We start from the raw sequence: 115343 nt of genomic DNA on the forward strand, positions 1-115343 counted from the left end.
GCGGCGTTTCTGCCTCTAGACACGCCCGCCACGTTGGCAGGGCGCCTCGTGATGCTCTGCGGCGGGATCGTGGTCCAGGGTCTCGGAGAGGGGCTGTATCTCGGGACTCGCGTGGGCGCGGGGCCGCGTGATGGCTTCATGCTGGGCATCGTGAAGTTGACGGGGAAGAGGATATGGGTCGTGCAAACCGCAATCGAGGTCACGTTGGTCATGCTGGGCTACGCGCTTGGGAGCCCGCCGGGAGCAGGCACGCTCATATTCGCCGTGAGCGTGGGATACTTCATCGAGTTCTTCCTGAATCTGTTGACTCCGGTCATCTCACGCCTGACGGCTCATCTCGTCGACCAGCAGAGGGCCCCTGCTGGTGCCGATTCTTGAGGCCCCCGCCTCGATCATGGCCTTTGCCTCGGCTAACGTCTGTATCCCGCCGGCGGCCTTGACGAGTGCTCGCCCACCCACCGCGCGGCTCATCAACCGTACGTCCTCGACCGTGGCCCCCGACGGACCGAAACCGGTGGATGTCTTGACGAATTCCGCCCCACCTTCCACTGCCAGCCGGCACGCCTCGACTTTCTCCTCATCGGTGAGATAACACGCTTCGATGATGACCTTCAGGATGACGTCCCGCCCCAGCCCTCTCGCCCTGGCCCGCGCGGCGTCATTCACAGCCGCAATGTCGCGCACGACACCGGCGCAATCGCCGCCCTTGAGAAGGCCGATGTTCATGACCATGTCGAGCTCCGCGGCACCCGAACCGACGGCTTCGGCGGCTTCGGCGGCCTTGGCGGCGGTTGAGCACGCCCCGAGCGGGAAGCCGATCGTCGCGCAAATGCTCACGCCGCTCCCCTCCAGCTCCCTTGCGGCTACGTGGACCCAGGAGCTGTTGACGCAGGCGGCGGCAAAACGGAAGGCGCGCGCCTCACCACAGATCTTCACGATCTCGGATTCCACGACCCACGGCTTGAGAAGCGTGTGGTCTATCATCTTACATAGCTCGTCACGTGTAAACAAACGAACCCCTCCGTTCGCACTGCGGCTCAGCCCATTGCCCCGGCCGGCCCGCCTAGTGTGCTGGACTGTATGAAGGCAACTCTATGGAGCAGAGCACCCCCGCCGCCTCGTTGACTATGGAGATCCTTCCGCTGTGGTCCTCCACTATCCTCTTGCAGACGGCCAGGCCGAGGCCCGTCCCCGACGGTTTCGTGGAGAAGAATGGTTCGAACACCCTCTCGATGTCCTCCCCGAGTATCCTGCTGCCCGAGTTCCGGACGCTCAGGCCCACCCTGCCGCGTTGGGGGTCAACCCATGTCTCAACATCTATGGAGCCCCCCGTCTTCACCGCTTCGAGGGCGTTCTTGACGACGTTGGTCACGACCTGCTGCAGGCGGCGCCGGTCCGCGAAGGCCTCGTCGCCGGGCGCAAGCCGGATGTTCACGACCACCCCTTTACGCGCGATCGCCGCCCTGTGGATCTCGACCACCTGCTGCGCTATCTCCCCGAGGCTCACCCGCTGCAACTCCAGGTTCGCGGGGGCCTGGAGGAACTTGAGGTCGCGCATGAGCGATTCAAGTCTCTCGAGTTCACGCACCGACAGCCGCAGGTACTCCAGCGCCTCACCATCTGCCGCGGCGAGACAAGAGAATAGACCCTGCTTTATCCTGTCGAGCGGCCCTGCAAGACGCGTCGACACGGCCTGGGCGACACTCCCCGCGATGGCCAGCCGGCCGCTGCGCTTGAGTTCTTCCTCGAGGCGCTTCTGTTCGGTCACGTCCCTCACGATGATCGCCACGCCGCTTGCGACGCCATCGCCCGACACCAGCGGGTATGCCGCTCCGGACATCATGCGCTTCCCCTCCGCAATCTCGATTGGGGTCCCGGTCAGGGCCCTGTCCGGCGCGGCCCCACCGGGCGGGGATCCGACGTGGTCCAGCGACAGACCATTTACGACTTGGTGTATTCGCCTGCCCACGACATCGGACTCCGTAACCGAAAACACGCGCTGAAGCATCCGGTTGAACGTCTCTATCCGGCCGTTCTTGCCCACGGAACAGACTCCGATCGGGACGCTGTCAAACGCCGCTCTGTAGGCCTGGGACTCCCTGGCCAGCCTTTTCTGTTCGTCCAGCACGTCGCCGCTTTCGAGGAAGATCGCGTACAGGAGGCTTATGGCGGCCATCAACCTGGAAACCCGCGACCACATGAGCGCCTGGGCGAACTTGCCGCTCCATACGACCGCGAGTTCTCCGACCGCGGCTATAGCCTGCGACATCGAAATCCTGCGATTGAGGCGCCCGCCCGCCCTCCAGCACAGCACCGAGACAGCCGCCGAACCGGTCCCCGCAACGAGGCTCGACATGACCGGGCCGGTCAGCCGGTATTCCGCAACCATGCCGGCGCCCGGCGCCACGAGGTCCATTATGCCCGCGGAGCCCGCCGCCGAGAGCAGCGCCACGCCGACCGTCAACCCGACAAGCGATCCCTGACCAGCGCGCGGCGGCCGCCTCGCAAACGCGCTTCCGACAGTCATGAGCATGGAGAACGCAAGGGCGCCGGTCATCCCCGAGAATATGCGGACGTCCCCGAGGTCCCCGACGAGCAACAGGAGGGGGGCTATGACCATCAGGAACGTCGCGGCTATGGTCGGTGACAGGTAGGCCATGCCCATCAGCAGCGCGGGTCCCTCTCCCCCCGCACGGTAGTACAGGTAGCCGAACACCATTATCAGCACGGCCAGCACACCCGAGGCAAATTCCATGAGCAGGGACCAGTTCGCCTCGTGCACTTCCGGCGCCCGCCCACCGAGGGCGGCTACCATCGCCAGCGCCGCAGGCAGAAGCACTGCCCAGTCGGGACTACCGCCCGCCTGCCGCCTCTCTTTTCCCGGCGACTCAATCAACTGGTGGGACTCTCCGGGTCTGATCGTCGCCCACGTCGTCAGCCACCCCTCCCGGCGCCGGCGGCATCTTTATGAGTAGCGTAAAGCCCTTGTCGGCAGCCAGCGCTTCTACGCGCGCGCCGCATTCCTCGAGGAGCTTCTTACCCACCGAGAGGCCGAACCCCAGGTGCGCGCCTCTAATGGTGAACGCCGGATCGAAGACCGTTTCGACGCCACCACCAGGGATTACAATCCCCGGGAACTCGAGCCTCAGCACCACCCACTCCTGCTCAGGCAGCGTGTCCGCCGTGACCGTGACCGACGCGCCCGCGGGCAGGGCCTCAGCCACGCCCCCGACGATGTTCACGAGGGCCTGCCGGAGCGCTTCCTCGTCGACCATCACGGGCCGGCTACGAGCGTCGCAGGTCCACTTCACACCCCTCGAGGCGTATCGCCCCAGAAAGTCGGAGAGTACGGCCTCGATGAGTCCGCCGGCCTTGACCGGGCCGAGCACGGGCACCCTCGGCCGGACCAGCGACAGGACCTGCGACACAACCATTTCAACCTCGTCTATGAGGCCCGCGCATGCCTGGATCGAACCGGCCATCCGGCGGGGGACCGTGGGAACCGCAAGGTGAAGAAGGCCCTTGATCGCGGCCAGGGGGTTCCTTATCTCGTGCGCCACCGAGGCTGCCAGGTGGCCTATCGACGCGAGTCGCTCGCCGGCCGCTACCCTCGCGGAGAGCTGCTTCCGATCGGTGAAGTCCTCGAGAACCACGACGGCGCCCTCGACCGCGCCGGCGCCCTTTCCGATCGGTCTTGCTGTAAGAGACCAGTACCGCGGACCGGACGCGCACCGGACCTCGATCTCGGCGTCATGGTACTCCGTCCCCTGAGAGAGCACCTGTCCGATGAGGTCGAACTCTGCGGGTAGACGGCCGGCAAGATCACCGAGGCGCTGACCGAGGATTTCCGGCGCCGGAATACCTAGCAGGCGTTCCGCGGCCGGATTGTAGATCGTGACGGCACCGGACCCATCCAGCAGCATGAAACCGCACGGAATCCGGTCAATGACCAGTCTCGACCTCCTGTTGTAATCGGCCACTTCGCGCTCGACCTGCATGAGGTTCATCACGTCCCATCCGGCGGACAGCAGGAGGAACACCGCGCCGAACGTGTTGACCAGGAAAGCCCCGCCGGGCGCGACGACTTTGAACGGGTTCACCTCGACCAGAACGGACGTCCACCCGTACAAAGAGAATGTGACCGCCAGTCCGGTATCAAGTATGCTGTCCCGGGATACGTGCTCGTGAGAGGTCAGGAAGAACAGGATCGTGGCAATCGCTGGAGTAAACGGGAGCGGCGCGCCCAGCGACGACTCCACCGCCCCGAAGTCGACCGCTGCCCACGCGCGGCCGAGCATTATCGAAAAGGTGACGACCATACCCGCTACCCACGGCGGGATTACTCGTTCACCGACCGATCTGCGGCTGCTCACGAAAACAAACGCCGCCAACCATAGCGACCTACCGTACCCACCCTGGATCGGGTCAGTCAACTGATCCGATACCTGAATCATCGTCACGACCAGGAGTGAGGCGTATGCGGCCCCGAGCAACAACCTGCGGGCAGTCCTCTCAACGGAGTACCGGGTGAGGGCGAAGAGGGCGAACAGGCCTATGGAAACCAGTCCTGTAAAGCTGATGGGTGTGCGCCACGCCCGCGTAGACGGGATCCACACGAATCCAACCAGGAGGGTCAGGCCGGCGCCAAGGCCCGTTGCGGCCCAGATCCAGAGGAATCGCTTAAGGTGTCTGGTTGCCTGCCTGGTCTGCGGTGACATCCGCTCCCCCCGGCGCGGACCCCCTGACCGCGTTCAGAACGACCGTAATGAGGTCCACAAGGTCGAAAGGCTTGTGAAGCACACCCACGACGGGCGCGGCGCCGATTGCGTCGAAGTCCGCCGTGTCATCAGTGCCGCTGATTACTATCACCGGAATGCGTCCCGACGGGTCCCACGTACTGCGCCTCTTGAGCACCTCGATACCGTCGATGACCGGCATGCGCAGGTCCAGGAGGATCGCGTCTGGAGCCCCGGACGCCGCCACCGCCATGCATTCGGCTCCATCCTGCGCCGTGATGACCTCGAGCCCCTCCCTCTTGAGGGCGACCTCGATTACGAACCTTACTGCAGAGTCATCGTCGGCGACAAGGACCACTGACCTCAAACCAGCACCCCCGGGATAGAAGTGACAGTCCACAGGCGGGCCTCATTACAGGCCGGGGCGATGAATATGATAGTGACTACTACACACCGCTAGAAATATCCTCCATTTGTCGAAGCGTGAAGCCCGTGCTCCATGAGCCACATACGCGGCGGGCGGGGCGGAGGAACGTGCGATGGAGTTCGGATCCCTGTCGGACGCCGCCCGGGAGTCGGCCGCGACGGTTATCCGCGCGTGCCTCAAGGTGAAGGGCGGGGAACGGCTCACGATCGTGGCCGACCAGGGCGGCGAGGAGGTCGCGAAGGACATTTGGACCTTCTGCGCCGGCGAAGGCCTCGAACCGGCGCTCGTGTTGCCGGGTGGTTGGGCCCCCGGGGCGGACGAGCCACCCGCAGTCCTCGCGGGGTTCATGGCTGTCTCCGACGTGGTGATATGCGTTACTCCGCGGCCGGTGGCGCACACGCGCGCCCGTCGCGAGGCTTGTGAGAGAGGCGCGAGGGTCGCAATCCTCCCGGGTGTGACGAGGGACGGGTTCGAGAGCGAGGCGATGCGGACCGACTACGGCTACGTGTCCCGGCTGGCGGCTCACCTCGCGGGCCTCCTTACCCGCGCTCAACGGGTTTCTGTCGTGACCGGCGACTCCCACCTCGAGATGACGGTGGTGGGGCGCAAGGGATACGCAGATACGGGGGTAATCGACCTCCGCGGACGAGCGGGGGTGCTCCCCGGCGGCGAGGCATTCGTTGCGCCGCTCGAGGGCACGGCCGAGGGCGAAATCGTCGTGGATGGCTCTATTCCTGGGCGGGTACTCGAAACGCCCCTCTTGCTGAAGTTCCGCTCCGGGAGGCTGGTGTCAGCCGAAGGCGAGGCTGCCGGCGAATTCACCGGCATCCTGGAGGGCATCCCCGAGGCCAGGACCCTCGCGGAACTGGGGATTGGCTGCAACCCCGGGGCCGCTATCCGCGGAGCGCCTCCCGAAGACGAGAAGGTACTCGGCAGCGTGCATGTCGCGCTGGGCACCAATTCGACATTCGGGGGACTCGTATGGGCAGGTGCGCATGTCGACGCGGTGATACGCTCCCCCGACCTGTACCTCGACGATCTCCTCGTGGTTTCCGGAGGCCGGTTCGTGAACGACCCCGGGGAATCTGAAGTAGGAGAGGAATACGCATGAGCCGGAGAAGGATTTCCCCACGCGGTGTCGTACTTATAATGTGGACTGAATTACTCCACAATATGGGGATGGGGGCATCTGAATGCAGCTTACGCGACAGGCAGAGTACGCGGTATGGATCATGCTCGAGCTGTCGCTCCAACCCACGAAAGGCTATCTGGCCGTGCACGAAATCGCAAACAGGTATGCGATCCCCATAGCATTCCTTCAGAAGACCGCGCGCCTCTTACTGAAGGCGGGTCTGCTCGAGGCGCAACGGGGGCCTCATGGGGGACTGCGCCTGAAGAAGGAGCCGTCGAGGGTCTCGCTTCTCGACATCATCACGGCGGTTGAGGGTGACATAGCGCTGAATCCCTGTCTGCGAGCGGGCGCGCGCTGCCCGCGCATGAAAGCGTGCAAGGTGAGAGAAGCGCTCTCGAGGATCCAGGAAATGCTTGCGCGGGAACTCGCCTCCCACCGTCTGGACGACCTTGCGGGGGCTGAGCCATAATACCAGTTCACAGGGAGGGGCCAGTATGCTGGACAAAGTGAGTGTTCACGAATCCATTAACGCGATGCACGACCACGTGAGGTCGGACGGCCTGAAGCCGATCGCGGACAGGTTTGACGAGCAGGAGAAGGTCAGGTGCAGGACATTCTGCGAGAGAGGGCTGAGCTGCCAGCTGTGCAGCAACGGGCCGTGCCGCATAATCCCGGGGAAGGTCGAGCGCGGGGTATGCGGGATCGACGGTAATGGTCTCGTGATGCGAAACCTGGTGCACAAGCTCAACATGGGCATTTCGGCGTACACCTATCACTGCAAGGAGGCCGCCAAGACCCTGCGCGCAACGGCGCTTGGTCGCACGCCTTTCACCATCAATGACCCGGGCAAGCTCGACTCGCTGGCGGCCTCGCTCGGAGTAGGCGGCGCGGACAGGGCCGCCAAAGCGGTGGCTGTGGCGGACACGGTCCTCGCGTCGATCAACCAGGACTCAGACGAGGCGTCGCTGATGGTCGAGAAGTTCGCCCCCGAGGGACGGAAGAACGTATGGCGGGAATTGGGGATCCTGCCGGGCGGGCCGGCGCACGAGGTGATTGAATCTACCACGAGGTCTATGACCAACATCGACGGCGACTGGATTTCGCTAGCGAAGACCGGTCTCCGCCTCGGGATCGCCAGCACGTACGGCGCGCTCGTGCCGCTCGAGTGGATCCAGGACATACTGTTCGGCACCCCAACGCCTCACGAGGCGTTCGTCGACCTGGGGGTGCTCGACCCCGAGTTCGTGAACATACTGCCAAACGGCCACGAGCCGTTCATCGGGGCGGCGCTGATAGAGGTGGCGAAGAGGCCCGAAAACCGGGAAAAGGCGCGGATGGCCGGGGCGAAGGGCATCCACGTGGTGGGCTCGATCGAGACCGGCCAGGAGCTCATGCAGCGGTTCCAGTGCGACGACGTGTTCGTGGGTCTCACGGGTAACTGGATGAACCAGGAGTACGTCCTGGCCACTGGCGCGGTCGACCTGTTCGCCATGGACATGAACTGCTCGGTGCAGACGCTCAAGGAGTTCGCGGACAGGTACGGCGCCACGCTCGTCTCGGTATCGAGGCTCGTGAACATCACCGGCGTCCCGAAACACATCGACTATCAGCCGGAGAAGGTCGACGCTCAGGCACAGAAGCTCATCGACCTCGCTATCGAGAACTTCGGCAGGCGGCGCGGCAGGCCGGCGAGGACAGGGTTCCCGCGCAGGAAGATCGTCACCGGGTTTTCGACCGAGGCGGTCCTGCAGGCGCTCGGAGGGACGCTCGACCCGCTCCTCGGCGCTATCAAGGACGGTTCGGTCAAGGGCGTTGTCGCGCTGGTCAGCTGCACCACCTTCAAGAACGGCGCCCACGACGAGATAACCGTCGCGGTGGCGAAAGAACTCATCAAGCGGAACATGCTCGTCATATCGGGCGGCTGCGGGAACGCCGCCTGCCAGGTGGCGGGCCTGAACTCCATGGAGGCCCAGGAACTGGCGGGCGAACGGCTGCGCGGCCTGTGCAAGGCGCTTGGAGTACCGCCCGTGCTGTCGTTCGGCACCTGCACAGACGTCGGGCGCATGGCGATGCTCGTCGGCGCTGTGGCGGGCGCGCTGGGTGTCGACACGCCCGCGCTTCCCGTCGCCGTGACTGCGCCCCAGTACATGGAACAGAAGGCGACGATCGATGCGTTCGGAGCCGTGGCGCTCGGACTGTACACCCATGTCTCCCCGGTCCCTCCGGTCACCGGGTCCGAGGACGTGGTGAGGCTACTTACCAGGGACGTCGAGGCGCTCACGGGTGGGAAACTCGCCGTCGAATCCGATCCGGTCGCGGCCGTCGACGGGATCGAGGCGCACGTAAACTCGAAGAGGAAGTCACTCGGGCTGGACTGAGCCTCCGGGCGAGTAGCGGGAGGAGGGCCTGCTGATGAAATTCAACGTGCTCGTAATCAAGGCGCTCAATCCGAAGCGCCAGTAACGCGGGGGTTGACCTATCCATAGGTTCTGAGAAGGGGTCCGCTCGCGCGGACCCCTTCTGTACACCTCAGGATCGGAGGAGGAAACGCGCCAGGCCGGCCATCAGGAGCAGGCCGGCGATCCCGACGGACGGGTACAGGAACCGTACCACGTTGGTGAACCCCACGGATGCCAGGGCCACGGCGGCAGTGGAGGTCAGCACCGCGGCGCGGCGGCCGCGAGGGGACTCGGGGGTCGTTAGGCGTGACACGAACCCGTACAGTGCGGATATCGCTGTGGTGTAGATCGCGGCCAGTACCACGACGGCGTACAGCGCTCTCGCGAGGGGGTGAATAGCCCCGGCCACAAACAGCATCGGGACGCCGTATGCGGCCGCCGCGGGCAGGTGCGAACTCACCGAAACGAACGTCGCCACAGCCGCGGCGCCGAGCCCCGCTCCGCCGACCGTGGCCCCGCGAATCGCGTCCTCGCGCGAGGCCAGCGCGGCCCCGAGCGGTGAGAGCACAGCCACCGTAAGCACGATGTTGTACGAGGCATACACTACGGCCGATAACGGCCAGGACGGGATAACGGCCGAGGACGGGCTTCGCCAGACCTCCGGCCGCAGGAAGTAGCCGGTCCGCAGCCCGGATACGACACCGAAAACGACCATCGCCGCGAACATCAGCGGCACGAGGAACGCCATCGAATCGACGATCCCCCGCAACCCCAGGAGGACCGTGACCGCAGACGCAACCGTCATCAGGATGGCGCCTGCGAACGGCTGCCAGCCGAGCTGCTCGCTCATGAGCGCGCCCGATCCCGCGACCATAGACACCAGGCCGCCGAACATGAAGAACGTGATGAGGTAGTCGACGGCGCGACCGGCGAGCCCTCCCATCGAACGATTGAGGACGTCCCGGTAGGAAAGCGCGCCGGAGCGCCTGCCCAGTTCCATCACGGCATACCCGAAAACCCCGAGGAGCAGCGTGGCGAGGGCCACTCCCCACGTCCCCACCGGGCCGAAGTAGCAGAAGAACTGGAGGATCTCCTGGCCGGTCGCGAATCCCGCCCCCATTGCAGTGCCGATGTACGTCGCGCCCACCTGGTACGGAGTAACCGAGAGAACCCTGTTCTTCACGCCGGATGCCCCTCTTCCCCGCGCTGCCTGGTATTAGCCTACGCGGCTCGCCGTCAGGTCATCCAGCGCGCTGGGGCGCGCCTTATGTCGATAACCGTGTGGGGAGCGCCCTCCCCCAACGACACGTTTCTCCGGACAGGCCCGGATACAATCCTGTATAGGGCCTCCCCGGAGGCCCCACACATCAGGACCAAGGAGGAGAGGCGTGTGCGAAGGTGGTTATCCCTGTTGCTCGTGCTCTTCTTGGTGCTCGGCCAGGCTGCGGGCGTATCCGCAAAGGTCATTGACAGCGAGCACGAAGAGGGCGCGTACTGGAAGGAGGTCCCGGACTACACGGAGCGGCCGACGAGGCCGTACCCCAGTTACACCTACTACTCGGAACTGCCCGCCATTCTGCGCGACATCGACACGAGGAGCAACCGCGTCAAAGTGGAGGTGATGGGTCATTCGGCGCTGGGTCGCGATATGTTCCTGGTCACCGTAAGTGACCCGACCGCATTGGGACGCCTCGGCCACTACCAGGCGTTCCGCCACACGATGCTGAAGGACCCCGATAAGGCGCAGGCAATGCTCGAAAAGGGCGACGATTTCAAGGTCCCCATATTCATCAACGCGAGCATACACGGGGGAGAAACGCCCGGAGTCGACGCGGCCCTGCGGATGCTGCGGCGCCTCGCGTTCGACGATGACGAAGAGGTCCGCAAGATCCTGGACAACACGATCGTCCTCATCAACATCGTGCAGAACCCCGATGGACGGATAATCGACACGCGCCCGAACGGGAACGGTTTCGACTGCAACCGCGATTTCATCACGCTGTCGCAGCCGGAGTCGAGGGCGACCGCCGCGGCGATCGTCAAGTGGAAGCCGATGATATTCCTCGACCTCCACGGGTTCGTCAATCCAATGCTGATCGAGCCGTGCACGGTCCCCCACAACCCCAACTACGAATACGACCTGTACATCAAGTGGGCGCTCGAGCAGGCCGAGGCCATGAGGACCTCGGTGGAGGCCAACACCCCGTTCCAGGCCGAAATACCATACCTCGACTACGGCGAGGGTTGGGACGACTACCCCCCGATATTCACGCCCATGTACGCGATGTACCACGGCTCCATCGGCCACACGCTTGAAACCCCCAAGAAAACCGAGGATGGCGTGAACGCCCACTACTACGCCATCATGGCCGCCGCACGCTTCGCCGCCGAAAACAAGGTCGCCATGTTCAACGACCAGATAGAGGTGTTCCGCCGCGGGATTGAACGCGTTGTGCAACCCGACATGCAATTCCCATACGCCTACGTCATCCCCGCCGATCCCGCCAACCAGAAGGACCCGGTTCAAGCGGCCCGCGCCGTCGAGCACCTTCTCTTCAACGGTATCGAGGTGCAGCAGGCAAAGAAGTCGTTCGTCGCCGGCGGCAGGCAGTATCCGGCGGGCACGTTCGTGGTGCCCATGAATCAGCCGTTGAGGGCCCTCGCCAACACAATGCTCTGGGACGGCGAAGACATCTCCTACGAGGTCAGCGACATGTACGACATATCCGCGTGGAACCTGCCCGAACTTTGGGGGTTCGACGCGGCCGCCGTGGCCGCCCCGTTCGACGCCTCGCTGGTCGGTCTGTCTAAACCGGACTACCCCGCGGGCGCCGTGGACGGTGACGGCCCCGTTTACGTGCTCGAGAACCGTACCAACAACGCCGTCAAGGCCGTTAATGAATTGTTGAAGCGCGGCTTTCTCGTGCAAATAACCACCGCGCCCGTCCCCGCCGGTGGCGAAGCGACGCTGCCCGCAGGCACGTTCGTGATTCCGGCGGACCAGAGCGGCCTGCGCAAGGAGCTCGTTTCCCTTGCGAATCGCTACTCCATTGCGTTCAAGGGCTCGCCCGGCCCGGCGCCGGGTCTGAAGACCCTCACCACGCCTAAGGTCGCGGTACTGGGCGACGCCGCGGTCACGTTCGTCCTGAGAAACCTCGGATTCAACGTGACGACCATCGCGCCGTCCGACCCGCTCGGCGCTTACGACGTGCTGGTGGCGTCGTCCGCGGCGCCGGCCGCTGCCGTGCGGTCGTTCGTCCAGTCGGGAAAGGGATACGTGGGGATCGGGCGCTACGGCCTGACCGGGGACCTCGGCACGATGCTGCCGGTTACGTACGCCTACGGTAACGCCTACGACAACGGTGTAGTCCGCGCCCGCTACGGGCCGGAAGGGGTCGTGGCCGCATACTACGGCCTCGATGACTATGCGTTCGTTTACCGGCCCCTGTGGTTCACCGGGGTGGGGCCGGGTGTGGCCGTGGACTCGTGGTACGGCAACGGCCAGTTCTTCGTCGCGGGCTTCTGGCCGAACCGCGAGCCGGCGGCGGGCAAACCCGCGGTCGTCAGCGGCTCATTCGGTCAGGGCAAGGTGGTCTACGTAGGGTTCCAGCCGGCGTTCCGCGCGCACACCGAGTACACGTTCAGGCTGCTGTCGAACTCGATCTTCCACTGTTTGAAATAAACACAGCCTGTAAATATTTCTTAGATAGGTAGACAAACGGCCATATCTGGGTTGGGATGTGGGCGACCAGGAGGTCGCTCACTCTTTTTATGCGTTCCCTTAAAAGGGGTGTTGTTATCGGAATCGTTAATTCCGCACTTGAGTCAAGGAGGAGAACTTCGCAGACTGCAGAACATATCACTCGACGCAAATGATAATTGCACTAAGTGAAACATTTCCGTGGGCACTCGTAAGGGGTAGGGCGGCGTGGAGTGGTCGTCTACGCCGGCGTCGACTACGAGGCAATCCTCCGCCAGGCCGAACGGGAGGCCGACGTGATTGTCTGGGACGGTGGAAATAACGACTTCCCCTTCTACAAGCCGGATATCCATATCACCCTGGTTGACCCGCACCGGCCCGGGCACGAGCTGCGTTATCACCCTGGATAAACTAACCTCCGAATGGCCCACGTCATTATCATCAACAAAGTCGACACCGCCACCCCTGAGGGAGTCGCCACCGTCCGCGACACCATCGCCAACTATTAACACTGCCGGCTACGATTTGGTGGTTTCGGCGACACCGATCGACTTGAGACGAGTAGCCAACTTCGATAAGCCGGTGCTGAGGGTGCGATACGAGCTCCAGGAAATAGGTAAGCCGACACTGGATGACGTGCTCGCGCAGCTGAACCCCATCCGGTAGCGGATGAAGAGGAGGGGTATCATGACAAGACGTGGCGCTGATTGGTATCACCGGGCAGAAATGGGCATATCGGGTAGTCTTGTGCATGACTGGCCCAACGTCCCAATTGAAAGGGCTCAGGGTTGCTACGCTTACGGGCCCAACGGGGAAACGTACATGGATTTTTGCGGAGGGATGGCCACTAACAATACCGGTCACTGCCATCCAAAGGTCGTAGCGGCGATAAAGGAGCAGGCAGAAAGGCTTATTCACGGGCCTATGGGTGTACTGCTCTACGAGCCGATCGTGCGGCTGGCGGAGGAATTGGCGAAGGTCACTCCGGACGGCCTGAACTCGTTCTTCTTCTTGAACAGCGGTTCAGAAGCAGTCGAAGGCGCAATCAAGATGGCAAGATATGTCACTTCCCGGCCGGGTATCGTTTCCTTTGTAGGCGGTTTTCACGGAAGAACGATGGGTGCGGCCTCGTTGACCACTTCAAAGTCCAAATACAGAAAGCACTATGAACCTCTGATGGGTGGGGTATACCAGATCCCCTACCCGTACTGTTTTCGTTGTCCATGCGGGTTGACCGAGGGTAGCTGCAATCTGAAGTGCTTTCATTTTGTTCAGGATTTGTTTGACCACTGCATTCAACCGTCGGAGGTTTCATGCTTCATCATCGAGCCGATCCTCGGGGAGGGCGGTTACGTCGTGGCCCCTCCCGAGTACCTTGCGAAACTAAGGGAGGTATGCACCGAAAACGGCATACTCCTGGTCTTTGACGAAGTCCAGAGCGGCTTTGGCCGGACAGGGACGATGTTTGCAGCCCAGGGAGTAGGGGTTACTCCGGACATCATGGCTATTGCCAAGGGGATCGCTTCAGGAATGCCGTTGAGTGCTACCGTTTCATCCAGGGAACTGATGTCTCAGTGGACAGCAGGGGCTCACGGCACCACCTTTGGCGGCAACCCGGTATCCTGCGCCGCCGCTCTGGCCACGCTCGAAGTGTTCAGAGAAGAGAATCTCCTTGAGAACACCCGGCGCCAGGGAAGCCGCGCCATGGAGTTTCTTAAGAAGTTGAAGGCTAAATACACTGTTATTGGCGACGTTCGGGGCAGAGGGCTTATGATCGGGATTGAACTGGTCGAACCTGTCGACGGACATACCCCGAATCCCGGAGCGGTTGAGTCCGTGCTGCAACGTTGCCTGGACAGAGGGCTCGTCCTTTACCCGGCAGGCACGTACAGCCAGGTTATTCGCTTCATCCCGCCGCTGATCGTGGCGGACGACGAGTTGGATAAGGCCCTGGACATCTTCGAGCAGGCTGTCGCATCCCTCTGAAAAAGGGAGGTTGATAAATGGAGTACGCTTTATACCGTATGGTGACCGATGAAGTGCTCCGGTAGGAGATTCGCCGTCAGTGAAACGTTTCGGCGAGAGTCATCGACCTGCAGTAAGTAATTCGGCCCGAGACAGTTGAGAGAAAAAGGAGGCACAGTGAAGTGGCCGAGCCGGTCGTCAAGGAAGCTCAAAAGCGGGTAGGGGGAGCATCGGTGGCCTGGATCACTCTGTTCGGCGCCCTCACTGGCGTGACTGCGCTTGTACCGATCTTCCCCTATGTAGGAGGTGGGGGCTATGTCCCCCTGTTGGTGCCGTTTGCTGCCCTGGCTCCGCTGCTCCTGGGACCTGTCGGTGGGATCACGTCCTCCATCGTTGGGGGAGGTATCGGAATGTTCCTGGCTCCGGCTGCCTTCCCTCTTGGAGTGGTAGATGTTTTCGTAACCGCAGTCGTGCCTGCCATCTATACTGCCCTTACAGTGAATAACGATCGTTACTGGAAACTCAACTTGTTGGCAATGGCCATAGGCGGCGGCATTGGCCTGTTGGTTCCGTACTACATTCCTGGCCCGGCAGCGGGTTTCGAAAGGCCTGCCACGATTGTATATCCCGCCCTGAGTGCCATCTACTGGCTCCCGTCCCTGCTTATTATTGCCAGCCCTCTAGGTCGGCGCTTTATCCCGGAGTGGTCGCGTTCAGATAACGCCAGGATGCGGTACCTGGGTATCCTGATCGCGTATCTGGCGTCGCTGTGGGTGTGGTGGAATCCTTGGACTCGACCATATTGGTACCTCCAGAAGTTCCCCCTGGCCCTGGGCATTGCGACCTGCATCGGGTACTCCTGGTGGATACCCACCCTTGCGGTAGTCATCACGGCGATAACTATCCCAATTCTCGAGGCACTGAAACGAAGCGGGTTGCCCAAGATAGACATGGCTCTCTGGTAAATGTTGTATCCGGGCGAAGTTCCGCACCTTGCGGAGCTTCGCCCGATCGAGCTCTTCACGGGTGGGGAGGGATCAGGTATCTATGAATCCCAGCGCCGGCAGTCAATGTGGTAGGGCTTTGGAGCACGAGCCTGTTGTGATGCTTAGAGGCCTGAGCTTTGCGTATGATAGGGATGTTCCAGCCCTGCGCAACATCGATTTGGAAGTCCACCTGGGGGATTTCGTCGCTGTACTTGGTGCCAACGGCGCTGGCAAGTCCACCCTTTGCTACATACTGACGGGCACCATCCCACACATCTACGGAGGCCGGCGAACTGGGGAAGTACTGGTGGACGGCGCCGATCCCTGGGAGCAGCCGATGTACGAGACTGCGAGGGGGTGTTCCATGGTCTTGCAGGATCCGGAAGCGCAGCTGTTCATGCCGGATCTCTTCATGGAAATGGCTTTCGGGCCGGCCAATCTCGGCCTGGAGAAAGAGGAGATAAAGCGACGGGTTCAGGACGTAATGGAAATCGTGGGACTTCGCGGAATGGAGAGGCGCAAGCCCCGTGCCCTCTCAGGTGGTCAAAAACAGCGGGCTGCCCTGGGGAGCGTACTCACCATGTTTCCGCGGCTGCTGGTGTTGGACGAACCCACATCACAGCTCGATCCTTTGGGCTCGGCTGAGGTTGTGCGAGCCCTCGAGAGCATCCGACGGACTGTCCAGCTCACCATCGTTATGACTACACATAAGACAGAAGAAATTGTGGGCCTGGCCAACCGCGCCGTGGTACTCAATCAAGGTACTGTAGAGGCCTGCGGCTCTCTCGACGAGGTGCTGGGGAATGTAAGCATGCTTGAGCGAGTAGGCGTACAGCCTCCGCCCTTGCGCAAGTTCTACTACTTCCTGCGCGATAAACCTGGTAGCGGTGTTGACGAGTACTTACCAGACCAACCTTGTAGCCAGTTAACGATTCCGGGAGTGGCTCGTTCCGTGAATAACCTCCTGGATAAAGGAGTACTGCGAGCCAATCCGGTACTCGCTCCCCCTCATATCCTGACCAGCAATGGTGGGCTTTTGCTAGAAGTTGAGAACGTAACCTACTATTATCCTGGTGAACCCCCCGTAAAGGCTCTCGACAGGGTAAATCTTGAAGTGCGGAAGGGCGAGTTCGTAGGTATTGTAGGGCAGAATGGCTCCGGCAAGAGCACTCTGGTAAAAGCTATTGTGGGTCTCCTGCGGCCCTCAGAGGGCACGATCAGGTTTCACGGCGAAGACATTTCCGCGCTTTCCGTGGGCGAGATTGCCACTCGAATTGGTTTAGTGCTTCAAAACCCTGATTACCAGCTATTTACGATTTCGGCGGAGGAAGAGGTGAGATTTGGTCTTAGAAACATCAACCTTTCGGAAGAGGAGACTCGGAGGCGTACGCAGGATGTCCTGCGCCTCACTGGTCTGGAGGCAGCTAGCGATACCTTTCCGTTCAAGCTGAGTTTCGGAGACCGGCGTAAACTGGCAGTGGCAGCAGTTCTTGCGATAGGACCCGAGGTCCTGATCATGGACGAACCCACCACTGCCCAGGATCATCGCGGCAGATACCTGTTGGCGGATATTGCTCGCGAGCTGCGGGAACGCGGAGGGCAGACGATCCTCATGATCTCTCACGACATGGAGTTGCTGGCTCAGTATGCAGATCGCCTGGTGGTAATGTATAACGGTGGAGTGCTACTCGACGGTCCCGCCCGCGAGGTGTTTTTTCGCACAAAGGAGCTGCAAAAAACCTATCTGGTGCCCCCCGTAGGTTGCGCCCTGGCCTCGCAATTGACAGGACTCGGCGACTCGTCTGGCATCCTTACAGTGGACGAACTTCTGCAGGCCCTGGAACTAACAACGGGTATCGTCGAAGGGGACAGAATTGATGCAGACCGCCTTTGATTACGTGCCACGAGACACATTCGTCCATCGATTGAATCCAGCCACGAAGATGGTCTTTGTGATTCTAACCCTGGGTGTCGTGATGATTCCATACGCCCCGCGCTGGCAGGACATGAAAGCTCTCTTGCTTTGGCTTAGCCTGACCGGCATCCTTTGGGCTGTGGCCCACATCAGTCCAAAACAGTTCTACGGCGTGCTCAAGATCCTTACGGGCACCTTCGTTTTTGTGATCCTTATCCAGGCTTTCATGTACCGTGGGACTCATATCCTGATTCGTTTTGGTAAGCTGCAGATACCGGGAGGAGCAGACCTGGGCGTAATTACGCAGGAAGGGTTGTTCTTCGGCATCCTCCTGTGTGTACGCATTCTTGTAGCGGTTGGGGCCCTGCCGCTATTCGTCGTTACCACTTCTTCATCCAAGATAATGGCCGTACTGCAATCTTTGAAGATACCACCGAAGCTCACCTTCATGTTTGTGAGCTCACTGACTTTTACCTCCCTCATCTTCGAAATCTGGGAAAGCATTATTGAGGCTCAAAAACTGCGAGCCTTTGACATTGACTCCATGACAATATGGCAAAAAGCGAAGCGCGCTTATGTGCCGGTGCTCGTTCCCATGATCCTTTTGCTCTTCCGCAAGGGCAACGATCTGCAAATTGCTTTGGAATCCAGGGCGTTCGGATCACCGGCGCAGCCGACACAAATGGAAGAGGTGCCCATGAAAGTGAATGATTATCTTGCGTTCATGGTGATGACAGTTGTGTTTGCCGGTGTTCTATACCTGAAGTTTCATTGAATAGTGGCTTGACATCCAACGGGGACTTCACGGAAGGGACGTTACTCCGGAGGGAGATTGAGAAGACGGTGTCTATACAACTGCCGTATGGTAGTAGTCGACTGGACTTTCAGCTGGAGTCAGAGGGGGGCCTCGGTGTGCTGGAACTGGGTAGACAGCCAACGGTAGACCCGGTATCGGCGACTCTGTCTGCGCTGCGGCACCCGCTTGACAGCCCTCCCCTTACGCAACTGGTGCAAGCGGGGGATAAGGTGACTATTTTGACCTCCGACTCGACGAGGGTGGTACAAGCGAACCTTTTCATGCCGGTCATACTCGATGAGTTGAACTCTTCCGGAGTCCCGGATCGCAACATTACCATACTTTTTGCTAGAGGCAACCACCGTGCCCTTTCTGAGGACGAAGTGGTGACTCTACTGGGTAAGGCTGTAACAGATCGGGTCCGGACGACTCAGCACGATTCCCACAACGAGGCCGATCTTGTGTTGCTCGGCCGAACCATTAGGGGCACTGAGGTATGGGTTAACCGTTTAGCCATCGACTGTAACCTGCTGATCATCACCGGTGCAGTGCAGTTTCACGATTTTGCCGGATTCAGCGGAGGGTGCAAGTCCATCCTCCCCGGTATCAGCGGTCACCAGACCATCCAGCAGAACCACCGCCTGCTTCTCTACCCCGTTCCTGGTTGCGGACGGAATCCTCACGCGGTCAGCGGCAAGCTGGATGGCAATCCTGTACACGAGGACATGTTGGAGGCAGCCCTCATGGTTCCCCGTGCCTTCATGGTCAATTCTGTAGTAACCCCAGAAGGCGGAATAGCCCATATGTTTGCGGGATCGCTTCGCAATGCCCACCATGAGGCTTGCCGGCTAGTCTCCAGGACCTTCGGGGTATCCATCGGTCAGCAGGCAGAGTTGGTCCTTGTCAGTTGCGGGGGGTGGCCGCGAGATATCAACTACTATCAAGCGACTAAGGCTATCTGCAACGCTGGCCAGGCGGTCATGGATGGCGGGGTAATTGTGCTGGTTGCCGAGTGCAGGGAGGGCCTGGGAGCAGAAGGATTCCCCTACTGGTTCGGGGAGCTAAGGGACGTGGCTGCAGTAGACGCTGTTTTGCGGAGGAGTTTCGATGTCGTGGGCTATTTTGCGTTGATGATCAAAGAATTGCTACAGAGCCGCAGCGTTACCATCATTGGCGTTACTGGGCTTGGAAGTGAGGAGGCTCGCATGGTGGGGCTGGAACCGGCGACCTCGCCTTTGGATGCACTTGCTAAGGCTCGGGCAAGGCTGAGGCATGGTTTTAGCTGGTGCGCAATTCCCAACGGATGCGTGACTTTACCGATAGTAGATCAACATTAGTACGTTATGTTCTGCTCGGCTCCTATCTGTTAAAATCCAACTCAGGTATTGATCTCATCAGAATATAGAATTGTGAATCGGTGGTGCATGATGCGGTCGGTAGAGCGTACCATCAAAATCCTCGAGATATTGGCCGGTGCGGACAACGGAGTCAGGCTGACGGACATTTGCTGCCATACTGGCTTGGACGGTAGCACCGCCTTGCGTTTTCTAAATGCAATGGAGAAGCTCGGTTATGCTGCACGAGAGGTTGGGGGCAATCGTTACTACTTAGGGCTGCGGGCCTGCTATCTGGCTGGCGGGCCGGCGTTCACCGTATTGCAGAGGGTAGCCAGGGTCCACATGGAGGCGCTGCAACGAGCCTGTGGAGAAGACGTCAACCTTGCAACGATGGATGCCGGCGCCGCCATTTGCCTGGAAACGCAGAAATCGTCGCATATACTTGGAGTCAACTTCTCGAGCGGCCTGCGTGTGCCCGTCCATGCCTCTTCTATAGGAAAGGCCATGCTGGCCTTCCTACCCTTGCAGAAGCGTGAGGCACTGCTGTCAGGAGGCGATCTCGAAAGGTATACGCCCAATACGATCACCTGTCGGGCAGATCTGGAGCATGAGCTGGAGATGGTCAGGCGTTGCGGGTACGCTACGGATCGGGAGGAGTTCACCTCCGGGGTGGTTTGCATAGGCACCCCCCTTTTTGATGTAAACGGTCACGTGGTGGCTGCCTTGAGCATCACCGCGCCTGTTCAGCGCATTTCCTTGCCCGATCTCGAGGCACGGTATGCTGACCTTCTCCTGTGCACGGGCCGGGCCATCTCGCGGGATCTGGGATGTAAGGAACTGCCGTTCGCATTGAGGCCCAACGCCGTGGGGCCAGGATGACGGATACTCGCGTTCTACAAGCCTGTAGTGTGCCTGCTTGGAAAGGACATTTACCGGGCGTACGCCGGCCTGAGTCGCTCAACCCCCGTAGACTATGGACGGCAGACCGTCCAGGTGCTGCCGCCCGCTATCGACTTCGTCGCCCCGAACCCCAGCGGCCGCAGCACCGTTCGCTACGCCGAGAAGCTGCTGTGGTTCAGGAACCTGCGGGACCTCACGGTCACTCTGTCGCCTGATCGATGATGCGAACGCCCTCCGCGACATCCCCGCGCGGATCGGTGATGACCTTATCCCCTTCTTTCAAGCCGGAGACGATCTCGACTGCCTCACCGGTTTCCGTGCCGGTCTGCACCTGGCGCAGCCGCGCCACGCCGCTCTCCACGACGTATACGCACTTGGCCTGGCTCTTCTGGAACACGGAGGCCTTGGGCAATACCACCACGTTATCCTTGACGCCGGTCGTTATCCGGACGTCCACGTCATAGCCGGGTCTCAGCGGCCCCGGATCCCCCTCCAGGGAAATGATGACCGGGACTCTTTGTTGTTCGAGGCCCAGGCTGGACACACGCGTGATCGCCTTCGGGTAGACCTGCTTGACAACCCCTTCGATCACCCTATCGCCGAGGACGGCCCCGGAAATGGCCACCTTCTGTCCAGGCGACACGCCCACGGCGTCGTACGTCAGGAGCTCCGCCCTCACCTCGAGGCGCGACAGGTCACCCATGCTCAGGACCGGCGCGCCGGGGGAAAGCACCTGCTGGTCCTTGGCGAATACCTCCAGCGCGATCCCGTCATCGGGGGCGACGAGGGTCGTCTGCCCCAGCTTCGATGCGGTGCCGTACTGGGTCGTGGCAATCCTCAGGTCGTCCTCGGCCATCCTGAGTTCCGCCCTGGCCTGGTTGTACTCGTTCTCAGATATGGCGCCCTTCTCAAAGAGGCTCCGCGAGGATTCTTCAAGCCTGCGCGCCTCGCTTACCCTGAGCTGGGCCTTGGCGAGGCCCGCCTTTGCTATGGCCTCCTGGTCCTGGGTGATGTAGGCCACCGGCTGCCCCTTCTTGAGGGAATCACCGACCCTGGCGGGCAGTCTCTCGACGCGGCCTCCGAGCGGGGCGTACACGACGAGCTCGTCCACAGTCTGGACCTTTGCCGTGTCCTCGACGTAAACCTGAAGGGAGCCCCTGGCGACAACCATGGAAGGGGCGGCGACCCGTTTCCCAAGACCCCTGGCAGCGTACAGCGCGCCGCCGATGAGTCCCGCGACGATCACTATCACCAGTATCCTCTTGCCACGAGACAGCCTCACGATTATCCCTCCACCCGGAGTAACGTGTGCCTATTCCTGAGTCTTCAGTTCAGCGGTCGGTTCGAGCCTGGCGATCCTCCTCGACCCCGCCCAGCGCGCCAGCGTGAGGAACAGCCAACCCCCCGCGGCGGCAAACAGGTACGTACGCGGGTATATCACGACAGGGAACGTCCACAGGTCACCCGCGGTGGCCGCCATGAACGCCCTGGCCGCCGCGTTGCCCAGGGGGAGTCCGAGGACTATCCCCAACACCGAAAGGGCGGTGTTCTCGTTGAACACGATCGACGCGGCCTCCGCTGACGTGAGGCCGAGGGCTTTCAAGAAGGCGATCTCCCTCTTGCGCTCCTCAATACTTATGGATGACACCGTGTACATGATCGAAAAGCCCATTCCGACGCCAAGCGCGGTCATGATGCCAACCGAGAAGATCAGCGCACCCGTCATCTTGTCGAAGTCCCGCGCCTGGTCGGCCGGGCTCGTCATGCCTATGACCACCGGCGACTGGGAAAGCAGCGCGCGGACCCGGGAGGCTTGGGTGGACGTTATCCAGGCCGCATTCGCGGTCCCCGACTCTCCCACAAGCGCGTTCACCTGCTCGATCGGCGCGAAGGCGCTGCCCCCCATCAGCTCCTGGACGATCCCCCTGACCACCATCGGACGCTTGTTCTGGAGACCATCGAGCGCCTCGACCATGACGGAATCGCCGACGGTAACCCCGAGCTTATCCGCCGTCCGCTCGGTCAGCAGGATCCCGTCATCCGGCACACCGAGCCTGAGGCCGTCCGGGTCGACGATCACCTGCATCCTCGAACCGGCGGGGAGGCCTTTCAGCGATACGTCCTCTTCGACCAACCCCGACCTGAGCCTCGCCGCATACTGGCTGTACATCTCCACACCGGTCACACCGGGCAAACCGCGGAGGAAATGATACGTCTCGCGCCCCACAGGCTTCCCAAGGGTGACGGCGAGGTCGTACTTCTGCCTCCCAAGAATCCCTTCCACAAACAGGTAGTCCACGGCGTCCACGTTGAACATGGCCATTACCAGCAAGACCACCGCGAGCGTCGCGCCCATAACGGTCAGCGCCGCCCTGCCCTTGTGCCGGCTGAGGTTTCGCATCGCCATCTTCCAGGAAAACGACAGTCTCCGCCAGAGCGCGGGGATGACCTCCAGCAACGCCTTCACGGCCCCCGGCGGGGCCGGCGGCCGCATTGCTTCAGCCGGTATCAGCCGGAGCACACTTCCGGCCCCGAAATACCCCGCAACCACCGAGACCGCCACAGTCATAGCGATGGCGCCGGCGATCTCCCCCCAGGCCAGCCGCCCGGTACCGAGGGGGAGGCTGTAGTACACGCGATATGCCGTCATCATCCCCCTGATCCCCCACGAGGCGCCGAGCACGCCCAGGATAGACCCAGCAAGGCCGCCGAGGACGGCAAAGCCTGTGTAGTGAGCCAGCACCTGGAGGCTCGAGTATCCAAGCGCCTTCATCACGCCTATCTGGGTGCGCTGATCCCTAACCATCCTGGATATGCTGATGTACATGATCGCCGCCCCAACCGCCAGGAATATGGCGGGAAGGGTGGTCGACATCGTCTTGACCTGCTCGAACTCGGATGTTATCACCTGGTGGCTGAACTGGTCCTTTCGCTCCAGTGACGATACGCGCCCGTACGGGTCCAGCGCCTTGTCCACGGCGGCCTTGACACTCGAGGTGTCGGCCCCGGGAGAATACCTCACCAGCACCTGGTTCACTTCGCCCTCGTACCCGAACAGCGAGGCCATGTCCTTTTGAGACATGAACAGAATCCCGAAGGTAAACGGGTCAGGCAGCAGCGTCGAGGCGTCCTTGGTCGCGTATATGAACTCGGGGCTGGTCGCGGTGCCGCACACCCTCACCCTCGCGACCTTGCCGTGAACGTACATGACGAGCTCGTCACCCGGTTTAAGGTCGTGTGCCGCCGCGAACTTGGGATCGACGGCGACCTCGCCCGTCGCCACGCGCGGCCTCCGGCCCGAAACGAGTTCTATCTCGTTCACCGTAACCTGGTGAACATCGGGAACACCGACGACCCGGCCCGTGATCGAGCTTTCCTTACCCTGTGCGGCCGCGCCCCCCGTAGACTTCGGGACGTCGAGCCGCGCGTCCAGCATCAGGCGCCCCTCGGCCGCGGCCACCCCGTCGATCCGGCGGACGCGGTCCACCGCTGCAGCGGGGGCGCGCCTCACCTGCACCATCAGGTCGTTGAACCTGCACCGGTCGTAATAGCGGTACAACGATTCGTGGAGCTCGCGGTACGTCGCGTTCATGGTCGCGAACGCCATGATCCCGATGGCTACGACCGCCACCATCGAGAGGAACTGCCCGCGCGTCTTCCCGATCTGGCGGAACAGCTTCCTGTAGAGGGTCCCTTTCGCCGTCCTCGCCGGTGCCACTACCATTCAATCCTTTCGGGATCAACCGGATTCTCGTTCCGCTTCAACGAGACGACCTCGCCGCTTCGAAGCCTAAGCACCCTGTCGCCCATCGCCGCAACCGGCTGATTGTGCGTGATCAAGAGCACAGTCCTGCCGTATTCCCTGTTCACTTCCCTGAGGAGCTTCAGCACCTGCCTGCCGGTCTCGTGGTCGAGCGCGCCGGTTGGCTCATCGCACAGCAGGAGGTCGGGATTCTTGGCAACAGCCCTGGCTATCGCCACCCTCTGTTGCTCGCCGCCGCTGATCTGCGAAGGGAAGTGGTCGCCCCTCTCACCCAGCCCGACCTTCCTGAGGACCTCGTCGGTAGGAAGCGGGTTCTCAGCCAGTTCTCGGGCGAGGTCGACGTTCTCCCTGGCCGTCAGGTCGGGCAACAGGTTATAGGATTGAAATATGAACCCGACAGCGTGCCTCCTGTATCTCGTGATCTCCGCCTCATTGAACCGCGTCATGTCGGCCCCGTTGTACACGATGCTCCCCGACGTCGGGCGGTCGAGGCCGCCCAGCAGGTTGAGGAGCGTGCTCTTGCCCGACCCGCTGGGGCCGAGGATGACGAGCAACTCCCCGCGCTGCACGTCGAACGTCACGCCGCGGAGCGCGTTGACCGTGACCTCGCCGGTCCTGTATTGCTTGCACACGTTCTTGAACGAGACCACGACCCCGTTCGAGCCGTGGGCCTGGAGGCCGTTAGCGCTACGCATCTACTTCAACTGGCCACCTTCCGTGATGAAGTCGAACCTCGCTCCCGCGAACCCCAAATCGAATCTCGACTGTATCACCGACGCCTCGACGCCCTTAAGCAAGGCCTCCGCGGTCGTTATCTCGAGAAACGTGCCGAAGCCCGATTCGTATCGTAGACTGGCAAGGCGCAGGTTCTCCTTCGCCTGGTCAAGCGCTTTCGAGTTCATCTCGTAACGCTGCGCCGCTTCCACCAGCGCCTGGTATGACGTCCGAACATCGAGGACCGCCGCATCCTCAGCCTGCTGTAGGCCGATCCCGGCCGACTCGACGTCCAGGGCCGCCTGCCTGACAGTCCAGACGTTGGGGCTGAAGAACTCCGATGCGAGGCGTTGTCTCAGTTCAGCCTCGGAAAGACGGTCCCTTGCGGCGCGCACATCAGGCCTCGCCGCCAGGACAGGGTCCATGACCTTCGAGATGTCAAGCGGTTCCACCGCGCCCCCGTCCGGGCTGAGCCCCTCCTCGGTCACCCGGAACGCCGTCGAATCCTCAATGCCGGCAACCTGCTTCAGGGTGACCAGCGCCAGTTCACGCAGGTTCCGGGCGGAAGTGAGATCCACCTTCGCCGACGCGAGGGCGACCTCCGCCGAAAGTACCTCCGTCCTCGGCACAGTGCCCGCGTCGTACCTCGCCCGCGCGACCGCGAGGTGACCCTGCGATCGCTCCACTGCCGCCGAGGCTGCCGCAACCGTGCCTTCCGCCTTCAACACATCGTAATACGATTTTGAAACCAGAAGGTAGAGGGATTTTTCGGAATTCTTCAAACCGGCCCGGGCCTGTTCAACGGCGTTCAACGCCACCACCGGGCTGTAGTACTTGACGAGGCGCAGATCCCAGGTTGTGGCGTTCTTGTCCTCGACGGCGTCTGCCGTGCGCGAGGCCTGGTCGTACGCGAGCTCGGCCTGCTTCACCGCGAGCCTCGCCTGGGCCATCGACAGGCTCGACGCCTGGGCGCGGTTGTAGACCTCCTCCAGCGTGATCAGCTGGGAAGTCTTAGGGGCCTCCCCCTGCCCGGCCCCGCCCGTTTCCCCGAAGGCCGGCGGGGACCAAGCGATGAGCGCCGTTGCCACGATAACCACGACGGTTCCACGAGACAGTCCACTCCGGATTCTCCTCAACAACCGCCACGCCCCCCGACTCTACCCGTGTTGGGCGCCGCCATTACCCTGCCCGGCGGGCGGCTCGCCGATGATACCATATAGGATGAAGTCCGTGAGATCGTCCAGAAGGTTCGAGGTTGAGCACTCGACCCCCAGGTGTTCCTTCATGCCCTGACAGAACTTGTCGCCGAGATTCAAGATCGCCCACATCGCCGCGTTGATCCCGAGGCTGAAGATCAGAAAGTTGAGTGGGCGCACCAGTCTTCCTGATTCAACCACGCTGTTGAACAGCGGCAGGTTCCTCTTTGCCCGCTCCAGCATGTGCTCGCCGAGCAAGATGTCGGCCACTTCGGGATGGCGCAGGGACTCCGTGAACAGGATATTGAACAAGTCCCGCTCCCTGTCATACATCTTGAGCCGGATCTCCAGCACCTTCCTCATGAAACCCCGCAGGTCCCGCTCTCCCCGGAGCTTCGCATGACTCGCCTCATAAGCCTCCTCAACGGCCGGCTCCACGCACGCCATCAGCAGGTCCTTCTTGTCCTTGAAATGCCGGTAGATGGTCCCCTCCGCGATACCGGCCCGCCGCGCTATCTCACCGATCGTGGCCCCGTCGAAACCCCTCTCGGCAAACAGGCCCCGCGCCTCGGCGACGATCCGGTCTCGGGTACTAGGTCCATCAGCCACAGGAACCACCCCTTGCTCGGACGAGTGTGTGAGCGTTCACTCACATGCTAGACTCTACCATGCTCTATGCAAACCTGCAAGATATTCCGTGAGATGTTTCGTCGGGCAGCGGTATGTCACCCTGTGAGCAGATTGAGGATGTGTTGCGCGATTCTGTGGTCACACGCCAGGTGTTACGTGTGGTCAAATCCCACGGGACAGTCGAAAACCTGTAGGCGTTGCCCACAGATCTCCATCGAAAGCGTTGTTCTTGCCGACGAACCAACCGCAAGCGAGGCTCTTACCTACAGGTGAGCGCGGCTCCTGTAGGTCTTACCTACAGACGGGCGCCGCCGGTGCGGGTTTCGCCTACAGATGGGCGCCACGAGTGTGGCTCACACCGACAGGTTGAACGCGAACATACCTCACTTCGGGCGGTTGTCGATCACCCGTTTCGCCTTACCCATACTGCGTTCGAGTGACCTGTATTCGACCAGCTTTACTTTTGGCTGTATTGACAGCGCGTTCTGGAGCTTCGAGGCTATCCTCCGTTCGAACGCTTCGAGGTCACGGAAACTTCCGGTGAACTTCTCGCTCGTGAGTTCGACGTGCACCTCGAGTTCGTCGAGATAGCCGCGACGGTTTACCACCACCATATAGTGCGGGGCGAGGCCATTGATGTTCATGAGCACGTTTTCTATCTGCGAGGGGAAAACGTTGACGCCCCTGATTACCAGCATGTCGTCGCTGCGCCCCAGCACCTTCTGCATGCGGGCGGTCGTGCGCCCGCACTTGCAGGGTTCGGGGTTGAGCGCCGTCACGTCCTTCGTGCGGTACCTGATGAGTGGCAACGCCTCCTTGGTAAGGGTCGTGATGACCAGCTCACCCTTCTCACCGTACGGGAGCGGTTCGCCCGTCCCGGGGTTGATGATCTCCGCGAGAAAATGGTCCTCGGAGATGTGCATCCCCCCGCCCACCTCGCACTCGCCGGCGACGCCCGGGCCGATTATCTCGCTGAGGCCGTAGTTGTCGGTGGCCCTCAAGCCCCACGTCTTCTCGATCTCCTTGCGCATGCTCTCGGTCCAGGGTTCGGCGCCAAACAGCCCTACCCGCACCTTCAGGTCGTGGGGGTCTATTCCCTCGTCCCGCGCGACCTCGGCCATGTGTAACGAGTACGACGGTGTCGAGACGAGCGCTGTAACCCCAAAATCCTTCATGAGCATTATCTGGCGCGCCGTGTTTCCGCTCGAGGCGGGGACGACCGCGGCGCCGACCCTCTCGAGGCCGTAGTGGAGTCCGAAACCGCCGGTGAACAGGCCGTAGCCGAAGCACACCTGCGCCACGTCTCTGGACGTCACGCCCGCCTGGGTGACAACCCTGGCCACCAGGTTTGACCACGTTTCCAGGTCGTTCCGCGTATACCCGACAACGGTCGGCTTCCCCGTTGTGCCCGACGACGCGTGCAGTCTCACGACCTGGTCCATGGATACAGCGAACATCCCGTAGGGGTAACTGTCGCGCAGGTCGCTCTTCGTGGTAAACGGAAGGAGCCTGACGTCCTCGAGGCTGTTAATGTGCTCGGGTCTTACCCCGCGCTCCTCCATGAGACGACGGTACGCGGGCCTGCGCTCCCAGACCCGCGCTACCGTATCCTTCAGGCGCCTCAGCTGGAGGTCCCGCCTCTCCTTCCCGTCCATGCACTCGAATTGCGGTTCCCAGATCACTAGCATCAGCTCCCGTCCTGACCGTACTACCCGTCTTCGTCCGTTGTCTCAGCCGGAGGTGAAAGGCTATGTCCACAACATTACCACCTGTTACGCCGACGGTAAATAGGGAAGGCGCTACAGCCGGTACATCTCCTCGGCCCTGAGCACCCTCACCCCGTTGTCCTGAAGCACCTTCACGGCGCGGTCCATGTCGTCCACTCTGAACAGCACCAGCGCGTCGATGGACGCCTTGCCCAGGAACGCGTACAGGTACTCGATGTTGATTTTGGCGTCCGCCATGTGCTTGAGCACGCCGGCCAGCCCGCCAGGCTTATCGGGAATTTCCACCCCGATCACGTCGGTCTCGCTCACCGTGAAGCCGCGATGCTGCAACGCTGCGGCGGCGTCCGTGGGGCGATCGACGATCAGGCGGAGGATCCCGAACTCTGTCGTGTCGGCGATGGAAAGCGCCCTGATATTGATGTTCTGTTCAGCCAGTGCGGACGTGACCTCATGGAGGCGCCCCGGCCTGTTCTCGAGGAACACCGAAATCTGCTTGACGCGCATTTCACTCACCCCTGCTCCTTGTAGACTTCGCGCCTGTCGACTACCCGCTTCGCCTTGCCCTCGCTTCTGGGGATGGTCTTCGGTTCCACCAGCTTGACCCTGACCGATATGCCCAGGGTGCTTTCGATCAGTTCCTCGATCCTGCGACGCAGTCCTTCCAGCCCCTTTACCTGATCCGAGAAGAACCGCGCCGAGACTTCAACCCAGATTTCCATCTGGTCGAGGTTGGCCTGCCGGTCGACAACCAGCTGGTAGTGCGGCTCGGCCTCGCTGAATTGGAGGAGTACCTCCTCGATCTGCGACGGGAACACGTTGACTCCGCGGATGATGATCATGTCGTCGGTCCGGCCACTGATCCTCGACATCCTGACGTGCGTGCGCCCGCACGTGCAGGTCCCGGGTACGATCGACGATATGTCGCGGGTCAGGTACCTGATTATGGGCAAAGCCTCCTTGGTAAGCGAGGTGAACACGAGCTCGCCCTTTTCCCCGGGCGGGAGGTTCTCGCCGGTCACGGGATCGATTATTTCCGGGATGAAATGGTCCTCCCAGATGTGCAGGCCCGACTTATCCTGGCATTCGCTCGCCACGCCGGGCCCGATCACCTCGCTCAGGCCGTATATGTCGACCGCGCTGACGCCCAGCTTCCGCTCGATGTCCTCGCGCATGCTGTTCGTCCACGGCTCGGCTCCCAGGATCGCGTTCCTCAGCCGCAGGTCTTCCTTCTTGATTCCCAGTTCACCCATGACCTCCGCGATGTGTAACGCGTAGCTCGGGGTGCAGGCAAGCATGGTCGGGCCGAAGTCCTTCAGCAGCATGACCTGGCGCCGGGTGTTTCCCCCGGACACGGGCACGACCGTCACGCCCATCAGTTCGGCGCCGTAGTGGATGCCGAGACCGCCGGTGAATAGACCGTAGCCGTACGCGTTGTGGAGGACGGTGTCGGGGGTGCCTCCACCGCATCCGATCGTCCTCGCCATCAGCTCCGCCCACGTGCCGACGTCGTTGCGCGTGTAGCCGACGACCGTGGGCTTGCCGGTCGTCCCCGACGAAGCGTGCACTCGTACCACTTCGCGAAGGGGCACGGCAAACATGCCATACGGGTAGTTGTCCCTCAGGTCCTGTTTGGTGGTGAACGGGAGCAACCTGAGGTCATCGATGCCCCTGATGTGCTCGGGGCGCACGCCACGCTCGTCGAGCGCCTTCCGGTAATGCGGTACACTATCATACGCCCTCCGGACGGTCGCCCGCAGGCGCTCAACCTGGAGCGCCCGCAGTTCGTCTCGCGACATGCATTCGGCCTTCCTGTTCCAGTACAAATCCATCACTCCTTGCGAGGTCATATGCCCTCGAAGCACCTGTCGACATGGCCGGGTTCCGGCGGCGCTGTCAGCATCGACACGATCACGAAAACCAGCGCAGGCAGGGGCAGCGAATACACCAGTGGGTCGATGTGGGTCCAGGGATACGGCAGTAACGCGTCCTTCCCGAAGACCAACCTGGCGATCCCAAACGGCTTCGACTCGGACAGGTGCAGGAAAACGTAACCCAGTATGCTGATCGACACGTAAACGACCATCATGACGATGAGCACACCGAGGTACATAGTTTTTCCTGCTTGTTCCACATCGCGGCACCGTACGCTACGCAAAGCCCTGCGGAAGCGATCGTCAGAATCCATGCCAGCGATATCCAGGGGTCCGCCATACCCAGCATTGCAGTCCCTCCCGTTTGTAGCCAGGCGAATACCGTGTGAGCAGGGTCCCCGGACACCTTTGAAAACACGAATGCCTTTCGTCCCTAGGGACGAAAGGCATTGCTTCCGTGGTACCACCCTGGTTGGCGAGCCCCCCGAACCTGTCGCGGGGCCGCCCTCTCGGACGGGTACGGGCCGAATGCGTCGTTCCTGTGGCCTTATACCCGCTCCCTTGTAACGGCAGGAGATCCGCCGGGGCCTACGCCGGAGCGCGATGTAGCGCGCAACCCTTTCAGCCTCGAAGCTCCGGGGAGAACTTCAACCGGTGGTCCCGGGCGGTGCTTTCAGTCCGCGGCTCCGCCTCCCTGAACGGTCCCAGCCCAGCCTACTTTTCCCCTTCATCACGGTAAACGCGGCAATGTATTTGCCGCCGATTGTATCACGCCTTAACACCACACGCAACAACGATTTGAAAAGGTCGCCGCGATCCTCGCCGCAGAAGGTGTGCTGAGTTCCCCTGAGAATGGATCTACCGGTAGACCCCGGCGGTCAGGACGATCACATCCGGCAGGGGCAATCAGGGGAGGGAGCTGTGATGCTCGGTGAGACTGCCCTAAAAGGTTGGACGAGAATGCGGCGCATATGACAGGGATGGCCGATGAGATCTGGCGCCTGGCCGAAGTAGGTCTGAGGGAGTTCAAGTCCGCTGGAATCATCACCTCGAGTCTCGAACAGGAAGGGTTTTCGGTTCAGCGAGGTGTGAGCGGCATACCCACCGCGTTTGTAGCCGCCTGGGGTTCGGGAAGGCCGGTGATCGATTCTCGGCGAATACGACGCGCTGCCGGGAATGTCCCAGAAGGTGCAACCTGCCAATGCAGCCGGTAGGATAGTCTATGCCCCAGGTGAATGAACGAGCGTGGCGCACACTGCGCCACGCTCCACGCCCACTGATCAGTTCGAGCAGACCTGTAAGCCGGGTTCTGTCGTGGATGGCCATCTATCTAGGACAGCCGGTTGCCCGGCGCCTCCAGCGACCTTACCCGAGGGGTTCAGCGGGCCGCGTCATCCCCCTCCTATTTGGTCTTTCTCCAGGCGGGGTTTACCTGGCCGGCCGGTCGCCCGGCCGCCGGTGGTCTCTTACACCACCTTTTCACCCTTACCGGAAAAAACGGGAAACCGGGGTTGTAAGCGTTTGTTCCCCCACCTCGTAGAGGCGTCCCACTACGATACCCCTGGCTTCCCGCCGGCGGACTGTTTCTGTGGCACTCTCCCTGGGGTTGCCCCCGCTGGGCGTTACCCAGCGCCTTGCCCTGTGGAGCCCGGACTTTCCTCGGACGCCACCTTTCGGCGATCGCGCCCGCAGCCATCCGGCCTGCTCGAACACATACTCAACCAGACAGTAGCACAACTAATCTTACAATGACCCGAAGGTATTGTCAAACAATTCGGCCGGACTGTACCAGGCGCGCGAATCCGGCCATTTTGCTGCGACGATGCGCTCCAGCCGTGCTAGAAACTCACCTTCGGCGCGGTCTTTGCGCCCTGCTCGATCTGGAAATACGGCTTCTCCTTGAAACCCATCATGCCGGCTATGAACGCCATCGGGAACTTCTTTACCGTCTGGTTGAACTCCTTGACTGCGTCGTTGTAGCGCATCCTCTCGACGGTCAGGCGGTTCTCCGTGCCGGCCAGCTCGTCCATGAGCCTCGTGAACTGTACGTCGGCCTTCAGGTTGGGGTACTGTTCAACTACCACCAGAAGCCTCGACAGGGCGCCCTCGAGCTGTCCTGCCGCCTGGATGCGCTGCTCCGGCGTCAACCCACCGCCGGCGAGTTTCGCGCGCGCCTGGACAACATCGTTGATAACCTTCTCCTCATGCGCAGCGTACCCCTTTACGGTCGCGACGAGGTTCGGGATCAAGTCGTACCGGCGCTGCATCTGGTTCTCGACCTGCGCCCACTTGCCGTTGATGTCCTCGTTGAGCAGGACGAGCCGGTTGTATGTCGACGTCAGTGATCCGGCGAACACCGCCAGTATCAGCACCAAGATCCCGACGCCTACAAGCACGTTCCTCATAGTCTCCTCCCCCTTTCTATAGCAGGCGGTCTACCAGCTGCGACCCGAGCCTCCTCCGCCGCTCGAACCCCCGCCGAAACCGCCGAATCCTCCACCAGATCCCCCAGAACCCCCGAACCCTCCGGAGCCAAAGCCGCCGCGCCCACCCCTCGGCCAACCGATGAACGGGCCTCCAATGTAAGGCCCCGTGCGATACTCGCATTCTTCAGTGAACCCGCAGCTTGAGCACCTGTATACCTTGACGGCGAGTCCGGGTGCGAACGCCGTGCCGTGGCGGACGATCCTGTCCGTCACGTACAGGGGGTTACTGCATCTCGGGCAACGTCGCCGCGTGTGCAGGCCCGACATCGCACGACTCAGCGCTTTCCCGAACACACCCGTAATGAAGACCAAGCCAACAGCTATCAGGACGAACCCAAGCAGAGCGTTAAACCCAAACCCCGTGGACGAGGGCGCGGGGGCCTTCTCGCCTTCCTTGCCCCGGGGGAGTCCTTGCCCCTGGTCAGCAGCTATCAGCCGGTACATCGACTGAATACCCGCGTACAGGCCATCGCCGAACCTGCCGCCCTTGAACTGTGGCACCACGTCGCGGTCGAGGATCTCGCCGATCCTGCCGTCGGTCAGCACCTTCTCGAGGCCGTAACCGACCTCCACTTCGACGCGGCGCTGCTCCATGTCGAGAAGTACGAGGACGCCGTTGTCCTTCCCCTTCTGGCCCACGCCCCATTTCTTGAAGAGGTTGACGGCGTATATCTTCGGCGTCTCGGGCTGCGTTGTGGGCATGATCGCCACAACAACCGCCGCGCCCGTGCGCTTCTCTATCTCAATGCTGAGAGCCTCAATCTTCGATTTGTCCTGCGGTGATAGAACCTTCGCAAAGTCGTTGACCGGACCGGTCGCATCGGGGTAGGCCGGCGCGGCACTCGCCAAGGATGCTGCAAGGCATATGACCGCGAGCGCGACGACCAGTACCGTAACGCTCCCCGAGCGGCGTTCTCCCGGCTGACGAAACCTGACTGCGCACGCCCCTGACACCGGGTCCATAACCCCCCTTCGTGTGTGTCGCCACACTGAGACCATTGTATTATAACACCTCGAGGAAACGGTGTGCGCCGGGTTTTGTTCCACTGAGGAATACGCCTATTCCTGAGGTTATGTCTGAAGCAGGTCAGACGTCAACCACACGCCGTAGGCGAGGGCTATTTGCCGCTCGAGCAGCTTGACGTCCGTGGCATAGCCCTGTTCCTCGAGGCTCGTCATGAACTCGCCGTGCGCGCGCCCCGCCCTGTAGGCTGGCTCGCGCGAGGGGTGAGCGAGGTAGCGGCGGACTACTCCGGCGCAATCCATGACCAGGAGGCTCGCCTGGAACAACCCGACCTCGCGCCTGAGGTAAAGACTCGACCCGAGGATCTTCCTGTCACCAACGCATACGTCCCCGAATCCCCGCACGCCGAGCGGCGCCGCCGCAGCGCTGCACGTACCGGGGGCGAGTGGTTCGAGAGCCCGGACGACGACCCCGGACAGCTCTCTCATGAGGACTTCGACATCGGGGAGACTGCCGATCGGGAAACACACCGTGATCACGATCATCCCGGGGGCCAGCACCACGGCCCCCCCGCCGCCCTTGCGGCGGAATACGGTGACGCCGTCCTCGGCGCACGCCTCCAGGAGCACGTCCGCAAGGGGCGTCGTCCTGCCCAGCACCACCGAAACCACGTCGGGGCCGCTCAGCTCAACGAACCCCCGCCGCTCGCGCTCGAATCTTGCCAGCGCGAGCGCGTCGCCGGGGTACGGCTGCACGCCAGGCGGGTCGGGCGGGCGAAGACTCAAGCCGATCCCTCCGCGGAATCGAGCGCCTTGTTCACCAGCCGGTCGGCGCGCCTGTTCTCCTCCCTGGGGATGTGACGGACCTCCCACGACTCGAACTCCCGAAGCGCGGCCAGCGCCTGTTCGTAGAGCCCGGAAAGCCCCGCGTTCTTCACCCTGTATTCGCCGCTTATCTGCCGGGCGACGAGTTCGCTGTCGGTGTTTATGATCAGGCGGGAGGCGCCGGCGACGCGCGCCCGCTTCGCAGCCTCTATGACGGCACGGTATTCCGCAACGTTGTTCGTCGCCTGAGAGAGCGCAATGCCCTCTTCAACAAGCGTATTGCCCGACCCGTCCAGCAACACGACAGCGTAAGCAGCCGGCCCGGGATTGCCTCTCGATCCCCCGTCCACGTATGCGACAACAGTACCGGTTGACCGGACCGTGGGCTTGCTGCCGCGGCCGTCCTCAGCCGGCTCCTCACGGGCCGGCGCCCCGCTGCTCGCGGCGCTGACAACGACGAACGGCTCCGCCTCGGCTCCGGAGGCGCGCGCGCAGAAGCGCGGTTGGACCGGCTTGAATCGCTGGTTCAGGCGCCGTACGATCTCCACAACCACAGGTCTCTCGCTGGAGAAATGCCCGACGTCGATGAGCGCCAGGTTGAGGGCCGCCGCGGCCACCGCGTGGGTATACTTAATGTCCCCGGTGACCAGCACGTCCGCGCCCGCGCCCGCCGCAGCGTACAGGTGGTCGCCGCCGCTCCCGACAGACGTCGCCACCTTCGCGATCCTCCTCGAAGGGTCACCGAACACGCGGACGCACGGGGCATTAAGGATGCCGGCCAGCCTGGATGCGAGGTCTCCGAGAGAGACGGGCTCGTGCAAATCCCCGACCCGGCCGCTCCCCCTGGCCCTCCCGGGGTTGCGCAGAGGGTAGAGGTCGAACGCGACCTCTTCGTATGGATGCGACTCGAACATCGCCTTCAACACGCGCGCTTTCGCGGACTCGGGCAGTATCGTTTCGAGCCTGAGCTCCTCCGCCTTCTCGATCTGGCCCACAGTGCCCAGGAACGGGTTCGCGCCCTCGAGCGGTTTGAACGTGCCCGTGCCCGGGGCCTGGAACGTGCAGTGGCTGTAGTTGCCTATCCACCCCGCGCCGGCCGCCGCGATTGCGTCGCGCACCTTGTCCTCGTGTCCCTTCGGGACGAACACGACGAGTTTGATTAGCGAATCCTCCCCGGTGGGCTCGAGAACCCGCGGTCCGTCGCCCGGGCCGGAGCCGTCCCGCCCTTCGATCCCAACGGCCGCAGCCAGGGTGTCGTCGACACCACCCATGGCCACGTCCAGGTTCGTGTGCGCTGAGAACACCGAAATGCCGGAGGAAATGAGTCTCGCGAGCAATCCGCCGGGCCCGGCCGCAGTGTTTATAGAGTTCACAGGCTTGAATATGAGAGGATGGTGGGTGATTATGAGCTGCGCGCCAAGCCCCACGGCCTCATCCACAACCGCGGGCGTTGCGTCGACAGCCACGAGGACTGTTTCGACGGCGGACGCCGGATCGCCAACCTGCAACCCGGGGTTGTCCCACGAACCCGCGTACGACGGCGGGGCCCATTCGTCCATGAACTCGATGATGTCGGCTATCCTTACAGGCATCTCAGGACCTCCTCGAGGCGGCGTTTCCGTTCTATCCACCGGTTGAGTCTCGGGTCACCGCGATCGGCGACGCCCTCCTCCATCTTGCGAATGACGCCCTCGCACTCGGATATCTTCAACTCGACGTACGCCGCGAGCAACGGATGCCGTTTTCGAAGCAGCGCAGCGCCGATCTCGTATTCCAGGCCATCGCCTGTTCCGCCTGCGGACCCGTCCCTTTCCCCGGGAGGGTCGAGGCAGATCACCTCGTAAAACCTGCCGCCCTCCGCGACGAGGTCCTCGTCGGCGACCGGCAGTCCTGCGCCTGCAGCCCAGCGCCTGACCTCCTCCGGTTCGCTCATGGGCTGCAGCACGAGCCTCCGCTGCAAAACGACAGTGCCCATCGCCGCGGACAGTATCGAGCAGATCGTGAGGCCACCCATGCCCGCAACGACGATCGCGCCGGTTTCGCCCGGTGAAATCACCTCGAGCCCGTCGCCAAGCCGGAGGTCGACGCAGCCGGCTAGTCCGTATGTCTCCACCGTGCGCTTCGCCGCCGCCAGGGCCCCCCGGCTCGAATCGGTGGCGATGACCCGCGGGCATTTTCCCGTGGCCACGAGCCACACTGGAAGGTACGCGTGGTCGGTGCCCACGTCGGCCGCCACCACGCCGGAAGGCACCAGCGACGCGACCGCCGCAAGGCGAGGGCCCAGTTCGGGCAGGCCCGCCTTTCGAAGGACCGGCGTTTCAGGGGATCGTCCTGTCGAACGCTCTATATTACGGCCAACTCCTTGCCGACCTTCTCGAACTTCTCGAGGCCATAGTCCAGGTCCTGTCGCGAGTGCGCGGCGCTGATCATAACCCTGATCCTCGCCTTGCCTTTGGCAACAGTGGGATACCCGATCGACTGTGCGAACACGCCCTCTGCGAAAAGCTCCTTCGAAAACTCGGACGCCTTCACCGCGTCGCCTATCATCACCGGCGTGATCGGCGTCTGGCTCACACCCGTGTCGAAGCCCAGCCGTTTCATGCCCGCCTTGAAGTACGCGGCGTTGTCCCACAGCCTGCGCACGAGCTCGTCGCTGTCCTGCAGTACCCTCACCGCGGCGATGGACGCCACAACATCAGCGGGGCTGAGCCCCGTGCTGAACAGGAACGGCCTCGCGCGCTGCTTGAACCATTGCACGAGCTTCGCCGCGCCCGCGGCGTACCCGCCCACCACGCCGAACGCCTTGGACAGCGTGCCGATCTCGACATCGAATCTCCCCCCGAGGCCGAAGTGATTGACGATGCCGCGCCCACCGCGCCCCAGCACGCCCTCGCCGTGGGCGTCGTCCACCACCGTTATCAGGTCATACCTCTCCGCGACCTCGACTATATCCGCGAGCGGCGCGATGTCGCCATCCATACTGAACACACCATCGGATACGACCAGCCGCCTGCGGCCGGTGTTGGATTTGACCGCGTCTTCCAGGGCGTTGGCGTCGTTGTGAGCGTACCTGACTGTGAGCGCCCCGCTAAGGCGGCAGCCGTCGATGATGCTCGCGTGGTTCAGCTCGTCGCTGAAGATGACGTCGCCCTGCCCAACCAGGGCGGGTATCACAGCCTGGTTGGCCACGAAGCCGGACTGGAGGAATATCGTGTCCTCGGTCTCCTTGAACTCGGAAAGGGCGCGTTCCACCTCCACGTGGGGGGTCATGGTGCCTGCGATGGTCCTGACCGCGCCGGGCCCGACGCCGAACTCATCGAGCGCCTTCCGCGCGGCGTCCTTGAGCCGCGGGTCGTTGGCGAATCCGAGGTAATTGTTGGAGCAGAGGTTCAGCACCCGCCTGCCGTCGGCCACGAACCACGGCCCCTGGGCACTGGAAATCGTGCGGATGTTGATGAGCAGCCCCTGCTCCTCAAGGGATCCGAGCTCCTGGTCTATGAAATCAAGCCTGGACAAGAGAGTCTCCTCCTCGAAGAGGTTTCCTTGAGATTTCCTTCCTGAAGGAGCTCATATTCTCCGGCTGCGGGTATGTTCCTCCAGTATCTTCCTGACGATGAGGTCCGCGATTCCCGCGTGATCATCGCGGCGGTACACCGGGCGGGGTAGGGCCCCGGCATGGCCGGAATCGCCGGCCGCCCCGGGGGCGACGACCGCGAGCAGTCCGGGGTCGTCGCCGCAAACCAGATCAGCGGCGTCGGGACTGCCGGTTACTTCTATCTTCGATGCACGCGCCCCCTTGAATCCCTCGACGAGCACGAGGTCGGCGCCCTCGAAATGGCGGAGGACGTCCCCGAGCGACGCCTCGCCGGCTTTCGGCCTGTAGATCGCGTATCCTTCCGGAGTCACCAGGCAGGTCGAGGACGCTCCCGCCTCGCTGAACCTCCACGTGTCCTTGCCGGGGTGGTCGAATTCGACATGGTGACCGGTGTGCTTCACCACGCCCACACAGAGGCCGCGGGCGCAGAGCTCGCGGAGTAGACCCTCGATGAGCGTGGTCTTTCCCGTACCCGACCGCCCGCAGATCACGACGTAAGGAACCGGCACCGGCATCACCTCCGTTGCAGCACGACCGGGTCAGCCTTCGCCGTCCCGGCCTCCGGCCCCTCCCTGCCTCCTCCCTACCCTTTCCTTATAACATATAGTGCCTCCTCGGCGAGGACGTTATCGGTCGGGGTCAGAGTCCTGACGCCCCCGCCGGCGTACGCGAGGCGCTCCTCGACTACCACGCCGTTATTGGCGCACCACGTTTCGAAGTCGCGGATGGTAAGCAGGTGGATGTTGGGGGTTTCGGCCCAGGAATATGGGAGGTGCGGCGTTACCGGCATCCGCCCGAGCGCAAGCAGCTGGGCCCGCACGGGGAGGTAGCCGAAGTTGGGGAAACTGACGATGCCGAGGCGCCCCACGCGGATCATCTCGTCGAGCACCTTGAGCGGCCTGCGAACCGTCTGTAGCGTCGTCTCCAGCACCACGTAGTCGAAGCTTCCATCGGGGTATGTTGCGAGGCCCTGGTCGATGTCGGCCTGGATGACGGGGACGCCCCTTCCGATGCACCTTGACACGCTCTCCTGGTGCACGTCTATACCCTGGCCTGTGACAGCCTTCGTATCCATGAGGTGGGCCAGCAGGTCCCCGGACCCGCAACCGAGGTCCAGTACAGACGCCCCGTGCGGTATGAGCCCCGAGATAACGCGGTGGTCCCAGCGCTCGGCGCCGGGCAAGCCGGCCTGCTGCGGAGCCGGTCCTGTGCGCCCGCTGGCGGAATCCCTGGCCATCCTGGTCAGGGTCTCGACGGGATCTCCTGAGCCGTAAGCCTTGAGGGCCTGCATGATCGTGGCGAGTTCGAGTTCCTCATCCCAGGCGAATTCCGGCACGGCGGGCGACACCTCCCACGAAGCTCCTCACCATGTGACCCACGGCGTCGACCTCCAGCAGAAACGCGTCGTGTCCGTATGACGACTGGATGTTGGCGTAGGTCACCTCCAGCCTGTTGGCGGACAGCGCGTCAACCCATTCCTTGCACTGGGCGGGGGTGTACAGCCAGTCGCTCGAGAACGAGACGACGAGCCAGGCGCATTCGGAACGCGCTGCGGACTCGACCAGATCGCCCCCTCCCCACACCGACGCGTCGAAGTAGTCCATGGCCTTGCTGATGTATATATAGCTATTGGCGTCGAAGCGCTCGCTGAACGCCTTGCCCTGATGCCTGAGGTAGCTTTCGACCTCGAATTCGGGGTCGAGGTTGAACGACGGGACGTCGCCGTTCTTCAATCGACGTCCGAACTTCCGGCCCATGCTGACTTCGGATAAATAGGTGATGTGCCCGATCATGCGCGCCACGCCCAGCCCCCTGGCGGGTGGGTCATCATCGTAGTAATCACCGCTGCGGAAGTTGGGATCCGTCGTTATCGCCCGGCGCCCGACGGCGTTGAACGCGACCCCCTGCGCGCTCAGCCGCGGCGATGCGGCCAGCACCACTGCGGACCGGACGCGGTCGGGATACGCCAGCGCCCACTCGATGGCCTGCTGCCCGCCCAGCGACCCGCCTGCAACGGCCAGCAGCCTCCGGATCCCCAGGTACGTCACGAGCCTCTCCTGCAGTCGTACCCAGTCCCCGACCGTAGTGACGGGGAAGCGGAGCCCGTACGGCTTTCCCGTTTCGGGGTCCGTGGAGGACGGTCCCGTCGTCCCGTAGCAGCTCCCGAGGACATTCGAGCAGATTACGAAGTAAAGGTTCGTGTCAAACGCCTTGCCGGGGCCGACCATGGTGTCCCACCAGCCGGGCCGGCCCACCCTCCAGTGCCTGCCGTCCTGCTCGGCCTGCGCGTCCCAGCCCGCCACGTGAGCGTCGCCGCTGAGGGCGTGCAGGATGAGTATCGCGTTGTCTCGCTTCTCATTGAGCCGGCCATACGTCTCGAACTCGACCGTCACCGGCCAGAGGCTCCTGCCGCAATCGAGCGGCAGGGGGTTGGATTCGTCCGCAATCTGCAGGCGCTGCGGTCGCGTCCATCCCACGGAACCGGGTGAGTCGGGCGCGTCATACTCTTTCTGCGCCCTCGTAAGCACGTTCAACGGGTCACTCATAGGCCTTACGGGTTCCCCTCCCAAATGGCAACGCCCCTTCGAGTGGAAGGGGCGCAACATGTTTGATCGTTGGCCTCCACTCTCATCTCTCAGGGTTCACCCTGCAGGAGTTGGCACCTTTACGGCTAATGGAACCGCGAGGTTGCCGGGCTTCATCGGGCCAGTCCCTCCGCCGCTCTGGATAAGAGGAGTTGCCTCTCCGTTTTTCCAGCATGTGCTGGTTTTGCGGCTATCGTAGCACGCTGCAATCCGCCGTGTCAACAGCGGGTGCCAGGGTAGTGTGGGCCGGGCAGCGAAGACTACAGGGTAAGAGCCCGATTATACACCGCAGACAAGGAGGCGGAATTCGCTGATGGCACACGCGCTCGATCTGAAGGTGAAAGGCACCGAATTGTGGGTGCTCGAAGCGGGGGACGACCTGCAGGAGGGTATCGCCAGGATGGCGGCCGAGCGCGGCGTCAACCGGGGCATCGTGGTGTCGGCTTTTGGCTCCCTATCCACGCTCTGCGTGGCGAACCCCGCCGGTCCCTCCCAGCCACCGCCCATGCAGGTGACCACGGAGTCCGGGCCGTTCGAGATATTAAACGTGACGGGGACCATCGGGAGCGTGGCTGTGCCCACGGACTCTCTCCACGGGCAAGTCCACGTACACGTGGCCGCTTCGGGCAAGGACGGCAGGGTGCTGGGCGGGTCGCTCAGGCCGGGGACGAAGGTTTTCTGGAAGGCCCAGCTCAACGTGCTGGTACTCGAGTAATCCTCAGGAATCCTGCGCGGCCGCGGCGCCCCTTCGCGGGAACAGCGGCAGCAGCAGGCCGATGCTGAGGAACGGCAACAGTGCCATGGCGCCGTAGATTAGCGCGAAGGACGTATACTGGCTGAGCCCGGCGCAGGCCTGTCCAAGGGCGACGCCGAGGTCATTCGCCGCAGTATACAGGCCGAACGCTTTGCCGCGCGCGGCCGGCGGGGTCCTTCCCATTACGGTGGCGGTTAGCGATGGGAACGAGGCGCCGTATCCCACGCCGTAAAGCACCGCCGACAGGACCAGCGTCTCGAGAGTTCGCGCCAGCGCCAGCGTGGCCACGGAGCCCGACAGGCACACCAGCGCGACCGTTATCACCCAGAACGCGCCCGCACGGTCGACGATCCGGCCTGAGAACATCCTTACGAGGACGACGACCGAGGTCTGAATCACGAAGAAATAGCCGTAACCCTCGAGCCCGCGTTCCTTTGCCATGATGGGCAGGAATGTCATGATGCCCCCAAACGAAAGCGTTATTGATATCAGAATGAGCGCCGAGAGCCCAACCACGACAGGGTCCAGGCGCGCGGCCTGCCCCGCGGCCCCCCTTACCGCGGCTTTCCCGGCCGTCCCCGGCCGCCCGGCGCCACCACCACTGGCGGCCCCACGCGCCGCGCCACCAGGCCAGGCGGCAACGGCAACTTCGTCGTCCTGCGCGCGTACGACCCGCCTCGTAGCCGCCAGGATCGCGATCGACGCCGGCCCGACCGCGGCGGACAGCAGTAAGGCGAGGCCGTAGCCACCATTCTCGTACAGCCACGACCCGACCGCGGAGCCGAACCCCTTCGCCATGACCAGCGCTATGCTGAACCACGCCACCATCTCGCCCATGTGCTCTGCCGGAGCCCACGAAACCAGGTAGCTGTTGGACCCGACGGTGAACGTGCCGACACACGCGCCTGCCAGCAGCTGGCCGGCCGCGAGCATGAGGAACGCGTTGCTAAAGAAGAACAGCGCGGGCACCGCGCAGAACACGATTCCGCACGCCGTGAGCACCCTCGTGGGGCCCGACCTGTCGGTGAGCACGCCGGCGAGAGGTCTGAATACCAGCGAGCTGATGGAGAACACCGAGGCGAGCGCGCCTATGGTGTTCTTCTGCCAGCCCAGCTCCCGGAGGTACATTGGAAGCACGGGCAGCAGGACGTAGTACCCCAGCAAGAACACGGTGGCCGCAAGCGTGGCGCCCGCCGTGATGGTGAAAGCGCGCCCGCGCGCACCCCTCAGCCTATCGAGAATCCCCACCGTTTCGCCCCCCGGGACCCTGTCGCCCGCACGAATGCGACATAATGCCGGACAACATCAAAGGCATCTATTCACCTGACGCGCCTCTCTTCCTGCCACGCCGCCGGAGGAATACCTGGGGAGCGGGACACTATTTGACACGACCACCGAAGAAGGTATGCCCCCCAGGGCGTCGAATAGATCAGCGGTCCAGCAGGAGTTCGTCATCCCCATAGACAGGATCTTGAACTGACGCCCGAAGAGCGGTACTCTTGCCTTATAGCACGGTAGGAGATGGTCGGTCAGTGGTCAAGGTGGTGGTGGCCACGCCGTATCCGAGGTCGCAGATGCTCCTCGAGAGATACGTCGGTGGGTGCCTGAAGGGGATAGCCAGTGTACGCGCTACCTCGACAGACAGTGTTGATGGGTCCGAATGCGACATAATTGTCGTGTACCAGAGGGGCCCCAACGAAACGATATTCAGACAGCGTTTCCCGGACGTCCGGGTGATAGGCATAAGCTTTGAGATACAGGCGTGCGGCGTCCGCCAGCTGGCGGCGCTACCCCGGGGGATGACCCTCGGCGTGGTCGCCGGCCATAGAACGTGCGCGAACATGTTCCTGAGGGAGATCCTTGACAGCGGGATCTACCAACCCCGGTTCCTCACGGGGGCGTTTGGTGACATGCCGTCGATGACTGTGGACGCGTTCGCCGTGGCGGAAGAGATGGAGGAGACGCTCAGAGCGGTCTATCCTGTGGACAAGGACAAGTTGCTGGTTCTCCCGAGAAGCCTCAGCAACCCGTCCGTCGTCGAACTGATAAGCGCCGCCAGCGAAGCGAGCAAGGCGAAGCAGCAGTAACGCTCGCCGCTCAGCGTCCACCAGCGCCAAGCCGGAAGGGTTAGAACGGAGCCCTGTTTCCTGGGGTTCCGTTCTTGTGCATTAGGGGCGCACTGCCAGAACCATCAAGTTCAGGTAGGCCAAGGGAGGGGGTACCTCATGAGCAGCACCGGAGAAGAGGAGGTCATCCTGTCAATACGTGACCTGAGGGTATATTTCAGTACCTCACAAGGGTTGATAAGGGCGGTCGACGGCGTGGACCTCCACGTGAAACGCGGAGAGACCATGGCCCTGGTCGGCGAGTCGGGATCAGGGAAATCGGTCACCGCACTATCCGTGATGAAACTGGTCCCGGTCCCTCCGGGGAAGATCGTCTCCGGTAAAATCAAGTTCCTTGGCGAGTCGCTGCTCGATCTGAGCCCCGCGGAGATCCGCGAGAAGAGGGGCCGCGACATCGCTATGATATTCCAGGAGCCCATGTCGTCGCTCAACCCCACCCTCACGATCGGCGAGCAAATCATGGAGGTAATCAGGCTCCACCAGCATCTCGAAGGAAAAGTGGCCCTCGACAAGGCGGTTGAGATGCTCGGGCTCGTCAAGATACCGAGCCCCGAAAAACGCGTCAGGGAGTACCCCCACGAGCTGTCCGGCGGGATGAAGCAGCGCATCATGATCGCCATGGGGTTGTCTTGCCGTCCGAAGCTGCTGATAGCGGACGAGCCGACCGCCTCGCTGGACGTCACCATTCAGGCCCAGATCCTGAACCTGATGAAGGAGCTCCACGAGCAAGTGGGTACGACGACCCTGCTCATCACGCACTCGCTGGGCGTCGTCGCGGAGATGGCCGACCGTGTGTCCATCATGTACGCCGGTCAGATCGTGGAGGTCGCTCCGGTGGAGGACCTGTTCCACGACGCCAGGCATCCGTACACCCAGGGACTGATGAAAACGATCGTCAACATCCGTGAGGACGCGAAGCGCCTCGACGTCATCCCGGGGGCGCCGCCGAACCCGGGGAGACTCCCACCGGGTTGCCGGTTCCACCCGAGGTGTCACCTCGCGGACGAAAGGTGCAAGACGCAGGAATCCAGCTACGTCGCCGTCGGGAAAGGAAGATGGGTGAGGTGCTGGTACGCCAGGCCATGACTTGAAGGGAGGTGCATGGGCAGGAGATTAGAGAGACCGCATTGGGAACCTCGTGTTAAGGCTTCGAGACATCAAGGAGGGGATCATCAGTGAGAATCCGGTCGAAGGCAATAGCGCTGTGCATGGTCATGGCGCTGGTCCTCGCCATCGGGGTCGCAGGCTGCGGCAAGGCCCCCGAGAAGAAGGCCGAACCGGCGCCCACGCCCGCACCTGCGCCGTCGCCGGCACCCAAGCCCGTGAAAGAGACCATAGTCATCGCTCTTCAGGGTGAGCCAAGTACGCTTGACCCGCAGTTCGCCGACGACGGCAACATGCGCGCTGTCACCGAGAACGTGTTCGAGCCGTTGCTCACCATCGACGGCAAAACGCTGAAGCCCATTCTGGCGCTGGCCGAAAGTTACAAGACCGTGAACCCGACGACGTGGGAGTTCAAGATCAGGAAGGGCATCAAGTGGCAGAACGGCGACGCGCTCACTGTGGACGACGTCGTGTTCAGTGTCCTCCGGCAGATCGATCCCAAGTTCAAGTCGCAGATCGCCAGCAACTTCAGGACTATCAAAGATGCCAGGAAAGTCGACGAATCCACGGTTAACATCATCACCGACGGTCCCGATCCGGCTCTTCCGGTCCGCCTCACCGGCCTCATGATCGTCAACAAGAAGCACGTGGAGGCCGTGGGCGACACTGTTGGATCCAAACCCATCGGCACCGGCCCCTACAAGGTCATCGAGTGGAAGAAGGGTGTCTCGATCTCCGTCGAGGCGTTCGACGGCTACTGGGGGAACAAGCCCAGCGTGAAGAAGGGCCTCTTCAGATTCATCGAAGAGGGCTCGACGAGGCTGTCGGCGCTCAAGGCGAACGAGATCGACGTGGCCGTCAACATGCTCCCCGAATACATCAAGGACGTCCCGAAGGTAGCGTCCGTTGAAGGGCTCGAGTTCCCGCTCGTCCGCTTCCTCCAGTTCAAGGGCGTAATGAAGAACCCGCTGATCAGGCAGGCGGCCAACTACGCCATCGACAAGGAAGCCATCGCGAAGAGCCTTTACGGTGGCTATGCGTCACCGGCGCTCGGCCAGATGTTCAAGCCCGGTTACGTCGGGTTCAATTCTGAGCTCAAGCCCTATCCCTATGACCCGAATAAGGCGAAGGAACTCCTGAAGCAGGCCGGATACAAGGGCGAGAAGATCCAGATGGTCGCCCAGCGCGGTCGCTGGCTGAAGGACGGCGAGCTCGCCGAGGCAGTCTCCATGCTACTCAGGGATGCCGGCATGAACGTAGAGCTCAAGTACTACGACTGGAACGGCTGGCTCAAGGTGCTGTTCGACAGGAACCTCGCACCCGACATGATCGTGAGTTTCCACTCGAACGACCTGTTCGACGCCGACAGGACGTTCTCCGCGTTGGTTCACAGCAAGGGCACGATGTCCTCGTACCTCAGCGCCGACCTCGACAAGAAGATCGACGCCGCCAGGACAGAGATGGACAGCGCGAAGCGTCAGAAGATGTACGAGGAAGTCGGCAAGGTCATCTACGATGATCCTGCATTTATCTTCCTCGTGAACATCAAGGACATCTACGGTCTCTCGAAGAGCCTCGATTGGCAGCCGCGACAGGACGGCAAGAAGCTCCTGTCGGAGATGAGAATCGTCCAGTAGCAGCACCGGTTCGGTAATCTGCAGGGGAGGGGTCACACCCTCCCCTGCGGGGGAGGATCAGCGATGCTCAGATATGTGACCCTTCGGATTGCATATTCGCTACTTGTCATAATTGGGGTGTCGCTCCTGGTATTCGTCATACTCCATCTCATCGGTAACCCGGTGGACATCATGCTCCCCTTATCGGCAACCGATGAAGAAAGGGCGCAGCTTGAGCACCAGCTGGGCCTCGATAGACCGCTGCTCGAGCAACTGAAGGATTTCATGGCGGGGCTCATCCGGCTGGACTTCGGCATGTCGTGGTGGCAGAAAGAACCCGCGCTGGGGATCGTGCTCGAGCGAATGCCGGCGACTTTCCAGCTCGTCCTGTTCTCGTTCGTGGTCGCGGCGGCGATATCGGTACCACTCGGGATCATTGCCGCCTACAGGCCGGGCTCCACGCTCGACCGAATCCTGACCGCGGCGGCCCTGACGGGAATATGCCTGCCTACGTTCTGGGTGGGCCTCATGCTGGTAACGGTGTTCGCCGTGAACCTCGGATGGTTCTACACCTCCGGCTACGGAACCGTCCGCCACCTCGTCCTGCCGGTCCTTGCGCTGTCGATCGTACCTGCGGGCCGTATTGCCCAGGTCCTCAGATTCTCGATGCTCGACCAGCTCAACCAGCAGTACGTCACGACAGCCCGGGCCAAAGGGCTCGATGAGAAGACCGTCATATTCAAGCACGCTCTCAAGAACGCGGCCCCGGCCGTCGTTACGACTATTGGCGTGGACCTGGGAAGGATGCTCGGCGGAATCAGCTCACCAGTGGAGCACGTGTTCGCCTGGCCGGGCTTCGGCAATCTGATCATCGACACGATCCAGCACCAGGACTTCCCGCTCTTGCAGGCATGTGTGTTCGTCGTGGCGGTTATCATCACAGGGATAAACCTGCTCACAGACTTGTCCTACGCCCTGTTCGACCCGAGGATCAAGCTCTGAGCCGGACCAGTGGATTGGGGGTCTAACGCATGAGTAATCAGCTACAGGAGAAACCCCGGGCGGGCGATAAGCCGGCCGCGGTGTTCGTCCCTCAAAGCCGCCGGTCGCGTCTCCAGGGCTCGCTTCGCCGCCTGTGGAAGGACAAGGTCACGCTGATATCGCTCATAGTGGTGTTGCTGGTCGTCTTGTCCGCCGTGGCGGCTCCCATAGTCTCGCCACAGGATCCGACGAAGGGCAACCTTCTGAACAGGCTGAAGCCTCCGGCCTGGGCGGAGGGTGGAAACCCGAAGTATCTCCTCGGGACCGACCAGCAGGGGCGTGACGTGCTCAGCAGGATAATCTGGGGCGGGCGCGTGTCGCTGATGGTCGGCTTCATCTGCGTCGCCATATCCGGCGCATTCGGTACCCTCCTGGGTCTCGTTTCAGGTTACTTTGGAAAATGGGTTGATACGTTCCTGATGCGTATCGTTGACATACAGTCATCCTTCCCGGGACTCCTGATCGCGCTGATGTTCGTGATGGTGCTGGGTCCGGGGAAGTGGAACCTGATCGCCGCGCTGACGTTCAACGGCTGGATGGTCCACGCCAGGATGGCGCGCAGCCAGGTGCTTTCGATGAGGGAAACCACGATGGTGGAGGCGGCGCGGGCGATCGGTTCTTCGACGACGCGTACGCTGTTCGGCCACATATTCCCCAACATCATCTCTCCGCTCATCACGACGTACGTCCTCGAGATCGCCCGTATCATCGGCGCCGAGGCTACGATGAGCTTCCTGGGCTACGGGATACAGCCGCCGGAGTCATCGTGGGGACTCATGATCGGCGAGGGCCGCGTGTACATGACCCAGGCGTGGTGGCTGGTGACGTTCCCCGGCGTTGCGATAGCTCTGACTATCCTGTGCCTTAACCTTGTCGGCAACTGGGTGCGCACCGAAATGGACCCGTTGCACCGTACAAGGCATTGAGGGAGGGACTCTCGATGAACGACCTCATCGTAGTCGACAGATTGGTGAAGTACTTCCCCGTGGGTGGAGGGTTCCTCGCCGGTCCGAGGCACTTCGTGCACGCCGTGGATGACGTCAGCTTCGTCATCAGAAAGGGCGAGACGTTCGGGCTCGTCGGCGAAAGCGGTTGCGGCAAGACGACCACGGGGCGGTTGATACTGCGCCTGATCGAGCCGACGAGTGGAGAGATCCTGTACAACGGGAGAAATGTACTCGAGCTCGGCAACGAGGAAATGCGCAAGATGCGGCGGAAGATGCAGCTCATCTTCCAGGACGCGTTCAGCTCCTTCGACCCACGAAAGACGGTATTCGACATCGTCGCGGAACCGCTGCAGGTTCACAGGCTGGCGGCAGGCGCGCAACTGTACGAACGGGTGAGCGAGCTCCTGGTTACGGTGGGCCTCGAGCAGAGGCACGCGTCCGAGTACCCGCACGTCCTTTCGAGCGGCCAAAAGCAGTGCGTGGGTATAGCGAGGGCGCTTTCGCTCAACCCCGAGTTCATGGTGGCGGACGAGCCAATCTCCGCCGTGGACGTCTCGGTGCGCGCCCAGGTACTCAACCTGATGAAAGAGTTGCAGGAGAAGCTCGGGCTGACGTACCTGTTCATCTCCCACGACATGAGCGTCATCAAGTTCCTGTCCGACAGGGTGGGCGTCATGTACGTCGGCAAACTCGTGGAGTACGCCAACAAGCCGGAGCTGTTCCGGAACCCAGTGCACCCATATTCGCGTGCGCTCCTCGCGGCGGTGCCGATAGAGGACCCGGACGAGCGAAAACCGAGGCAGATCCTCGAGGGTGACGTGCCCAGCCCCATCAACCCGCCGGGCGGGTGCAGGTTCCACACGCGATGCACGTACGCAAAGCCCGTGTGCAGTGAGGAGGAACCCCCACTCACCGACAGGGGTGGCGGGCACTACGTGGCCTGCCACGTGTTCTGATCTGGTTAACACTCGCAAAAGCAAGGCGCAAGATGGATAATGAGCGGACGCACATGCACGGGCGGGAACTCAGTACACCGCCCGTGCGTATTATTGGTAGGACAAGGTTCGAGGCTATCAGGTGACTATTCTCCGAGACCATTCAGCCTACGCCAAACCCGCAAGCAGTCACCACCCGTCATTGGGTAGCCTGATGGGGCTATGCGACCCCACTGCCCAGCATCTAATGCAGACAACCAGTCGAAGGCGTCCCTCGGCCTAGCCGGCGACAGCCCGTACTGGCGCCTGAACTCGGCAGCCGTATTGTGGGCTAGTGTCCTCGATACTCCGGCCATACGCATCAAGACAGCATCCTCTGTGTTTACGCCATAGTACACCATACTGGGAAGAGTGTTGAGCAAGCGACGTTCGTCTGGGTCCAGCTGTTCAAAATCAATGCCGAGCTTTTGGAGTGCTGCGATTCCCCAAGTAACATTAGTCACGAGATTGCCATAAATGGCATCACAGCATTTGGTCAGGGCATGCATATCCGTGCCATCAAAATACGCCTGTGCCAGTTCTCGAAGGGTCCGACCATTCACCCAATCGACTGTGAGTGCAGCTAGCCATCTGTGGCTCACTCCGGTTGCTGGTATTTCTCTCAACTGGGAAAGCTCGGGGATCCGAAGCATCACACCCATGAGGTCCCTCAGGGTGGTCGTGCCCTTTGAAAACAATTGATCCGGTTTCCAATCGGATAATCGGAGGTCTTCGTTGCCTAAGCCTGCCAAGGCTATCCGTACATTATCAGGCGCAAAACCAGTGTCCTCGGCTAGTTTCGCGCTACCCGGATCCTTTTCAAGTCTCCTGACATAGCGGCGAGCAGCCTCAACGAGCTTTCTGGCTGCATCTGGATTAGATCTCTCCAGCGACATATAGCCGTACGTATCCCTCAGAATCAGCTCCAACCGCGTCTCCAAGCGCGAGTCTTGCCCGGATTGGTTGAACAGATGGGCGAGATATTGCATAAAGGCAGACCAAGTGGGCAAAGGTGCCAAAAGATGGAGGTCCAGTTCAGATCCACTCTTGCTGGCCTCGTCGTAGAGGGCTAGGAGTGACGATAGCAGCTCCTTGTGGGCGTCTTGAACGTATTTCCTCAATTCTTCGTCCTGACCTGCATAATCTGAGGTTGAGGCAATTCCAATCAGCAGCCCCACACCGGGTTGACCTAGACGACCTGCTCTCCCTGCTAGGTTCCAGAACTCGCGAAAACCCATCTCCTTACCTCTGGGGTACTTGAGTGAGGAAATGAGTATGGAGTTCACGGGGAAGTTGATTCCTTGCGCAATCGTTGTGGTTGCACAAAGCACCTTTAGGTGCGACTGTTCGGTAAGCCACTCGATAAGGAATCTGCATTCATCTGAAAGCCCCGCATGGTGGACCGCTATGCCATGCTGTAGCAGCTTACACAACTCATGACCCTTACCGTATTCCGCCTCAATGAACCGCATTACCATTTCTACGTCTGGCGCGACTCGATCGAGTCTCGGCAGCACTTCTTTGAGCTGAACCGCAGCAGACCACGCGTGAGGTTTCTGCTGGGTGATCACCAATGAGGTCCCACGACGACAGAGCTCGACTGCCATTGCACAGGACATCGTTGTGAGGCAACCCCTGACCTTGCTGAACGACTTAGGCAATGGTCCTGGGTCCCCAACGTAGACCGGGCTGTCCAGCCCGAGGCTTGGATGGCTGGTGGCGATCGATTCGAACTGCATTTGCCATCCCCTTGGAGTAGTCCCGGGAACAGCATAGAACCTACCAATGACCCGATCGTTCGGCTGCCAATCAAGGCTCATTGAGATGGCATTAGGCGATTGAGGGTCCAACCAGCGAGCCAGTTCCATGCCATTTGAAACAAACGGAGTAAGCAGTAGGAATTTGGCCAAGGGGCAATCGCGTTTAACCATCGCAAGAAGGAGCTCATGCTTAAGACCACGGCTTTCATCTTCTATGCTATGAGCCTCATCCATGATTAGAAGCACCAAATCCCTCTTGACTCGCCCCTGCCGTATTATCACATCCAGTTTCTCAGGGGTACAGACGAGCACGTCAAACGCACTTTCGTCTCCAAGGACTTCTTCTTCGAGTTGGTCCACATCAAGTGCTGCACTGATATGTTCAACACGCACGTTCACGCAGGCCAGTTCCCGCCGTAATCGGGCCGTTATCTGGTTGACTAGGGCCCTTGTCGGCGCGGTATATGCTATCCAGCCCTTTTGTTGGCCGAAATGGTTTACAGCTTCCAGTATCCGGAAGACGGCCAGCTGAGTCTTACCGCTGGACGTTGGGAGACTCACGACAACGGCGTTGTGTGTTCTGTCCAAGAGGCCGCACTCGAAGATCGCCCGTCGCTGAGGCGGCAACAGTTCGAGCGTTGTCTTTTGAGAGCTTGTTAGGCTGCGAACGTACTCGGTTATGCTAGAGTTGAACCGTTGTGATACATTCCACACTGCATTTTTCAATAGCCTGTGCGAGGCCAAATGCAGCCAGCGAAGTAGGTTACCGAGTTCGAAGGAACCAGATACGTCTGCCCCTGTTACTGCCTTTTCAAAGTGGAGGTCTATTTGAGGCCCAGCATCCGCGGGTGTTCCTTGCAGCATATATGCAGCAAGCACATCCGTAGCCTTGGCCCAGTGGTAGAATGACACCAGCTGTATGGCAGCGGAAGTAACGGCATTCCGATCTAAGGCGCCAAGATACTCCCTCTCATATTCGTGCTGTTGATGGCGGAGAAAGGAAATGATGCCCGCAATCTGGTTCACTTCGTCCCAGCTTTCCCTTCTGACAAGCCTCACCCACGTCTCAAGTATCTTGCTGGCTAGCAGTCCATCCCAGCCTTCCAGGCTCAGAGTCATATCATCACCGATTGTGTCGCATATCCAGCGTTGAACATCAGTATGTCTATCAGCTAGATACCCGAGGGCGATGCAACGGAGTATGTGCGAGGCCCTTGCTTCGGGCAGGTTAGGAACCGGCAGAGACCGCACTAAAGTGAAGGCTATCGTACAGGCGTCGGAGAACTTGCGCAATTCTTCGGTCTGGTCTTCGCTTGGGTACCTAGCAGCTTGCCACCACTCCAAAGCAGCAATTTCACAAGCATGAACCGCTTCATCAACTAGCTCGCACTCTCTATCAGAAAGAAAGCAACTGGGCTTCAACAACTCACCAAATGAGCGCTGAAGGATCTGACGTTCGGCAATGTGCAGGGCCTCTACGAGCCGACCTTTGCCGAACGCCTCAATTGCCCAGCTTTGTGGTATCCGTAGCTGCTCATACAGCCTCATGATGCTCCTCCCGCACTGCATAAGGCCGCCCATTTGCCCGCAGGCAGGTCCGTATGCAGCGAAATAAACTCGATCGGAGCGTTCTCGCGGGCAACTTCAGATGCCGTATCGACAGAACTCTCAAGGTCTCTTGGAGAGGGCCGAGTGTCTCGCATTAGTACGCCCCAGTAGCAGTATTCATTGGACAAATGCGCTACGAACGCAGCCCTGTACCGCGAGAACCACCACTGGTTCAGGGATCTGACGCCCAAGTTCTGGACTAGCTGCCTACGCCTATTACGCGAGACAACGAGTTCCTTAACCTGGAACGGAAGGCCTTTAGGTCCGTATACAACTCGTGGGGGTGTGTCGGCATCACTCGAAGTCTTCACCTCACCGAAAGCGAAGAATACTTGTTCATCGATGGTAACTAGCCCGACCAGATCCGTCCCTGGCAGGCTTGCGGTGAGTGAGCGTAGGTCATGTTGCGTTTGCCACGGGAAGAGGCAGCCTCGGTTGTCCTCCAGCCATCATTGTGCAAAAGTCTCCCCGATGCGCCACGTTTCCATGCCGTTGAAACTTGTCAGAGTCGCTCGTATCTCGTCATCCGCGAAACCTGTACTCTTTATCGCCAGGTCGTTCTTCAGTCTCTCCAGAACACCCGTCGAATGATGAGTGGGTCCAACTCTCTGGGTTAGCGACGTCTGCGTTTGCTCGGCGGTAAGCCGATACGCCCGACCAAGGCAGAGACTGGACCCGATGCAATACTGCTCTATTCCTTGTGGAATTCGACGCTCGTTTGCATCGTTCACGAGTCCCTCCGGCTACCATTGGACTACCTCTAGCCTAGGTTGTTCGTGGTTTCCTATTCACCTTCCTTGTGCCGCGATCCTTCGGAGATGGCAGTTTCTTTCTACAAGAGAAGCTTTGCCTCGATTTCATTAAAGCCAATATGGTCGAAGCAGGCTTCGAGACAGAGGTGCTTCCAGGCATAATGAGTTCCCATTTGGTAGCATTATGCCTGGTGCTGAATTCGCGGCGACGCGATTTTATCTTGAGATCTGGTCGTCTCCCCTTCAAAGTCAGCAGAAGGTCGCCCGGCCGGCCCGCCGGACTCGTTGGGTGCGCGAACCCTTATCGGCCGCGCGGGCCGGGTACCGTACCTGGAGAGCCTTCCAGGCACCCTTTCAGGCCGAGCGAATCCAGTTTCGAGGCCGTAGGCAGGCCCGTCCTGACGTCCCACCCCCTGGCCTCGTAGTATTCGTCCAGCATGGGTTCGAGTTCAACGACGCTACCCGCTGAGGGGCCGCACTCCGTCCCCAGCGGCTCTTTCAGGAAACGCCCCGGCAGAGTGTCGTCCTTGCGCGTGAGCCCTTCCCTTGCGTTGAAGCAACGCTCCAGGTTGACTACCCGCTCGCAGGCCGCGCGGAGGTGGTCCCCTCCCCTGCTCGCAACGGCGAAACCCAACGCGTAGCCCTTGAGGCCCCTGGGGTCGGCCTGGAACACCACGAGGCCCTTGCGTGCATCGCGAGTCCCTCGCTGCCCCTGCCGATCCTGGCGGCCGCCGACCTGACCCCGTCTGCAAGCACGTCGCCGAAGCCCTCGCGCTGCGCGATCTTCTCCACCAGGGCCAGGATAGTGGCGTTTCCCCATCCGAGGTCCAGGCCGTCCGCCTCGTCTCGAGAGATGATTCCTCGCTCGTGGCACTCCATCGCGAACGAAATGCACTCGGATGTCGATATCACGTCCATCCCATACCTGTTGCACATGTCGACCGCCTTTAGCGCCACACCCAGGTCGCCGTTGCCCACCCTCGACGAGAACCCCGCCAGCCCCTCGAACTCCGGTCCCTCGAGTTGTCCGCTCGCTCTGGGTCGTACCTATGCTGTTCAGGCAGATTGTATGAGTTGGGAGCAGGTCAAGGTGTCGGCCCTGCAAGGCCTCCAGGCGCGGACCCGCCCGTTCGGCCGGCCGAACCCGGAGGCTCTACTGCACGTCAGCCGCCGATCACAGGCGGCACAATCATGACCTGGTCACCGTCGTTCAGCGCATGGGCGAGTTCCACCTGTACTCCATTCACAACGGCGAGAGAGATGCCGTTCTCGTCGAGCCCAACGGCCGCCAGGAGGTCGGTGACGGTGGAGCGCGGCGTAAGTTCGACACTGCGGCGCTCACCGAGCGTCTCGGTGAGACTCCCGAAGAACCTCACGGATACTTTCATCACCACCACCCCCGCATTTCCGCCAAAGCGGTGACCCGCTCAAAGGCCCGCCAGCCTGGCGTAGCCCTCGAGGCCGAGGTCGCGCAGGCATTCCTTTGTGGGGATGCCGTTCGCATCCCAGCCCCTGAGTTTGTAGTACTCGTCGAGGTACATCGATACCGGGGTCGGGGTCTTGCCGGCCCTGAACCCCTCTTTCGCGGCGACAGTCATCTTGTACGGCAGCGTGTCGGTCTCGCGGCTGTGCCCGTCGCGGATGTTGACCAGGCGCTGGATCGTGAATATCCTTGCCCCAGCCTTCATTGCGTCATCGACGGTCCAATCCCAGCCGGTGATCCCGTTCCACAGTTCGAGCAGCGACGTAAAGGTGAACTCCCCACCGTCGACCATGAACGCGCAGATTACCATCGAGTTGAGCCAGGCGCAATAGTCCTGGAGCTTTACCGTCAGCGCGCTCTTGTTTTCGGGCGAGAAGAACTTGGACCAGTCCTTCACGATGCCGATCTCCGGCACGAAGAACCCGCCCATCTCGACGTCCTCCGTCACGCCCCTCATGTGGCAGGCGCCGCGCGTGCAGGTCGCGTAGTTCACGCCGAGACTCCAGCACGCCCTCGCGTCGTGCGCGGGCAGATCCAGGCCCTTCACGTGCGCGACCAGCTTCTCAGCGTCGGGGTGAATCCTGCGGGCCGCCGCCAGCGCCCCGTCCGCGAACACCGCCCCGAATCCCTCGCAGGTACCGATCTGCCGCGCGAGCTCGATCGCCGAATCCGCGTTGCCCCAGGTGAGGTCCATCCCTGCCTTCGCCTTCGTGACGTAGCCCTTCTCGAAGCACTCCATCGCCAGGCCCACGCACGCACCGGCTGATATAGTGTCGATGCCTGCGCGGTTGCAGACGTCGTTGGCCTTCGCCACGGCCCTCGGGTCGGAGATCCACAGGTTCGTGCCCATCATGCCGCAGGTCTCGTACTCCGGGCCCGGACCCTTCATGGCGTAGGGGCCGTCCTCCACGACGACGTCTCTGTGGCATCCGGCGGGGCAGTTGGCACACGGAAGCGGCTTCGCCTTCAGAACCTCAGTGTAGTTGGGCGCGCCGATCTGCCTGGCGCCCTCAGGCCACACGTCGCCGCTCCAGTTCTTGAGCGGCATATCCCCGAACGCCTCGGCGGTAATGCAGAGGTTTGGAGTACCGTGGTCGCGCAGGCCGTTGTTCTTGGCCGCGTTGAATATCTCCCTGAACCGCGTCTTGGCGAGTTCCTTGACCTTCCCGGGATCGTGCACGGGGACAGACTTCTTGCCCCTCGCGGCTATCGCCTTGAGATTCTTCGACCCCATCACGGCGCCCAGACCACACCTGCCAGCAAAGCTGTGACCATCTGCCACGATGCACGCGATCCTGACGAGCTTCTCCCCGGCCGGGCCGATGTTCGTCACAGCGAGGCCCGGGTCGTTCTCCCTGGACTGGATCGCCTTTACCGTCTCAAAGGCGTCGAGGCCCCAGATCCCCTGGGCGTCCTTGATCTCGACCCTGTCCTCATCGACGAGGAGATACACAGGCTTCGGCGCGGCGCCCTTGATCACGACGGCATCGTAACCGGCCTTCTTGAGGGCGACGCCCCAGTCCGCTCCCGCCGCCGAATCGCCATACGTCCCTGTGAGCGGGGATTTCGCGGCCACAGTCCACTTTGCGTTACCCGGGCACGTTCCGGCCTGGTAAGCGCCGAGCGCGAACACCAGGGGGTTGGCCGGGCCAAGCGGGTCGGCGCCGGCGGCGGCCTCCTCCAGGATCACTTTAGCCGCGTATCCGGCCCCGCCGGTGAACACCTTCCAGACATCGTCTCCCACGTTCTCGACCCAGATCCTGCCGGCAGTGAGGTCGACCCTCAGCACCCTGTTCCAGTACCCGTTCGCCATCTCTCCCCTCCCCTTTCAGATCAGGCCCATGAGATTGAGCATGCCGTCGATCCTGGTCTTGTCCTCGGTGGTCAGCGGAAGCTTCGGGCTTCGCACCGCTCCACCGCAGTGGCCCAGCTTGTCGAGGGAGTACTTCAATGTCTGCTGGAGCTTGCCGGAGTACTCGAGCTGCTTGAGCATCGGGAGCATCTTCTTGTACAGCGCCCAGCCCTTGTCGTAATCCTTCTTCACGGCGACAAGGTCGAACAGCTCCACCGCGAGCTTCGGCGTTATGTTCGCGATCACCGAAATCCAGCCTTCGGCACCCATGAAGAACGACTCGTACGCGAGGTCCTCCCATCCGCAGAAGATGGTCATCCTGTCCTCGGTGAGTATCCGGATCTCGCGAAGCCTCTTGATATCCGCCGTACACTCCTTGATGTATCCCAGGTTCGGGTACTTGGCCAGCCTGGCGACGGTCTCCGCCTGCATGTCGACCCCGGAGCTCCAGGGGTTGTTGTATATGATGATGGGGATGTCCACGGCCTCGGCTATCCGCTTGAAGTGGACAAACATCTCTTCCTGGTTCGGCTTGCAGTAGTACGACGGCAGGGTCATGACGCCGGCCGCGCCGATCTCCCTGGCGAACCTGGTGTACTCGATCGCCTTCTCGGTGGTTTCGGCGGTGGCGCCGAGCACAACGGGCACCCTGCCGTTGACCTGGGCCATTACGGCCTCGGCGATCTTCTTCTTCTCATCATCCTCCAGCGCCGCGAACTCGCCCGTACTCCCCAGCGGAAGCACGCCGTGGATACCTTCATTGATGTACCACTCGACGTTCGATTTGAGCCCTGCGTAGTCAACCTCCCCGTTCTGTTTGAAGGGGGTGACCATGACCACGTACACACCCTTGAGCCGCGCCATCAATCTCTTCCTCCTCTTCCTCTTCTGTCTCCTCGATCCCCGGACTCTCGCACTCTCTAAAGACCCTGGTGAGGGCCGCGATCGACCTGATCGAACCTGTCCAACCTGAGCGGATTCAGGTCCATCGACGTGTCCCTGTCCGCGAGCATCTCCGCCACTATCTTGCCTGTTATCGGGGCGAGGCCGATGCCGTCGCCCTCGTGACCCGCGGCCACGTACAGCCCGCTTACGCCATTTGCCGGCGATATTATCGGCAGGTGATCGGGGGTGTACGGCCTGAGACCCGCGTATGACCTCACAATGTGAAGATCCTCCATCGCGGGGTAGAACCTTACCGCCCGTCTCGCGAGGAGCGCGAGAACGCTCTCATTGCAGGTCGTGTCGAATCCCACGAACTCCCGGCTGGAGCCGATGAGGTAATTGCCCTGCATCGTAGGCTCGAATACCAGCGCCACCCCGTATTTCTCCATGTCCGGCTCGACGCGGCGCTTCTCCTTGCCGCCAAACTTGGCCATGAGGTAGCCGAACTCCATAACCTTGCGGCGGCCGATCCGGAACGTCGACTCCGTGACCAGGATGTGGCCCTTCCTCGGCTTGATGGGGACATTCACCCCCGCGGTAGCGGCCACGGCCGGCGTCCACACGCCGGCGGAAATAACCACCCGCGGCGCATGATAAGTCCCGTCCGACGCCTCGACGCCTTTTACGGCGCCGGTCGAGTCCTTCAATATCGACCGCACCTCGCTGAACTGGTGTACCTCTGCGCCGAGTCTCTGAGCGGCCAGTGTGAAGCCGTATACCAGGCCCATCGGGTACAGGGAGGAGTCCGACTTGCACTCGACCAGCCCGATGATGTCGGGCGCGATCATCGGCTCGTCCTCGTGGACCTCGCCACCTTCGATGTACCTCATGGGGAGGCCGGCCTCTCGCTGGCGCCGGGTCCAATCCCTGGCCACGATAGCCTGGCCCTCGTCCTCCACGGCCAGCGTGCTGCCCGGCTGCCTGTACTCGAAGTCGTACGCGAGTTCGTCCTGGAGTCCCGCCAGTAGCTGCTGGCTCTTGTACGTCATCTGGCTGTCGAACCCGGGCATCTTGTCTGTCGCGAGGACGTTGCCGTCACAGGCGGACGACGTGCCCGACGCCAGGTCCCCGCGGTCGAACAGCGCGACCTGAAACCCTTCCTTCGAGAGGTAATAGGTCACCGACGAACCGATGACTCCGCCGCCGACGACTATGACGTCGAAAGCCTTACTCATTGCCTTCACCGCCGAACGCCAGGACGCCAAACGGTACGGGCGTCACCGGGGGTCTTACCGACCCCGGCTCCACCTCGCCAGGTTTCTTGCCGAGTTCCTGGCAGAGGATCCTGACGACGAGACTCTCGCAGGTCCTGCCCTGGCAGAGCCCCATGCCTGCCCTGGTCCTGCGCTTTATTCCAGTGAGGTCCCTGGCCCCCTCGCGGATGGCCTGCCGGATCTCCCCCACGGTTATCTCCTCGCACCTGCAAACGATCATGTCATCGTCCAACGTCGCCACCCCCGCTCTTCCTCGCGATTCCCCGGACCGACTCCGCGAACTCCTTTGGAATGGCGATCGTGATCACCGGCGTACGGTCGTTCCTCGCCGGATTCGCAACCTTGAGCACCTTCGCCCGGCACACCGGTTGTCCCGCGCGGTCGACCGCCGTAACAGTCGCCCCGGGTTCGGGCAATGGCAGGTACTCGTGCGGGAACGACAGTGCCGCTTCGGTATCCGAATACGTCATGTCGAGAAGGAATATGGCAAGCCCCGGGCACCGCGCGAGGCACAGCCCGCACCCGATGCATTTCTCCCCGTCCAGCGCCGGCAAGTTGGTGATTGGCTGCCCGACCTTCACCGCGCCCCTGGGGCACGCGGCCTCGCACGGGTTGCACGGGATCTCCTGGACGCATTCGATTACCGCGACCGCGCCCTTCGCCATGCGCTCCCTGGAAGGATAGCCGGGCGAACCCCTGACCTCGTCGAGTGACGGGTAGCCGCTGGTCGCGACCCCCGCTCCGGCGGGCACCGACGTCTTCACACCGCCGCTCATGCGCACTCACCTGCCTTGTGAAGGGCCTCCTTGGCGTCGTGCCTGGGTTTCCCGAACGGCCCCATCCTGAGCGACGCGAGCCTCGCCTCGACCTCTTCCCTCTGCGCCCGCGCCTCCGCGGCGCTCACCTTACCGAGCGACGCCGCCGCCGAAACCCCGGCGAGCCTGCCTTCCTCCATGGCGGTGCTCGCCTCCTCGACCCCACCGGCGTCGCCGGCGACGAATATGCCGGGCACGCTCGTCTGCAACGACCTGTCGTGGAACGGCACCCATCCGCCGAGGATGGGCGAATGCACCATCCTGCAGCCCGCGAGCATGGCCAGTTTCGCGTACGGCCGGAGGCCTGTTGCGATGCATATCGTGTCGATGTCGAGCCGCTGCTCCGTCCCGGCCACGGGCTTCCACGACGGGTCGACCCTGACGATCTCCGCCCCCTCCACCGCGGTGTCACCGAACGCCCTCGAGACCGTGTGCGCGGTGAGTATGGGCACGCCCGCCCTGCTGATTTTCGCGGAGTGCACGCCGTACCCGCCGACCCTCGGCAGGCCCTCAACCAGGGCCACGACGTCCGCCCCCGCCTGCATGAGCTGGTAACTGACTATGAGCCCGACGTTCCCCGACCCGATCATGAGCACCCGCTTCCCGGGGAGGACGCGCTCGACGTTGATCATCGTCTGGGCCGCTCCGGCCCCCATCACGCCGGGCAGGGTCCAGCCGGGGAAGTTCACGGCGTTCTCCGAGGCGCCGGTGGCCAGGACCACGCGATCCGCCTTCACGGCGCCGCCGGACGGCTTCATTTCAAGCAGGCCACGGGCGTAGGCCAACACGTTGCCGGCGAAAATCCCGTACACGCTGGTGTCGAGCCACACGGTGACTCCCGCGTCCAGCGCCTCCCTGTAGAGGTCCCTGGCGATGTCTATCCCGCGAGTGCCCGCACGGTGTTCCCTAGAGCCGAAGAACTTGTGGATCTGCTTGATCAGCTGGCCGCCGGGCTTCAAGTTCGAGTCCACGAGCAGGACACCGCAGCCGCGCCTGGCCGCCTCTATCGACGCCGCCAGGCCGGCCGGCCCCGCTCCAATCACAACCACGTCGTATGTCTTCATCTGGATCCCCCGGACTTCAGCGGCGCCGGTCCGCCGCCTTTCTGCGTTTCCACGGTCATGCCGTCCGCCACCGGAGTCACGCACGTCCTCACGTTCGGGACGCCGTTAACGACCATCACGCAGTCGGTGCACTGCCCAATAGCGCAAAACAAGCCCCTGGGCGTGCCTTGCTTCCGCGTGATACGATTCACCCTGATCCCCGCCGCGAGAAGGGCCGCTGCGATGGTCTCCCCTTCGCGCGCCGTCACTTTCCTGCCGTCGACCGTGATCTCAACCGTACGCGCAGGGGACTGCTCGCCGAGAATCGGGTGGTGCGTCACCCTCACCTCAATACCCCCTTCACTCTACACCCCGAGCAGGAACCCGTCCTTAAGCGGGTCGTCGGGGTCCACGACGAACTGGTGTATGCCGGTCACGTACGCGCTCCCAGTGACCTCGGGGATGACGGCCTTATATGGGCCGACAGTGGTTTCCCCTACGACTCTAGCCCTGAAACAGGTGCCGATGATGCTCTCGTGTACGAACTCCTCGCCCATCTCGAGCTCGCCCTTCGAATACATCAGGGCGACCTTGGCCGAGGTGCCCGTGCCGCACGGCGACCTGTCGATCTCCCCGGGCGGGAACACGACGGCGTTCTGCGCGTCCGCCCCGGGGTGCTTCGCAGGACCGTAGAACTCGACATGCGTCACCTCGTCGACGTAAGGCTTTTCGGGGTGGGATATCCCGACCTGCGCGTTCACCGCGTCCTTGATCGTGTTGCCGACGCGGACGATTTCGCCCGCGTTTCGCGGGTCTATCGCCAGGCCCACCTTCTTCGCCTCGATGATGGCGTATGGGTTGCCTCCCCACGATATGTCCAGCGTCAGTTCGCCGATGCCCGGGACTCTGACTTTCGCCCCCGGGACCATGACGAAAGACGGTACGTTCTTGAATGTCACGCTCCTGGCCACGTTGTTCTCGACGGCCACACGCGCCACGACGAGCCCGGCGGGCGTGTCGAGCTTTATGACGGTCTCAGGCTCAGTAATGGGGACGATCCCCGCCTCGACCATCGCCGTACAGCAGCCGATCGTATCGTGGCCGCACATCGGCAGGTACCCGCCCACCTCGATGTAGAGCACCCCCACGTCGGCGGCAGGGTCGCACGGCTGGGTGATTATCGCGCCCGACATCACGCTGTGGCCCCGCGGCTCATACATCAGCATCGTGCGGAATGAGTCGCAGTTGTCCCTCAGGTAGAGCATCTTCTCGCTCATGGTCTTCCCGGGGATGTGCGGAATCCCGCCGATGATAGTCCTCGTCGGTTCACCGACCGTGTGGGTGTCTATGCTCGTGACCATGCGGGCGAATCTCATCTGGGCCCCCCCTGTCCGTCCTGTCCGTTGCGCCGTTCCCGTACGCCTGGTTCTGCCGCGCCAGTATGAGCCTCACCGACTGCAGGTGCTCTCTCATCAGGTCGCCGGCCTTGACCGGGTCGCCGTCCCTGATCGCGTTGAGAAGGTCGCTGAACAGGTTGACAGTGACCACTGACGTCTCGGGGACGGTCCTCATGAACTTCTCCGCGTCGCCGTGGACGCGGAGCATCACCACGTTGACGAGCTCGGATATCACGGCGTTGTTGCACGCCCTGGAGATCCCCGAGTGGAAATCGAGTTCCGCACGGAAGAACTTGTCCGTGTCCACGCCCAGGGAAGCCTTCATGGTGGCCAGGGTGGACTCGAGCCCGCCGATGTCATCGTCAGACGCCCGTTGCGCGGCGAGGCTTGCCACGAGCCCCTCCAGGAACTCCCTCGCCTCCATCAGCTCGAACACGGGGGCATTGTCCAGGGCGGCGTTCCAGTTAAGCGAACTCGCAAGCGCCTGAGACTCCTTGCTCAAAAACCGCCCCACTCCCTGCCTCGACTCGATCAAGCCGAGGTGTTCCAGCGCCTGCAATGCTTCCCGTACGGACGACCGGCCCACCCCGAACGCCTCGCACAGTTCCTTCTCACTCGGCAACCGCTCGCCGGGTTCAAGCCTCCCCGCCTGGATCAACGACCGGATCTTCCCCGCGATCGTTTCCGCAAGCTTGCTCGGCTTCGGGATCCTGTCAATCGTTTCGAGCATCAACAGCCCTCCCCGGGATCGCCGCCATCAACCCCGCGCAATTCTATGTACCCGTCTCCGGCCTCGACGTGGTCGCCCGTGCGTACGCGGCGATACCCTTCCTCGCCGATCACGAACACGGGCACCCACCGGCCGTACAGTTCCTTTCCGATGATAGAGCCTATCGCAAGAATGGCCTCCGCCTTGAGACTGACGATGGCCGCCGGCGCAGTCCCGCGCCTTATGGCCTCGAGGATTATGCCCGAGCTACTGCTGGATCCCCTGCCGCCGGGGAGGAACAGCACCCTGCCGGTTACGCACCGGCCGTAGAGGTCGTGCCTGACGTCGATGACTTTCCCCGTCTTGGCGTCCAGGCCGCCCCAGAAGCTCAGGGGGGTCGCCGCCACGAGCGCCTCGCCCGACGCGTGGCCCGGGATTACGGATTCCACCTGTATCCTCGTGGTCCTTGTGGCCTCCGCGCTCGGACCGTTGCGCCTACTCACCGCAACGCACCTCCCCCGTCACTGCCGCCTCCACGCAGCCGTCGAGGTCCTCGAAATACACCGACGCCTGCGCGTGCCCGGGCGCATAGTGCGCCATCTTGCCCGAATTGGTGACTATCGTCTTGAACCCCCACCCTGTCAGCGGGAAGTTCAGTATGCAGCCGTCGTGCAGGAGCCGCACTCCCGATTCGTCGAGCCGGTGCTTCAGCCCTGCCCGCCTCAGGAGCATATCGACAGTCCTGTTTGTTTGAATCCAGAATTGCACCCCGCTCTTGACCCGCCGGCCCGCGAGGCGCTACAGCACGCTTTCGACTTCCATGTAAGATGAGTGCGGGCAACCGACGATCACGAGGTCGACGGCCTCACCGGCGGTTCGAGAGCCGCCCTCCCTGATGCTGGTCAGCGACCTCGTCGCCGAGCGGAGGCTGGCGCCGTCGACGACGACCGTCTCCGCGGGGCGCCGGCCCTGGAATGCTTCATCCAGCGACGGCGCTTCCGGCGTGACGCCAACCACGTGGAACAGCCCGACGGCGCCGGACGACGCCGAGGCCGCGCTGAGCGCCTTGAGGTTTTCATGCGTGGTGGAAGCCGGCAGCCCGTCGAGTACGGGGACCCTTTCGCCCGCGATCTCGCCTGCGAGGTAGCCGGCCGCCGCGTAAATGGAATTGTCGTTCCACACTGAAGCCTCGATACCCTCGAACCTGATCAGAACCTGCCCGGCGCGGTTCTCTTTGAGATGAAGCCCAAATTCGGGGACCCTCCCGGCTATGGCGCAGCATATGTCGACGAGGTCCCCGTAGCGGTGGGTACGCGCCCCCAGCACCGAGTTGGCGAAGTTTATCGCGTTCGACTCCGCCCAGGCGATCTGCTGCCCGAAGCCCGGCGCCAGCGCGTACTGGTACGGCGCGCACGTCCACGTCGGTATGCAGCCCATGGCGTGATACGCCGCCTCCATACGCTCGCACGCCAGCGCATGGTCCTCGGGGATCCTGAACTGCCTCCAGTCCTCGATGTCCCTGGCGGTTATGTTCAGCGTCGTGGGCACGGCCACCCTGGCGCCAAGCGCGGCGAGCTTCTCGGCGAACTCCAGGCCCGCATCCCACACGGCCGCGTACGAGCAACCGTCGATGTGCGCCTGCGTCACGGGTATCATCCTTGTTGCGCCGTACAGCTCGCCCATCGTGGTAATGATGGACATCGCAAGGCGCACCGCCTCGCCGCGCTTGCCCTCGAGCATGTCTTGCTCGAGCCGGTTCAGGTTCACGCCTTGCCGCCTCCCTTCCCCCGCGCCTGTGGCTTGCCAGTCCACGGCTGCATCGCCCCGCCATCATGGGACGGCAGTGACAGCCTGGAGTAGAGGCCCAGGATCCCGCTGGAGACCTTCGGCGCGGGCGCGATCCACGACGCCAGCCTCCGCCGTATTTCATCCTCGGGGATTAGCAGGTCAATCCTCCGCGAGGGTATGTCTATCTTTACGGGATCGCCGTCGCGGACCACCGCGATCGGGCCTCCCGACATCGCCTCGGGCGATACGTGCCCGATGATAGGCCCGCGGTTGAATCCCGAGAACCTGCCGTCGGTGACCAGCGCGCACGATTCGTCGAGGCCGAGGTCGACCAGGGCGTCCGTGGCCAGCATGGTCTCGGTCATACCCGGGCCGCCCTTCGGACCCTCGTACCTTATTACGATGACGTCCCCGCGCTTCACGCGGCCGCCGGCGATCCCTTCGAGGGCACCGGCATCGCTGTCGAACACCCGAGCGGGGCCGGAGAACACGAGCATCTCGGGTTTCATGGCTGTCTGCCTGACGATCGCCCCGTCCGGAGCGAGGCTGCCCTTCAACACCGCGAGGCCGCCTTCCGTGCTTACGGGTTCGTTGAGCGTGGCGAGCGGGCCATCCTCTCCCGAGAATGCCGCGGCGCCGCGGACCACGTCCCGGAGCTTCCGCCCGTCGGCCATGACCGCATCCCCGTGGAGCAGCGGCTCGAGGACCTTCATCACCGCCGGCGCCCCGCCGGCATGATGCAGGTCGACGACGGTGTACGGGCCATTCGGGAGCACCCGTGTCACGAGCGGGACCTTGCGGCTTAGCGAATCGAAAACGTCGAGGTCCATGTCGATTCCGAGTTCCCTCGCGAACGCCAGCAAGTGGAGCACGGCGTTGGTCGACCCGCCGATGGCCACGTCGACCGTCGCCGCGTTGAGCAGGGATTCAAGAGTCACCGTCGAGGAGGACTTGAGCCCTTCCTTCACCATCTCCACGATTCGGGCGCCGGCCTGCCTGGCTGCGATCGTCTTCCCCGCATAAGGCGCGGGAATGGTCGCCGTACCCGGGAGACACAGACCCAGGGCCTCTGACAGGATCTGCATGGTATTGGCGGTGCCCATCACGGGGCACGCTCCGGCGGTCGGGCAGGCGGCTTCCTCGATTGCCGCGAGATCCGCGTCATCCATGGAGCCCCTCTTCGCCCTGCCGAACACCGCTTCGTTGACATCGGGCATCAGCACCCGCCGGGCGCCCGCCGCGCCGCCCGCACCGGGGATATATCCCTCGAGCATCGGGCCGCCCGTGACGACGAGCGACGGCACGTCCAGTCTGAGGGCGCCCAGTATCTGGCCGGGCACTATGTTATCGCACGATGACAGGAGCACCAGACCGTCGAACAGCTGCACCCGAGCCACCGCCTCGACGCAGGCGGCGACTATGTCGCGGAGCACGAGCTCGTACTGGAGGGCAGTATCACCTATGGCCACGTTGCCGCAGGTTGAAGGCACCCCGAACTCGAATGGGACCCCGCCGGCCTGCCATATTCCCGCCTTGACGGCGTCGGCCAGAGTCCTGAGGTTGTAGTGCCCGGGCGAGCACTCGCTCCAGGCGTTGGCCACCCCAATGTGGGGCCTTGACGCCACGTCCGCCGGGCCATAGCCGCAGCCCCTGTATATCGCCCTGCGGTGGGCGGCCCCCCTGCCTTCAAACCTCGGATTGGTCACTGCGTCACTCCCCCAGGTACGCCTTGCGAACGCGGTCGTTCTGCAGCACCTCGCGTCCGGGGCCTTCGAGCACTATCGTCCCAGTCTCCAGAACGTACGCGAAGTCGCTGAGTTCGAGCGCCCGCTTCGCGTTCTGCTCTATAAGAAGGACGGTCTTACCTTCCGAATTGATCTTTTGGATGATCCTGAATATCTCCTCGGCGAGCTGCGGGGCGAGGCCGAGGGACGGCTCATCCATCATAAGGAGCTTCGGGCTCGACATCAGCCCCCTGCCCACCGCGAGCATCTGTTGCTCGCCGCCGGAGAGGAGCCCCGCCTTCTGGCCGACGCGCTCCTTGAGGCGCGGGAACAGGGTGAACACCCAATCGAGGTCGCGCTGGATCCCCGCCTGATCCGCGCGAGCATAAGCCCCCAGCCGGAGGTTCTCGATGACGGTGAGATTCGAGAACACCCGCCTCCCCTCCGGGACCAGCACTGCGCCGGACCCGACGATCCTGTGGGTGGGCCAACCGGCGATGTCCTTACCCCGAAAGGCGATGTGCCCTGAGCGCGGCCTGACGACACCGACAACTGTACGCAGGATAGACGTCTTGCCTGCCCCGTTTGCGCCGACCAGGGTCACGATCTTCCCCTCGGGGACGCTCAGTGAGACGCCGCGGATGGCGTGAATGCCACCGTAGAACACGTTCAGGTCACGGATCTCAAGCACTTGACCCCACCCCCAGGTAGGCCTCGATCACCTTGGGATTCTTCTGTATATCCTCGGGACACCCCTCGGCGATCTTCACGCCATAATCGAGCACGGCGACTCGTTCGCATATGCCCATCACCAGGCTCATGTGGTGCTCGATGAGCAGGATGGTGAGGTTGAACTCGGCCCGGATCCGGCGAATGAAGCCCATGAGATCGGAGATCTCCTGCGGGTTCATTCCGGCGGCAGGCTCGTCGAGCAAGAGGAGCCTGGGTTCCGTGGCGAGCGCCCTCGCGATCTCGAGCCTCCGCTGTAGCCCGTAAGGGAGCGACCCGGCCTTGTAGTCCGTGAACTTCGTGAGACCAACCGCTTCGAGGAGCCTTTCGGACTCTGCGGTCATCTGACGCTCCTCGCGCCTGTAGCCCGGCGTGCCCACTACCGCCGCCAACGGCGACGACCTGAGCCTCAGATGCTTGCCGATGAGCACGTTGTCGATCACCGGCAGGTCGCGGAAGAGACGGATGTTCTGGAACGTCCTCGCTATGCCACCCTTTGCTATCAGGTCGGGGCGCATACCGCTTATGTCCTTACCCTCGAACAGCACCCTACCCGAGGTCGGAGTGTATATCCCCGTTATCATGTTGAACACGGTCGTCTTGCCGGCGCCGTTGGGTCCGATAATCCCAACCAGCCCGCCCCTGTCGAGGCACAGGTCGAAGGACGACACCGCGGTGAGACCCCCGAACCTGATCGTCAGTCCGTCGAGTTCCAGCACAGCCACGGCGTCAAACCCCCTTCCCCGCACCGGCAGCCGTCCCCGCTTCTTTCCTTCGCAGGAAGGCATCCCAGGCAAACTCGCGCTGTCCCATCAGCCCCTGGCGGTAGAACACTATCACGACCAGAACGACGATACCGAACAGCACCATGCGCATGCCGACTATACCGGGGATCTCAATGGACCCGATCTTCATCGGCGCCTCGATGAACCGTAGCCATTCCATCGCAACCGCATACGCGAATGAAGCAATCACGGTTCCGGTGAGGCTACCGAGTCCACCGATTACAACGATGGTTAGAATCTGGAAAGTTATCGTAATCGTGAACATCTTCGGGTCGACCGCACTGGACCAATGACCGAGCAGCGCCCCGCCGACTCCCGCGAAGAACGCCCCAGCCACGAACGCGAGTACCTTGTGGTAGAAAAGGCTCACGCCGACGGACTCGGCGGCGATCTCGTCCTCACGGATCGCCTTGAGCGCCCGCCCATAACTCGTATTGACCAGCCTCGCCGCGATGAAAACCGAGACAACCGCGCTCCCGACCGCCCAGTACAGGTTCACGTAGTCGGGCACTCCCTTGAGGCCCATCGAGCCGTTCGTAATGGTCTGCATGTTGTTTATGAGGACCCGAACCACCTCGGAGAAGCCGAGAGTCGCCATTCCCAGGTAATCGCCCCTGAGCCGGAGCACCGGTACGCCGACTATCCAACCCAACAAGGCCGCCATCAGCCCCGCGATGATCAGCGCCGGAAGGTACGGGATCTGAAGGTTCTCCAGCGCCGGGTGGATAGGCACGATGAAGAAGTTTCTTGCCTTCTGTGCGACCGGCATGGTGAGAAGCGCCGAAGTGTACGCTCCGACGGCCATGAAACCGGCGTGCCCGAGCGAGAACTGCCCTGTGAACCCGTAAACCAGGTTGAGACCCACCGCCAGGGTAACGTATATCGCACCGACGGATAACACCCTGAGCCGGTACGGGTCCAGCGTTCTCTGCGCCCAGGTCGTGATCAGTAGTATCACGACGATGCTGCCGAGGGTCAGGAGGTAATTGAGACCTCTTCCGTTGCTTCGCCCGTTCATACCTTCACCTGTCCCTTCTCGCCCAGCAGCCCTGTCGGCTTCAGGAGCAGGACGGTAATCAGAGCCACGAAAGCAACCGCGTCACGGTATCCTGACAGGTTGGGGAGGAACGCGACGAGCATGATCTCGCAGAGGCCAAGAATGAGGCCACCTACTGTTGCCCCTGGGATACTTCCGATCCCACCCAGGACCGCAGCCACGAATGCCTTCAGGCCAGGAAAGCCACCCATTGTCGGGTTTATCTGGGGGAATTTAAGGGCCCACAGTATGCCCCCCACGGCGGCGAGAGACGAGCCGACCATGAAGGTGAGGGCCACCGTTTTGTCGACGTCAATGGCCATGAGCCTGGCGGTCTCGAAGTCGTTAGCCAGCGCCCGCATGGCCGTTCCAGGTTTCGTTCTGTAAAGCAGGTAAGTGAGGGCCACGAGAAGGATGGCCGACACGATGATGATGGCGAAGCTGAGTACGGGAATCATTATGGCGCCGATTTCAAGCACCTGTGTGAATATCGGCGGCCTGAAGAACGGCTTCGGCCTGCCCCCGAAGAAGATTATCAGCAGGTTTTCCATCAGGAACGAGACCCCGATTGCGGATATGAGGACGGAGATCCTCGGCGCATCGCGCAGCGGCTTGTACGCCACTTTCTCCGTCGCCATGCCGAGTACCGCGGTGAAGCAGATGGCCAGGATATACGTTATCCCCCACTGCAAGTTGAATATGGCAATGCCCATGAAAGCGGCGTAGGCGCCGATCGTGAAGATGGTACCGTGGGCGAAGTTGATGAGCCTCAGGATACCATATACCATCGTGTACCCTATGGCCACCAGCGCATACAGTGCCCCCAGGGAGACGGCGTTCGTGAGATGTTGTAAGAACATGTCAAGGGTCATCGCCGCATTCCTCCCCCGCGCAAGGTTCCCGGAGGGCGCCGAGGCGCCCTCCGGGCTTTGCGGGAATCTGTGCTACAGGACCCCGTCACCAGGGTTTTCGCGTTACCAGGGCTGGATGGTGTCCATGTATACGAACTTGCCGCCCTTGACCTGGAAGATGATGGCTGGCTTAACCGGGTTGCCGGTCTCGTCGATAGAGATCGTTCCGGTCACGCCCTCCCAGTTCTTCGTGCTGCGGAGCGCGGTGTTGAGCTTCACCGGGTCGACAACCTTGATCTCCTCGAGCTTGTCGGCAACGAGGTTGTAGGCGTCGTACGCCAGGGCCGCGTAGCAGTTGGGATCCTTGTTGTACTTCTTCCTGTAATCATCGATGAACTTCTTGGCCTTGTCCGTCTTGGCGGCCTCAACCGCGAAGTGGCTGCAGAAGATGAGGCCCTCAACGGCCTTCCCACCGATCTGGACGAGCTCGGGGGCTTCCCACGCGTCTCCACCGACGAGCGGGGTCTTGATACCCATCTCGCGGGCCTGCTTGGCGAGGAGAGCGCCGTCCGCGCTGTAGCCCGGGACGAAGATCACGTCGGGCTTCTTGGACTTCACGAAGGTGAGCTGAGCAGTGAAGTCCTGGTCACCGGTGTTGTACGAGACGAACGCCACGATGGAGTTCGGGTTGTTGGTGAGCTTCGTGAACTCCTTGCGGAAGAACTGCGCGAGACCAACCGAGTAGTCCTGCGCGACGTCCTGGATGATCGCGGCGGTCTTGGCGCCGAGTTTGTCAACTGCGTACTTCGCCATGACCTTGCCAGCGAACGGGTCCTGGTAATTGAGGCGGGTAACGAACTTCCTGCCCTCCGTGACAAGTGGGTTCGAGGCATCGGGAATCATCGGGATCCCGGCCTTCTCCGACACGTTGAGGCCGGCGATCGCCAGGGAAGAACCGTAGCAGCCGAGGACCGCCACGACCTTGTCCTGTTCGATGAGCCGGGCCATCGAGTTGGCCGCCTCAACCTTGTCGGACTTGTTGTCCGAGAAGATGACCTTCACGGGCTTACCGAGGATCTTTGGCCTCTGCTCGAACGCCATGTCGATGCCTTCCTTGTTCATGGCACCACCGGCTGCAAGCGCGCCGGTGAAGGGCTGCCAGGAACCGATCCTGATCTCTTCGGGCTCCGCGGGCTTCGGCGGCTCTGCGGGTTTCGCCGGCTCCGCGGGCTTGGGTGCCGGCGCGCTCTGCTGTCCGCAGCCTGCGACCATGGCTGCAACCAGGATCACGGCGACGAACAGTGCTGCGACTCTCTTCCTCATCATGACTTTCCCTCCTCTGGTAATTTGACCTTTGCGCTGCGTGCTCCGCAAATCGCTTGGTCCGGGACAATTCGACAACCGCGCTGCAGTACCTTCCACCCCCCTGCTCCGAGATTCGTGAAGACGGGCCTATGCGGGTCGAACCACGCAAACCGCCCCGGCCTCTCCGTCGACGTCCACCACATCGCCCGTGCGAATCCGGAAGTACTGCTCCTCCGGTAGCGCCAGGATGGGAATCGTGCGTCCGTACATCTTCTGGGCGACCACACAACCTATCGAGATGATGGGTTCGGCCACCCTGTTCACTATCGCGAGGGGGGCATGGCCGTTTCGCGCGAGCTCAAGGAGTATGCCGGAGGTGCTGCTAGATCCCTTGCCCTCGGGATACACGAGGACCTTCCCGGTCACGTCCTGGCCGAGGAGCGGGTGGTTCCGCTCGATTATGCGACCGTTGGATATGTCGACGCTGCCCCAAAAGCTGATGGGGGCGGGGCTGACGAGGGCCTCCCCCCTGGCGCGGCCGCGAACGACCACCTTAACGCCGGCCTGGGGGGCTGGGCCGGGGGCCGGCGACGGGGCCGCTGGCGCCACGCACACGTCTCCCGCGCTCACTGACGGACTTCCGGCGGAGCGCAGCGCATCCGGGAACGAGAAGCCTCCCGTCACCGCCGCCTCGACGCAATCTCTCAGCCCTGAGAATATGACCGCTTTACCGGTCTCCATGGGTCCGTAATGGGCGAACTTGCCCGAATCGGTCATTATCGTCTCGAAACCCCAGTTGTCCAGCGGCCAGTGCATGACGCAGCTGTCGGTAGTGAGCCTGATCCCCAGTGACCTCAGACGGTTGGAGACACCCATTTCGTCCAGCCACGAAAGGACCGCACGGTTGGTGTTCACCCAGAACTCCGTTCCCGCCGCGATGCTCCGGCCTGCCAGGAGGTGTTCGACCTCGAGACACTCGGCCACCGAGTAGTGGGGGCACCCCACGGTGACCAGGTCCACGCGTCCGTCGCCGGACGAAGACATGTGGCGGAGGCGCGCCAGTAGCTCCCGTGCGCTCACGCGTACCGCCGGAACGTCCTTGCCACCCGTAGCCGCCTCAAGTGACGGGGCCTCGGGCGTGATCCCTACGACGTGGAACATGCCCGTGGCTCCGGACGAAGCCGCCGCCGCGCTGAACGCCTTCAGATGGTCGCCGCCGGTGTTCCCGGGAAGCCCCGTGACTACGGGGACTCGGCCGCTGGCGATCAGGCCGCACGCGTAACCCGCGGCCGCGTACGCAGAGCCGTTCAGGCGGAGGACCTCCTCGAACTCGTCGAATTGGATTTGGATTGTGGCGATTCTTTCCTCGCCGAGGTGGTAGCCAAAGCGTGGCGCCCTCCCCGTAAGCCCGGAGCAAATGTCGATGTAATCGCCGTACCTTGCCGTCCTTGCGCCAATCACCGAGTTCACGAAGTTGATTGCGTTGGACTCCGCCCAGGCGATCTGCTCACCGAAGCGCGGGGTCACTGCATATTGATATGGGGCGCACGTCCACGATGGAATACACCCCATGTCCAGATACGCCTTTTCCATTTGAGCGCTCTTGCGCGAATGCTCTTCGGGAATCCGGAACTCGCGCCATCGAGCGACGTCCCTCGCCGTGATGTTCGTGGTGGTAGGAACCACCACGCGGCCCCCCTGGCCGGCTAATCTCTGCGCAAATTCTATCCCCGCGTCTCCGGTCGAGGCGTACGTGCATCCGTCGACATGTGCCTGTGTGATCGGGATCAGCTCGCTCGCGCCGTATGCCTCGGCGATCTGGACGATGATCTCCATCGCCATCCGGGCTGCGGGGCCGCGTTCTCCGGAGAGAATACCCCTTTCCTCGCGAGTAAGGTCCATGAACATCCCCCAGCGACGTATTCTTGTAATCTGCATAGCAGATGTCAGACATGTTTACGGCTCATTTACAGTTCGTCGTCATCCGGCGGATTCCTGCTTACGCCGCGCCGCCCGGCGCCAGCGCCGCAACCACAGTCCTGGCGAGGCGCGCTCCCTTCTCCACCCCCGCGCGGACGCACTCGGCGATGGCGCCGGGGACGCCTCCACGCTCGAGGACATCCAGCATTTCCACGGAAATCCCGCCGGGCGTACAGGCTCTGGAGCGGAGTTCGGAGGCACTGGCTTTTGACTCATCCCACATCTTCATGCACCCGCAGGTCGCCTGCTTGACCACCAGCTCGGATTCTTCCGCGGTCAGCCCCGCCCTGACCCCCGCTTCGACGAGACTCTCCACAAAGAGGAACACGGGAGCCGGGCTGAAGAGCGCCAGGATAACGTCCAGTTTCTCCTCGGTCGTTACCATCACGCGGCCGAGGGAAGCCGCCAGATCCTGGGCGGACTCCATCTGTTCCGGCGTCACCCACCTGTTGGGCGCCAGCGCAGTGATCGCCGTCCGCACCTGGGCCGGCGGGTTTGGAGCCATGCGTACGACCGGCACGCGCTCGCCGAGTAGCCCGAGCGCCGCCAGCGGCACCGCCGCCATCACCGATATCACAAGCCTGCCTGGCGGGACACGTCCGGCTAGCGACCGGAGCAGTCCCGCCGCGTCCTGCGGTCGGACCGCGAGCACCACGACGCCGGATTCCCTCAGCACCTGCTCGTTGTCCGCGGTGGTTCTGACGCCGAACCTCTCTGCCACGCGACTTCGCCGCTCCTCGCTGACGTCCGAACACAGGAAGCGGGGCGGCTCCGCGCCTTCCCTGGACAAAAGCCCTGTTAGCAACATTTCGACGATGTGGCCGGATCCAATGAACCCATAGGTTGCCATATCATACCCTCTTTCCCGCGCCGTTCGCCGGCGCCGCGGATTGGAACAACCCAGGTTGAACAATCTACAACTGGGAGGTGTCGATCCGTGAAACCAACTACAACTAGCTGGACGGTAATCGCGATCGGAGCGGCTGTGTCGGGGATCGGTTATACCCTGCTCCCGAGCAACTTCGGCGCCGGTGTGCTAGGGTTCGGCCTAGCCCACGTAGTGCTCGGCGCGCTGGACTTACTTCGTCCGTCTGTCCGCCAGTAATCGCGATATCCTACGTGTTAGGGCGCCGGCGCGGTGGGCCGGCGCCTTGATCGTGCGCCCTGGCAGCCCGACTCCCATCAGGTGTTCGGTCCCGCCGTTCAGTCTCCTGCCCTCGCTCGGTCCTTCCACCCGCCGCCATGCTCGCCGCCTTGCCAAGTTTTCACATTACTGAGGTAACTCCCCGGTGAACCCTAGCGGGGTAAGGATCTCCTTATCGCGATTGTCGAACAATGCCGAGCGATTCATGGCGCCTCGCGGAAGGACACGCATGGAGCACATAGAATTGGGTGGGGTGCCTGGTGAGCGACTGCGTCGGTACCTTGGTACCGTCGGTACCTTAGTAGCGGGGGGGTACTCAAAACGGGACAGGTCGGCGAAAGGAGTTGTTGTCTTGCGGGTCGAGCAGTTGAAGTCAACACGACTGGCAGAGGCGCTTCACATGTCGCACATAGTCTCAGCACCGCGAGATCACGGACACTGTCACGTTTCCTAGAGAGGGGGGGCTCCGGTGGAACGCGGGGACAGCATAGAAGTAGCGGCAGCCATGCGCATCCACTGGATATGCAAGAAAATCGAGAAGGCCGGGCCGACAACGCAGGATTTGACCGACCTGATCGCGGCCACTGACGAGTTCATCGCGGGTTTGGAAAAACCCGAAAAGGGAACCCTCACGTAAAGGCCTCCGGCAATCCCGGGGGCCTTCACCAATCCTCCAGCGCCAATCGTCAGACAGGAACCGCCCTCTTCCAACACAGTTGTCGAATTATGTAATACCCGGTAACACGATTTTGCAAGGATTGGGCTCGCGTTTCCTGATGGAAAGGAGACTTGCCATTGAGGGCCAAACGCCGCCTCCCAACGCCTACACCCCAGCCAACCGCTATACTGTTGAAAGTCCACAGCATCTGCCGCCAGGTTATGGACGACGGCCCAGACAAGAAGGTCATTGAAGACCTTGATCGAGGCCAAAATAAGGATTCACCCGAGGCGAAGGCATTAGATCTTGAGGAGCGCCCTAAGTGGACCTCATGACGAACGCGGGCTCAGGGGATCAGGCTCAATGAGGCCGATTTGACAGGAGTTTGGAGAGCAAGGCCGTATACTTGGTTTTAGCAGCCTCGCGGGCATCGCGGCTGACTTCGACGATCCGCACATCGGCGCGGGATCTGATGCGGTCGAGAAACCAGTTGGATTCCTGCTTGAGTACGCCCGTAACCGGCAAGGGGAAATCGAGGGCCTCCGTTACGGCTTCGAGGAATAAGGGGGCTGCAAGCTCGAAACGCCCGATCTCGTCCACCACGATCACCAGCCGGTCCGACATGGCGCGCCGGATGGCTGAAACGCCGACGGTGAGGAACGCTTCGGGATTTGCCTGCGGCCGGCCGGGGTCCTGGAGGTCGAGCAGGCGGGCGCGCCCGGCTCCTGCGAGGTCCACGATGTCCATGGCGCAGAGCCGGCCCCGGTGGTATACCCGCTTGACAACGTAACCTCCCGCTACGACATTGAGTTCTTTCAGGGCGCGGAACAGTACCGTGGTCTTCCCCGCCCCCGAAGGACCGGTAAGGAAGAGGTTTTTCCAGGAGGGAATCGCGATCACAGCCACGACCACAGCCTTTCAGCACGAGATACTCAAGCCGGTGTGCGCGGTGGTCCTCGCCGCCGGCAGCAGCAAACGCATGGTGCGTCCGAAACTCCTGCTCCCATACGGGGACAGTACGCTTCTCCAACGCGCCGTGGGCGCCGCCCTTGAAGCGGGGCTCGGCCGGACGATAGTGGTTCTGGGCCACGCCGCGAGTCAGGCCAGGCATCTAATCATGCGGTCCTGGCCCGGCCGCGACGATCTCGAAATCGTATTCAATCCGGACTACCACTCCGGCATGTCGACCTCGCTGCGCGCGGGACTCGCGGCTGCAGCCGGCAGAGCGAAGGTGGTCGTATTCTGCCTCGGGGACCAGCCTCTCGTCACGGGCGCGATAATCCGACGGCTGGCGGAGGCCTATCTCGGCACGACGCCGCTCCCGCTCATCGTCGCTCCGCGCTGCGCCGGTCAGCGCGGGAATCCGGTCCTTATCGACGAACGCCTTTTCCCCGAACTGCTGAAGCTGACGGGCGACGTAGGAGCACGCGAGGTAGTAGAGGCTCACCTGGGCGAAGCGGTGCTGGTCGACTCTGGACCGGAAGTCCTCGTTGACATGGACACCCCCGAGGATCTTGCGCAGCTCCGCTGACCTATTGCGTTTTGACCAGCAGTTCGCTCAGTTCACAGCCTCCTCTGTAGCCGAACGAGCAGTCGGGCGTAGAAGGCCCGCCACTCGCTGGCCCACGACGTACGCCAGCCAGCCGCCTCCGGCGCCGGAGATCAGGGACGATGCCACGGCCACCGTGAAAACGGCCCCGCGCAGCGCGAAGAACAGACAGGCGTTCGTCACCGCCCCCGCCACGTTGCCGAGAGCACCGGCGAGTACCAGGGCCAGGATTCTATCAGCGCCGTCCGGCCGCACGCGCCTGGCGGCGAAGAACAATCCTTCAATCACGATGCCCGAGGAGAGATAGGAAAAGAAGGCCGCCGGTCCTAACAGTCCTGTGAAGCCCGTCACCAGTGCAACGAGGCCCTGCATGAGACAGGTAAGCATGACCGCGCCTGGCCGGCGTATTGCGACTCCCGCAAGAAGTGGCCAGAACATGTAGATGCCGCCGATGAACACACCTACCGGCATGCCCAGTGCGTTCTGCACGAAGGCGAACGGGGCCCTTACGTAGGGCTTGGTCAGAATGCTCATCGAGGCGGTGAACGACACAGCGAGCAGCTCGTTCCACCTGAACCTTGTCTGCAATGAAATCAGGCCCCTTTCGTTATACCTATTTAGGAATATCGCCCCCGTCCAAATTCATCAACATACTGCGTTTGAGGCGGGCTGTTTAGCGGATTCCGGCGGGGCCCCCGCTCGAGGGGACCCCACCTTCTCACCGATATCGGCTCCGGTGCTGTTTGATTTCCTCTTCTCTACTGGCAAAAGTTAAGGTAACAATAACAAGCACAAGTGCCAAAGAGACAATGTCAAAATATAGACTACACGGGGAAAAACGCGGCTCGCGCGGGCATCCCTGACCGGGTGAGGGAGGAGACGGAAGGCCTGGCGCAGATAAAAGTCGTACCCAACGGCACCAGGACAGAAAGGCTGACTTATTACGAAAGGATGGTGGATACGCTGCTTGCCGGGGAAAAGGAATGCTGCTACACAACAAGGGTTCGGTAAGCAGGCCCGTTGACAAACACAGGCGCGGTTCCAGATGCCCTTCGGCAAGGGCTTAAGCACACTTGCGCTGAGTCCCAGTCTACTTTTGGGGGACAAACGTTGCAGAGATTCCATTCAAGTCGCCGGGGGGGACTCACTTTGAGCGTCAGCCGGCCGCCCGTTCTCTCCCCAGTTCTCGCGCGGGATTTCCTGAAGGATGACGCATACTGCGGACCTGGGGACCTTTAGAACCCGACATACGACTTCGCTAATCCCGGATATCAATTCGCACTTTACCTCCCGCGTGCGTCCCTGCCACATCTGAACCGTCACAATCGGCACTCGAAGTCCCTCCCATCAATGTGGAGTCCCATCAAATCTACCTCGAGCGTAAATGATCGAGTACCTTCTCACGGATAACCGGGATCTCTTCGCAACGATAGCCGGTTGCATTGAAAACTGCGTTACAAATCGCCGCCGGCACCGAGGCCAGCACATGTTCGGCGAGACCCTTTGCCCCATACGGACCCGTGGGATAGGGGGCCTCCAGCCCCACGACCTCTATTTCCAGAGGTATGTCCGCGGAGGTTGGGATCAGATAGGAGTCCAAACCCCGCGTCAGAATCCGCCCATCTCGTACCGAGAGATTCTCCAATAATGTGTATCCCAAACCCTGCACCGCCCCGCCGATGTGTTGCCCTCGGGCACCGAGAGGATTAATTGTACGTCCCGAATCGTGCACGGAGGTAAGCCTGCACACACGCACCTCGCCGGTGGCAAGGTCAACATTCACATCAGCCACTGTAGCCACAAATGTGTGTCCCCATCCGGCGTGGGATCCGATGAACCACGATTCCCCCCGAGCCTCTATCCCGTCCCGGTAGCAGATGGCTGAGATGTCGGCAACGCTCAATTCCCGGCCGGGATCCGAGGCGGCAACTACCTTACCCTCACGGAAACAAAGGTTTCTGGCCGGGAGCGACATCTCTTCCGCGGCCTTCGCCAGTAAACGTGCTCTTAGCGCTAACGCTGCGTTTCTGACAGCGTTCCCGGAAGTATATGTTCCGCGGGAGGCGATGGTCGGACCCGTTTTCGGTGAGAGGGTAGAATCTCCCGTGATAACCGTTATTCGATCTAAGGGAACTCCCAACTCCTCGGATACTATCTGGCCGAGAACAGTGGACAACCCTGTCCCCATATCCGAAGCGCCGTTACGGACAATGACCGTGCCGTCCGGACAGAGCTCCACCGATGCCCCGGTTCCCTTCATGTTCCTGACAGGGACCGCGGAAATGTCAAACAGGCACATTGCGCAGCATACGCCACGTCCCACAAGGTGCCCCGCGGTAGGGATAGGTAGTTCTCCTGCAATCTCCAGTGCCTTCTCCAGTGCCAAACCGACAGTGATAGGGCTATCGAATACCACACCTTTGACACTGGGCTCACTGGCCTGTGTCACAAAATTGTTTCTCCGCAGCTGAACAGGGTCCATCGAAAGCTCGTGCGCAACGCAGTCCATCATTGATTCCGTAACGAACACAGCTTGAGGGGCTCCGAAGCCCCTGAAGGCCCCGGAGATCGGGTTGTTCGTATACAGTGTCCTGACCTTGATTCGTACATTAGGGATATCGTACGGTCCGGGCAGGTGCATTCCCAGCCAATTGGTTACCCCCGGGCTCTCTTCGGCATAGGGCCCCCCATCCATAAGCACATCAACATCTATGCCTGTTACCTTCCCTTCGGGTGTCGCCGCCATTTTGTAGCGAATCGACGCAGGATGCCTCTTGTGATGGACCATGATCGACTCTTCGCGGCTCCACACCATTTTCACGGGGCAACCCGTCTTCCATGCAAGGAGCGCCAGGTGGACCTGCACCGAATTAATCTGTTTCCCCCCAAAACTCCCCCCCGTGGGGGGACATTTGATCCTGATACGGCTTTCCGGGAGCCCCAGAGCGTAGGCAGCAATCTTCCGAACATGGTGCGGGGCCTGCGTACCTGCGACGACGGTTATTATGCGCTCTTCGATGTAGGCCACTCCCGCCTCAGGTTCAAGGTAGGCGTGTTCCTGTCTTCCTGTCAGAAAGGTCCGCTCTGCAATGACTCCTGCTACCTCAAACGCTGCGGCTACGTCTCCTCTGCTAAATTCGTAATGGCTACACAGATTTGGGGGTTTTGTCTCATCTTCCCTCGCTGCGTGTTCAACCGAGGTGACAGCCTCGCCGGCATCGTACCGGACTTGGATCGCTTTCAGGGCTTCCCCAGCAACCTCCTCATCTTCCGCAGCCACCAATGCAATCGGGTCCCCGATATATTTTGCCAGTCCTCCCACCGGAACCAGGACAGGCTGGTCCAATTTGATACTCCCTTGGATGTTGGGCCCAGGGATATCCTCAGCCGTCAGCACCACCTTCACCCCGGGAATGGCCTTCGCGCGGGAAGTATCGACGCTCAGTACACGGGCCATGGGATAAGGACTCCGCAGAGTCCTGCAGTAAAGCATATTAGGAAGCTTCATATCGCTGGCGAACTGCGTCTTCCCCAAAGCCTTTTCGACCGCGTCAAGTAATGGCGTCGGCCGCCCCACAACCTTAAAGATTCCCCCATTCCCGCGTAACGTAACATCGCCGTTTTCCGCTTGATCGGCCGCAGCTTGCACCGCCTCTATGATCTGCTCATAGCCGGTACACCGGCAGAGGTTTCCGGAAAGTGCCTCTGCGATCTCTTCCCGGGAGGGCCTGGGTTTGGCGTCGAGAAGGGCCTTTGCCTGCAGGATCATCCCTGGAGTGCAGAAACCGCACTGAATAGCGCCGCGTTCGATAAACGACTTCTGCAAAGGGTGAAGATTCTCCCTCGTTCCGATTCCTTCGATGGTGATGACCTCGGCGTTCTGAGCCTTGAGCGCCGGAACCAGGCAGGAATTGACGGTCCTGCCGTTAAGGATTACGGTGCAGGCTCCACAGTCCCCATGTCTGCATCCGCATTTTGTCCCGATCATGCCGAGGCGGTCCCGCAATACATCCAGGAGCGTATCCCAGGCTTCAACCTGAACATTGACAATGTTGCCGTTGAGTCTCAAACGAAGAGGCACCATCCCCGCACCTCCACTTTGTACTCAATCATGATGCCCGGCGAATGCCGCCTCGCTTAGGGCTCGTTTCACCAGAGCTTCCACCACCAGCCGCCGGTATTTGCTAGTGCCGTTCACCACACTGTTCCGGGGAGTAACCACCTCCGAAGCAATTCCGGCTGCGCAGGTGAACACCGACGGTTCCGGGCTCTTCCCAATAAGGTATTCTTCCACTGGCAGAACACGGAACGGCCGACACACGCGACAGGCAGAAAAACACTGCGTGCATGGTGCCAGAGCCTCACTTCTATACGGTTCCCGGAGTACGGGGCCCACCGCAATCCTTGCCTCGGTAATCCTGCCCCCATCGATACTGATTACCGCAGCGCAGCTGATTACCGGCCGACTGAAGCCCCGGCGCCGCCCCATGCGGGCGTAAGCGCTCTTTTGTTGCATGGGCGGTATCTTCACCCGGACTTCCACGGCGATCTCAAGGGTGCTATCGAGCCTCGGCTGCTCACCCGCTTGATAATAGTCCTTCAGCGAAACCCGTCGGCGACCGTTCCGTGACAATACTACAAGTTCCCCTCCCAAAGCCAGTAGCGCAATCCCTGCATCGGCCGAGCCGTGCCCGCTGGCTACGTTCCCGACAACCGTCCCCTGATTCCTGATCTGGGGAGATCCGAGGGCACTTAGCGCCCCTTTCAAAGACGGAAACTGATCGTTACGCGCCAGGTATTCCAACAGCTCCTGGTGGGTTACGGCCGCGCTGATCGAAAGGGCGCCTTCGTCGACCGTTATTCTTTTGAGCGATTCGATTTGAGTAATGTCCACGAGCACATCGGCACGTCGCTGCCCGTCCCGGAATTGCACGACAAGGTCAGTGCCGCCGGCGATTACCCGGCCTCGTCCAGAAGCCTCCGCCAGGACCGCCAGCGCCTCTGCCTCAGACAGGGCCACTACGTACTCTTTCCACCTGTTCACGTCCCACACCCCAATCCAGAGCCAGGATTCAGCCTGTCAGGGTTTCGGAGGTTACGGATAAGGTACCGAGGCCATCCAATAACCTGACGGCGCCAGGAATACATGGGCCTGCCTGTCGTCCATTCTGTAACGCTTGAAGTGAAGGCACGGAAAAGTCTTATCGATTCTCAAAAGCAGATCATCAGTAAACAGACCCCTGTCATAATGAGCGGCTACCACCTCCGCAATGATAAGCGTATGGTCGCCGACCGGCAGCATCTGATGGGCGCAGCACTCCAGGTTGGCTCTACATTCGTCTATTCCTGGCGGCTCAACCTTCAACGAAGGGATGGCTCTGTAACCCATCAAGGAGAATTTGCCGTGACCCTCGGGGTAGTCATATGAAGAAGCTACCAGCCGCTCGGCTAGGTCCAAACCGGGTACGTTCAGAACAAACTCGTGGGTCCTCTCGATATTTTGCAGAGTATGCTGCTTCGCGGGTTTCGTCAGGAGTGCAACAGTGAACATCGGAGGATGCTCCGATGCCGGAGAAATCCAGCTGGCAGGGGCTGCGTTCACCCCCCCATCCGGATTCATAGTCGTAATGAGTATGGGCCTTGAAGGTTGAACGAAAAAATAAGCCAGTCGGAGTTCCTTTTCTTCAAGAACGGCCTTTGCCATGCGCGATCCCACCTATATTGGGGGGCTTTCGCCTGCGTAGGCGAAAGCCCCTCCGAATACCTTGCTGTACAGTGTTATCAGATATCGTAGAATCTGGTGACAACTTCCGGCGGCTGTGGACTGGAAACAAGGCTAACCACGACGAATATGACAGCGTTTATGGCAACCGCCCATACCCCCGCCATTGTAGCCCCCCCATAACAGGGAACCATCCTAAGTGTCCAGAGTGAACAAAGGACAGTTCCTACAATAAGACCAGCAATGGCACCTAGTCTGGAGGACCTCTTCCAGTACAGCGCCCCCAGCAAAGCTGGTGTCATCTGGAGGAATCCACCACCGGCCAGCGTCGTTATGATCACCATAAAGCCCTTGATGGTTATGGCTGCCCAGAACGAAAGCAGGCCACCGACCACGATCAACCAGCGACCCAGCCTGAAGTATCCCTCCTCCGATATCTTGAGGCCCGGAGCTCTAGGCACGACATACTTCCGTACGATGTCGTGAGTTACCACCATCGACAGGGCGTGCATCTGTGAGTCAACGGTCGACATCATGGCGGCCAGCGCTCCGCATATGATGATCGACGCCAAGACAGTAGGGACGTATTTGAAGAGCAGCTCAGGCATGATCATGTCCGGTACCGGCCATTTGGGGTTCAAGAGCCTGGCTGCAAGTCCCACGTACGGAGTCATGAAGTGATATGTGGCAAGGAAAACACCCGAGACGAACATCGACCACTTCAGGGTTGCGAGGGACTTGGCGGTGTAAAGACGCAGGAACATATGTGGTGACATCAGTAGTCCAACATTCACCGGTAGCCACAGGCCGACGAAAACCAGGGGGGTTATGAAGTTGCTGCCACCCGGCAGGGTGAGGTACTGCGGTATCTTCTCTGCTGCGACGGCCGATAACGCGAAAATGCCGCCGAAGCCCGTCCAGAGAATGAGGGCAACCGCCGTCAGCATTGCTACGTACATAAAGGCACCCTGGAACACGTCTGTCCAGGCGACAGCTCTTAGGCCTCCGGCCACCACGTAAATGATCGTGAGTACGAGGAAGGCGAAAGCTCCACCCTCAACCGGGAACAGTCCGTTGGTAACGACGTTGAACACGTATCCCGCGCCCGTCATCTGCGTCCCGATGTAGGGGATTATGAAGACTGCACCGATAAGAGCGACGAGCAGGCGAATTACGTCGCTCTGGTAGAAATCACCGAGCAGGTCAGCAAGAGAAATGTAGCCATAGCGCTTGCCAAGCACCCAAACTTTTCGTCCGATAATCCACGCCACAAGGGCCGTGAATCCCGTAGTCAGAGGGGAGACAGTCCAGTAAGCGAGCCCGTGGGCATAGTTCATTGCAGCGACCCCAAGGAAAGCGAACGAGCTGAAGTACGTGGCTGAGAAGGTGAAACCCTGCGCTATCAAGCCCAAAGACCGGCTCGCGACCGCGTAGTCCTGAAGCTCAGCCTTTGATTTCCTTGTTGCCACCCATCCGATGTACAAGGCCACCACGACGTACACAGCCATCGTTCCAAAAAACGCAGCCATTTTCGGGTTCACCGAACGTCACCCCCCTGCGCGAATTCCCGGTCATACTTGCCTGTGTTCCAGATCTGGGATTTGCTCGCGCAGATTCCAAATCCAACAAACACCACACCCAGCCACAACCACGTCCACAGCCAGAGGGATGGCAGCCCAAACGTCAGTGGGTGACTCCGAACATAGTAGTCACTGAACCAGTGGAGTATGGGGGGATGACTCATTAGGAAGCAAACCAGAAAATAGACCGTCCAAAAACGATGCTCCTTCGAAACATTTTTCATAGATCGGTCCTCCTTTTGTTGGAACAGATTCTTCCGCACCCTGTACACCGTGATCAGCCTTTTTTCATCACCTCCCTTTCAGAGCTCCTAGGCAAGCAACCCTTGCTTTTCAAGAGCATCAGCAACGAAGCCCAAACCAAGGTGATCAAGAGTGTCCCTTAACGGTCGCCCCGAAACCTTTGACCATGCATGAAGGTCGTAGTACTCATCAAGCATACGGTTCAGATTAGCCTCCGAATTGATCGCGTTCTGCTCCGACCTTTCAGGAAGGACTTCGTTCATCAGCCTCCAGGGAAGCCTATCGTCTTTGCGACTGAGTCCTTCCCTGACATTGAAGCACCGCTCGAGATTGATAGTCCTTCTGCCCACACGCATCAGCTCCTCAGCTGTTATGGGCCTTCCGAAGGCAGCTTCCATGAACTGAGCCATCAATTCAGGGGTGACCCCGTAGGTAGACGTTGTTGTGAAGCTGCAAAAACCGAGTGAATCCGTAACGGCGAAGACATCCTCGTGCCATCTAACGATCTCCGCCCTTTTCTCAACCAGGAGCGGGTTAGCGTATTTGGCGTCTCCAGTTATCCTGGTGATCAGGTCTTTCGCGCGGGGGTTCATCCCGAATTCCGCAATCGGTTGCGCGTGAAGATGATCAGGTCCGCGTGGGTTAACCGCGAAAGCAAGCGCGTAGGAGTTGGCAGACCTCGTCTCAACCCTCGATTGCTCCAAACCTCTGGCCTCGACGGCCCATTTCCAGGACTCCCGTCCGATAGCCCTGGCAGCCGAACGTACTCCCTCACCCAACACCCTGCCGAGTCCCTCGCGTCTGGCAATCCGGTGGATCATTTCGATAACAGCTTCCGCGTTGCCGAACCGAAGGTCCAGGCTGTCGGTGTCCTTAACACTTAGCAACTCCTTTTCGAAGCACTCCATAGCAAACTGGATGACTGATCCAGTCGAAATTGAATCCAGCCCGTAGTCATTACATAGCTCGTTAGCTTTCAGAACAGCCTCAGGGTCGACTACGCCGCACCCTGGGCCCAGGGCAGCGATCGTCTCATACTCTGGTCCGCCCGCTTGCCCGGCGTAGGGCCCGTTTGGCACCACGGAATATTTGTGGCAGCAAAGTACACAACTGAAGCACGCGCGCCTGCGCCTGATATAGCCCTTTTGAATCATGTGCTGACCGCTAACCCTGAACGCGTCGGGAGTGTATCCATGTTGAAAATTCCGGGCCGGTAGGCCTCTGGACTCGTTCACGGGCATAATGCTTCCGGGCGTACCCGTTATGTAATACTTGGGAGCGCCTGGGTCTCCGTACAGATTCTCTGTCGCGATCCTTACCAGCTTCGAGAAACGGGCCGGGTCGGCTACCGATAGACTACCGGAGCCTTTGACTACAATGCCCTTCAGATTCTTCGAGGCCATAACCAATCCGACACCACAACGAGCGGCGGCGCTGTAAGCGTCAAACATTATCCCTGCGAACTTTACCCCCTTCTCAGCCGCAGCTCCGATGCACGCGACGGACGCCGTTCCTCGGCCAGCTCGCCTTCTTAGCCACGCTGTAGCCTCACGGACATTCTTCCCCCATATAGGCCCGGCATCTTCAAATGAGACTCTACCATCTTCGATAACCAGATACGCAGGAACCTGGCTCTTCCCCGTAATTACCAGAAGAGAAACGCCCGCCGCCTTCATCATCACGCCGAACGCTGCTCCTGCTGTACTCTTCGCGTACAGCCCCGTGGCAGGGCTTTTCGTAACTACGCTAATACGTCCTGACGAAGGAGCGTTTGTGCCAGTAAGTGTTCCTGCACCAATAATGAGTGGGACCTCAGGTGAAAGAGGGTCGACATGGGGTTGGGTGGTCTCGAACAAAATCTTGGCCCCCAAACCTCGGCTCCCCGCGTACTTGTACACCTCTTCCAACCCAATAGGTACGGCGGCAAATTGCCGACTGGAAAGGTCTATCCTGAGTTCCTTCATAGCGAGACCCTCACTCACTGCCATACCTCCTTTCAACCGCCACCTAGCATAGGGACTATCGAAACCTCATCGCCATCATGCAGCAGAGTTCGCTCGGCGGATGGTACCGGAATAATAGTACCGTTTACGACAAAGAAATACTGCGAGAGAGGCTCCCCTTCCATTCCCAGCCGGGAGGTCTTCAGTCGTTCAAGCAGTTCGCGTATGTCAGCGCCCTTCGGGAGGTGAAAGTCGCAAATCACCGTCTTCCCGATAATCGGGAACGCTCTAACCTTTATCGTGATTTGCTCCTCCATCGGTGCTACCCCCAAGCTCAGACAGCTTCCACTCTCCGAGAGCCAGCAGCGCCGCAGTTCTCCCGACGTTCTCACCGAGTATCCGGACCGAATTGAGGCCGAAGTCGTCATGACGGACGACATCGTTACCCCTCTCGTGAGCCCAGCCAACACCGCCAATGTACCCGACAGGTCCCTGGGCCAAGGAGAAACCGCCAACCGTCACGAATCCAGAGATAAGCAGAAATCTCAGTATGTCAGCGACCACATGCTCTTGACCGCCGTTACGATGAAACCCGACGGCGAGAGCACCCGCAGCCGTTTTACTCCAGTCAGGAACGGCTACCCCGTGATCAGGAATCCACACCTTCTTCACCAAGCAGGTGAACCGCTCTATGAACGCCCTCAACTTTGAGTTCGTACTAAAAAAATAAACCGGCGAACCGATAATCAACCCATTGGGAACGGGGTCTGTAAGCCGCTTCACTGTCTCCAGCCAGTCGTCTTTTAAGATGCAATATGACCGGGAACGCACGCAACCGCCGCAATCCAAACAGGGTTGAATCTTCTTGCCGTGAAGAGATATGTATTCCGTTTCAGCGGTCATCCCCGGAACAAGTCCTTCCACGGTCTCTCTTGCGCTTGTTAAGGACTCCTGAACCAGAATCTCGGTGTTTGCGTGTCTGGGACTGGAGGACAGGCCCACAATTCGGACTCTTTTCACTCCGCTTCTCCCCCCCTTGCCAACCACTCCCTAATGCGTTCCAGATAGTGGCGAAGATGGTAGATCGTCGACAGGTTGTTACCTACCAGTTTCAGTGCATTACTTGGGCAGGCCCGCACGCACTCAGGCTCACCCCCGCAGAGGTCGCACTTGAGTACCTCTCCGGCGCCCGCATGATACGAGATCCCGCCGTTCGGACAGGCACTAACACAGGCCAAACACCCCGTGCACAGTTCCTTATCTATGGACGTCCCTTCTTTGTCCAGCGCACCGGTCGGGCAAGCCGATACACACGGTTTTGCTTCGCACTGGCAGCACACGATCGGTAGCGATTCACCGCCGATTTCGTCATTCGATATTTTGATCCGCGATAGGGTCAGGTCATATATGCCGTAGTGTTTGAAACTGCACGCAGTCTGGCACAGGCGGCACCCCGTGCACAACTCGGGCTCTACAATTAACCTATTCACTGGGTATGTCACCTCCCTGGAATCCGTTTTCGGTCGTGAGCTGCAAAGCTGAGGAAATCTTCCTGGCAGCTTCTTGTTGCAAACATATCAGCCGATCGAGCCCTGATTGGTCTAACCTGCTGTCCGGCCCGGCGATGCTAAGGCTGGCGACCGCGCGGTCGGCACGATATCCCAGAATTGGCACAGCAATTGCGTAAATCCCTTCATCTAATTCCCCAACGCTGAAAGCCCATCCCCTTTGGCGTATCAAGTCCAGTTCTTTCTGGAGCTCGTCGGGATCCGTTATGGTGCGATGGGTAAACTTGGTCAACGGCCTGTTCAAAGCGCGTAAACGCGCCTTTTCTGGAAGGTACGCCATCAAGACCTTCGCCGAGGCTCCTGCATGTAAAGGGCTGACTGAACCGGGCTTAAAGGTGACCCTTATCGGACGCGTCGATTCAACTTTCTCGATGCAGACTGCTTTCTCATCATCTCCCAGGACGGTAAGAAAGACAGATTCACCTGTATCCGCAGCGAGCTGGCGCATAACCGGCAGAGCAACATCCCTAATCTGTATGTCACCGTCCATAATACTGGCAAGCTCCACGATGGCAAATCCTAGGGAGTACTGCCTGGTCGTCCGATCATACCTTACGAACCCGTGCCGCTCGAGGGTGCAAAGCAAACGATAGACTATGCTTTTGTGGAGGCCTGTCGCAACGCACAAATTCGCCAGGCTCCTTCGCGGAGTCTGCGGGGTAAACTGTTTGAGGAGGGTTAATGCTCTATCCACTGTTTGGCAAGTAGCTGTAGACTTCACGCGACACACCCTATACAATAACTATAGAAATGTAAGTTTCGCTATTTGCTATTTCTACTATACTACGCTGACCTTCAAAGTCCTGCTTCGTCTGCCTTAAAGTTGCTAATACTTTGGGGATAAACTCGTATTCTGAACGCAGGGAGGGTAATCGATGAGTCCTGTACGCTTAGACAAAGACGTCCTGGATGCAATCACGCTCGGCGGTGCGTTTTACGGGGGAGGGGGCGGGGGCCCAATAACTCAGGGGGTTGAATTGGGACAGCTGGCCCTTCAGTATGGGAACCCAACGATGATAAGCATCGATGAGATGCCTGGAGACGCTATCCTCCTGACAGTCTCCGCGGTAGGAGCTCCAGCTGCACAAGGACAGCATGCAAAGGCGTATCATTACGTCAGAGCGGTAGAACTGTTTATCAAATACTCCGGTATCGAAGTACACGGATTCATCAGCAATGAGTGTGGGGGGCTTGCTTCGGTTAACGGGTGGATTCAGTCAGCGGCCTTTGGTTTACCGGTGGTCGACGCCCCGTGCGACGGGAGGGCTCATCCTACAGGTATAATGGGATCTATGGGGCTTCGTTGGCCGGAATATACCTCCTTACAGGCAGCATGTGGCGGGAGCAGATCCGAGGGCACCTACGTCGAAATCTTCACGACCGGCTCCCCTGAGAAGACAGCTGCACTTGTACGGCAGGCAGCGGTCCAGGCGGGTGGTCTTGTCGCGGTGGCGAGGAACCCGGTTGAGGCTTCATATGTCAGGTCTCACGGTGCGCCAGGATCTCTTGAGAAGTGTATTAAGGTAGGGCGAGCGATGCTGGACGCGAAGACCCGGGGGCCGTTGGAAATGGCACAGGCCGCCGCGGCGACCGCGGACGGGAAGGTAATGTTCACCGCCAGAGTCAGCAAAAAAGATCTGGAGACCGTGGGCGGGTTTGATGTTGGTCAGATTACCTTTGATAACGGCGCCCAGGTAGTCTTCTGGAACGAGTACATAACGCTGGACATGGGTGCTGAGCGACTAGCCACTTTTCCGGATCTAATAGCAACAATCAGTACTGAGTCGGGAGTACCCCTATCCAGTACGGATATCGTACCCGACAGTGAAGTGGCGGTAGTGGTGGTTCCGAAAGGCCATCTGATCCTAGGCGCAGGAGTGAAGGACAAATCGCTGTTTTACGCAGTTGAAGAGGCTACTGGACAGAGGATAATCGAGTACGTGTTCAAATGATGACGGCGGTGGATCAGGCAAGGATTGCAACCAGTATTTGGGATAAGCTCCTGCGGCAGACCCGGTTCCTCAGTACTTCTTCACCACCTCGAGGTGGGCGTACTCGCTTTTTCTTTCAGAGTCGGATCAGTAGAGTCTCAAGTAGTCGTGTTGGCATGATGGATTTGGAGACAAGCGCGACTGAGAGACAGGCAGGTACGCGCGAGAATACGAACTGCCAATGACAAATGAGATGGAAGTGACCCATCTTTGTGCAAGGGAATTCTCCGCCAGTAGTGGGCGGAGGCTGGCGCTGAGCGCGGGCGGAGGGTGCGCCGGTATTTTACATGGGCAAAAGCTCGCAGTTGGTGTTTGGTCGGCCCCCTCCCGCGTACCGCCCACATGGGTCCGGCCACGGTGACCGGGAAGCCCGAACAGGTGTATGCAATTGCCTAGCTGAGGACACCACCGCGCTCGATCGAAAGAATTACTGTTGCAGGATGTTGCCGTCAATGCCGCGCTACTTTGGACTTGACCTGCATAAGAACCACGTGCACGGTTTCGAGTGGATTCCGGAAGTCCGGCAAGCATCGAGGCCGAGAACAGGTGGGCCTCGTCTATGACGAGGACGGGCTGTTTGCCCTGGTTCTCGTAGGCATCGAGGAAGGCGTGGTCGAACTGGCAGCGGGCATCCCTCTGGTGAAACGCGGGTGTGATACCGAACTGAGCCAGGACTTCTCTATAGAAGCCCCGTGGTTCAAGAGCGGAATCGGCGATGTAATGGACTCCATCCTGGCTATCGCAAACAAGAAACGCCGGTGAACCACTCCCAAGGCTACCGGCGTCCCGCAAACCAGGCAGGCTAAATGCCTGCCTCTTTTCGTTTTCCTGTCATTTTCCTGTCAAACTGAGTTTTCCGCTTTTCGGATTTGGGCCTTACACTGGTGGGCGGTACAGGACTTGAACCTGTGACCTCGTGAATGTGAGTCACGCGCTCTAACCACTGAGCTAACCGCCCGCTAATGCCTCGTTCAGACGCAGAAAGAGTATACCATGCGCGCGAACGAACTTCAACAATGCGCATTCACTCATGTAAAATGTAACCGAGCAGGGATCACTCAGATTAAAATGTAACCGAAGGGATCGATGTTGAATGACAGATGCTGTAAGAGGATGTCCCCGATGGCCCGCCCCGAGTATCTCTCATCCATGAGGGCGAGATACGTCGACGCCAAGACCCGCTCCCAGCGCTCCAGGATCCTTGACGAGGTTATCAAGGTCACCGGCTACAACCGTAAGTACGCCGAGCCCTCCGCCCATCTGCCACCACCGCCCCCTGGTCTTACTCTACCAACCTCGGTGCATATTGTCCAAATCAGTTACGGGGCTAAATAGCGGCTCGACCCCCGGCTCGTGTACTCACGTTCTGTGGTACCGTCATGCCCGATCGTTCTGCAATTCTGTCACCGTGCAGCCTCCTGCCCAACGGATTCCGTGGACTTACCCCAAAACGGGGTTGACGGAATAGTCTGGCCGTGGGAGGTGAGTATTGTGTACGGCTATGGTGACTACACGGGCTGGGACTACATTCCGGGAGTAGCGCAGCAACCTGGGTTTCCCCAGTATCCCGGATATCCGGGCTATCCAGGGGTACCTCCGGCATACCCGGGTTTCCCGCCGACGTTCCCGGCGCCGTTCCCGGGAAACCTGCAGCAACGCGTTGTGAGGCTGGAGAGGGCTGTTGCGCTCATGGAAGCGGAGATCGACCGGCTGGCGCGCAGGGTTGCGGACCTCGATAGGAGGGTCGCGCGGCTCGAAGGCAGGCCTGGTGGTAGTGAACTCGGCCCTGGAGCCGGAGAGGCTGGCAAACCCGGAGGCTGATAGAGCCGGCAGCCGATCTGCAGATTAGCCAGGACTTGACCTGGAGTACCGGAGCAGAAGAGATAAACGCCCTGCCATCGGGCGTTTATCCGCTTTCGTAAACGAGTTGTGCGTAGTAGCGCCGGCGCCGCTAGCAGCACCCCTTTGAACCGGAGCAGCCACACCCGGGTCCGCCGCAATCCGGCTCTCCGCCGGTTAGCAGGCCACGGATGATGGCCACAGCGCAGCCGACTCCCGACTTCACCGTGATAGCGCCGGCCGGGCAGTTCCGCGAGCACGCGCCGCACTCCATACAGTCATCCTTGCAGATAACTCTTGCTGTGGTGCCCTCCATCTCGAGCACTCGATGGGGGCACACCGATACACACATCCCGCAGCCCGTGCACAGGTCGCGGTCCAGCTCGAGAGTCGCGACGTCCTTCAAGTACTGCAACGTCATGACACGCACCAACCTCTCCTAGAGCAGGAACCAAAATGCCAGGCCGGCCACAACCGAACACGCCAGCGTGGGGAGGGCTATCCTCATCTCCCGCTTCACCCCCGAGAACGAGGTGACCGGCGTGGCCCCCGTGAAATTCAGGGCAATGTATGCGGAGGCCGCGGGCCATATCAGCAGAGTCGCCGCTACGGTCCCTGCGCCGGTCGCGCCGTGCCGGGTCACCCAGGTCGCGCAGAGTCCAGCCGACACCAGCAGGCCCGCAATCCAGCCTTTCAGCGAGAACGCCCGTCCAGGTATCCACGGCAGCGCGATAGGTACCGCAACCGAACCGGCCACGACCGCGCTCGCAGCGGCCAGCATGAGGTCCCTTATGCCCGGCCTGAAAGCACCGGCGGGGACATGCCCGCCGCCGAACCGCCTCATGATGAAGGCCAGGAGCACGCCAGCGGCGAGTACCGTCCACGACCCCAACAGCTCAACCGGGACAAGCACGAGTCGGTCGAGGAAGCCGAACCGTACGCGCCGCATCCCGGGGTCAGCCTTCATGTCCCGTTCGAGGAATCTTCCCAGGTCGGCTGCACGCACCGGGCCGTACACCACTTCAAAGCCCGATCGTCGCCGGACTTCGTGAGCCGCGACGCCAGGAGCCCCGAGTTGAGGCAGGATGATAGTCCTGTGGTCTACGACCTCCGGCAGCCGTACTGCTGCCAGGCGCCGGACCACCTCTGCGGTCCCGAATGTTCCCTTCCCCGCAGCGCACCAGACGTTTATGCCGTATGTATCCAGTACCACGACCCAGGTGTCCCTACCGTCAATCTGCCGACGGAGCAGGTCGAACGTCATCTTGTAGTTAGCAGTGATCACCACGGGGGACGACCGCCCGGGCGAGCCGACTGCGTAAAGCCCAGGCGGAACGCGGTAGGTGAACCTACCGATCCCGAGGCGAACGCCCACCATGCCGAGCGTGTCCTCGAGCGACAGCCTTGTTGAGACACGGGGCACAAGCCCCGCCCCTGACTCCACCCATCCGGTGATCCATTCGGGGTCGCGCTTCCCGGGGTTCTCCCGCCTATCCTGGCAGCTCGGCTGCCTACTCATGCAATTACCTCCACGAATCCATCATAGCAGACCGGTGGGGCTTAGTCCTCGATCTTCTGTATGTAGTCGAGGTTGCCCTCCGAGGGTTCGAATGGTCGTAGCGGAAGAGGCGGGAAGCGTTCAGCCACTCGAAGACTCGGTCGTACCGTGCGAGTAGCAGTCCCAACCTGACGGGGTCACTTGACGCAAGTCCCCGCACGTCGGAGCCAGGCGCGGCGTCTGGGTGCGTACGCGTGCAGTACACGATGAGGGTGCCAGAAGCGTGGCGCAGTAGTCGGGTATCCTCGCGCGATCCTCGGGATAACGGAAGGCCGGAGAGATCTGGAGAGCAGGATGCGCCTCCGCCAGCTGGCGCACGAGAATTGCGTTGTCCGCGAAGTAGCAGCCCTCGATGATGATCACCAGTATCCTGACCGCCTTTCGTCGACCGCACCACCGGTCGGACCGCAGCTCAGCGGTGTCCTTTTTCAAGTTATGTAAAACTTCGGCCGGTTGTTCAACGGCCTCCCGTGGGACAGAATATGGGTGAATCCGTTCGCTTTATGGAGGGGATCCAATGCCAGAAGCCGGTTCAAAGCGAGTGACGTTCCACGTGCCCGGCATGTCGTGTTCACACTGCCGGACCGCCATCTCCAAAGTCCTCGGGGAATCCAGGGGAGTTATAAAGGCCGACGTGGATCTGCCCGCCAAAACGGTGATTGTCGACTACGACCCGGAACGCGCAAGCCTGGACGATCTGAAGCGGGTGCTTACGCAGGCGGGATATACGCCGCAGGGGGGTTCGCAAGGGTAAGCGCCCGGTACATGAAGGGATGGGGCGAGTACCGAACCTCATTAGCCGCTAACCACGAGGCTCCACTAAGCAGCAACGCCCGCCCAATGGGCAGGCCGTTGTGGTCATCTTATGGTGGCCCCAACGGGAATCGAACCCGTGTTACCGCCTTGAAAGAGCGGTGTCTTGACCTCTTGACCATTCCCCTGTTAAAACTGCGTTTCTGGCCCCATTCCCTCGCCAGGGTAACCGCTTTTCATTTTGAGCCTTATTTACTGCTCCTTCGCCGTCACTGGTCAGAATCCTGCTCAGGTTGGGAGGTTTTTGAAGGAGCGGCCTTCGTACGGATAACGCCTACCGGCGTACGACGGCCCTGTCTTTGTCTTCGCTTTTTCTCTCTCTGACGGCACCTTTCGGAGCAAAACTTCTCCCGAGGTGGCAGTACTAAGTTGCCGCAATCGGCTGCTGAACACCTGGTTACGTTGAGGTATCCCAATTCCTGAAAGAACCATTGTAGGAACGCCGCGAGGATAGCACCACTGGCTCCGAACACCCAAGTGTACAGCGGGAATCTTGGGTCATCCTCGCGGCTAAGCATCGGAATGAGAACAAACACCGGCAGTACTCTCGACACACAATCCACAATCGCCTCCCAGGTGTCTCTGAGAAGCTGATCGTCATTCTGAGGTCCCATCCAGATGGTTTCATACGCCGCTGTGCCCCCGCGTCCGGTCTTCTTGCGGAATATGGGCGGCCACGGCAGGTAGCGAACGTACGGCCAAGAGCCATCCCCGACAAGATAGACCGCACTGAGTTCTTCCTTGATGACCATTGCCTTTTCGAAGGGCCGATCCCCCGCGTTGTTCCTGCCCTGGCGGAAGAGGTCCCAGAGCGGCCCCACTTTGCCGTTCTTGACCCATTCGACCATCAGAGTTAACCCGCGAAACCAGTCAAGCCATTTCATGCATACTCCCCATGACTCGGAGACCGGCTTGCACGGATTGACCCCGGGCATTGTCTCGTTCCGTCCCCACCCGAGGCATGGTCCGTGCGGCAGAAGATGACCGTATTTCCCATAGAAGTCCTCAATCTGTCTCCAATCGTTTTTCTCAAAGGCGAAGTATAGCTGTCGCACTGTTCTCCAGAAGCGAGGGTCGGTTTCGGTCGGATTGAACATGCCACGCAGGTTGTCTTCGATGCACCGTATCCACCGTTCGCCCCTTTCGTCCTGCGTCAGGGCAACCTTGACCCAGGGAATGCTCGCATAAGCAGTCTCGGCGGCTATCGTCTCCAGTCTGTGCATCTGTGTCCCCCCTAAGTCCCCCCTTCCTATATTATAGACACAGAATCCTGCTCAGGTCAATCAGAAGGGGTGTGAAGCATGGTTACGCAGGTCGCATTGCTTCGGTTCAAGACGGGCGTAACTGCTCGTGAATTCGCCAAGGCTGTCGGAATCCCAGAGGTTACCATGTACCGCATTGAGCGGGGAAGGCAGTACGTCCCTCCAAAATGGCGTCGTCCCCTGGCGGAGGCTCTAGGGGTCTCCGAGGAGGAAATCTGCGACCCCAAGACGGGCTGGCCCAGGTTGGTGGCTTAGCCCAACGGCAATGGAATAACCCTCTCGACGTGGCGACGGCCGAAGGGAGGGACAATCCCAATGCAGCGTTACCCGAAGGAGGCGATCATTTCGATTGACCCCTGAAGCGAAGGCTCGACGGCGGGCGAACGCCAGGCGAGGAAAGAGCGAGCGGCGTCTTTTACGTGAAGCCCGAGCCGTCCTCCTCAAAGAAGCAGAAGCGAGGCGAGCGGAAGGCGTTATCGACGCCGTGATCTGGGGGGTGATTCGCAACCTGAGAGATGCAATCTGACTTCGCTTGACACGTCCTCAACTGAGTCCCACTAGTCCCACGCGGGTGCTAAGACAACCCGCATTTTTGTTCCCCAAAAAACAACCGGGCCGGGGTGCGAACCCGGCCCAATTCATTGGAGGCATAGCCTATGTCAAAGGGTATTCCGATCAAAGCTCCCGTCAACGGTCTCTGGCGTGTTTGCGGGACCCTCTGCCCAGGGAACCCGCCAGTCTTCGTTCAGCGTATCAAGCCCCAGGACGTTCTGCGGATACGGGGAGCCGCAGGGGTTGACCTGGCTTACGACCCACCGCTACCGCCAAACACGATCCTCCGCCACGAAATCATGGGACAGGATACCTACGAAATCCCGCTAGCCGTCCTGCTGAACCACTTGAAGGCCGAACGCCTGCAAGTCGGCCCCAAGCACCCCCGCCGGATTTACCTCGCCTACAAGTACTGGCGGAACGTCATGCGAGAATCGGCCCAACTGCCGCTCTTCGGCGGTGAGGCTGTATGAGTCTTGCGGTCAGCGTACTCGAACCGGCCCGGGCAACCGTCCCGGGCCGCAGTACTTGGTGGTCCCCCGCCAGGGTCGCCATCCACGAAGGCCACTGGAAAACCGTCCACTACCCGAAGTATACCGCAGTGGTCAGGAAAGGTCAAACGCTGGCTGTTTCCCCGGTCGGGATTGACGGCATGGCTCACTTCGTGGCCTTCGACATAGATAGCGGCGATGAGGGAGACGTTCAGGCCGTCCTGAAGGCGTTACCTCAAGGGACGGTCCCCCTCGTGAGTCATTCCGGGAAGAAGGGGTGGCATGTCTGGCTGTTCCCCTCCGCTCCCATCCCTGTAAAGACCGCCCTAGCGTTCGGAAGGTGGGTCCTCGAAAGGTCTGCTGTCTCCTGCGAGGTGTTTCCCACGGGGAAGAACAGTCGCTGCCTCAAGTGGCCCGGGAGCCCCCATCCTGAGACGAAGAAGCCGGAGGTATTCGTCCCTATCGAGAACGTGGCCGGCACACCGGACACTGACGCCACCCTTCAGGCCCTGGCGGATGGGCTTTACAGAACCCCCGCCGACCTGTTCGAGCGAAGGCAGTCATGCTCACGGCAGGATAGGGGGTTCCCCGAAGGGGTCTCATATACCCATATGGGGTATAATGATCCAATCGCTGAGAACAACACAAGAACAGCGACCGCAAAAGGGAGGAGCCTCGCCATGCTGCCTGAGCTGGCCTTCGGGCTTGCTGAACTTGCAGGAAGGCGGGTGACGAAGATGGGCAAGCCCTTCCGGTGCATCCTCCCAGGCCACGAGGAACGCAAACCTTCGGCAGAGTTTTACGTGGGAGACAACGGCACAGTCGTTTACCATGATTGGCACGCTTCAAAGCACGGCACGCCTGAGTTTCTAACCCTTGGGGAAATGTATCACGCTATTGCAACGGGAAGGATAGCCAAACTGAGACCTGTCGATTCTGCAAGGTGGCTCGCTAGGCTCGCCCTACGCCTCGGCATACACAACGAGCAAACAAAACAAGTCCGCTCCTCACTTGATCGCCTATCTCAGATCTTACTCCAATCATCAGTATTATCTTCACCAGTTGGTTGTAAAACGAGAGGGGCAGATGTGTCCATGGCGAAAGGCGAAATAATTTCGTCTTTCGTCCTCTTACCGCCACCAGCCCTGCCAGAGGAGAAGAACCGCGGCAAGGGTAATGAATTGACAAGAGTGTGGCAGGCGTTTTGCGATGAAGCGATGGTTTCGGCAATGAACGGATTCAACGAGGTGAAGCTGTCTAAGCGGTTCCTGGCTCGAATTGCTGATGTGCCGGACGACGTTGCTAACAGGGCGATGAATCTCCTGTCCGTTCTCGGCGTTTTGGAGAAGGCCCCTGGCAGCGGAGGCGAACGCGGGGACAGGTTCGTGCTGGGTGACCCTTCCGCTCGGAAATCATTTCCGTTCTTTTCCGAAGAGGTCCAAAGGCGTTGGGAGGCGTTGGGCAAACCTTCCTTGAGGCAGTTCAAGAAGACCCTCGTGGAGGAACGCCTGGGTCCGGAGATAGCCAACGCAGTCTTCAGACGGTCCCAAAAGGAGAACGAATTACCTTCGGCTGCAGAGAAGACGGTCCAAGTCACGGACGAGGCATCAGTCATCCGGGACAATGGCTCCACAAAGCCCTACAATGCCCCAGGAGACGTTTTCTTGGGCGAAGAGTACCTGAGATATGGACAAGCGTCACAAGCCGTCTCCTGGGGCTTCCTAGAAGGTTCTGCCTGCTAGAATGCGGTCAAAATGCGGTAGCATGTGCGTGCTCACGACAACATGTGAGCCAGAAAGGGGTGTCCTTTGGTGGGTAGAGCAGGGAGCACGTTCATTCAGTGGGACGATTACGAGGGGCATGTTTACCTCCAGACCACGAGCGGCAAACTCGTCGAAACCCTCACTGCCGTGGGGGTTGTGTGGGAAGCGAAGGACGATGCGGGAACCTACTCCTACAGGATACCCACTGCCTGGCTCAGGCTCAGGATACCCAGGGGGGGTATACTGAAATTCGGGTGGTACCCCACGAAGAAGCAGAAGGGGGTGCTCGCTATCATGGAAGAGCGGCCCAAACTAGTCGTGGTCAAGTAAGTTCCTCGGAGAAGTTCGCGTACATGATCGGGAAGCTGTACGAGGAGAGAAAGCGGGACAAAGAGGACAATTTGAGGCAGAACAGAGAGCCGAACCATCAAAATGATGCTTCGGGGAATACCTCCGAAGCCATTGCCGAAGAATACAAAGTCGGCAAGGCCACTGTTGAACGTGCTGCCAGCACTCATCAGTTTGCCGGAGCCGTGATCAAGAAAGAACTGGCTCGCCTGATGTATGTGTCTAAGCCGGGATTAGAGACTGCAGTAAGCCTGCTAAAGTATGCTCCAGATTTCGTGGTCTTCTTTGAAGAGAGTAAGCCAGGGGGCTTCTTTACCAGATACCTAAACGCAGTGGACCGACCTTGAGTTGTCGATAGCGAGAATGCCATGCCTGCGATAACCGGGAGGGATGTTCGGTGTCCTATTTCTTGGTTGCCGGCCAACCTGTGTTCCTCTCAACCAGTCGGTACGGAGCTCTTCTCACCGAAGCTTTATCGGATGAGACTTCCAAGAATCGCGTCCGTGCTTCTATCGCAGGAACTGCAGAGCACCGCCGATCTGTGCTTCGCATGCAAAACCTCCTCAAATCGAAATACAGTACAGACCCAGTGCGTTTTTACAGTGAATGGGTGGATTTCGACTTTGCGGATGCTGAGGCTCGTGATAACGTCTCTGACCTACTGTACGACTACTGCGACTTACACGGATGCGGGCGGCTGATAGACTTCCGGGATTCTACCCAACGGTTACTAGACGCTTACGAATGCGAAAACCTTTCGTATCCGTTCGGAATGGTCTTCGGCTTGGAGTTCGACGTTGGGCTGAGACCGCTATGGCTGCGAACGTTCCTTAGGAGCAAGAATCTAAGAGTCATTATTGCAACCCAGCTGGTCAGTCGTCTCAAAGGCACTCTCAGTGACTTTACCATGTACTCTCTCTGCACAACCATTCGTTTCAACAGCAACGGTGTTGTTCTCCAGCCGTCTAACCTGTAATCGCGGTTGTATTTGACAAATTCGTGTTGTTAACCGAGGTTTCATTGTCTCGGTACTTGAGCTTGTGCATCGACGGGAAGCCAGTCCACGGTCGCTAGCAGAAGCATGGTGGTTTTCTCACCTCTTCCGAAAGGCTACTGCAGTCAAAGAATTCCACTGGGCCACAAGTAAAGGTGAGCAGGCTGCAGTCGATCACGTCGCAGGTGTCCGTAAAACGGAGACAAACGGGACCGATAAAACGGACGAAAAGCGATTCTCGTTGCTAACAAGGCGAAAACAACGGCGTCCAGCGGATGTCCGCGTGGATGGCGGGCGTACGTCCGATATTGAGAACAGACCGAAAACACTAGTCCTGAGAACAGGGAAGAACAGGAAACCCGCCTGAACGGTTCGCCTCGAAACCGGATAGCGGCGGCCGCACAAAGATACCGGCATATTTCACAGAAGACAGCCTCAAATGTAATTGCGGACATTAGTAAAAACGGCAGACTTGCCGAAATTACTATCCTGTAGAATGTCCCAGGACGGACGTTTCGAGGGCGGGTAAGGGTGTAGGTATCCCCCGGCCCCTGGAGGGCTTCCATCAGTATAGGGTTAAGGAAATGTTTCCTGAAGCCATAAAGGGCCAAAAAAGAACGGAAATGATTTCCCTTCTTTATGCTGAGAAGATCGGCTTAGTACGGGAGGCGGTCAAGTCTTTGGCACGCTGGCCCCTGGGTTTCAATCCACGCCCCCGCACGGGGGGCGACCGGATATCGTGCTCGAACTCAGCCGCCGCAATTGGTTTCAATCCACGCCCCCCTGCGGGGGCGAACCCTGTGGTAATGTTGCCACAGGGTGAAGCGGGCAAGACGTGCGATGTTGAGCACCTGGACAAGGGGCAAACCACTATGCCCCGGGGACGTAAAATCGCGGCAGCGTTGCTCCTTGAGACCGTAGGTAGGTCTCGCGTGAGCTGCCGCGAATTGAAGTGACTTCTTGTCTACGCCCGATTCTCACTATATGCGATTGATAGGCTGAGCAGGGGGGGGACGTGCGTTCTTGACAGAAAGTTCCCCTGAGACCGTGGGCAGGGTTTGCTTTCGTAAAATTCTCTTTTTCGCCCAACTCGTTCCCGCAAACCCATAACGAGGCAAGAGAGGAGGCGGATCGCCTGCTCGCCGACGCTGCCCGCCTCCGTGACCGCCACAGTCTTTGATTCAGGCGTCTTCAACCTTGATAGCAGGGAACGCCTCCTCGAACGGGACTTCCTTTTCGGGCAGCTGCTCGTAAAGGAGCACTGCGTCGTCCAGGGAGAGGGGTTCCAGGCGGTCCCTCTCCCCTTCCCAGCAAGTGCGATACTGGGCGAAGTAGTTCCCACTCGGGGTGCGGTAGAGGAACGTGTTCCTGCCGTGCCTCTCCCAGTTGTGCCCGTCCCAGTAGGCGTTTGAAGCAATGAGGGTCGCCGTCTCCGTGGAATACCTCTTCCGACCGATTACCGCAGTCATCTCCGCAGGTTTCATGATGCATGCCTCCGGGGACTGTGCCCCAATCTGGCGGTCCGGTCCATGCCGGCCGCCGTTCTCACCGCATTTTCGACAGGCACCCCACCGATACCAACGCCTCCCGCAGGTGGTAGTGAGCGTCATCAAGGTGCTTTGCCGCAACGTTCTTGACCGGATAGTCCTCGGGCCGGAGCCCGTTCAAGAGACCTATCGCCTGCACGATGAGCCGCAGGGCCTCGGGGTCTTGCGACCTGCGTTCTGCGTTCGCCGCTTCACACATCGCTCCTCACCTTCCTGACGCGGTTTCTCCTGGGAAGCAGCGTGTTGAGCGGGGAAGCGATGGCGTGCTGCTCGCGGAGGTCCTGCTGGGTAAGTGCGACGTAGCGTTTCGTCATGGTCATGCTTGCGTGCCCGAGGGTCTTTTGCAGTGAGAAGGCATTGCCCCCATTTCGCAAGAACATCAAGGCGAACGAGTGCCGGAGGTCGTAGGGGCGGACCTTCACTCCGGCGGCCTTGCTGTAAAGCTGGAGCCTCCTGTCCCAGGCGTTGTGAGTCATGAACCGCCCATCCTCGGTGCAGAACACCGGTATCCTTTCGTCCCAGGACGGGTGTCTCGCCGCAATGAGCTTCTTCACCGCCTCAGCAGTCACAAGGGAGATCGGCAGGGTCCTGGACACCCTGGTCTTCGCCGCCTCCCTGGGAACGGTCGCCTCCAATCCGCGGAGGTTGAAGTGGTGGATTTTGAGGCTGCAAGCCTCCTTTGGGCGGATTCCAGTGTCCAGGGCGAGCAGGAGAAGGGCGTAGTCACGCAGGCCGGTGAACGTTGCCCTGTCGGGAACGGAAAGGAGCCGTCTCAGTGCGTCCTCGCCGGCGGCCCTCGGCGTTTCGCCCTCCCTCCTACGCTTGACCCCGTGAATCGGGTCGGCGGGAAGATAGCCTTCCGAGACGCACCACGAGAAGAATGTCTTCAGCACCTGGAGCCTTTTGTTGTAAGTCGATGGGGCCAGGGAAGAGCTTTTGGCGAGGTATTCGAGCACGGCCCTGCGGAAGCACTCGTAGTCCTCGGTCCCGGCAATCCCCGCGGCCTTCAGGAATAGCCCAGTGTGGTAGCGTAGGTCCTCAAGGGTCCTCTCCGCCAGCCCCTGCGAACGCTTGAACAGGAGAAAGCCCTCCGCCACCTCTTCCCATGCCAGTGAGCGTTTCGGCGAGACCCTCACCAAACGGCCCATAAACAGAACCCCCCTCGCGGCCCTGGCGAAGGGGGCGGACGAACGATTTCCAGTTGGGGCAACGGGGAGGGTTTTGTGTTACCGCTTTTGCGGTTTTCGATAGGACGGCGTACTCAAAACCCCATTCCAAGGACACCGCTCTATCGCTTTTCGGGAGGATTTCCAGGGGCTTTCCGGCAGAGAGGTTACTGCAAAATGCCTGCTACAAATATTATGGTGGCCCCAACGGGAATCGAACCCGTGTTACCGCCTTGAAAGAGCGGTGTCTTGACCTCTTGACCATGGGGCCACTGATGTTGTTCCAACGCTGTTGACGCGCTGCTGTAACATAATATGGTGCGCCCGGGAGGACTTGAACCTCCAAACCTTGCGGTTATGAGCCGCCTGCTCTAACCGGTTGAGCTACGGGCGCACGCGCCCGGCGAACGGACGGCGCCGACGACTGCACGTCGCCGACCTGCCGCCTGAGCAGTAATCATTATACCACACAAAGCTCGGTTTGCAAGGTAGGCTGGCTATATGTTGCCTCGCTTGAGCCGCGTACCGCCTCCAGCGCAACATGACGCCGCCTGCTCACACGCGGACAGCGAGGCAGGCGGCGCCGGCTGAGAAGACCCCCTTTTACAGGAGGTTCTTCACGTACGTGACGTACGACGACCTGAGATCCTTCATCCTGGCCGCCATCTCGAGCTGCAGTTTCGAGACTTTCGGGTAATCCCGGTTCTCGGCTGCTTCCCTCAGGCGCGTGAAGAGGCACTTCCTGTCTTCGGAGTCCTTGGCGAGGTACTGCCGCAGTTCCTGTATCTTCCCCCACCTGTCCTCGTCCAGTCCGTTGGCCCCGTCGGCCGAATCGTGCGCCTTCTTGCAGGCCCTCACGACGCCCGCGTTGTCGGGGATGATCCTGTCCTTTATCTCCAGCAGCCACTGGTTGGTCATCGCGATCTTGAACGAATGTATGGTCTTCTCGTTGAACACGCCCCCGGCCATGAGCACGGCCGTCTTCTCCGGGTATTTGTCAAGGTTTTCGAGGCCTTCCCACACGTTGGCCGGCGGCTTGCCAAACAGTTCGTCGCGCTGCTCCTGCGTGAAGTGTTCGAACACGTCTTCCTCGCTGCGGTACTGCCTGGCCGCGTCGAGGTACTCGGCCGGATCGCCGGGCCTCTTGGAGAGCTCCTTGAGGAGGTCCTCAGCAGTCCTCTTGCTACGCACCGCATACCCGATGCCGTCCAGCATCGCCTGGTAGATGGCGGCGAGCGCCAGGTACTCGTTAGACCTGGGATTGGGCGACCTGACCTCAAACCTGGTGGCGAGCGGGTTATTCAAGTCACGCACAAGGCCGGCGAGGACCGAGCGGTTCCGCGACGGCACCCCGACGGAGTGGCCGATGGACGTGCATATGCAGACCGGCGCCTCAAACCCGGGCTTCAGCCTGTTGTATGCGTCGTTAGTCGAGGCGATCATTGAGCCGACGACCTCATAGTTCTTGAGGAGGCCCATGACAGCGCCGAGGCCGATCGGATTGAGGAAGTCGGCGAGCGGGTCTACGGGCCAGAACAGGTTCTTAATGCTGCCATCTTTCATCCTGGCCGAGATTCCAGCGTGGGTGTGCATCCCGTTGCCGGCCACGCCCTCCATGGGCTTGGCCTTGAAGGTCACGTCCAGTCCGTGGTGCCTGAACGTCTCCTTGATCACGTTCCTCGCGAGGATCACGTTGTCGGCAGCCTGGAGCGCGGGGGCATACGACCAGTCGATTTCCATCTGCTCCATGACGTGCGCGAACTGGCCGCTCGGGTCCACCTCGGACTGGATCCCGCCTACTTCCTTGTGGCCCATTTCAGGCTTCAGCCCGTACCTCTCGAGCATCATGATGGACTCCTCGAGGGCGGTCCTCACGGCGCCCTTGGTCCTCTTCCAGTAAGACTCCTGGAGCACTTGCGAGGTGTAGAGCTCTTCAATGTCGGCCTTCTCGCCCGGGGTCTTCACCCAGAACTCCAGCTCGGTGCCCGCCGTGGCGACGATGTGGACGATGTCTGTGCCCTTGAATCCGAACGCCATGGCGCCGTCCTTGCGTTCCTTCAGGATCGCTATGATTTCATCGTTCAGTCTCTTCAGGGCGCGCGCGAGGACAGAGCGCGAGTCAACCGCCTCGCCCGCGTGAATCAGAAACGACGGAATGCGGAGCGTCCCCACGGGCCTGCCGGTAGCCAGGTGAATGTGCTCCCAGTTGTAGTCGACTATCCAATTGCAGCCAGGGTCCGCGATAAGATCTACCTTCGCGTCGTTCAGAGTGGCGATCCCTGGAAGCACGACGCTCGAACCGTCTGTCTGGACACCACCGGCGAGGATCTGATCAACGTCACCGAGGAACGTGGAGACGGGGATCCTCTCGTCGGTGTCGTTCCCCCTGAGGTCCACGCCTACCATCGATACGAACAGTATCTCGGGGTGGTCTGCCAGGACCTTCTTGAGGCCGGCGGCGTTCTTGGCCTCTTCCGGCATGACGTATAGCAGCTCTCCATACAGGCTAGGGTTGATCTGGACATCCATCGTGGGGACAACCCCGTGTTTAGGCATTCACTCACACCTCCACCCAGGTATGTCCATATTATCACTTAGGGACAGCCTACTAGTAAAGGGCATGTGTCAGGTTTTCTAACATTGCAATAACAAGAACGGCGGCGCCGATTACGCCGCCGCCAGCAGGTTGTCAGCTTTCCTGTGGCCCTGCCCTGGGCGGCCCACCTCAACCTGCCATGGGGTTCACGATCTCTTCCCTCTCGATCGCGCCTTCCGCGCCCACGGTCACGTCGAGGACCGGTACGGCCACGCCTGACCTCCGGACGGCCCCGGTAACAATGCGCGAGAGGCCGAAGCAGCACGGCACCTCCATGTGCACCACTGTGAGCGCACGCGGTACGGCCCTGGCTATTATCTCAGCCAGTTTGGCCACGTACGCTTCCGCGTCATCCAGTTTCGGGCAGCCTACCAGCACGGCGCGTCCCTTCAGGAACCTGCGGTGGAAGCCGGGGAACGCAAACGGCACGCAGTCGGCGGCCACGAGGATGTCGGCCCCCTTCAGGTACGGCGCCCCGGGCGGGACCAGCGCCAGCTGCACCGGCCACTGCCGGAGTTCGGATACCTCCGGCGCCCCTGAGCCCCCACCGGTGGAGCGGTTCGCGTCGCCGGTGGTGCGCTCGATTACGCGAACGCTGGTGCCGGGACAGCCGCAAGGTAGTTCTGCGCCGGCCTGCGCTGCACTGCCGGGGCAGGATGCCTGACCCCCCGGCGAACGACCGCCGGTTACCTGGGTGCCCGGCCCGCGGGTGGCGGTGTGAAGTTCGTCAACGGCCTTCCCATCGAACTCCTCGGCCTCCCGCTCCTCGATCGTGATCGCCCCGCGAGGGCATTCGCCCAGGCATGCCCCGAGACCGTCACAGTACCTGTCACCCACGAGCCTCGCCTTGCCGTCGATTATCCGTAGGGCGCCCTCCGCACAGGAGGGCTCGCACAGCCCACAACCGTCGCACTTCTCCTCGTCGATCCTGACTATCTTGCGCTTCATGGCTCTCCCTCCCAGCCCGTTGTACTTGTTATGGTCCGTCTCTCCAGTTACAGAATACCGCCTGGCGATACCGGTGTCTTTGACGTATGTCAAGTCGTGGACTGTCTTGAAACCTGCGGGAAGATGCTCTATGGTGGAAGCGGGAAGGGGAGATTTCCTATGACCTGGTTCACATTCGCCCTCGCCACGGCGTTCTTCTGGGGTACGGCCCCTATCCTGGCGAAACTGGGACTGGCGCGGGTCGAGCCGCTGACTGCGCTGAGCATCCGGACGTTCGGGGTCGCGGTCGCGCTGGCGGCAATCAACCTCCTGGGGGGCACACTGCCCAAAATCCGCGCGGTGGAGCCAAGGGCGTGGGCGTTCCTGCTGGCTGAGGGGGCCATGGCCTCGCTGCTGGGTCATTACGCGTACTTCTACGCCCTGAAATTCGGGAAGGCCTCGAGCGTGGTGCCCGTGACCGCAGCGTATCCGCTGGTCGCGGCGCTCGTTGGTTGGATGGTGTTGCACGAACACCTGAGCCCGGGCAAGATAGCGGGCGGGCTACTTGTCGCGCTGGGGGTAATCCTTATCAAGCAGTTTTGATACCTCAACCTTGAAGCCCGCGGCCAGTCTCTCGAGATTTCCCCTGTCGAGCACTCGCACGCGGTCCCTGTTCACAGCGATGATCCCGTCTTGCCTCATCCGCGCCAGGGTCCTCGACAGCGTCTCGGCGACCGTGCCGAGGCTGCTGGCAAGGTCGGACTTGGGCATGTCCAGCACGAACTCGGCCGGTCGGGCCGGTCCGGCGAGCGACAGGAAGTACCTCGCCAGCCTCGCCGACACCTCGCGGAGCGAGAGGTCCTCGATCACGTCGGCGAACCACCTGAGCCGCTCGGACAGCGTGGCCACCATGTTCAGGGCGATCTCGGGCCGGTCCTGGATAAGCCGGAGGAACTCCTTCCTCGGAACGAACAACGCGGTGGATTCCACCAGCGTTTCAGCGTTGGCGGGGAACCTCCCGCCGGTGAACACCGCCACCTCGCCCACCGGCTCCGCCCTACCGAAAACGCGGAGGATGTGCTCCTTTCCGTCGCCCGACATCTTGAACACCTTCACTTTCCCGGACGCCACGACGTAGAAACCCTTCGCCTCGTCGCCTTCCGAGAAGATGGTTTCGCCCGCCGGATACGAAGTGGGCCTGGTGACTGACGCCAGCCGGCTCAGATCCGGATCGTCGAGCCCGGAGAAGAGAGGCGCCTGTTTAAGGCATGCCGCTATCTGTTCGGTATTCACATTTCTCGCCACCACGTTTTTCTCGCCACCACGCTCGCCACCCGCGCACGCACGCACACAGGTTGCTTGCCGCGCGGTTTGTGCGGAGGGTTCTCCTTAGTGTACTATTCTATATATGAGAGGTGATGCCGGTGCCGGCCAACCTGACCCCGGACTACATGGCGGCGGAAGAACGTTTCCGCGCAGCCACAACGCCCGAGGAGAAGCTCGAGGCGCTCGAGGAGATGCTGGCCACGATCCCCAAGCACAAGGGGACCGAGAAGATGCAAGCCGACATCAAACGGCGCATCGCCAGGATTCGAGACGAAAGCCAGCGCCGGTCGGGCTCCAGGAAGCGCCCGTTCTACATACTCGACAGGCAGGGCGCGGGCCAGGTTGTCCTCACGGGGCCGCCCAACAGCGGCAAGTCACAGATCCTCGCGTCGCTCAGCAACGCCCAGCCGGACGTGGCTCCGTACCCATTCACGACCAGGGCGCCGCTGGCCGGCATGGTGCAGTACGAGAACGTACAGGTCCAGCTAATCGACCTTCCGCCTCTCGCGCCCGAGGGTTCTCCACCGTGGCTCGGGCAGGTCATCCGTTCGGCCGACGCCGTCCTCCTCGTGCTCGACGTCGGGGACGACGACGTCCTCGACCATCTCGAAACCACGCTGGTCTTGCTCGAGAGATCCCGCATCACACTCTGCGTCGACCCCGGCCAGGGTGGCCAGGGCGGCGCTACACTCGCGGCGGGCGGCTCCGGGTTGACCGGTCCCACGATTGCCCGCAAGCGCGCCATACTCGTGGCCAACAAGCTCGATGCGCCCGGAGCGGCCGACCGGCTGGAGCTGCTCATGGAGGCGACCGGCTCAACGTGCCCGATACCGGTACAACCTGTCTCCGCGCTCATGGGTACGGGCCTTGAGACGCTGAGAAAGCACCTCTTCGATCTCCTCGACGTGATCCGCGTGTATACGAAGGCCCCCGGAAAGACGGCCGACTTCTCCGCCCCGTTCGTGCTGAAGAGGGGCACCACGGTCGTGGGAGCGGCGGCCGCCGTCCACAAAGACATCGCCAGGAACCTGAAGTATGCCCGCGTGTGGGGCAAGCGCACGTTCGAGGGCCAGATGGTCCAGCGCGACTACGTCCTGGAAGAGGGCGACGTCATCGAGTTCCATACCTGACCCACGGCCGCAGCCACGCCGGCGCGCCCGCCGGCTCACATCCGCAGTGCCGCCCTCCGGCGCCTCTCGCCTCATACACCGATGAGATTCTCCACAGGGATGTACTTCTCTCCCAGGCCGAAGTGCGCGGGTCCGAGCACTGCAAGCGCCGCCTCCGTCCTGAACGCCTGGTTCGGCGAGGCCACGACGCCCACGCGCTGGCCTTCCTTCAAGGTTGAATTGTTGGTCGGCAGGCCGTCTTCGTACAGGATCGTAATGATGTCAGGGCTCGTGGCGAGCAGCCTGTCGTCGACCCAGAGGCCGTGGTTCTCGTTCTTGTACCACACCCTGCAGCGCTTGCCGATGTAACGACCGGTCCCCTCGATGTGGGTTTCCCCGTACATGTAGCCATCCCGGCTCTCCCAGGTCATCGACTTGACGACCCCGGCGAAAACCGCCCAGCCGCCCAGGAATGAAGCGGCCGCTTCCACCGGGTCCTTGCCGGCGTTCCGCGCCTCACGGATAGACTTCCCCAACCGCCCTGCGCGCGTAAACGTGCCAGGTGCAAGGCTCTTCCTGGAGTCGGCCTTCGTGAGCAGCACCCCGGCGTGGCCGCACAGCGTAGTGCTCTCAGGCGCCTTGGTGACGGTGCTGACCATCTTGCCCAGCGCCTCGGCGCCTTCGACCGTGGGGCTGTCCACTATGTATACCTTGTTCCCCCACTGGTCGCACACGGCGATGGGAACAAGGCGCGCGCCGTCAATCGCCGGTTTTATCTGCACGATCTCTGGTACAGCCCTTCCGGCGTAATCACCGTCAACGCAGGTCACGCCGAGCCTTGCCGCGGCGTCAACGACGGCGGTGCTGTTCGACCCACCCATTTCGAGCGCCACCACCCCGTCGATTTTCGTCCCGGTGAGCTCCTCGAGCATTCTGGCCGCCTGCACGAGCGGGGTCGGAAACACCTTGTCCCTGAACTTGAGGAACTCGCCCGCCCGCGACTTACCGACCGGCGCGATCGACCCCATGTACCAGATGCACGCCGTGTGGCTGTCCTCGGGAAGAGAGTCCACGTCATCCCATCCCAGGGTGAGGCCGTCGTCCAGGGACTTCCTCAATATCGACAACCCGAGTTCGGGCCGCCCGCCGCCGCCGGTGCCGAGGATGCTCACGCCGTAGACGAAGTCCTCGACGTCTTCCCACGTCCTGAGCTGTACTCTGGCCAAATCTATTCCCTCCTGAATTTAACCGCGCGTTTGCCTTGTGCGCCACCACGGTTTGCAATCCGGAGCGAACTTCGCCGTGACCAGCGCCGCCACGGCCGCTGCGTACACGGTGGGGGTCCATCCCGCGACCGGACCGCTGGATACCGCAAGACCCAGCACTGCACGCACCGCCGGGAACGCCATCATTGCAGCCAGTAACCAGTATCCGCCGACAGTGCCCGAGTATACGTCCCACGCTGCCAGGGACGCGCCCCCAACCAGCGCGGCCAGCACGGTGAGCGCCGGCAGCGACATGGATAAATACGCCCCGGCGCTGGTGGCAATACCCTTCCCACCTCGCCACCGGCCGAACAGCGGCCAGTTGTGCCCCGCGACGGCCATGACTCCCGCCAGGTATTGTCCGGAGGGCGCCGCTGCCACCGGCGTCTCCACGAGCGTGGTCCAAAACCACGCTCCCAGCCTCACAGCCAGGTATCCCTTAAGGACGTCGGCCGCGGCGGTCAGCACACCCGCGACAACGCCCACATTGCGCAGGACGTTCATGGCCCCCGGGTTACCGCTGCCCACCGAGCGGGGGTCGGATCGTCCAACTACGGCGGAGACGATGAGCGCCGAAGGGACCGATCCGATTGCGTATCCGGTAACCGCGACCAGTAGAGCCCCGGCAACTCCGTCCACGGTTACTCCTCCGAGCTTTGCCGTTTCCGAACCAGCCTCTCCAGCGAACGCTGTTCCCGCGGGAAAAGGGAGAGCCAGAGGGACTCGACCCCGGACTCTCCCTACTTCGCGACTGCCTGGCCTTCACCCCGTGTTGCGCCCTGTTTCGATCGCCCCGAGAACGGCTTGAGTATCGACTGCGCCAGGTTCAACCCCATCACGATACTCGAGACCATACTCGACAACCTGCTGCGGCCAGACAGCCTCCCCAGGATCGACGCGAACGCCATCTTCTCAACCACCTGCGCGCCGGTGTGGATCATCCCGCGCGCTTCCGAGGCGACCCCGCGGAATTCCCTGAGGGTCGACAGCACCTCGTCTTCCGCCCGCGCCGCCAGGGTCGAGAGTCGGGCTTCCATTCGCTGGATCGACTGCCTCATTCCCGACAGCATCACAAGGATCAGGATGAGGGTCAGCGTGTTCAAGGCGATGCAGATCGCAGCCATCAGCACCATTGAATCCGCGGACATCAGCCTACACCCGGAGATTCCCTCTCTACCTGGTCAAGGGCGTCGCAGACTTCCTTGGTCATTGGCAGGCGCTCCCTGAGCCTGGTGAATATCTCCCTGGTCTTGCCGCGGACTGCCTCGGTCACCTCATCCTTGCGTTCCCTGATGTCACCCGCGAGTTCCTTGCCCTTCTTCACTATGCTCTCACGGGTCTCCTGGCCCGACGCCGGCGCGAAAAGCACTCCGGCGGCGAAGCCGATGATGCCGCCAAGCAACATCCCTACGAGGAAATCCCCTCTGTCGTCCATGGTCTCCCTCCTCTTTTGGTTATTAGTGGCCCTGCACTATCATTTCACCCCGATTACGGCAAATCCTACCGCCCACAAGGTCAAGCACTCCTTTACTACTACCCGACGCGCAGTTCATATACCTCTGGTAGGCTGATTAGTAGTAACCGACTCCGGAGGTGACTCTTTCATCACTATGCATACCTGCGACGTCCTCATTCTCTCGGCCAGCTACGGCGCCGGTCATAACCAGGTCTCCGCGGCCCTGAAGACTGCGCTGACCGGCCGGAGACCGGAGCTCAGGGTCGAGATACGGGATTTCATGGACATAACGCTCCCACGCGCCAATCGCATAACGCAGGTAGGTTACGTCCAGATGGTCCGGCGGTTTCCTGCAGGTTACAGGTGGTTTTACGAATCGACCAGCTCCATCCACCCCGGTTCAGGCGCGCAGATGATACTCAACAGGCTCGGGCGTGACCGATTCCTCGGATTCATCCGGAGGACCTCGCCCGGGCTTATCGTGTGCACGTTCCCCATCCCCGCGGGGATGCTATCCTCGCTGAGGCTACAGGGAGTGCATCTCCCGCCGTGGGTGACGGTTGTCACCGACGTTGTCGTGCACAGCCAGTGGCTCAACCCGGGCACCGAGGCATACGTCGTCCCCGACGAGTCACTCGTCGCGGCCCTGGCGGCCCGCGGAATCCCCGCGCACCGCATACACCCGTTCGGGATCCCATTGAGGCCCGGGTTCGCCGGCCTGCCCGGGTGGCGTGGAGATTCCCAGGCAGGCGATGACGCTCCTCCGGAACAGCCCCGCTTCACCGCGCTCGTCATGGGTGGCGCCCTGGGCGTGCTTGACGCAGCCCCATCCATATGCGATGCCCTGCTCGACCTCGGGTCCGACATCAAGGTCATCGCCGTGGCGGGACGCAACCAGATTTTGCGGAGGCGTCTCGCGCACCTGAGCGAACGATCTCGCGGGGCGCTGGAGGTACACGGATACGTGGAGAACGTCCCCGACCTGATGAGGTCCTCGCACGTGCTCATATCGAAAGCGGGCGGCGTCACTGTGTACGAGGCGCTCGCAATGGGGCTCCCGATGCTGATATTCCGCCCGATACCCGGGCAGGAAGAGGGGAACACCCGGTTCCTCTCGAGGACCGGCGCAGGTCAGGCGTTCACGCGGATAAGCGACCTCGTCCATGCCGTGCGTGGACTCATGGTGAATCCGGCGCGCCGCCAATCGATGCGCGCCGCCGCCCTGGCCTACGGCAGGCCGCACGCCGCCGAACGCACCGCCGAGTTGCTGCTCAGCCTGGTGAAGGACGGTGGCGCGCGATCCACGAGGCCGGCTGCGGCGTCCTCCTCGTATGCTGCGTTGGACGCCCCTGGTGAAGCGCGATGGAACCAGTCACTGTAGAAGCGCAGGCCGCGCTGGTAGCTGCGATGGCGGCCACGACCGTAGCGTACGCCGCCTACACAGTCGCGGCCGACGCGTGGGGGCGGCGCGGCGCTACCGGCGTAGTGCGCTGCGGACCCGCGGTCCCGAAGGTGGCGATCACATTCGACGACGGCCCGAGCCCGCACTACACGCCCGCGCTCCTCGAGTTGCTCGACCAAACCGGAGCCAAAGCCTCGTTCTTCCTCACCGGTCGCGCCGCCGCTGCACATCCCTCGATCGTGCGACGGATCGCCGCCTCCGGCCACACCGTTGGCGTGCACACGTGGCGCCACAGACACGCGTGGCTGACCGCCCCCTGGGAGGTAGGCCGTGACCTGACGCGTTGCGCGGCTGTCGTCGGAAGCCTTACCGGGCAGGTACCCCGCTGGTTCAGGCCGCCGTGGGGTACGTTCAACCTGGCGACGCTGACCTGCCCAGGCCGGCTGGGACAGCGTATCGTGTTGTGGTCGGTGAACTCCGAAGACTGGCGGTATGACGCGACACCCGGCCATATTTGCGAGCAGGTCGGCGCCGGCCTTGGACAGGGGGCCATCGTGCTCATGCATGACGGCTGCCCCAGGCCCGGGGCAGGTGACCGCATGCTTGCGGCGCTCCCGAGGGTAATCGAACAGTGTTCACGGGCTGGTCTGCAGCCTGTCACCCTGGACGAGATGTTCGAGGGGGAAGCCTGACGTGACGCGCCTGTCCGCCGTAATCGTGCAACTCGTTGACGCCCTCTTCACACTCGTCAGCCGCTGCCGGCTCGTGGACCCGTCGGGCGCGGGGCTGCTACTCGTGAGCTATCACTCGTACAATGGGCCTTCGTTCGTGATCCCCGACGGCACGGCAGTCGCGCGCGGGGCGCTCGTCGGCGAGTTGCACCTGGCCAGCCGCCGGATCGCGCGCTCTGCGACGGCCGGGCTCCGGTCGGAGTGGGACCTTCTCCTCACGCTGCGCCGGGAGATCTGCGTCCTCGCCGGCCGCGCCGCGGCGGGGGACCCCTTACACCCCCCGGTTGTCGCGTTTTACGGAGTGACCACGCTGGGTGCGGGAGCGCAAAGGCTTGGTTTCCACTGCAGGCCAGTGCCCGCGAGCATGCGCAGCACGCTGATACGCTGGTGGGAGACCAGGCTCGCCCGCGCGTATGCCGCGCCGTTTGCCCGTCCGCGGCGGGGACGCCCTCTCACAGAAGTCTGGCTCTCCGCGCGGGCTCTGGTGGGCCTGGCCGTAAGCCGGAGCGGCGCTCAGAAGACGAGCCCCGAGAACATGCCGAACGCCACTCCTATAAGCCTGTTGCATTGAGGTCCTGGGCACGTATCTTGCTAAGTCTCAGGTCAGGAACGTACAACACTGGGAAGCCGCCCGCAGCCCGCTACGGCGTGCCCGGCGCTGTCACTCGCAGAGATGGCACGTGCTCCGCGTGCGGGCTTGAAGTGGCGTCCGCCGGAGGAATGGTGAATGAAACCCGCAGAGGTACTGTTTCTATCGCAGGAGGACGTGATCGCCTCAGGGGCGCTGGACATGGGGCTGGCTATCCCCACGATGGAAGAGGTCTTCAGGCTACACCACGCGCGGGACTACGTCTTGCCACCCAAATGTGTTCTACGCTGGGGCGGGCACGAGAGCGAGATATCGCGCGGGCGCATAAACGCAATGCCTGGATGGATAGGCGGCGGCATCGCAGCGGTAGGCATCAAGTGGATAGCCAGCTCTCCAACGAACCCGTTCAAGCATCGCCTTCCCAGAGCTTCAGCCGTCATAGCCCTCAATGATCCGGAGACCCTGGTGCCCATCGCGATCATGGATGGCACGGTCATCAGCGCGTCGCGGACGGGCGCGAACACGGGCGTGGCCGCGAAATACCTGGCAAAGCCAGGATCAAGGGCACTCGGCTTGATAGGAGCTGGCGTGCAGAACAGGACGCAGCTCCTTGCTCTCAAACACGTGCTATGCTCCCTCAGGGATATCCGCGTCTACGATGTCGACCCGGCCAGGGCGTGGGCATTTGCCCGGGAAATGGGACCGGGGATCGAGGAGGAGATACGGGTTGTGCAGTCCGCTGGCGAGGCGGTGGCCGGAGCCGACGTGTGGGTGACGGCCACCGTTACGCACGAGCCGGTAATCAAGGCGGACTGGTTGGAACCCGGGGTGTTCTATTCCCACGTAGGTAGCCATGAGTGCGAGTTCGCCGCCATTACGAGGTTTGACAAGCGCGTTGTCGATGATTGGGGGGAGATAAAGCACAGGGGTGTGGAAAGCCTGGCCATCATGTATCACGACGGCGTAATAGGCGACGACGCTATCCATGCCGAGCTGGGGCAAATCGTATCGGGAGAAAAGCCGGGAAGGGAGAGCCCCGGCGAGACCATATACTTCAACACCGTGGGCATGGGAATAGAAGACATCGCCCTGGCCGATGCCGTTTATAAGCGCGCGTTGCAGATGGGGCTCGGGCAGAAGCTCAGGCTGTGGGAGAAGCCTTTCGCACTGTAGTAGTCGCCTTCGACCTCTCCACAAGCGTTCGAAAGAACGGCACAGTTTGCCGGACCGGCACATTGTGCCGTTCTGTGCGTGAGTACAGGGGAAATGCCACGTTACGCTGCGCTTGTCCCGTCCCGGCTGCGGGACGGCCCCCTGGCGGTTCTCAGTGCGCCGGCACTACATGCCGGTGCGAGCAGTGGCCCCGTCGGGCCGTGTCCCCCCCGAAAGCGCCGCGCAACGCTGTGGATAGCCTGGCCAAACCGGCCATCCCGGCGCCGACGACCCCGCAGCCCGCCCTGCCTGCTCATGGCACGTTTCTTGCTCAGGTCCTCGGAAAGCAGCACTACAACCATCGGTTCAGGAGGGGTCAAAGTGAAGCGCGTGAGAATCGGCATGAAGCGCCTGAGAAAGGTGGCCTGCACGCTCGCCGTGTTCGTTCTGGCAGTAGCCGTGCTGGCCGGCTGCACGACGGGAGGCTCCACGGGTGGTGGCGCGGCGAAGCCCCCCGCCGGCGGGGAGCAGCCCAAGCCCGCGCCGGAGGCAGGGAAGAAGAAGCTGTCCATGGCCACCGGCGGCGTAACCGGAACGTACTACCCGATCGGCGCCGCCATCGCCAAAGTCATCTCCACCAAGGTCCCCGGTTTGGAAGTCACAGCGGAAGCGACTGGCGCCTCGGTCGCGAACCTCAAGATGATGAGGTCCGGTGACGTGGACCTGATTCTGTCGGCCTCCAACACGGCGTTCGGCGCGTTCAAGGGCGAGAAGCCCTTCGATGACGGAGCAGTCAAGAACATGCGCGCGATCATGGCGCTGTACCCTGAGGTTTTCCAGTTCGTCACCAGGAAAGACTCGGGTATCAAGTCTATCGCTGACCTCAAGGGCAAGAAGATCGTCGTCGGCGCGCCCGGCAGTGGCACCGAGCGAACCGCGCAGATGATCCTGGCGGCCTACGGGCTCAGCTATAACGATATCAAGCCCGAGTTCCTCAGCTTCGGAGAGGGCATAACCGCGATGAAAGACAAACTCGCCGACGTTGTGGTCATCGGGGCCGGCATCCCGACGTC

General features: G+C 61.3%; 109 protein-coding genes, 4 tRNA genes, 1 other RNA gene, 4 pseudogenes and 1 riboswitch (2 of these 119 only partly in view). Of the genes and pseudogenes, 39 read left to right on the top strand and 79 right to left on the bottom strand.

Annotated elements, in window-relative coordinates; genetic code table 11:
• On the top strand, positions 1–378 hold the 3' portion of the coding sequence (locus HPY55_06750; protein NPV70330.1) for a hypothetical protein. The gene continues 270 nt to the left of window position 1, outside the view; only the last 378 of its 648 coding nucleotides appear in the window; the start codon falls outside the window, past its left edge; the stop codon is at positions 376–378.
• On the opposite strand, the gene deoC is transcribed toward HPY55_06750, so the two are convergent.
• The 4 genes from deoC to HPY55_06770 form a co-directional block, all read right to left on the bottom strand.
• Positions 319–984 (bottom strand): deoxyribose-phosphate aldolase, encoded by a 666-nt coding sequence (gene deoC / locus HPY55_06755; GenBank protein ID NPV70331.1) that lies wholly within the window; start codon positions 982–984, stop codon positions 319–321. The genes HPY55_06750 and deoC overlap by 60 nt on opposite strands.
• A 79-nt stretch (positions 985–1063) precedes the next feature.
• Entirely contained in the window at positions 1064–2896 is a 1833-nt protein-coding gene (locus tag HPY55_06760; protein ID NPV70332.1) for a PAS domain S-box protein, read from the bottom strand.
• Positions 2889–4718: a PAS domain-containing protein gene (locus tag HPY55_06765; protein NPV70333.1), complete on the bottom strand. Its 1830-nt coding sequence runs from the start codon at positions 4716–4718 to the stop codon at positions 2889–2891. The genes HPY55_06760 and HPY55_06765 overlap by 8 nt, the downstream gene beginning before the upstream one ends.
• A complete protein-coding gene (locus HPY55_06770) occupies positions 4681–5103 on the bottom strand; it encodes a response regulator (protein ID NPV70334.1) in 423 nt (140 codons plus the stop codon). Before HPY55_06770 ends, HPY55_06765 begins: the two co-directional genes overlap by 38 nt.
• 172 nt (positions 5104–5275) lie before the next feature.
• Between HPY55_06770 and HPY55_06775 the strand changes: the two genes are divergently transcribed.
• The 3 genes from HPY55_06775 (at position 5276) to cooS (ending at position 8673) form a co-directional block, all read left to right on the top strand.
• Entirely contained in the window at positions 5276–6274 is a 999-nt protein-coding gene (locus HPY55_06775) for an aminopeptidase (protein NPV70335.1), read from the top strand.
• A gap of 82 nt (positions 6275–6356) precedes the next feature.
• Positions 6357–6764, top strand: a complete 408-nt coding sequence (locus tag HPY55_06780; GenBank protein ID NPV70336.1) for an Rrf2 family transcriptional regulator — start codon at positions 6357–6359, stop codon at positions 6762–6764.
• 25 nt (positions 6765–6789) lie between these two features.
• The gene (gene cooS, locus HPY55_06785; protein ID NPV70337.1) at positions 6790–8673 is read left to right on the top strand and encodes an anaerobic carbon-monoxide dehydrogenase catalytic subunit; all 1884 of its coding nucleotides are present in this window, start codon (positions 6790–6792) and stop codon (positions 8671–8673) included.
• Between the two features lie 151 nt (positions 8674–8824).
• Here cooS and HPY55_06790 read toward each other — a convergent pair whose 3' ends face one another.
• Entirely contained in the window at positions 8825–9877 is a 1053-nt protein-coding gene (locus tag HPY55_06790) for a hypothetical protein (GenBank protein ID NPV70338.1), read from the bottom strand.
• 207 nt (positions 9878–10084) lie between these two features.
• Between HPY55_06790 and HPY55_06795 the strand changes: the two genes are divergently transcribed.
• From HPY55_06795 to HPY55_06835, 9 genes and pseudogenes are all read left to right on the top strand, one after another.
• Complete coding sequence (locus HPY55_06795) at positions 10085–12376, top strand: hypothetical protein (GenBank protein NPV70339.1); 2292 nt, start codon at positions 10085–10087, stop codon at positions 12374–12376.
• A 248-nt stretch (positions 12377–12624) separates the two neighbouring features.
• Positions 12625–12879: pseudogene (locus HPY55_06800) on the top strand (GTPase).
• Between the two features lie 40 nt (positions 12880–12919).
• Entirely contained in the window at positions 12920–13060 is a 141-nt protein-coding gene (locus HPY55_06805; GenBank protein ID NPV70340.1) for a hypothetical protein, read from the top strand.
• A gap of 21 nt (positions 13061–13081) precedes the next feature.
• Positions 13082–14380 carry an aspartate aminotransferase family protein gene (locus tag HPY55_06810; GenBank protein NPV70341.1) on the top strand — a complete coding sequence of 433 codons (1299 nt, stop codon included), beginning with the start codon at positions 13082–13084 and terminating at the stop codon, positions 14378–14380.
• 161 nt (positions 14381–14541) lie between these two features.
• Positions 14542–15324, top strand: a complete 783-nt coding sequence (locus HPY55_06815) for a hypothetical protein (GenBank protein ID NPV70342.1) — start codon at positions 14542–14544, stop codon at positions 15322–15324.
• Positions 15325–15442: 118 nt separating this feature from the next.
• Positions 15443–17239 carry an ABC transporter ATP-binding protein gene (locus HPY55_06820; protein NPV70343.1) on the top strand — a complete coding sequence of 599 codons (1797 nt, stop codon included), beginning with the start codon at positions 15443–15445 and terminating at the stop codon, positions 17237–17239.
• Positions 17223–18035, top strand: coding sequence for an energy-coupling factor transporter transmembrane protein EcfT (locus HPY55_06825; protein ID NPV70344.1), 813 nt, complete (start codon positions 17223–17225; stop codon positions 18033–18035). The genes HPY55_06820 and HPY55_06825 overlap by 17 nt, the downstream gene beginning before the upstream one ends.
• A 68-nt stretch (positions 18036–18103) precedes the next feature.
• The gene (gene larA / locus HPY55_06830; GenBank protein ID NPV70345.1) at positions 18104–19393 is read left to right on the top strand and encodes a nickel-dependent lactate racemase; all 1290 of its coding nucleotides are present in this window, start codon (positions 18104–18106) and stop codon (positions 19391–19393) included.
• Between the two features lie 90 nt (positions 19394–19483).
• Positions 19484–20272 (top strand): IclR family transcriptional regulator, encoded by a 789-nt coding sequence (locus HPY55_06835; protein NPV70346.1) that lies wholly within the window; start codon positions 19484–19486, stop codon positions 20270–20272.
• Between the two features lie 220 nt (positions 20273–20492).
• Here HPY55_06835 and HPY55_06840 read toward each other — a convergent pair whose 3' ends face one another.
• The 19 genes and pseudogenes from HPY55_06840 to HPY55_06930 all read right to left on the bottom strand — a co-directional run bounded on the left by HPY55_06840 (position 20493) and on the right by HPY55_06930 (position 40609).
• Positions 20493–21575: an efflux RND transporter periplasmic adaptor subunit gene (locus tag HPY55_06840; GenBank protein NPV70347.1), complete on the bottom strand. Its 1083-nt coding sequence runs from the start codon at positions 21573–21575 to the stop codon at positions 20493–20495.
• Positions 21576–21605: 30 nt separating this feature from the next.
• Positions 21606–24011: an ABC transporter permease gene (locus tag HPY55_06845; GenBank protein ID NPV70348.1), complete on the bottom strand. Its 2406-nt coding sequence runs from the start codon at positions 24009–24011 to the stop codon at positions 21606–21608.
• Positions 24011–24751, bottom strand: coding sequence for an ABC transporter ATP-binding protein (locus HPY55_06850; protein NPV70349.1), 741 nt, complete (start codon positions 24749–24751; stop codon positions 24011–24013). The genes HPY55_06845 and HPY55_06850 overlap by 1 nt, the downstream gene beginning before the upstream one ends.
• A complete protein-coding gene (locus HPY55_06855) occupies positions 24752–25909 on the bottom strand; it encodes a TolC family protein (protein NPV70350.1) in 1158 nt (385 codons plus the stop codon). It abuts the gene before it with no gap.
• A gap of 18 nt (positions 25910–25927) precedes the next feature.
• Positions 25928–26584 carry a TetR/AcrR family transcriptional regulator gene (locus HPY55_06860; protein NPV70351.1) on the bottom strand — a complete coding sequence of 219 codons (657 nt, stop codon included), beginning with the start codon at positions 26582–26584 and terminating at the stop codon, positions 25928–25930.
• Positions 26585–26979: 395 nt separating this feature from the next.
• Positions 26980–28278: a phenylacetate--CoA ligase gene (locus HPY55_06865; GenBank protein NPV70352.1), complete on the bottom strand. Its 1299-nt coding sequence runs from the start codon at positions 28276–28278 to the stop codon at positions 26980–26982.
• 117 nt (positions 28279–28395) lie between these two features.
• On the bottom strand, positions 28396–28827 hold the full coding sequence (locus HPY55_06870; protein ID NPV70353.1) for an ACT domain-containing protein: 432 nt from the start codon (positions 28825–28827) through the stop codon (positions 28396–28398).
• 5 nt (positions 28828–28832) lie between these two features.
• Complete coding sequence (locus HPY55_06875; protein NPV70354.1) at positions 28833–30152, bottom strand: phenylacetate--CoA ligase; 1320 nt, start codon at positions 30150–30152, stop codon at positions 28833–28835.
• A gap of 14 nt (positions 30153–30166) precedes the next feature.
• A complete protein-coding gene (locus HPY55_06880; GenBank protein ID NPV70355.1) occupies positions 30167–30433 on the bottom strand; it encodes a hypothetical protein in 267 nt (88 codons plus the stop codon).
• 1043 nt (positions 30434–31476) lie between these two features.
• Positions 31477–31902: RNase P RNA component class A (gene rnpB / locus HPY55_06885), an RNA gene on the bottom strand.
• Positions 31903–32032: 130 nt separating this feature from the next.
• Positions 32033–32599 (bottom strand): LemA family protein, encoded by a 567-nt coding sequence (locus HPY55_06890; GenBank protein ID NPV70356.1) that lies wholly within the window; start codon positions 32597–32599, stop codon positions 32033–32035.
• Between the two features lie 519 nt (positions 32600–33118).
• Positions 33119–33679: pseudogene (locus HPY55_06895) on the bottom strand (TPM domain-containing protein).
• 72 nt (positions 33680–33751) lie between these two features.
• Positions 33752–34429 carry a hypothetical protein gene (locus HPY55_06900; GenBank protein NPV70357.1) on the bottom strand — a complete coding sequence of 226 codons (678 nt, stop codon included), beginning with the start codon at positions 34427–34429 and terminating at the stop codon, positions 33752–33754.
• Positions 34426–36060, bottom strand: coding sequence for a Nif3-like dinuclear metal center hexameric protein (locus HPY55_06905; GenBank protein NPV70358.1), 1635 nt, complete (start codon positions 36058–36060; stop codon positions 34426–34428). The genes HPY55_06900 and HPY55_06905 overlap by 4 nt, the downstream gene beginning before the upstream one ends.
• Positions 36051–36719, bottom strand: coding sequence for an SAM-dependent methyltransferase (locus HPY55_06910; GenBank protein NPV70359.1), 669 nt, complete (start codon positions 36717–36719; stop codon positions 36051–36053). Before HPY55_06910 ends, HPY55_06905 begins: the two co-directional genes overlap by 10 nt.
• A gap of 92 nt (positions 36720–36811) precedes the next feature.
• Positions 36812–37984 (bottom strand): glycine C-acetyltransferase, encoded by a 1173-nt coding sequence (locus HPY55_06915; GenBank protein NPV70360.1) that lies wholly within the window; start codon positions 37982–37984, stop codon positions 36812–36814.
• 51 nt (positions 37985–38035) lie between these two features.
• Positions 38036–38572 carry a molybdopterin-guanine dinucleotide biosynthesis protein B gene (gene mobB / locus HPY55_06920; GenBank protein ID NPV70361.1) on the bottom strand — a complete coding sequence of 179 codons (537 nt, stop codon included), beginning with the start codon at positions 38570–38572 and terminating at the stop codon, positions 38036–38038.
• A 74-nt stretch (positions 38573–38646) separates the two neighbouring features.
• Positions 38647–39300, bottom strand: a complete 654-nt coding sequence (gene metW, locus HPY55_06925) for a methionine biosynthesis protein MetW (protein NPV70362.1) — start codon at positions 39298–39300, stop codon at positions 38647–38649.
• Between the two features lie 76 nt (positions 39301–39376).
• Positions 39377–40609, bottom strand: coding sequence for a homoserine O-acetyltransferase (locus HPY55_06930; GenBank protein NPV70363.1), 1233 nt, complete (start codon positions 40607–40609; stop codon positions 39377–39379).
• A 79-nt stretch (positions 40610–40688) separates the two neighbouring features.
• Positions 40689–40797, bottom strand: a riboswitch (SAM riboswitch).
• Positions 40798–40961: 164 nt separating this feature from the next.
• Here HPY55_06930 and HPY55_06935 point away from each other — a divergent pair.
• Positions 40962–41363 (top strand): DNA-binding protein, encoded by a 402-nt coding sequence (locus HPY55_06935; GenBank protein ID NPV70364.1) that lies wholly within the window; start codon positions 40962–40964, stop codon positions 41361–41363.
• 3 nt (positions 41364–41366) lie between these two features.
• On the opposite strand, the gene HPY55_06940 is transcribed toward HPY55_06935, so the two are convergent.
• On the bottom strand, positions 41367–42650 hold the full coding sequence (locus HPY55_06940; protein ID NPV70365.1) for an MFS transporter: 1284 nt from the start codon (positions 42648–42650) through the stop codon (positions 41367–41369).
• Between the two features lie 284 nt (positions 42651–42934).
• Between HPY55_06940 and HPY55_06945 the strand changes: the two genes are divergently transcribed.
• The 6 genes from HPY55_06945 to HPY55_06970 all read left to right on the top strand — a co-directional run bounded on the left by HPY55_06945 (position 42935) and on the right by HPY55_06970 (position 49192).
• Positions 42935–43489, top strand: coding sequence for a hypothetical protein (locus tag HPY55_06945; GenBank protein ID NPV70366.1), 555 nt, complete (start codon positions 42935–42937; stop codon positions 43487–43489).
• 138 nt (positions 43490–43627) lie between these two features.
• Positions 43628–44614 carry an ABC transporter ATP-binding protein gene (locus tag HPY55_06950; GenBank protein NPV70367.1) on the top strand — a complete coding sequence of 329 codons (987 nt, stop codon included), beginning with the start codon at positions 43628–43630 and terminating at the stop codon, positions 44612–44614.
• A gap of 89 nt (positions 44615–44703) precedes the next feature.
• Complete coding sequence (locus tag HPY55_06955; GenBank protein ID NPV70368.1) at positions 44704–46269, top strand: ABC transporter substrate-binding protein; 1566 nt, start codon at positions 44704–44706, stop codon at positions 46267–46269.
• A 63-nt stretch (positions 46270–46332) separates the two neighbouring features.
• A complete protein-coding gene (locus tag HPY55_06960) occupies positions 46333–47250 on the top strand; it encodes an ABC transporter permease (protein NPV70369.1) in 918 nt (305 codons plus the stop codon).
• A 29-nt stretch (positions 47251–47279) separates the two neighbouring features.
• The gene (locus HPY55_06965) at positions 47280–48215 is read left to right on the top strand and encodes an ABC transporter permease (GenBank protein NPV70370.1); all 936 of its coding nucleotides are present in this window, start codon (positions 47280–47282) and stop codon (positions 48213–48215) included.
• A 14-nt stretch (positions 48216–48229) separates the two neighbouring features.
• Positions 48230–49192, top strand: a complete 963-nt coding sequence (locus HPY55_06970) for an ABC transporter ATP-binding protein (GenBank protein NPV70371.1) — start codon at positions 48230–48232, stop codon at positions 49190–49192.
• Between the two features lie 125 nt (positions 49193–49317).
• On the opposite strand, the gene HPY55_06975 is transcribed toward HPY55_06970, so the two are convergent.
• The 23 genes and pseudogenes from HPY55_06975 to HPY55_07085 form a co-directional block, all read right to left on the bottom strand.
• On the bottom strand, positions 49318–52518 hold the full coding sequence (locus HPY55_06975) for a DEAD/DEAH box helicase (protein NPV70372.1): 3201 nt from the start codon (positions 52516–52518) through the stop codon (positions 49318–49320).
• Between the two features lie 1113 nt (positions 52519–53631).
• Positions 53632–54266, bottom strand: a pseudogene (locus HPY55_06980) (hypothetical protein).
• Between the two features lie 227 nt (positions 54267–54493).
• On the bottom strand, positions 54494–54718 hold the full coding sequence (locus tag HPY55_06985) for a molybdopterin synthase sulfur carrier subunit (protein NPV70373.1): 225 nt from the start codon (positions 54716–54718) through the stop codon (positions 54494–54496).
• 39 nt (positions 54719–54757) lie between these two features.
• Positions 54758–56626, bottom strand: coding sequence for an aldehyde ferredoxin oxidoreductase family protein (locus HPY55_06990; protein ID NPV70374.1), 1869 nt, complete (start codon positions 56624–56626; stop codon positions 54758–54760).
• A 15-nt stretch (positions 56627–56641) separates the two neighbouring features.
• Positions 56642–57529 (bottom strand): 4-hydroxy-tetrahydrodipicolinate synthase, encoded by an 888-nt coding sequence (dapA, locus tag HPY55_06995; GenBank protein ID NPV70375.1) that lies wholly within the window; start codon positions 57527–57529, stop codon positions 56642–56644.
• A 56-nt stretch (positions 57530–57585) separates the two neighbouring features.
• Positions 57586–58785, bottom strand: a complete 1200-nt coding sequence (locus HPY55_07000; GenBank protein NPV70376.1) for an FAD-binding oxidoreductase — start codon at positions 58783–58785, stop codon at positions 57586–57588.
• Entirely contained in the window at positions 58778–59044 is a 267-nt protein-coding gene (locus HPY55_07005; protein ID NPV70377.1) for a (2Fe-2S)-binding protein, read from the bottom strand. Before HPY55_07005 ends, HPY55_07000 begins: the two co-directional genes overlap by 8 nt.
• A 1-nt stretch (position 59045) precedes the next feature.
• The gene (locus tag HPY55_07010; protein ID NPV70378.1) at positions 59046–59576 is read right to left on the bottom strand and encodes a 4Fe-4S binding protein; all 531 of its coding nucleotides are present in this window, start codon (positions 59574–59576) and stop codon (positions 59046–59048) included.
• A 20-nt stretch (positions 59577–59596) separates the two neighbouring features.
• A complete protein-coding gene (locus tag HPY55_07015; protein NPV70379.1) occupies positions 59597–60703 on the bottom strand; it encodes an FAD-dependent oxidoreductase in 1107 nt (368 codons plus the stop codon).
• A complete protein-coding gene (locus HPY55_07020) occupies positions 60700–61029 on the bottom strand; it encodes a (2Fe-2S)-binding protein (GenBank protein NPV70380.1) in 330 nt (109 codons plus the stop codon). Before HPY55_07020 ends, HPY55_07015 begins: the two co-directional genes overlap by 4 nt.
• 18 nt (positions 61030–61047) lie before the next feature.
• Complete coding sequence (locus HPY55_07025) at positions 61048–62058, bottom strand: proline racemase (GenBank protein ID NPV70381.1); 1011 nt, start codon at positions 62056–62058, stop codon at positions 61048–61050.
• Positions 62009–62809, bottom strand: a complete 801-nt coding sequence (locus HPY55_07030; protein NPV70382.1) for a FadR family transcriptional regulator — start codon at positions 62807–62809, stop codon at positions 62009–62011. The genes HPY55_07025 and HPY55_07030 overlap by 50 nt, the downstream gene beginning before the upstream one ends.
• Positions 62809–63291, bottom strand: coding sequence for a DUF126 domain-containing protein (locus tag HPY55_07035; GenBank protein NPV70383.1), 483 nt, complete (start codon positions 63289–63291; stop codon positions 62809–62811). Before HPY55_07035 ends, HPY55_07030 begins: the two co-directional genes overlap by 1 nt.
• Positions 63284–63556, bottom strand: coding sequence for a DUF521 domain-containing protein (locus tag HPY55_07040; GenBank protein ID NPV70384.1), 273 nt, complete (start codon positions 63554–63556; stop codon positions 63284–63286). The genes HPY55_07035 and HPY55_07040 overlap by 8 nt, the downstream gene beginning before the upstream one ends.
• 30 nt (positions 63557–63586) lie before the next feature.
• A complete protein-coding gene (locus HPY55_07045) occupies positions 63587–64555 on the bottom strand; it encodes a DUF521 domain-containing protein (GenBank protein ID NPV70385.1) in 969 nt (322 codons plus the stop codon).
• Positions 64552–66282, bottom strand: a complete 1731-nt coding sequence (locus HPY55_07050; protein NPV70386.1) for a dihydroxy-acid dehydratase — start codon at positions 66280–66282, stop codon at positions 64552–64554. Before HPY55_07050 ends, HPY55_07045 begins: the two co-directional genes overlap by 4 nt.
• Positions 66283–66286: 4 nt before the next feature.
• Positions 66287–66991 (bottom strand): ABC transporter ATP-binding protein, encoded by a 705-nt coding sequence (locus tag HPY55_07055; protein ID NPV70387.1) that lies wholly within the window; start codon positions 66989–66991, stop codon positions 66287–66289.
• Entirely contained in the window at positions 66984–67817 is an 834-nt protein-coding gene (locus HPY55_07060) for an ABC transporter ATP-binding protein (GenBank protein ID NPV70388.1), read from the bottom strand. The genes HPY55_07055 and HPY55_07060 overlap by 8 nt, the downstream gene beginning before the upstream one ends.
• Positions 67759–68832 carry a branched-chain amino acid ABC transporter permease gene (locus HPY55_07065; GenBank protein NPV70389.1) on the bottom strand — a complete coding sequence of 358 codons (1074 nt, stop codon included), beginning with the start codon at positions 68830–68832 and terminating at the stop codon, positions 67759–67761. Before HPY55_07065 ends, HPY55_07060 begins: the two co-directional genes overlap by 59 nt.
• Positions 68829–69722 carry a branched-chain amino acid ABC transporter permease gene (locus HPY55_07070; protein ID NPV70390.1) on the bottom strand — a complete coding sequence of 298 codons (894 nt, stop codon included), beginning with the start codon at positions 69720–69722 and terminating at the stop codon, positions 68829–68831. Before HPY55_07070 ends, HPY55_07065 begins: the two co-directional genes overlap by 4 nt.
• A 102-nt stretch (positions 69723–69824) precedes the next feature.
• Positions 69825–70973 (bottom strand): ABC transporter substrate-binding protein, encoded by a 1149-nt coding sequence (locus tag HPY55_07075; GenBank protein ID NPV70391.1) that lies wholly within the window; start codon positions 70971–70973, stop codon positions 69825–69827.
• Positions 70974–71153: 180 nt separating this feature from the next.
• Positions 71154–72908, bottom strand: a complete 1755-nt coding sequence (locus tag HPY55_07080) for a DUF521 domain-containing protein (protein ID NPV70392.1) — start codon at positions 72906–72908, stop codon at positions 71154–71156.
• Positions 72909–73005: 97 nt separating this feature from the next.
• The gene (locus tag HPY55_07085; protein ID NPV70393.1) at positions 73006–73836 is read right to left on the bottom strand and encodes a pyrroline-5-carboxylate reductase; all 831 of its coding nucleotides are present in this window, start codon (positions 73834–73836) and stop codon (positions 73006–73008) included.
• Between the two features lie 87 nt (positions 73837–73923).
• Between HPY55_07085 and HPY55_07090 the strand changes: the two genes are divergently transcribed.
• Both HPY55_07090 and HPY55_07095 read left to right on the top strand, forming a co-directional pair.
• The gene (locus HPY55_07090; protein NPV70394.1) at positions 73924–74091 is read left to right on the top strand and encodes a hypothetical protein; all 168 of its coding nucleotides are present in this window, start codon (positions 73924–73926) and stop codon (positions 74089–74091) included.
• 508 nt (positions 74092–74599) lie between these two features.
• Complete coding sequence (locus HPY55_07095; protein ID NPV70395.1) at positions 74600–74767, top strand: hypothetical protein; 168 nt, start codon at positions 74600–74602, stop codon at positions 74765–74767.
• Positions 74768–75148: 381 nt separating this feature from the next.
• Here HPY55_07095 and HPY55_07100 read toward each other — a convergent pair whose 3' ends face one another.
• Positions 75149–75694, bottom strand: a complete 546-nt coding sequence (locus tag HPY55_07100; GenBank protein NPV70396.1) for a hypothetical protein — start codon at positions 75692–75694, stop codon at positions 75149–75151.
• Positions 75695–75728: 34 nt separating this feature from the next.
• Between HPY55_07100 and HPY55_07105 the strand changes: the two genes are divergently transcribed.
• Positions 75729–76319 carry a nucleotidyltransferase family protein gene (locus tag HPY55_07105; GenBank protein NPV70397.1) on the top strand — a complete coding sequence of 197 codons (591 nt, stop codon included), beginning with the start codon at positions 75729–75731 and terminating at the stop codon, positions 76317–76319.
• 27 nt (positions 76320–76346) lie between these two features.
• Here the strand turns inward: HPY55_07105 and HPY55_07110 are convergent, their stop codons facing one another.
• The 11 genes from HPY55_07110 to HPY55_07160 form a co-directional block, all read right to left on the bottom strand.
• On the bottom strand, positions 76347–76925 hold the full coding sequence (locus HPY55_07110; GenBank protein ID NPV70398.1) for a hypothetical protein: 579 nt from the start codon (positions 76923–76925) through the stop codon (positions 76347–76349).
• 537 nt (positions 76926–77462) lie between these two features.
• Complete coding sequence (locus HPY55_07115) at positions 77463–77669, bottom strand: 4-oxalocrotonate tautomerase family protein (protein NPV70399.1); 207 nt, start codon at positions 77667–77669, stop codon at positions 77463–77465.
• Positions 77670–77706: 37 nt separating this feature from the next.
• On the bottom strand, positions 77707–80421 hold the full coding sequence (locus HPY55_07120; GenBank protein ID NPV70400.1) for a molybdopterin-dependent oxidoreductase: 2715 nt from the start codon (positions 80419–80421) through the stop codon (positions 77707–77709).
• A gap of 21 nt (positions 80422–80442) precedes the next feature.
• Positions 80443–81381 (bottom strand): hypothetical protein, encoded by a 939-nt coding sequence (locus HPY55_07125; protein NPV70401.1) that lies wholly within the window; start codon positions 81379–81381, stop codon positions 80443–80445.
• A gap of 51 nt (positions 81382–81432) precedes the next feature.
• Positions 81433–82041, bottom strand: a complete 609-nt coding sequence (locus HPY55_07130; GenBank protein ID NPV70402.1) for a flavin reductase family protein — start codon at positions 82039–82041, stop codon at positions 81433–81435.
• Between the two features lie 77 nt (positions 82042–82118).
• Complete coding sequence (locus HPY55_07135; GenBank protein ID NPV70403.1) at positions 82119–83600, bottom strand: sodium:solute symporter family protein; 1482 nt, start codon at positions 83598–83600, stop codon at positions 82119–82121.
• Positions 83601–83950: 350 nt separating this feature from the next.
• Positions 83951–85864, bottom strand: a complete 1914-nt coding sequence (locus HPY55_07140) for an aldehyde ferredoxin oxidoreductase family protein (GenBank protein NPV70404.1) — start codon at positions 85862–85864, stop codon at positions 83951–83953.
• Positions 85865–85878: 14 nt separating this feature from the next.
• On the bottom strand, positions 85879–86142 hold the full coding sequence (locus tag HPY55_07145) for a MoaD/ThiS family protein (protein NPV70405.1): 264 nt from the start codon (positions 86140–86142) through the stop codon (positions 85879–85881).
• Positions 86114–86845 (bottom strand): flavodoxin family protein, encoded by a 732-nt coding sequence (locus HPY55_07150; protein ID NPV70406.1) that lies wholly within the window; start codon positions 86843–86845, stop codon positions 86114–86116. Before HPY55_07150 ends, HPY55_07145 begins: the two co-directional genes overlap by 29 nt.
• On the bottom strand, positions 86842–87315 hold the full coding sequence (locus HPY55_07155; GenBank protein NPV70407.1) for a 4Fe-4S dicluster domain-containing protein: 474 nt from the start codon (positions 87313–87315) through the stop codon (positions 86842–86844). Before HPY55_07155 ends, HPY55_07150 begins: the two co-directional genes overlap by 4 nt.
• On the bottom strand, positions 87308–88114 hold the full coding sequence (locus tag HPY55_07160) for an IclR family transcriptional regulator (GenBank protein ID NPV70408.1): 807 nt from the start codon (positions 88112–88114) through the stop codon (positions 87308–87310). The genes HPY55_07155 and HPY55_07160 overlap by 8 nt, the downstream gene beginning before the upstream one ends.
• A gap of 154 nt (positions 88115–88268) precedes the next feature.
• Between HPY55_07160 and HPY55_07165 the strand changes: the two genes are divergently transcribed.
• A complete protein-coding gene (locus tag HPY55_07165; GenBank protein NPV70409.1) occupies positions 88269–89345 on the top strand; it encodes a DUF917 family protein in 1077 nt (358 codons plus the stop codon).
• Between the two features lie 585 nt (positions 89346–89930).
• Positions 89931–90146 (top strand): hypothetical protein, encoded by a 216-nt coding sequence (locus HPY55_07170; GenBank protein NPV70410.1) that lies wholly within the window; start codon positions 89931–89933, stop codon positions 90144–90146.
• A 120-nt stretch (positions 90147–90266) separates the two neighbouring features.
• Here the strand turns inward: HPY55_07170 and HPY55_07175 are convergent.
• Positions 90267–90342: transfer RNA gene (locus tag HPY55_07175), tRNA-Val, on the bottom strand.
• 100 nt (positions 90343–90442) lie between these two features.
• Positions 90443–90607 (bottom strand): hypothetical protein, encoded by a 165-nt coding sequence (locus tag HPY55_07180; protein ID NPV70411.1) that lies wholly within the window; start codon positions 90605–90607, stop codon positions 90443–90445.
• Between the two features lie 304 nt (positions 90608–90911).
• Between HPY55_07180 and HPY55_07185 the strand changes: the two are divergent.
• Positions 90912–91109: pseudogene (locus HPY55_07185) on the top strand (hypothetical protein).
• A gap of 226 nt (positions 91110–91335) precedes the next feature.
• Here the strand turns inward: HPY55_07185 and HPY55_07190 are convergent.
• The 3 genes from HPY55_07190 to HPY55_07200 form a co-directional block, all read right to left on the bottom strand.
• The gene (locus HPY55_07190; GenBank protein NPV70412.1) at positions 91336–91644 is read right to left on the bottom strand and encodes a 4Fe-4S binding protein; all 309 of its coding nucleotides are present in this window, start codon (positions 91642–91644) and stop codon (positions 91336–91338) included.
• A gap of 18 nt (positions 91645–91662) precedes the next feature.
• Positions 91663–92742, bottom strand: a complete 1080-nt coding sequence (locus HPY55_07195; GenBank protein NPV70413.1) for an acetyl-CoA synthase subunit gamma — start codon at positions 92740–92742, stop codon at positions 91663–91665.
• A gap of 120 nt (positions 92743–92862) precedes the next feature.
• On the bottom strand, positions 92863–93213 hold the full coding sequence (locus HPY55_07200) for a hypothetical protein (protein ID NPV70414.1): 351 nt from the start codon (positions 93211–93213) through the stop codon (positions 92863–92865).
• Between the two features lie 85 nt (positions 93214–93298).
• On the opposite strand from HPY55_07200, the gene HPY55_07205 reads away from it, so the two are divergent.
• On the top strand, positions 93299–93535 hold the full coding sequence (locus tag HPY55_07205) for a heavy-metal-associated domain-containing protein (GenBank protein NPV70415.1): 237 nt from the start codon (positions 93299–93301) through the stop codon (positions 93533–93535).
• Between the two features lie 112 nt (positions 93536–93647).
• On the opposite strand, the gene HPY55_07210 is transcribed toward HPY55_07205, so the two are convergent.
• Both HPY55_07210 and HPY55_07215 read right to left on the bottom strand, forming a co-directional pair.
• A tRNA-Glu gene (locus tag HPY55_07210) sits at positions 93648–93716 on the bottom strand.
• An 87-nt stretch (positions 93717–93803) separates the two neighbouring features.
• The gene (locus HPY55_07215) at positions 93804–94817 is read right to left on the bottom strand and encodes a hypothetical protein (GenBank protein NPV70416.1); all 1014 of its coding nucleotides are present in this window, start codon (positions 94815–94817) and stop codon (positions 93804–93806) included.
• Positions 94818–94895: 78 nt separating this feature from the next.
• Between HPY55_07215 and HPY55_07220 the strand changes: the two genes are divergently transcribed.
• From HPY55_07220 to HPY55_07240, 5 genes are all read left to right on the top strand, one after another.
• On the top strand, positions 94896–95111 hold the full coding sequence (locus tag HPY55_07220; protein ID NPV70417.1) for a helix-turn-helix domain-containing protein: 216 nt from the start codon (positions 94896–94898) through the stop codon (positions 95109–95111).
• Between the two features lie 401 nt (positions 95112–95512).
• Positions 95513–95881, top strand: coding sequence for a hypothetical protein (locus tag HPY55_07225; protein NPV70418.1), 369 nt, complete (start codon positions 95513–95515; stop codon positions 95879–95881).
• Complete coding sequence (locus HPY55_07230) at positions 95878–97641, top strand: hypothetical protein (GenBank protein NPV70419.1); 1764 nt, start codon at positions 95878–95880, stop codon at positions 97639–97641. The genes HPY55_07225 and HPY55_07230 overlap by 4 nt, the downstream gene beginning before the upstream one ends.
• Before the next feature lie 69 nt (positions 97642–97710).
• Positions 97711–97992, top strand: a complete 282-nt coding sequence (locus HPY55_07235) for a hypothetical protein (GenBank protein NPV70420.1) — start codon at positions 97711–97713, stop codon at positions 97990–97992.
• Between the two features lie 23 nt (positions 97993–98015).
• A complete protein-coding gene (locus HPY55_07240; protein ID NPV70421.1) occupies positions 98016–98357 on the top strand; it encodes a hypothetical protein in 342 nt (113 codons plus the stop codon).
• A gap of 1828 nt (positions 98358–100185) precedes the next feature.
• On the opposite strand, the gene HPY55_07245 is transcribed toward HPY55_07240, so the two are convergent.
• The 7 genes from HPY55_07245 to HPY55_07275 all read right to left on the bottom strand — a co-directional run bounded on the left by HPY55_07245 (position 100186) and on the right by HPY55_07275 (position 105261).
• Positions 100186–100488 carry a hypothetical protein gene (locus HPY55_07245; protein ID NPV70422.1) on the bottom strand — a complete coding sequence of 101 codons (303 nt, stop codon included), beginning with the start codon at positions 100486–100488 and terminating at the stop codon, positions 100186–100188.
• A gap of 61 nt (positions 100489–100549) precedes the next feature.
• Positions 100550–100750, bottom strand: coding sequence for a hypothetical protein (locus tag HPY55_07250; GenBank protein NPV70423.1), 201 nt, complete (start codon positions 100748–100750; stop codon positions 100550–100552).
• Complete coding sequence (locus HPY55_07255; protein NPV70424.1) at positions 100743–101699, bottom strand: tyrosine-type recombinase/integrase; 957 nt, start codon at positions 101697–101699, stop codon at positions 100743–100745. Before HPY55_07255 ends, HPY55_07250 begins: the two co-directional genes overlap by 8 nt.
• Before the next feature lie 214 nt (positions 101700–101913).
• A tRNA-Glu gene (locus HPY55_07260) sits at positions 101914–101988 on the bottom strand.
• A gap of 45 nt (positions 101989–102033) precedes the next feature.
• Positions 102034–102111: transfer RNA gene (locus tag HPY55_07265), tRNA-Ile, on the bottom strand.
• A gap of 209 nt (positions 102112–102320) precedes the next feature.
• Entirely contained in the window at positions 102321–104222 is a 1902-nt protein-coding gene (locus tag HPY55_07270; GenBank protein ID NPV70425.1) for a glutamine synthetase, read from the bottom strand.
• A 220-nt stretch (positions 104223–104442) separates the two neighbouring features.
• Positions 104443–105261 (bottom strand): 4Fe-4S binding protein, encoded by an 819-nt coding sequence (locus tag HPY55_07275; GenBank protein ID NPV70426.1) that lies wholly within the window; start codon positions 105259–105261, stop codon positions 104443–104445.
• Positions 105262–105420: 159 nt separating this feature from the next.
• On the opposite strand from HPY55_07275, the gene HPY55_07280 reads away from it, so the two are divergent.
• Complete coding sequence (locus tag HPY55_07280; protein ID NPV70427.1) at positions 105421–105843, top strand: EamA family transporter; 423 nt, start codon at positions 105421–105423, stop codon at positions 105841–105843.
• On the opposite strand, the gene HPY55_07285 is transcribed toward HPY55_07280, so the two are convergent.
• A complete protein-coding gene (locus tag HPY55_07285) occupies positions 105802–106533 on the bottom strand; it encodes a Crp/Fnr family transcriptional regulator (GenBank protein ID NPV70428.1) in 732 nt (243 codons plus the stop codon). The genes HPY55_07280 and HPY55_07285 overlap by 42 nt on opposite strands.
• Before the next feature lie 131 nt (positions 106534–106664).
• Between HPY55_07285 and HPY55_07290 the strand changes: the two genes are divergently transcribed.
• Positions 106665–107696, top strand: coding sequence for a TGS domain-containing protein (locus tag HPY55_07290; protein ID NPV70429.1), 1032 nt, complete (start codon positions 106665–106667; stop codon positions 107694–107696).
• 71 nt (positions 107697–107767) lie between these two features.
• Here HPY55_07290 and HPY55_07295 read toward each other — a convergent pair whose 3' ends face one another.
• From HPY55_07295 to HPY55_07310, 4 genes are all read right to left on the bottom strand, one after another.
• Entirely contained in the window at positions 107768–108901 is a 1134-nt protein-coding gene (locus tag HPY55_07295; protein NPV70430.1) for a DUF917 domain-containing protein, read from the bottom strand.
• Positions 108902–108919: 18 nt separating this feature from the next.
• Positions 108920–109579, bottom strand: coding sequence for a glycerol-3-phosphate acyltransferase (locus HPY55_07300; GenBank protein NPV70431.1), 660 nt, complete (start codon positions 109577–109579; stop codon positions 108920–108922).
• A 101-nt stretch (positions 109580–109680) separates the two neighbouring features.
• Positions 109681–110088, bottom strand: coding sequence for a hypothetical protein (locus HPY55_07305; protein ID NPV70432.1), 408 nt, complete (start codon positions 110086–110088; stop codon positions 109681–109683).
• Positions 110088–110375 carry a hypothetical protein gene (locus HPY55_07310; GenBank protein NPV70433.1) on the bottom strand — a complete coding sequence of 96 codons (288 nt, stop codon included), beginning with the start codon at positions 110373–110375 and terminating at the stop codon, positions 110088–110090. The genes HPY55_07305 and HPY55_07310 overlap by 1 nt, the downstream gene beginning before the upstream one ends.
• 175 nt (positions 110376–110550) lie before the next feature.
• Here HPY55_07310 and HPY55_07315 point away from each other — a divergent pair, with 175 nt between their 5' ends.
• From HPY55_07315 to HPY55_07335, 5 genes are all read left to right on the top strand, one after another.
• Positions 110551–111777, top strand: a complete 1227-nt coding sequence (locus HPY55_07315) for a glycosyltransferase (protein ID NPV70434.1) — start codon at positions 110551–110553, stop codon at positions 111775–111777.
• Positions 111759–112490, top strand: coding sequence for a polysaccharide deacetylase family protein (locus tag HPY55_07320; GenBank protein ID NPV70435.1), 732 nt, complete (start codon positions 111759–111761; stop codon positions 112488–112490). Before HPY55_07315 ends, HPY55_07320 begins: the two co-directional genes overlap by 19 nt.
• A 1-nt stretch (position 112491) precedes the next feature.
• Positions 112492–113100 (top strand): hypothetical protein, encoded by a 609-nt coding sequence (locus HPY55_07325; GenBank protein ID NPV70436.1) that lies wholly within the window; start codon positions 112492–112494, stop codon positions 113098–113100.
• 156 nt (positions 113101–113256) lie between these two features.
• The gene (locus HPY55_07330; protein NPV70437.1) at positions 113257–114291 is read left to right on the top strand and encodes an ornithine cyclodeaminase family protein; all 1035 of its coding nucleotides are present in this window, start codon (positions 113257–113259) and stop codon (positions 114289–114291) included.
• A 360-nt stretch (positions 114292–114651) separates the two neighbouring features.
• Positions 114652–115343, top strand: partial view of a TAXI family TRAP transporter solute-binding subunit gene (locus HPY55_07335; GenBank protein NPV70438.1) — the 5' portion only. 364 nt of this gene lie beyond the right edge of the window; 692 of the gene's 1056 nt are visible here — the first part of the coding sequence; the start codon lies at positions 114652–114654; its stop codon lies beyond the right edge, outside the window.

The organism is Bacillota bacterium (assembly GCA_013178305.1).
GTDB lineage: Bacteria > Bacillota > Sulfobacillia > JABLXB01 > JABLXB01 > JABLXB01.

Coding starts and splice junctions, on each gene's coding strand:
- deoC (NPV70331.1), bottom strand. CDS start 984: ATGATAGACCACACGCTTCTCAAGCCGTGGGTCGTGGAATCCGAGATC.
- HPY55_06765 (NPV70333.1), bottom strand. CDS start 4,718: ATGTCACCGCAGACCAGGCAGGCAACCAGACACCTTAAGCGATTCCTC.
- HPY55_06775 (NPV70335.1), top strand. CDS start 5,276: ATGGAGTTCGGATCCCTGTCGGACGCCGCCCGGGAGTCGGCCGCGACG.
- HPY55_06780 (NPV70336.1), top strand. CDS start 6,357: ATGCAGCTTACGCGACAGGCAGAGTACGCGGTATGGATCATGCTCGAG.
- cooS (NPV70337.1), top strand. CDS start 6,790: ATGCTGGACAAAGTGAGTGTTCACGAATCCATTAACGCGATGCACGAC.
- HPY55_06810 (NPV70341.1), top strand. CDS start 13,082: ATGACAAGACGTGGCGCTGATTGGTATCACCGGGCAGAAATGGGCATA.
- HPY55_06825 (NPV70344.1), top strand. CDS start 17,223: ATGCAGACCGCCTTTGATTACGTGCCACGAGACACATTCGTCCATCGA.
- HPY55_06835 (NPV70346.1), top strand. CDS start 19,484: ATGCGGTCGGTAGAGCGTACCATCAAAATCCTCGAGATATTGGCCGGT.
- HPY55_06850 (NPV70349.1), bottom strand. CDS start 24,751: ATGCGTAGCGCTAACGGCCTCCAGGCCCACGGCTCGAACGGGGTCGTG.
- HPY55_06870 (NPV70353.1), bottom strand. CDS start 28,827: ATGCGCGTCAAGCAGATTTCGGTGTTCCTCGAGAACAGGCCGGGGCGC.
- HPY55_06875 (NPV70354.1), bottom strand. CDS start 30,152: ATGGATTTGTACTGGAACAGGAAGGCCGAATGCATGTCGCGAGACGAA.
- HPY55_06880 (NPV70355.1), bottom strand. CDS start 30,433: ATGTACCTCGGTGTGCTCATCGTCATGATGGTCGTTTACGTGTCGATC.
- HPY55_06890 (NPV70356.1), bottom strand. CDS start 32,599: ATGAGGAACGTGCTTGTAGGCGTCGGGATCTTGGTGCTGATACTGGCG.
- HPY55_06905 (NPV70358.1), bottom strand. CDS start 36,060: ATGCCTGTAAGGATAGCCGACATCATCGAGTTCATGGACGAATGGGCC.
- metW (NPV70362.1), bottom strand. CDS start 39,300: ATGGCCAGGGATTCCGCCAGCGGGCGCACAGGACCGGCTCCGCAGCAG.
- HPY55_06930 (NPV70363.1), bottom strand. CDS start 40,609: ATGAGTGACCCGTTGAACGTGCTTACGAGGGCGCAGAAAGAGTATGAC.
- HPY55_06935 (NPV70364.1), top strand. CDS start 40,962: ATGGCACACGCGCTCGATCTGAAGGTGAAAGGCACCGAATTGTGGGTG.
- HPY55_06950 (NPV70367.1), top strand. CDS start 43,628: ATGAGCAGCACCGGAGAAGAGGAGGTCATCCTGTCAATACGTGACCTG.
- HPY55_06960 (NPV70369.1), top strand. CDS start 46,333: ATGCTCAGATATGTGACCCTTCGGATTGCATATTCGCTACTTGTCATA.
- HPY55_06965 (NPV70370.1), top strand. CDS start 47,280: ATGAGTAATCAGCTACAGGAGAAACCCCGGGCGGGCGATAAGCCGGCC.
- HPY55_06970 (NPV70371.1), top strand. CDS start 48,230: ATGAACGACCTCATCGTAGTCGACAGATTGGTGAAGTACTTCCCCGTG.
- HPY55_06975 (NPV70372.1), bottom strand. CDS start 52,518: ATGAGGCTGTATGAGCAGCTACGGATACCACAAAGCTGGGCAATTGAG.
- HPY55_06985 (NPV70373.1), bottom strand. CDS start 54,718: ATGAAAGTATCCGTGAGGTTCTTCGGGAGTCTCACCGAGACGCTCGGT.
- HPY55_06990 (NPV70374.1), bottom strand. CDS start 56,626: ATGGCGAACGGGTACTGGAACAGGGTGCTGAGGGTCGACCTCACTGCC.
- dapA (NPV70375.1), bottom strand. CDS start 57,529: ATGGCGCGGCTCAAGGGTGTGTACGTGGTCATGGTCACCCCCTTCAAA.
- HPY55_07000 (NPV70376.1), bottom strand. CDS start 58,785: ATGAGTAAGGCTTTCGACGTCATAGTCGTCGGCGGCGGAGTCATCGGT.
- HPY55_07005 (NPV70377.1), bottom strand. CDS start 59,044: ATGATCGTTTGCAGGTGCGAGGAGATAACCGTGGGGGAGATCCGGCAG.
- HPY55_07015 (NPV70379.1), bottom strand. CDS start 60,703: ATGAAGACATACGACGTGGTTGTGATTGGAGCGGGGCCGGCCGGCCTG.
- HPY55_07025 (NPV70381.1), bottom strand. CDS start 62,058: ATGAGATTCGCCCGCATGGTCACGAGCATAGACACCCACACGGTCGGT.
- HPY55_07030 (NPV70382.1), bottom strand. CDS start 62,809: ATGCTCGAAACGATTGACAGGATCCCGAAGCCGAGCAAGCTTGCGGAA.
- HPY55_07060 (NPV70388.1), bottom strand. CDS start 67,817: ATGCCTTCCTGCGAAGGAAAGAAGCGGGGACGGCTGCCGGTGCGGGGA.
- HPY55_07065 (NPV70389.1), bottom strand. CDS start 68,832: ATGAACGGGCGAAGCAACGGAAGAGGTCTCAATTACCTCCTGACCCTC.
- HPY55_07070 (NPV70390.1), bottom strand. CDS start 69,722: ATGACCCTTGACATGTTCTTACAACATCTCACGAACGCCGTCTCCCTG.
- HPY55_07075 (NPV70391.1), bottom strand. CDS start 70,973: ATGGTCGCAGGCTGCGGACAGCAGAGCGCGCCGGCACCCAAGCCCGCG.
- HPY55_07080 (NPV70392.1), bottom strand. CDS start 72,908: ATGGACCTTACTCGCGAGGAAAGGGGTATTCTCTCCGGAGAACGCGGC.
- HPY55_07085 (NPV70393.1), bottom strand. CDS start 73,836: ATGGCAACCTATGGGTTCATTGGATCCGGCCACATCGTCGAAATGTTG.
- HPY55_07120 (NPV70400.1), bottom strand. CDS start 80,421: ATGGTGCCTCTTCGTTTGAGACTCAACGGCAACATTGTCAATGTTCAG.
- HPY55_07130 (NPV70402.1), bottom strand. CDS start 82,041: ATGGCAAAGGCCGTTCTTGAAGAAAAGGAACTCCGACTGGCTTATTTT.
- HPY55_07145 (NPV70405.1), bottom strand. CDS start 86,142: ATGGAGGAGCAAATCACGATAAAGGTTAGAGCGTTCCCGATTATCGGG.
- HPY55_07165 (NPV70409.1), top strand. CDS start 88,269: ATGAGTCCTGTACGCTTAGACAAAGACGTCCTGGATGCAATCACGCTC.
- HPY55_07190 (NPV70412.1), bottom strand. CDS start 91,644: ATGACGTTGCAGTACTTGAAGGACGTCGCGACTCTCGAGCTGGACCGC.
- HPY55_07195 (NPV70413.1), bottom strand. CDS start 92,742: ATGAGTAGGCAGCCGAGCTGCCAGGATAGGCGGGAGAACCCCGGGAAG.
- HPY55_07205 (NPV70415.1), top strand. CDS start 93,299: ATGCCAGAAGCCGGTTCAAAGCGAGTGACGTTCCACGTGCCCGGCATG.
- HPY55_07215 (NPV70416.1), bottom strand. CDS start 94,817: ATGCACAGACTGGAGACGATAGCCGCCGAGACTGCTTATGCGAGCATT.
- HPY55_07220 (NPV70417.1), top strand. CDS start 94,896: ATGGTTACGCAGGTCGCATTGCTTCGGTTCAAGACGGGCGTAACTGCT.
- HPY55_07225 (NPV70418.1), top strand. CDS start 95,513: ATGTCAAAGGGTATTCCGATCAAAGCTCCCGTCAACGGTCTCTGGCGT.
- HPY55_07230 (NPV70419.1), top strand. CDS start 95,878: ATGAGTCTTGCGGTCAGCGTACTCGAACCGGCCCGGGCAACCGTCCCG.
- HPY55_07240 (NPV70421.1), top strand. CDS start 98,016: ATGATCGGGAAGCTGTACGAGGAGAGAAAGCGGGACAAAGAGGACAAT.
- HPY55_07245 (NPV70422.1), bottom strand. CDS start 100,488: ATGAAACCTGCGGAGATGACTGCGGTAATCGGTCGGAAGAGGTATTCC.
- HPY55_07250 (NPV70423.1), bottom strand. CDS start 100,750: ATGTGTGAAGCGGCGAACGCAGAACGCAGGTCGCAAGACCCCGAGGCC.
- HPY55_07255 (NPV70424.1), bottom strand. CDS start 101,699: ATGGGCCGTTTGGTGAGGGTCTCGCCGAAACGCTCACTGGCATGGGAA.
- HPY55_07275 (NPV70426.1), bottom strand. CDS start 105,261: ATGAAGCGCAAGATAGTCAGGATCGACGAGGAGAAGTGCGACGGTTGT.
- HPY55_07280 (NPV70427.1), top strand. CDS start 105,421: ATGACCTGGTTCACATTCGCCCTCGCCACGGCGTTCTTCTGGGGTACG.
- HPY55_07305 (NPV70432.1), bottom strand. CDS start 110,088: ATGTCCGCGGATTCAATGGTGCTGATGGCTGCGATCTGCATCGCCTTG.
- HPY55_07310 (NPV70433.1), bottom strand. CDS start 110,375: ATGGACGACAGAGGGGATTTCCTCGTAGGGATGTTGCTTGGCGGCATC.
- HPY55_07315 (NPV70434.1), top strand. CDS start 110,551: ATGCATACCTGCGACGTCCTCATTCTCTCGGCCAGCTACGGCGCCGGT.
- HPY55_07320 (NPV70435.1), top strand. CDS start 111,759: ATGGAACCAGTCACTGTAGAAGCGCAGGCCGCGCTGGTAGCTGCGATG.
- HPY55_07330 (NPV70437.1), top strand. CDS start 113,257: ATGAAACCCGCAGAGGTACTGTTTCTATCGCAGGAGGACGTGATCGCC.